At 60.0% G+C, this 111379-nt stretch carries 91 protein-coding genes and 2 pseudogenes; 51 read left to right on the plus strand and 42 right to left on the minus strand.

All coding sequences use genetic code 11. The annotated features are described in order from the left end of the window. The coding region (locus tag FZX13_RS10685) for a hypothetical protein (RefSeq protein ID WP_226409627.1) at nt 1-13927 on the minus strand (13927 nt) is incomplete at its 3' end. Between the two features lie 255 nt (nt 13928-14182). Between FZX13_RS10685 and FZX13_RS10690 the strand changes: the two genes are divergently transcribed. Beyond that, entirely contained in the window at nt 14183-14500 is a 318-nt protein-coding gene (locus FZX13_RS10690; RefSeq protein WP_226409555.1) for a hypothetical protein, read from the plus strand. A gap of 1112 nt (nt 14501-15612) precedes the next feature. Here the strand turns inward: FZX13_RS10690 and FZX13_RS10695 are convergent. The 5 genes and pseudogenes from FZX13_RS10695 to FZX13_RS10720 form a co-directional block, all read right to left on the minus strand. Then, nucleotides 15613-15819: a hypothetical protein gene (locus tag FZX13_RS10695; protein WP_226409556.1), complete on the minus strand. Its 207-nt coding sequence runs from the start codon at nt 15817-15819 to the stop codon at nt 15613-15615. An 89-nt stretch (nt 15820-15908) separates the two neighbouring features. After that, nucleotides 15909-16614: pseudogene (locus FZX13_RS12940) on the minus strand (pirin family protein). Between the two features lie 39 nt (nt 16615-16653). Further along, nucleotides 16654-17169, minus strand: coding sequence for an NADPH-dependent FMN reductase (locus FZX13_RS10710; RefSeq protein WP_226409559.1), 516 nt, complete (start codon nt 17167-17169; stop codon nt 16654-16656). A 36-nt stretch (nt 17170-17205) separates the two neighbouring features. Further along, nucleotides 17206-17919 carry a rubrerythrin family protein gene (locus FZX13_RS10715; protein ID WP_226409560.1) on the minus strand — a complete coding sequence of 238 codons (714 nt, stop codon included), beginning with the start codon at nt 17917-17919 and terminating at the stop codon, nt 17206-17208. Nucleotides 17920-17997: 78 nt separating this feature from the next. After that, nucleotides 17998-19800, minus strand: coding sequence for a diflavin flavoprotein (locus FZX13_RS10720; protein WP_226409561.1), 1803 nt, complete (start codon nt 19798-19800; stop codon nt 17998-18000). Nucleotides 19801-19850: 50 nt separating this feature from the next. On the opposite strand from FZX13_RS10720, the gene FZX13_RS10725 reads away from it, so the two are divergent. Next, nucleotides 19851-20981 (plus strand): hypothetical protein, encoded by a 1131-nt coding sequence (locus FZX13_RS10725; RefSeq protein ID WP_226409562.1) that lies wholly within the window; start codon nt 19851-19853, stop codon nt 20979-20981. Between the two features lie 145 nt (nt 20982-21126). Continuing rightward, complete coding sequence (locus FZX13_RS10730; protein WP_226409563.1) at nt 21127-22032, plus strand: hypothetical protein; 906 nt, start codon at nt 21127-21129, stop codon at nt 22030-22032. Between the two features lie 82 nt (nt 22033-22114). Here FZX13_RS10730 and FZX13_RS10735 read toward each other — a convergent pair whose 3' ends face one another. Continuing rightward, nucleotides 22115-23863, minus strand: a complete 1749-nt coding sequence (locus tag FZX13_RS10735; protein WP_226409564.1) for a diflavin flavoprotein — start codon at nt 23861-23863, stop codon at nt 22115-22117. A gap of 82 nt (nt 23864-23945) precedes the next feature. On the opposite strand from FZX13_RS10735, the gene FZX13_RS10740 reads away from it, so the two are divergent. Further along, nucleotides 23946-25241, plus strand: coding sequence for an NRAMP family divalent metal transporter (locus FZX13_RS10740; RefSeq protein ID WP_226409620.1), 1296 nt, complete (start codon nt 23946-23948; stop codon nt 25239-25241). 142 nt (nt 25242-25383) lie between these two features. Here the strand turns inward: FZX13_RS10740 and FZX13_RS10745 are convergent, their stop codons facing one another. From FZX13_RS10745 to FZX13_RS10765, 5 genes are all read right to left on the minus strand, one after another. After that, entirely contained in the window at nt 25384-25776 is a 393-nt protein-coding gene (locus FZX13_RS10745) for an Hsp20/alpha crystallin family protein (protein ID WP_226397457.1), read from the minus strand. 166 nt (nt 25777-25942) lie between these two features. Further along, complete coding sequence (locus tag FZX13_RS10750; protein WP_226409565.1) at nt 25943-26422, minus strand: MEKHLA domain-containing protein; 480 nt, start codon at nt 26420-26422, stop codon at nt 25943-25945. Nucleotides 26423-26436: 14 nt separating this feature from the next. Next, on the minus strand, nt 26437-27324 hold the full coding sequence (locus FZX13_RS10755; protein ID WP_226397456.1) for an SWIM zinc finger family protein: 888 nt from the start codon (nt 27322-27324) through the stop codon (nt 26437-26439). A gap of 2 nt (nt 27325-27326) precedes the next feature. After that, nucleotides 27327-30524 (minus strand): DEAD/DEAH box helicase, encoded by a 3198-nt coding sequence (locus FZX13_RS10760; protein WP_115094832.1) that lies wholly within the window; start codon nt 30522-30524, stop codon nt 27327-27329. Next, complete coding sequence (locus tag FZX13_RS10765) at nt 30521-30937, minus strand: hypothetical protein (protein ID WP_226409566.1); 417 nt, start codon at nt 30935-30937, stop codon at nt 30521-30523. The genes FZX13_RS10760 and FZX13_RS10765 overlap by 4 nt, the downstream gene beginning before the upstream one ends. Nucleotides 30938-30962: 25 nt before the next feature. Between FZX13_RS10765 and alaS the strand changes: the two genes are divergently transcribed. Continuing rightward, nucleotides 30963-33632, plus strand: a complete 2670-nt coding sequence (gene alaS, locus FZX13_RS10770; RefSeq protein WP_226409621.1) for an alanine--tRNA ligase — start codon at nt 30963-30965, stop codon at nt 33630-33632. Between the two features lie 15 nt (nt 33633-33647). On the opposite strand, the gene FZX13_RS10775 is transcribed toward alaS, so the two are convergent. Continuing rightward, a complete protein-coding gene (locus FZX13_RS10775; protein ID WP_226409567.1) occupies nt 33648-35126 on the minus strand; it encodes a mechanosensitive ion channel family protein in 1479 nt (492 codons plus the stop codon). A 131-nt stretch (nt 35127-35257) separates the two neighbouring features. Next, complete coding sequence (locus FZX13_RS10780) at nt 35258-36577, minus strand: ATP-dependent 6-phosphofructokinase (protein WP_226409568.1); 1320 nt, start codon at nt 36575-36577, stop codon at nt 35258-35260. A 141-nt stretch (nt 36578-36718) separates the two neighbouring features. On the opposite strand from FZX13_RS10780, the gene FZX13_RS10785 reads away from it, so the two are divergent. Next, nucleotides 36719-37528: a FecR family protein gene (locus tag FZX13_RS10785; protein ID WP_226409569.1), complete on the plus strand. Its 810-nt coding sequence runs from the start codon at nt 36719-36721 to the stop codon at nt 37526-37528. Nucleotides 37529-37581: 53 nt separating this feature from the next. Beyond that, the gene (locus tag FZX13_RS10790; RefSeq protein ID WP_370630816.1) at nt 37582-39297 is read left to right on the plus strand and encodes a CHASE2 domain-containing protein; all 1716 of its coding nucleotides are present in this window, start codon (nt 37582-37584) and stop codon (nt 39295-39297) included. Between the two features lie 19 nt (nt 39298-39316). Here FZX13_RS10790 and FZX13_RS10795 read toward each other — a convergent pair whose 3' ends face one another. Together FZX13_RS10795 and speA are read right to left on the minus strand one after the other, a co-directional pair. Further along, nucleotides 39317-40210, minus strand: coding sequence for a methylglyoxal synthase (locus tag FZX13_RS10795; RefSeq protein WP_186570844.1), 894 nt, complete (start codon nt 40208-40210; stop codon nt 39317-39319). Nucleotides 40211-40331: 121 nt separating this feature from the next. After that, complete coding sequence (speA, locus tag FZX13_RS10800) at nt 40332-42266, minus strand: biosynthetic arginine decarboxylase (protein WP_226409571.1); 1935 nt, start codon at nt 42264-42266, stop codon at nt 40332-40334. A gap of 114 nt (nt 42267-42380) precedes the next feature. Between speA and ndk the strand changes: the two genes are divergently transcribed. Beyond that, entirely contained in the window at nt 42381-42836 is a 456-nt protein-coding gene (gene ndk, locus FZX13_RS10805) for a nucleoside-diphosphate kinase (protein ID WP_115024564.1), read from the plus strand. A 4-nt stretch (nt 42837-42840) separates the two neighbouring features. Here ndk and FZX13_RS10810 read toward each other — a convergent pair whose 3' ends face one another. Both FZX13_RS10810 and FZX13_RS10815 read right to left on the minus strand, forming a co-directional pair. Beyond that, nucleotides 42841-43953 carry an FAD-dependent oxidoreductase gene (locus tag FZX13_RS10810; RefSeq protein WP_226409572.1) on the minus strand — a complete coding sequence of 371 codons (1113 nt, stop codon included), beginning with the start codon at nt 43951-43953 and terminating at the stop codon, nt 42841-42843. 7 nt (nt 43954-43960) lie between these two features. Continuing rightward, complete coding sequence (locus tag FZX13_RS10815) at nt 43961-44551, minus strand: cyclic nucleotide-binding domain-containing protein (protein WP_226409573.1); 591 nt, start codon at nt 44549-44551, stop codon at nt 43961-43963. An 82-nt stretch (nt 44552-44633) separates the two neighbouring features. Between FZX13_RS10815 and gatB the strand changes: the two genes are divergently transcribed. Beyond that, nucleotides 44634-46115 (plus strand): Asp-tRNA(Asn)/Glu-tRNA(Gln) amidotransferase subunit GatB, encoded by a 1482-nt coding sequence (gene gatB / locus FZX13_RS10820; protein WP_226409574.1) that lies wholly within the window; start codon nt 44634-44636, stop codon nt 46113-46115. Further along, a complete protein-coding gene (locus FZX13_RS10825) occupies nt 46115-46936 on the plus strand; it encodes a 2OG-Fe(II) oxygenase (protein ID WP_226409575.1) in 822 nt (273 codons plus the stop codon). Before gatB ends, FZX13_RS10825 begins: the two co-directional genes overlap by 1 nt. An 11-nt stretch (nt 46937-46947) precedes the next feature. On the opposite strand, the gene coaE is transcribed toward FZX13_RS10825, so the two are convergent. Further along, the gene (coaE, locus tag FZX13_RS10830) at nt 46948-47586 is read right to left on the minus strand and encodes a dephospho-CoA kinase (protein ID WP_226409576.1); all 639 of its coding nucleotides are present in this window, start codon (nt 47584-47586) and stop codon (nt 46948-46950) included. Between the two features lie 14 nt (nt 47587-47600). On the opposite strand from coaE, the gene argJ reads away from it, so the two are divergent. The 4 genes from argJ to FZX13_RS10850 are packed head-to-tail and all read left to right on the plus strand — an operon-like array spanning nt 47601 to nt 51522. Further along, complete coding sequence (gene argJ / locus FZX13_RS10835) at nt 47601-48839, plus strand: bifunctional glutamate N-acetyltransferase/amino-acid acetyltransferase ArgJ (protein WP_226409577.1); 1239 nt, start codon at nt 47601-47603, stop codon at nt 48837-48839. Between the two features lie 50 nt (nt 48840-48889). Further along, nucleotides 48890-49513: a hypothetical protein gene (locus FZX13_RS10840; protein ID WP_226409578.1), complete on the plus strand. Its 624-nt coding sequence runs from the start codon at nt 48890-48892 to the stop codon at nt 49511-49513. Between the two features lie 45 nt (nt 49514-49558). Beyond that, entirely contained in the window at nt 49559-49870 is a 312-nt protein-coding gene (locus FZX13_RS10845; protein WP_226409579.1) for a DUF6825 family protein, read from the plus strand. Beyond that, the gene (locus tag FZX13_RS10850; protein ID WP_115024555.1) at nt 49870-51522 is read left to right on the plus strand and encodes an AarF/ABC1/UbiB kinase family protein; all 1653 of its coding nucleotides are present in this window, start codon (nt 49870-49872) and stop codon (nt 51520-51522) included. Before FZX13_RS10845 ends, FZX13_RS10850 begins: the two co-directional genes overlap by 1 nt. A gap of 18 nt (nt 51523-51540) precedes the next feature. Here the strand turns inward: FZX13_RS10850 and eno are convergent, their stop codons facing one another. After that, complete coding sequence (eno, locus tag FZX13_RS10855; protein ID WP_226409580.1) at nt 51541-52833, minus strand: phosphopyruvate hydratase; 1293 nt, start codon at nt 52831-52833, stop codon at nt 51541-51543. A gap of 112 nt (nt 52834-52945) precedes the next feature. Here eno and gloA point away from each other — a divergent pair, with 112 nt between their 5' ends. The 8 genes from gloA to rplL all read left to right on the plus strand — a co-directional run bounded on the left by gloA (nt 52946) and on the right by rplL (nt 59622). Then, nucleotides 52946-53344, plus strand: a complete 399-nt coding sequence (gene gloA, locus FZX13_RS10860; protein WP_115024554.1) for a lactoylglutathione lyase — start codon at nt 52946-52948, stop codon at nt 53342-53344. A 5-nt stretch (nt 53345-53349) separates the two neighbouring features. Then, a complete protein-coding gene (locus FZX13_RS10865) occupies nt 53350-56091 on the plus strand; it encodes an ATP-dependent Clp protease ATP-binding subunit (protein ID WP_226409581.1) in 2742 nt (913 codons plus the stop codon). Between the two features lie 70 nt (nt 56092-56161). Further along, nucleotides 56162-56404: a preprotein translocase subunit SecE gene (secE, locus tag FZX13_RS10870; protein ID WP_186570826.1), complete on the plus strand. Its 243-nt coding sequence runs from the start codon at nt 56162-56164 to the stop codon at nt 56402-56404. A 21-nt stretch (nt 56405-56425) separates the two neighbouring features. Continuing rightward, entirely contained in the window at nt 56426-57094 is a 669-nt protein-coding gene (nusG, locus tag FZX13_RS10875) for a transcription termination/antitermination protein NusG (protein ID WP_115024550.1), read from the plus strand. A gap of 110 nt (nt 57095-57204) precedes the next feature. After that, nucleotides 57205-57630: a 50S ribosomal protein L11 gene (gene rplK, locus FZX13_RS10880; protein WP_006851160.1), complete on the plus strand. Its 426-nt coding sequence runs from the start codon at nt 57205-57207 to the stop codon at nt 57628-57630. 71 nt (nt 57631-57701) lie between these two features. Further along, nucleotides 57702-58409 carry a 50S ribosomal protein L1 gene (gene rplA / locus FZX13_RS10885; protein ID WP_115024548.1) on the plus strand — a complete coding sequence of 236 codons (708 nt, stop codon included), beginning with the start codon at nt 57702-57704 and terminating at the stop codon, nt 58407-58409. Nucleotides 58410-58647: 238 nt separating this feature from the next. Beyond that, complete coding sequence (gene rplJ, locus FZX13_RS10890) at nt 58648-59175, plus strand: 50S ribosomal protein L10 (RefSeq protein ID WP_006851480.1); 528 nt, start codon at nt 58648-58650, stop codon at nt 59173-59175. A 54-nt stretch (nt 59176-59229) separates the two neighbouring features. Continuing rightward, complete coding sequence (gene rplL / locus FZX13_RS10895; RefSeq protein WP_115024546.1) at nt 59230-59622, plus strand: 50S ribosomal protein L7/L12; 393 nt, start codon at nt 59230-59232, stop codon at nt 59620-59622. Between the two features lie 273 nt (nt 59623-59895). On the opposite strand, the gene FZX13_RS10900 is transcribed toward rplL, so the two are convergent. Beyond that, nucleotides 59896-60636 (minus strand): DUF3747 domain-containing protein, encoded by a 741-nt coding sequence (locus tag FZX13_RS10900; RefSeq protein ID WP_226409582.1) that lies wholly within the window; start codon nt 60634-60636, stop codon nt 59896-59898. Between the two features lie 51 nt (nt 60637-60687). On the opposite strand from FZX13_RS10900, the gene rnhA reads away from it, so the two are divergent. The 6 genes from rnhA (at nt 60688) to FZX13_RS10930 (ending at nt 67429) form a co-directional block, all read left to right on the plus strand. Then, complete coding sequence (rnhA, locus tag FZX13_RS10905; RefSeq protein WP_226409583.1) at nt 60688-61434, plus strand: ribonuclease HI; 747 nt, start codon at nt 60688-60690, stop codon at nt 61432-61434. Nucleotides 61435-61442: 8 nt separating this feature from the next. Further along, entirely contained in the window at nt 61443-62624 is a 1182-nt protein-coding gene (locus tag FZX13_RS10910) for a quinone-dependent dihydroorotate dehydrogenase (RefSeq protein WP_226409584.1), read from the plus strand. Nucleotides 62625-62738: 114 nt separating this feature from the next. After that, nucleotides 62739-63665, plus strand: a complete 927-nt coding sequence (locus tag FZX13_RS10915) for a hypothetical protein (RefSeq protein WP_226409585.1) — start codon at nt 62739-62741, stop codon at nt 63663-63665. A gap of 2 nt (nt 63666-63667) precedes the next feature. Beyond that, nucleotides 63668-64348, plus strand: coding sequence for a PilN domain-containing protein (locus FZX13_RS10920; protein ID WP_226409586.1), 681 nt, complete (start codon nt 63668-63670; stop codon nt 64346-64348). Beyond that, the gene (locus FZX13_RS10925) at nt 64345-65067 is read left to right on the plus strand and encodes a hypothetical protein (protein ID WP_226409587.1); all 723 of its coding nucleotides are present in this window, start codon (nt 64345-64347) and stop codon (nt 65065-65067) included. The genes FZX13_RS10920 and FZX13_RS10925 overlap by 4 nt, the downstream gene beginning before the upstream one ends. Before the next feature lie 187 nt (nt 65068-65254). Then, nucleotides 65255-67429, plus strand: a complete 2175-nt coding sequence (locus FZX13_RS10930; RefSeq protein WP_226409588.1) for a type II secretion system protein GspD — start codon at nt 65255-65257, stop codon at nt 67427-67429. Nucleotide 67430: 1 nt separating this feature from the next. Here FZX13_RS10930 and FZX13_RS10935 read toward each other — a convergent pair whose 3' ends face one another. Then, on the minus strand, nt 67431-68216 hold the full coding sequence (locus tag FZX13_RS10935; RefSeq protein ID WP_226409589.1) for a pentapeptide repeat-containing protein: 786 nt from the start codon (nt 68214-68216) through the stop codon (nt 67431-67433). A 49-nt stretch (nt 68217-68265) separates the two neighbouring features. On the opposite strand from FZX13_RS10935, the gene FZX13_RS10940 reads away from it, so the two are divergent. Further along, a complete protein-coding gene (locus FZX13_RS10940; protein WP_226409590.1) occupies nt 68266-69339 on the plus strand; it encodes a threonine-phosphate decarboxylase in 1074 nt (357 codons plus the stop codon). A gap of 1 nt (nt 69340) precedes the next feature. Here FZX13_RS10940 and murG read toward each other — a convergent pair whose 3' ends face one another. Continuing rightward, nucleotides 69341-70417 carry an undecaprenyldiphospho-muramoylpentapeptide beta-N-acetylglucosaminyltransferase gene (gene murG / locus FZX13_RS10945; RefSeq protein WP_226409591.1) on the minus strand — a complete coding sequence of 359 codons (1077 nt, stop codon included), beginning with the start codon at nt 70415-70417 and terminating at the stop codon, nt 69341-69343. 58 nt (nt 70418-70475) lie between these two features. Between murG and FZX13_RS10950 the strand changes: the two genes are divergently transcribed. Further along, entirely contained in the window at nt 70476-71228 is a 753-nt protein-coding gene (locus tag FZX13_RS10950) for a hypothetical protein (protein ID WP_226409592.1), read from the plus strand. Here the strand turns inward: FZX13_RS10950 and FZX13_RS10955 are convergent. Continuing rightward, on the minus strand, nt 71225-72112 hold the full coding sequence (locus FZX13_RS10955; protein WP_226409593.1) for an NAD(P)-dependent oxidoreductase: 888 nt from the start codon (nt 72110-72112) through the stop codon (nt 71225-71227). The two genes, FZX13_RS10950 and FZX13_RS10955, sit on opposite strands and share 4 nt — an antisense overlap. A 72-nt stretch (nt 72113-72184) precedes the next feature. On the opposite strand from FZX13_RS10955, the gene FZX13_RS10960 reads away from it, so the two are divergent. Next, nucleotides 72185-72553, plus strand: a complete 369-nt coding sequence (locus tag FZX13_RS10960; protein ID WP_226409594.1) for a hypothetical protein — start codon at nt 72185-72187, stop codon at nt 72551-72553. Between the two features lie 8 nt (nt 72554-72561). Here FZX13_RS10960 and pgk read toward each other — a convergent pair whose 3' ends face one another. After that, the gene (gene pgk, locus FZX13_RS10965) at nt 72562-73767 is read right to left on the minus strand and encodes a phosphoglycerate kinase (protein ID WP_226409595.1); all 1206 of its coding nucleotides are present in this window, start codon (nt 73765-73767) and stop codon (nt 72562-72564) included. A gap of 118 nt (nt 73768-73885) precedes the next feature. Here pgk and ylqF point away from each other — a divergent pair, with 118 nt between their 5' ends. Together ylqF and FZX13_RS10975 are read left to right on the plus strand one after the other, a co-directional pair. After that, nucleotides 73886-74752, plus strand: coding sequence for a ribosome biogenesis GTPase YlqF (gene ylqF, locus FZX13_RS10970; protein WP_115024527.1), 867 nt, complete (start codon nt 73886-73888; stop codon nt 74750-74752). Continuing rightward, nucleotides 74749-75741 carry an RluA family pseudouridine synthase gene (locus FZX13_RS10975; protein ID WP_226409596.1) on the plus strand — a complete coding sequence of 331 codons (993 nt, stop codon included), beginning with the start codon at nt 74749-74751 and terminating at the stop codon, nt 75739-75741. The genes ylqF and FZX13_RS10975 overlap by 4 nt, the downstream gene beginning before the upstream one ends. A gap of 7 nt (nt 75742-75748) precedes the next feature. Here FZX13_RS10975 and FZX13_RS10980 read toward each other — a convergent pair whose 3' ends face one another. Beyond that, nucleotides 75749-76957: a cellulose binding domain-containing protein gene (locus tag FZX13_RS10980; protein WP_226409597.1), complete on the minus strand. Its 1209-nt coding sequence runs from the start codon at nt 76955-76957 to the stop codon at nt 75749-75751. A 118-nt stretch (nt 76958-77075) separates the two neighbouring features. On the opposite strand from FZX13_RS10980, the pseudogene FZX13_RS10985 reads away from it, so the two are divergent. After that, nucleotides 77076-77417: pseudogene (locus tag FZX13_RS10985) on the plus strand (RluA family pseudouridine synthase); the annotation flags it as partial. A 209-nt stretch (nt 77418-77626) separates the two neighbouring features. On the opposite strand, the gene FZX13_RS10990 reads toward FZX13_RS10985, so the two are convergent. Next, nucleotides 77627-79267, minus strand: a complete 1641-nt coding sequence (locus FZX13_RS10990) for an ABC transporter ATP-binding protein (protein WP_226409598.1) — start codon at nt 79265-79267, stop codon at nt 77627-77629. A 20-nt stretch (nt 79268-79287) separates the two neighbouring features. Between FZX13_RS10990 and FZX13_RS10995 the strand changes: the two genes are divergently transcribed. After that, a complete protein-coding gene (locus FZX13_RS10995; protein ID WP_226397420.1) occupies nt 79288-81621 on the plus strand; it encodes a bifunctional (p)ppGpp synthetase/guanosine-3',5'-bis(diphosphate) 3'-pyrophosphohydrolase in 2334 nt (777 codons plus the stop codon). Here the strand turns inward: FZX13_RS10995 and FZX13_RS11000 are convergent. Beyond that, on the minus strand, nt 81618-82091 hold the full coding sequence (locus FZX13_RS11000) for a DUF2062 domain-containing protein (protein ID WP_226409599.1): 474 nt from the start codon (nt 82089-82091) through the stop codon (nt 81618-81620). The genes FZX13_RS10995 and FZX13_RS11000 overlap by 4 nt on opposite strands. Before the next feature lie 54 nt (nt 82092-82145). Between FZX13_RS11000 and mnmE the strand changes: the two genes are divergently transcribed. Continuing rightward, entirely contained in the window at nt 82146-83498 is a 1353-nt protein-coding gene (gene mnmE / locus FZX13_RS11005; protein ID WP_226409600.1) for a tRNA uridine-5-carboxymethylaminomethyl(34) synthesis GTPase MnmE, read from the plus strand. 23 nt (nt 83499-83521) lie between these two features. Beyond that, on the plus strand, nt 83522-84373 hold the full coding sequence (gene nadC, locus FZX13_RS11010; protein WP_226409601.1) for a carboxylating nicotinate-nucleotide diphosphorylase: 852 nt from the start codon (nt 83522-83524) through the stop codon (nt 84371-84373). Here nadC and FZX13_RS11015 read toward each other — a convergent pair. Beyond that, on the minus strand, nt 84370-84801 hold the full coding sequence (locus FZX13_RS11015; RefSeq protein ID WP_226409602.1) for a cupin domain-containing protein: 432 nt from the start codon (nt 84799-84801) through the stop codon (nt 84370-84372). The genes nadC and FZX13_RS11015 overlap by 4 nt on opposite strands. A gap of 121 nt (nt 84802-84922) precedes the next feature. On the opposite strand from FZX13_RS11015, the gene argS reads away from it, so the two are divergent. Continuing rightward, nucleotides 84923-86695: an arginine--tRNA ligase gene (argS, locus tag FZX13_RS11020; RefSeq protein WP_226409622.1), complete on the plus strand. Its 1773-nt coding sequence runs from the start codon at nt 84923-84925 to the stop codon at nt 86693-86695. A 362-nt stretch (nt 86696-87057) separates the two neighbouring features. On the opposite strand, the gene FZX13_RS11025 is transcribed toward argS, so the two are convergent. Then, nucleotides 87058-88233: a hypothetical protein gene (locus FZX13_RS11025; protein WP_226409603.1), complete on the minus strand. Its 1176-nt coding sequence runs from the start codon at nt 88231-88233 to the stop codon at nt 87058-87060. Nucleotides 88234-89205: 972 nt separating this feature from the next. On the opposite strand from FZX13_RS11025, the gene FZX13_RS11030 reads away from it, so the two are divergent. Continuing rightward, complete coding sequence (locus FZX13_RS11030) at nt 89206-90324, plus strand: histidinol-phosphate transaminase (protein ID WP_226409604.1); 1119 nt, start codon at nt 89206-89208, stop codon at nt 90322-90324. Next, on the plus strand, nt 90321-91304 hold the full coding sequence (locus FZX13_RS11035) for an asparaginase (protein ID WP_226409605.1): 984 nt from the start codon (nt 90321-90323) through the stop codon (nt 91302-91304). The genes FZX13_RS11030 and FZX13_RS11035 overlap by 4 nt, the downstream gene beginning before the upstream one ends. Here FZX13_RS11035 and FZX13_RS11040 read toward each other — a convergent pair. The 6 genes from FZX13_RS11040 to prfB all read right to left on the minus strand — a co-directional run bounded on the left by FZX13_RS11040 (nt 91288) and on the right by prfB (nt 94988). Further along, on the minus strand, nt 91288-92010 hold the full coding sequence (locus tag FZX13_RS11040) for an MBL fold metallo-hydrolase (protein WP_226409606.1): 723 nt from the start codon (nt 92008-92010) through the stop codon (nt 91288-91290). The genes FZX13_RS11035 and FZX13_RS11040 overlap by 17 nt on opposite strands. Nucleotides 92011-92045: 35 nt before the next feature. Further along, nucleotides 92046-92639 carry an aminodeoxychorismate/anthranilate synthase component II gene (locus tag FZX13_RS11045; RefSeq protein ID WP_115024508.1) on the minus strand — a complete coding sequence of 198 codons (594 nt, stop codon included), beginning with the start codon at nt 92637-92639 and terminating at the stop codon, nt 92046-92048. Nucleotides 92640-92657: 18 nt separating this feature from the next. Next, the gene (locus tag FZX13_RS11050) at nt 92658-93065 is read right to left on the minus strand and encodes a diacylglycerol kinase family protein (protein ID WP_226409623.1); all 408 of its coding nucleotides are present in this window, start codon (nt 93063-93065) and stop codon (nt 92658-92660) included. 122 nt (nt 93066-93187) lie between these two features. Continuing rightward, complete coding sequence (ybeY, locus tag FZX13_RS11055) at nt 93188-93688, minus strand: rRNA maturation RNase YbeY (RefSeq protein WP_226409607.1); 501 nt, start codon at nt 93686-93688, stop codon at nt 93188-93190. Nucleotides 93689-93690: 2 nt separating this feature from the next. Beyond that, the gene (locus FZX13_RS11060; protein ID WP_115024505.1) at nt 93691-93855 is read right to left on the minus strand and encodes a DUF3285 domain-containing protein; all 165 of its coding nucleotides are present in this window, start codon (nt 93853-93855) and stop codon (nt 93691-93693) included. Between the two features lie 4 nt (nt 93856-93859). After that, nucleotides 93860-94988 (minus strand): peptide chain release factor 2 gene (gene prfB / locus FZX13_RS11065; RefSeq protein ID WP_115024503.1). Its coding sequence is split into 2 segments (ribosomal slippage): nt 93860-94912 and nt 94914-94988, totalling 1128 coding nucleotides; the frame shifts between segments, so codons are not numbered across the junction. 77 nt (nt 94989-95065) lie between these two features. On the opposite strand from prfB, the gene grxC reads away from it, so the two are divergent. Then, nucleotides 95066-95323, plus strand: a complete 258-nt coding sequence (grxC, locus tag FZX13_RS11070; protein ID WP_226409608.1) for a glutaredoxin 3 — start codon at nt 95066-95068, stop codon at nt 95321-95323. Between the two features lie 3 nt (nt 95324-95326). Then, on the plus strand, nt 95327-96250 hold the full coding sequence (gene gshB / locus FZX13_RS11075) for a glutathione synthase (RefSeq protein ID WP_226409609.1): 924 nt from the start codon (nt 95327-95329) through the stop codon (nt 96248-96250). Here the strand turns inward: gshB and FZX13_RS11080 are convergent. Further along, complete coding sequence (locus tag FZX13_RS11080) at nt 96217-97623, minus strand: isochorismate synthase MenF (RefSeq protein WP_226409610.1); 1407 nt, start codon at nt 97621-97623, stop codon at nt 96217-96219. The two genes, gshB and FZX13_RS11080, sit on opposite strands and share 34 nt — an antisense overlap. A 70-nt stretch (nt 97624-97693) precedes the next feature. Between FZX13_RS11080 and menA the strand changes: the two genes are divergently transcribed. From menA to FZX13_RS11095, 3 genes are read left to right on the plus strand one after another with little or no spacing between them, the layout of a single operon-like run. Then, nucleotides 97694-98638, plus strand: coding sequence for a 2-carboxy-1,4-naphthoquinone phytyltransferase (gene menA, locus FZX13_RS11085; RefSeq protein ID WP_226409611.1), 945 nt, complete (start codon nt 97694-97696; stop codon nt 98636-98638). Beyond that, nucleotides 98635-99615: an o-succinylbenzoate synthase gene (menC, locus tag FZX13_RS11090; RefSeq protein ID WP_226409612.1), complete on the plus strand. Its 981-nt coding sequence runs from the start codon at nt 98635-98637 to the stop codon at nt 99613-99615. The genes menA and menC overlap by 4 nt, the downstream gene beginning before the upstream one ends. Continuing rightward, nucleotides 99612-100778 (plus strand): AMP-binding protein, encoded by a 1167-nt coding sequence (locus FZX13_RS11095; protein ID WP_226409613.1) that lies wholly within the window; start codon nt 99612-99614, stop codon nt 100776-100778. The genes menC and FZX13_RS11095 overlap by 4 nt, the downstream gene beginning before the upstream one ends. Here the strand turns inward: FZX13_RS11095 and FZX13_RS11100 are convergent. Next, a complete protein-coding gene (locus FZX13_RS11100; protein ID WP_226409614.1) occupies nt 100749-101198 on the minus strand; it encodes a thioesterase family protein in 450 nt (149 codons plus the stop codon). The genes FZX13_RS11095 and FZX13_RS11100 overlap by 30 nt on opposite strands. 59 nt (nt 101199-101257) lie before the next feature. On the opposite strand from FZX13_RS11100, the gene FZX13_RS11105 reads away from it, so the two are divergent. Continuing rightward, a complete protein-coding gene (locus FZX13_RS11105) occupies nt 101258-101935 on the plus strand; it encodes a hypothetical protein (protein WP_226409615.1) in 678 nt (225 codons plus the stop codon). Between the two features lie 4 nt (nt 101936-101939). Here FZX13_RS11105 and FZX13_RS11110 read toward each other — a convergent pair whose 3' ends face one another. Next, nucleotides 101940-102302: a DUF2752 domain-containing protein gene (locus FZX13_RS11110; RefSeq protein ID WP_226409624.1), complete on the minus strand. Its 363-nt coding sequence runs from the start codon at nt 102300-102302 to the stop codon at nt 101940-101942. A 24-nt stretch (nt 102303-102326) separates the two neighbouring features. Continuing rightward, a complete protein-coding gene (locus FZX13_RS11115; protein ID WP_115024489.1) occupies nt 102327-103511 on the minus strand; it encodes an NAD(P)H-quinone oxidoreductase subunit H in 1185 nt (394 codons plus the stop codon). Nucleotides 103512-103565: 54 nt separating this feature from the next. Here FZX13_RS11115 and rsmH point away from each other — a divergent pair, with 54 nt between their 5' ends. After that, a complete protein-coding gene (rsmH, locus tag FZX13_RS11120; RefSeq protein WP_370630814.1) occupies nt 103566-104450 on the plus strand; it encodes a 16S rRNA (cytosine(1402)-N(4))-methyltransferase RsmH in 885 nt (294 codons plus the stop codon). On the opposite strand, the gene FZX13_RS11125 is transcribed toward rsmH, so the two are convergent. Both FZX13_RS11125 and FZX13_RS11130 read right to left on the minus strand, forming a co-directional pair. Then, entirely contained in the window at nt 104437-105234 is a 798-nt protein-coding gene (locus tag FZX13_RS11125) for a hypothetical protein (protein WP_226409616.1), read from the minus strand. The two genes, rsmH and FZX13_RS11125, sit on opposite strands and share 14 nt — an antisense overlap. A 33-nt stretch (nt 105235-105267) precedes the next feature. Beyond that, on the minus strand, nt 105268-106332 hold the full coding sequence (locus FZX13_RS11130) for a cysteine desulfurase family protein (RefSeq protein ID WP_370630815.1): 1065 nt from the start codon (nt 106330-106332) through the stop codon (nt 105268-105270). Between the two features lie 122 nt (nt 106333-106454). On the opposite strand from FZX13_RS11130, the gene FZX13_RS11135 reads away from it, so the two are divergent. From FZX13_RS11135 to FZX13_RS11150, 4 genes are all read left to right on the plus strand, one after another. Then, nucleotides 106455-106967, plus strand: a complete 513-nt coding sequence (locus FZX13_RS11135) for a hypothetical protein (RefSeq protein WP_226409617.1) — start codon at nt 106455-106457, stop codon at nt 106965-106967. A gap of 39 nt (nt 106968-107006) precedes the next feature. After that, nucleotides 107007-107744 carry a response regulator transcription factor gene (locus FZX13_RS11140; RefSeq protein WP_115094903.1) on the plus strand — a complete coding sequence of 246 codons (738 nt, stop codon included), beginning with the start codon at nt 107007-107009 and terminating at the stop codon, nt 107742-107744. Beyond that, complete coding sequence (locus FZX13_RS11145; RefSeq protein WP_226409618.1) at nt 107741-108691, plus strand: RNA pseudouridine synthase; 951 nt, start codon at nt 107741-107743, stop codon at nt 108689-108691. The genes FZX13_RS11140 and FZX13_RS11145 overlap by 4 nt, the downstream gene beginning before the upstream one ends. A gap of 224 nt (nt 108692-108915) precedes the next feature. After that, nucleotides 108916-111379 (plus strand): autotransporter-associated beta strand repeat-containing protein (locus FZX13_RS11150; protein ID WP_226409619.1); only part of this gene is annotated, 2464 nt, incomplete at its 3' end.

The raw sequence follows: 111379 nt of genomic DNA on the forward strand, positions 1-111379 counted from the left end.
TGGCGGTGATGTCCGCAGCAGCAGCTGTTCCAGCGGCGAGTGTGGAGTTGAAGTTGGTGGGATCGGTGTCGAGATCAGCGATGGCCTGAACAACCGCAGCGGCGGTGCCGGTGATGGCGGTCAGAGCTGAACCATCGATGGTGCCGGTGCCGTTGGCAGCCTCGATGGCGGTGATGTCCGCAGCAGCAGCAGTACCGGTGAGGGTGCTGTTGAAGTTGGTTGGATCGGTGTCCAGGTCTGTAAGCGCCTGAACAACAGCAGCAGCGGTGCCGGTGATGGCGGTCAGAGCTGAACCATCGATGGTGCCGGTGCCGTTGGCAGCCTCGATGGCGGTGATGTCCGCAGCAGCAGCAGAACCAGCAGAGAGCGTGGAGTTGAAGTTGGTTGGATCGGTGTCGAGATCAGCGATGGCCTGAACAACCGCAGCGGCGGTGCCGGTGATGGCGGTCAGAGCGGAACCATCGATGGTGCCGGTGCCGTTGGCAGCCTCGATGGCGGTGATGTCCGCAGCAGCAGCTGTTCCAGCGGCGAGTGTTGAGTTGAAGTTGGTGGGATCGGTGTCGAGATCAGCGATGGCCTGAACAACCGCAGCAGCGGTGCCTGTGATGGCGGTCAGAGCGGAACCATCGATGGTGCCGGTGCCGTTGACGATCTCGATGGCGGTGATGTCCGCTGCAGCAGCAGTACCGGTGAGGGTGCTGTTGAAGTTGGTTGGATCGGTGTCCAGGTCTGTAAGCGCCTGAACAACAGCAGCGGCGGTGCCGGTGATGGCGGTCAGGGCAGAACCGTCGATGGTGCCGGTGCCATTGGCAGCCTCGATGGCGGTGATGTCCGCAGCAGCAGCAGAACCAGCAGAGAGCGTGGAGTTGAAGTTGGTGGGATCGGTGTCGAGATCAGCGATGGCCTGAACAACCGCAGCGGCGGTGCCGGTGATGGCGGTCAGAGCGGAACCATCGATGGTGCCGGTGCCGTTGGCGGCCTCGATGGCGGTGATGTCCGCAGCAGCAGCAGCTCCAGCGGCGAGTGTGGAGTTGAAGTTGGTGGGATCGGTGTCCGAGTCAGCGATGGCCTGAACAACCGCAGCGGCGGTGCCGTTGATGGCGGTCAGAGCTGAACCATCGATGGTGCCGGTGCCATTGGCAGCTTCGATGGCGGTGATGTTCGCAGCAGCAGCAGCTCCAGCGGCGAGTGTGGAGTTGAAGTTGGTGGGATCGGTGTCCGAGTCAGCGATGGCCTGAACGACAGCAGCGGCGGTGCCGTTGATGGCGGTGAGGGCTGAGCCGTTGATGGTGCCGGTGCCGTTGGCGGCCTCGATGGCGGTGATGTCCGCAGCGTCAGCAGCTCCAGCGGCGAGTGTGGAGTTGAAGTTGGTGGGATCTGTATCGAGATCAGCGACGGCCTGAACAACGGCAGCGGCGGTGCCGTTGATGGCGGTCAGAGCAGAACCGTCGATGGTGCCAGTGCCATTGGCAGCTTCTAGAGCGGTGATGTCCGCAGCGTTAGCCGTACCAGCGGAAAGTGTGGAGTTGAAGTTGGTCGGATCCGCATCAAGATCGGTGATTGCCTGAGTGATCTCGGCGTAGGTGCCGGTGATGGCGGTCAGAGCTGAACCATCGATGGTGCCGGTGCCATTGGCGGCCTCGATGGCGGTGATGTCCGCAGCAGCAGCAGTACCGGTGAGGGTGCTGTTGAAGTTGGTGGGATCGGTGTCGAGATCAGCAATGGCCTGAACAACGGCAGCAGCGGTGCCGGTGATGGCGGTCAGGGCTGAGCCGTTGATGGTGCCTGTGCCGTTGGCGGCCTCGATGGCGGTGATGTCCGCAGCGGCAGCCGTACCAGCGGCGAGTGTGGAGTTGAAGTTGGTGGGATCGGTGTCGAGATCAGCGATGGCCTGAACAACAGCAGCGGCGGTGCCGGTGATGGTGGTCAGAGCAGAGCCGTTGATGGTGCCGGTGCCGTTGGCAGCCTCTAGAGCGGTGATGTCCGCAGCAGCGGCAGTTCCAGCAGTGAGTGTGGAGTTGAAGTTGGTCGGATCCGCATCAAGATCGGTTAGAGCCTGAGTGATCTCGGCGTAGGTGCCGTTGATGGCGGTCAGAGCCGAACCGTTGATGGTGCCGGTGCCATTGGCGGCTTCGATTGCAGTGATATCTGTCGCAGTCGCGGTACCGGAGAGAGTGCTGACAATGTTGCCTAAGTTGCTAAAACCATCCCCACTCGCTGCATAAACGTTGCTTACGTTTGCTGCTGTTCCTGTTATTCCCGTTACTTTCGCAAGATTTACATCAATGGTTGTGACTGCGTTGATAGATATCAGATCAGATGCTGCTGCAGATCCAGCTTCAACTGTAATTGTGTATGAGTGACCAGTGCCAGAAAGCCCAGCCAGCTCTGAGGCGGAAACTTCATTGATCGTGGCTGTTACTACACCGCTGCTTGTCTGGCCATTAAGGAGATTGGCTTGAGTAACAGTGAGAGAAATATCGGTCGCTGTTATGTTTGGAGACGTCAATCCTGAGATGGATATATCTACAAGAGCACCGGTATCTGCGGTCATTAACTGTGAATAACTTCCGCTTACTGCAGTGACACCGCTGGCATTAATTGAGCCGGTGCCATTGGCAGCGCTGATGGTAATCAGGTTGGCGGCTGTTGCGGATCCTGTTACCACACTGTTGAAATTAGTTGGATCAGTGTCCAGGTCTGTAAGCGCCTGAACAACAGCAGCAGCGGTGCCATTGATATCCGTCAGAGCCGAACCATTGATGGTGCCGGTGCCATTGGCTGCTTCCAGTGCAGTGATATCCGCAGCGTTTTCAGCTCCAGCAGAGAGGGTGGAATTGAAGTTGGTGGGATCAGTGTCGAGATCGGTTAAGGCCTGAGCAATCTCGGCGTAAGTGCCATTGATGGCGGTCAGGGCTGCACCATTGATGGTGCCGGTGCCATTCGCCGCTTCCAGTGCAGTGATGTTGGTTGCGGTTTCAGCTCCAGCGGAGAGTGTGGAGCTGAAGTTGGTGGGATCAGTGTCGAGATCGGCGATTGCCTGAGTGATCTCGGCGTAGGTGCCGTTGATGGCGGTCAGAGCCGAACCGTTGATGGTGCCTGTGCCGTTGGCGGCCTCAATGGCGGTGACGTCAGTGGCGTCGACGGTGCCAGCAGAGAGTGTGGAGTTGAAGTTGGTGGGATCGGTGTCGAGATCAGCGATGGCCTGAACGACAGCAGCAGCGGTGCCGGTGATGGCAGTCAGAGCTGAACCATCGATTGTGCCTGTGCCGTTGGCGGCCTCGATGGCGGTGATGTCAGCAGCGGCAGCTGTACCAGCGGCGAGTGTGGAGTTGAAGTTGGTGGGATCGGTGTCGAGATCAGCGATGGCCTGAACAACAGCAGCAGCGGTGCCTGTGATGGCGGTCAGAGCTGAACCGTTGATGGTGCCGGTGCCGTTGGCAGCCTCGATGGCGGTGATGTCCGCAGCAGCAGCTGTTCCAGCGGCGAGTGTGGAGTTGAAGTTGGTGGGATCGGTGTCGAGATCAGCGATGGCCTGAACGACAGCAGCGGCGGTGCCGGTGATGGTGGTCAGAGCTGAACCGTTGATGGTTCCGGTGCCGTTGGCAGCCTCGATGGCGGTGATGTCCGCAGCAGCAGCTGTTCCAGCGGCGAGTGTGGAGTTGAAGTTGGTGGGATCGGTGTCGAGATCAGCGATGGCCTGAACAACCGCAGCGGCGGTGCCGGTGATGGTGGTCAGTGCAGAACCGTCGATGGTGCCAGTGCCGTTGGCGGCCTCGATGGCGGTGATGTCGGCAGCAGCGGCAGTTCCAGCGGCGAGTGTGGAGTTGAAGTTGGTGGGATCGGTGTCGAGATCAGCGATGGCCTGAACAACCGCAGCGGCAGTGCCGTTGATGGCGGTCAGTGCAGAACCGTTGATGGTGCCGGTGCCGTTGGCGGCCTCGATGGCGGTGATGTCTGTAGCAGCGGCAGAACCAGCGGCGAGTGTGGAGTTGAAGTTGGTGGGATCGGTATCGAGATCAGCAATGGCCTGAACAACCGCAGCAGCGGTGCCTGTGATGGCGGTCAGAGCAGAACCGTTGATGGTGCCGGTGCCGTTGGCAGCCTCGATGGCGGTGATGTCGGCAGCAGCGGCAGTTCCAGCGGCGAGTGTGGAGTTGAAGTTGGTGGGATCGGTGTCGAGATCAGCGATGGCCTGAACAACCGCAGCAGCTGTGCCGGTGATGGTGGTCAGAGCTGAACCGTCGATGGTGCCGGTGCCGTTGGCAGCTTCTAAGGCGGTGATGTCCGCAGCGGCAGCAGTTCCAGCGGAGAGTGTGGAGTTGAAGTTGGTGGGATCCGCATCGAGATCGGTCAGAGCCTGAACAATCTGGGCATAGGTGCCGTTGATGGCGGTCAGAGCTGAACCGGTGATGGTGCCGGTGCCATTGGCGGCCTCGATGGCGGTGATGTCCGCAGCGTCAGCAGCACCTGTAAGGGTGCTGTTGAAGTTGTCGGGATCGGTGTCGAGATCAGCGATGGCCTGAACAACCGCAGCGGCGGTACCAGTGATGGCGGTCAGTGCTGAACCATCGATGGTGCCGGTGCCGTTGGCGGCCTCGATGGCGGTGATGTCCGCAGCAGCGGCAGAACCAGCGGAGAGTGTGGAGTTGAAGTTGGTGGGATCGGTGTCGAGGTCAGCGATGGCCTGAACGACAGCAGCGGCGGTGCCGTTGATGGCGGTGAGGGCAGAACCGTTGATGGTGCCGGAGCCATTGGCAGCTTCCAGTAAAGCGATATTGGCTGCTGTTTCAGCTCCAGCAGAGAGTGTGGAGTTGAAGTTGGTGGGATCGGTATCGAGATCCGCTAGAGCCTGAGCAATCTGGGTGTATGTGCCGTTGATGGCGGTTAGCGCTGAACCGTTGATGGTGCCGGTGCCATTGGCAGCTTCCAGTGCAGTGATGTCAGTGGCGTCTTCAGCTCCAGCGGAGAGTGTGGAGTTGAAGTTGGTGGGATCCGCATCGAGATCGGTGAGGGCCTGAGCAATCTGGGCGTAGGTGCCATTGATGGCGGTCAGGGCAGAACCATTGATGGTGCCGGTGCCATTGGCAGCTTCGATGGCGGTGATGTCCGCAGCGTCAGCAGTACCGGTGAGGGTGCTGTTGAAGTTGGTGGGATCGGTGTCGAGATCAGCAATGGCCTGAACAACCGCATCGGCTGTACCGGTGATGGCGGTGAGAGCCGAACCGTTGATGGTGCCGGTGCCGTTGGCGGCCTCAATGGCGGTGATGTCTGTAGCAGCGGCAGAACCAGCGGCGAGTGTGGAGTTGAAGTTGGTGGGATCGGTGTCGAGATCAGCAATGGCCTGAACAACCGCAGCGGCGGTGCCGGTGATGGTGGTCAGAGCAGAACCGTTGATGGTGCCGGTGCCATTGGCGGCCTCTATGGCGGTGATGTCCGCAGCGGCAGCAGTACCGGCAGAGAGCGTGGAGTTGAAGTTGGTGGGATCGGTGTCGAGATCAGCGATGGCCTGAACAACCGCAGCGGCGGTGCCGTTGATGGCGGTCAGGGCAGAACCGTTGATGGTGCCGGTGCCATTGGCAGCTTCTAAGGCAGTGATATCCGCAGCGTTTTCAGCTCCAGCAGAGAGTGTGGAGTTGAAGTTGGTGGGATCCGCATCGAGATCGGTTAAGGCCTGAGCAATCTCGGCGTAAGTGCCATTGATGGCGGTCAGGGCAGAACCGTCGATGGTGCCGGTGCCATTGGCAGCCTCTAGAGCTGTGATATCAGTGGCGTCTTCAGCTCCAGCGGTGAGTGTGGAGTTGAAGTTGGTGGGATCGGTATCGAGATCGGTCAGAGCCTGAGCAATTTCTGCGTAGGTGCCGTTGATGGCAGTCAGGGCTGAGCCGTTGATGGTGCCGGTGCCATTGGCGGCCTCGATGGAGGTGATGTCCGCAGCGTCAGCAGCTCCAGCGGAGAGTGTGGAGCTGAAGTTGGTTGGATCAGTATCAAGGAAACCAATCGCACTAACAATTCGCTCGGCAGTGCCGTTGATAGCGGTCAGCGCTGAACCGTCGATGGTGCCGCTGCCGTTTGAGGCTTCTAAAACCGTGATGTCGTCAGCTTCAGCTGTGCCAGCGGAGAGTGTGGAGTTGAAGTTGGTGGGATCGGTATCGAGATCGGTCAGAGCCTGAGCAATTGCCGTAGCTGAACCATTAATCGCGGTTAGGGCCGAACCGTTGATGGTGCCGGTGCCGTTGGCGGCCTCGATGGCGGCGATGTCCGCAGCAGTAGCAGTTCCAGCGGCGAGCGTGGAGTTGAAGTTGGTGGGATCGGTGTCGAGATCAGCAATGGCCTGAACAACAGCAGCGGCGGTGCCGGTGATGGTGGTCAGGGCTGAACCGTTGATGGTGCCGGTGCCGTTGGCAGCCTCGATGGCGGTGATGTCTGCAGCAGCAGCTGTTCCAGCAGAGAGTGTGGAGTTGAAGTTGGTTGGATCGGTGTCGAGATCAGCGATGGCCTGAACGACAGCAGCAGCAGTGCCGTTGATGGCGGTCAGATTTGAACCATCGATGGTGCCTGTGCCGTTGGCGGCCTCGATGGCGGTGATGTCCGCAGCGTCAGCAGCTCCAGCGGCGAGTGTGGAGTTGAAGTTGGTGGGATCGGTGTCGAGATCAGCGATGGCCTGAACAACAGCAGCGGCGGTGCCGGTGATGGTGGTCAGGGCAGAACCGTTGATGGTGCCCGTGCCATTGGCAGCTTCTAAGGCGGTGATGTCCGCAGCGGCAGCTGTACCAGCAGAGAGCGTGGAGTTGAAGTTGGTGGGATCCGCATCAAGATCCGCCAGAGCCTGAGTGATTTCGGCATAGGTGCCATTGATGGCCGTCAGTGCTGTACCGGTGATGGTGCCGGTGCCATTGGCGGCCTCGATGGCAGTGATATCGGTCGCTGTGGCGGCACCTGTAAGGGTGCTGTTGAAGTTGGTGGGATCTGTATCGAGATCAGCGATGGCTTGAACAACAGCAGCGGCGGTGCCGGTGATGGCGGTCAGGGCTGAGCCGTTGATGGTGCCGGTGCCGTTGGCAGCTTCGATGGCGGCGATGTCCGCAGCAGTAGCTGTTCCAGCGGCGAGCGTGGAGTTGAAGTTGGTGGGATCGGTATCGAGATCAGCGATGGCCTGAACAACAGCAGCGGCGGTGCCGGTGATGGTGGTCAGAGCTGAACCGTCAATGGTGCCCGTGCCATTGGCGGCTTCGATGGCGGTGATGTCCGCAGCGGCAGCAGTACCGGTGAGTGTGCTGTTGAAGTTGGTGGGATCAGCATCGAGATCAGCGATGGCCTGAACAACAGCAGCGGCGGTGCCGTTGATGGCGGTCAGTGCTGAACCGGTGATGGTGCCGCTGCCATTGGCAGCTTCGATGGCGGTGATGTCCGCAGCGGCAGCAGTACCGGTGAGTGTGGTGCCGAAGTTAGTGGGATCGGTGTCGAGATCAGCGATGGCCTGAACAACAGCAGCAGCGGTGCCGTTGATGGCGGTCAGTGAAGAACCATTGATGGTGCCGGTGCCATTGGCGGCCTCGATGGCGGTGATGTCCGCAGCGGCAGCCGTACCAGCGGCGAGTGTGGAGTTGAAGTTGGTGGGATCGGTGTCGAGATCGCTCAGGGCTGAAACAACATCAGCCGCAGCACCATTGAGGGCGGTCAGAGCTGAGCCGTTGATGGTGCCTGTTCCATTTAGGAGGTTGATTGCACCTATGGAACTTGCCGTTTCAGTGCCGGCAGCCAGCGTGATGTTGAAGTTGGTGGGATCGGTGTCGAGATCAGCGATGGCCTGAACAATCGCAGCGGCGGTGCCGGTGATGGCGGTCAGTGCAGAACCGTTGATGGTGCCGGTGCCATTGGCAGCCTCGATGGCGGTGATGTCTGTAGCAGCAGCAGTACCGGTGAGGGTGCTGTTGAAGTTGGTGGGATCGGTGTCGAGATCAGCGATGGCTTGAACAACAGCAGCGGCGGTGCCGGTGATGGCGGTCAGAGCTGAACCGTTGATGGTGCCGGTGCCATTGGCAGCCTCGATGGCGGTGATGTCTGTAGCAGCAGCAGAACCAGCGGCGAGTGTGGAGTTGAAGTTGGTGGGATCGGTGTCGAGATCAGCGATGGCCTGAACCACAGCAGCGGCGGTGCCGGTGATGGTGGTTAGAGCAGAGCCGTTGATGGTGCCAGTGCCATTGGCAGCTTCTAAGGCGGTGATGTCTGCAGCAGCAGCTGTACCAGCAGAGAGCGTGGAGCTGAAGTTGGTGGGATCCGCATCAAGATCCGCCAGAGCCTGAACAATCTCGGCGTAGGTGCCGTTGATGGCGGTCAGAGCTGAACCGTCGATGGTGCCGGTGCCATTGGCAGCTTCTAGTGCAGTGATAGCTGTTGCGTTTTCAGCTCCAGCGGAGAGTGTGGAGTTGTAGTTGGTGGGATCCGCATCAAGATCGGTTAGTGCCTGAGTGATTTCTGCACAGGTGCCATTGATGGATGTCAGTGCTGTACCGGTGATGGTGCCGGTGCCGTTGGCGGCCTCGATGGCGGTGACGTCCGTAGCGTCAGCAGCACCTGTAAGGGTGCTGTTGAAGTTGGTGGGATCTGTATCGAGATCAGCAATGGCTTGAACCACAGCAGCGGCGGTGCCGGTGATGGCGGTCAGAGCTGAACCGTTGATGGTGCCGGTGCCGTTGGCGGCCTCGATGGCGGTGATGTCCGCAGCAGCGGCAGAACCAGCGGCGAGTGTGGAGTTGAAGTTGGTGGGATCGGTGTCGAGATCAGCGATGGCCTGAACGACAGCAGCGGCGGTGCCGGTGATGGTGGTCAGGGCTGAACCGTCGATGGTGCCGGTGCCGTTGGCAGCTTCTAAGGCGGTGATGTCAGCAGCGGCAGCTGTACCAGCGGAAAGTGTGGAGTTGAAGTTGGTGGGATCCGCATCGAGATCGGTCAGAGCCTGAACAATCTGGGCATAGGTGCCATTGATTGCGGTCAGCGCTGAACCGGTGATGGTGCCGGTGCCATTGGCGGCCTCGATGGCGGTGATGTCCACAGCATCAGCAGCACCTGTAAGGGTGCTGTTGAAGTTGGTGGGATCGGTGTCGAGATCAGCGATGGCCTGAACAACAGCAGCGGCGGTGCCGGTGATGGCGGTCAGAGCTGAACCGTTGATGGTGCCGGTGCCATTGGCAGCCTCGATGGCTGTGATGTCCGCAGCAGCAGCAGAACCAGCGGCGAGCGTGGAGTTGAAGTTGGTGGGATCGGTGTCGAGATCAGCGATGGCCTGAACAACAGCAGCGGCGGTGCCGTGGATTGCAGTCAGAGCAGAGCCGTTGATGGTGCCGGTGCCATTGGCAGCTTCTAAGGCAGTGATGTCAGTGGCGTTTTCAGCTCCAGCGGAGAGCGTGGAGTTGAAATTGGTGGGATCAGTATCGAGATCGGTTAAAGCCTGAGCAATCTCGGCATAGGTGCCGTTGATGGCGGTCAGAGCAGAGCCGTTGATGGTTCCAGTGCCATTGGCAGCTTCCAGTGCAGTGATGTCAGTGGCGTCTTCAGCTCCTGCAGAGAGTGTGGAGTTGAAGTTGGTGGGATCCGCATCGAGATCGGTCAGAGCCTGAACAATCTCGGCATAGGTGCCATTGATGGCCGTCAGAGCTGAACCGTTGATGGTGCCGGTGCCATTGGCCGCTTCTAGAGCGGTGATGTCCGCAGCGTCTTCAGCTCCAGCGGAGAGTGTGGAGTTGAAGTTGGTGGGATCAGTATCGAGATCGGCCAGAGCCTGAACAATCTGGGCATAGGTGCCATTGATGGCCGTCAGAGCTGAACCGTTGATGGTGCCGGTGCCGTTAGCAGCTTCGATGGCAGTGATGTCAGTTGCGTCAACGTCGCCAGCAGTGAGTGTGGAGTCGAATCGAACTGGATTGGTATCTAGATCTGCAACGGCTTGAACAACAGCTGCAGCTGTTCCATTAATAACCGTGAGCAATTGTCCATCGATGGTGCCGGTGCCGTTAGCGGCCTCGATGGCGGTGATGTCCGCAGCGGCAGCTGTACCAGCAGAGAGCGTGGAGTTGAAATTAGTTGGATCAGTGTCCAGGTCTGTAAGCGCCTGAACAACAGCAGCGGCGGTGCCGTTGATGGCGGTCAGAGCTGAACCGTTGATGTCGCCGGAGCCATTGGCAGCTTCTAGAGCGGTGATGTCCGCAGCGTCTTCAGCTCCAGCGGAGAGTGTGGAGTCGAAGTTGGTGGGATCCGCATCGAGATCGGTGAGGGCCTGTGCAATTTCGGCATAGGTGCCATTGATGGCCGTCAGCGCTGAACCAGTGATGGTGCCGGTTCCGTTAGCAGCCTCGATGGCAGTGATATCGGTCGCTGTGGCGGCGCCTGTAAGGGTGCTGTTGAAGTTGGTGGGATCGGTGTCGAGATCAGCGATGGCCTGAACGACAGCAGCAGCGGTGCCGGTGATGGCCGTCAGCGCTGAACCGTTGATGGTGCCGGTGCCATTGGCGGCCTCGATGGCGGTGATGTCCGCAGCAGCAGCTGTTCCAGCGGCGAGTGTGGAGTTGAAGTTGGTGGGATCGGTGTCGAGATCAGCAATGGCCTGAACAACCGCAGCAGCAGTGCCGGTGATGGTGGTCAGTGCAGAACCGTCGATGGTGCCGGTGCCGTTGGCGGCCTCGATGGCGGTGATGTCAGCAGCGGCAGCTGTACCAGCAGAGAGTGTGGAGTTGAAGTTGGTGGGATCGGTGTCGAGATCAGCGATGGCCTGAACAACAGCAGCGGCGGTGCCGTTGATGGCGGTCAGAGCTGAACCGTTGATGTCGCCGGAGCCATTGGCAGCTTCCAGTAAAGCGATATTGGCTGCTGTTTCAGCTCCAGCGGAGAGCGTGGAGTCGAAGTTGGTGGGATCGGTGTCGAGATCGGTGAGGGCCTGTGCAATTTCGGCATAGGTGCCGTTGATGGCGGTCAGAGCTGAACCGTTGATGGTGCCGGTGCCGTTGGCGGCCTCGATGGCAGTGATATCGGTCGCTGTGGCGACACCTGTAAGGGTGCTGTTGAAGTTGGTGGGATCGGTGTCGAGATCAGCGATGGCCTGAACGACAGCAGCGGCAGTACCTGTGATGGTGTCCACATTTGAACCATCGATGGTGCCGGTGCCATTGGCGGCCTCGATGGCGGTGATGTCTGTAGCAGCAGCAGAACCACCGGCGAGTGTGGAGTTGAAGTTGGTGGGATCGGTGTCGAGATCAGCGATGGCCTGAACAACAGCAGCGGCAGTGCCGTTGATGGCGGTCAGTGCAGAACCGTTGATGGTGCCGGTGCCGTTGGCGGCCTCGATGGCGGTGATGTCTGTAGCAGCAGCAGAACCAGCGGCGAGTGTGGAGTTGAAGTTGGTGGGATCGGTGTCGAGATCAGCGATGGCCTGAACAACAGCAGCGGCGGTGCCGGTGATGGTGGTTAGAGCAGAGCCGTTGATGGTGCCAGTGCCATTGGCAGCTTCTAAGGCGGTGATGTCTGCAGCAGCAGCTGTACCAGCAGAGAGCGTGGAGCTGAAGTTGGTGGGATCCGCATCAAGATCCGCCAGAGCCTGAACAATCTCGGCATAGGTGCCATTGATGGCAGTCAGAGCTGAACCGTCGATGGTGCCGGTGCCATTGGCGGCTTCCAGTGCAGTGATGTCAGTGGCGTCTTCAGCTCCAGCGGAGAGTGTGGAGTTGAAGTTGGTGGGATCGGAATCGAGATCGGTGAGGGCCTGAGCAATCTGGGTGTAGGTGCCGTTGATAGCGGTCAGGGCAGAACCGTTGATGGTGCCGGTGCCGTTATCCGCTTCGATAAGGGTGATATTGGCCGCTGTGGCGACACCTGTAAGGGTCGAGTTGTAATTATCAGGATCAGTGTCGAGATCAATAATGGCCTGAATAACTGCCGCAGCAGTGCCGTTGATAGCGGTCAGGGCAGAACCGTCGATGCTGCCGCTGCCATTGGCAGCTTCTAGAGCGGCGATGTCCGCAGCATCAGCAGTACCGGTGAGGGTGCTGTTGAAATTGGTGGGATCGGTGTCGAGATCAGCGATGGCCTGAAGGACAGCAGCGGCGGTGCCGTTGATGGCGGTCAGTGCTGAACCGGTGATGGTGCCGGTGCCGTTGGCGGCCTCGATGGCGGTGATGTCTGTAGCAGCAGCAGTACCGGTGAGGGTGCTGTTGAAATTGGTGGGATCGGTGTCGAGATCAGCGATGGCCTGAACCACAGCAGCGGCGGTGCCGGTGATGGCGGTCAGGGCTGAACCATCGATTGTGCCTGTGCCGTTGGCAGCCTCGATGGCGGTGATGTCTGTAGCAGCAGCAGTTCCAGAGGCGAGTGTGGAGTTGAAGTTGGTGGGATCTGTATCGAGATCAGCGATGGCTTGAACAACCGCAGCAGCGGTGCCGGTGATGGCGGTCAGGGCTGAACCGTTGATGGTGCCGGTGCCATTGGCGGCCTCGATGGCGGCGATGTCCGCAGCGGTAGCAGTTCCAGCGGCGAGTGTGGAGTTGAAGTTGGTGGGATCGGTGTCGAGATCAGCGATGGCCTGAACCACAGCAGCGGCGGTGCCGGTGATGGTGGTTAGAGCAGAGCCGTCGATGGTGCCAGTGCCATTGGCAGCTTCTAAGGCGGTGATGTCAGCAGCGGCAGCTGTACCGGCAGAGAGCGTGGAGTTGAAGTTTGTGGGATCCGCATCAAGATCCGCCAGAGCCTGAGTGATCTCGGCGTAGGTGCCGTTGATGGCGGTCAGAGCTGAACCGGTGATGGTGCCTGTGCCATTGGCGGCCTCGATGGCAGTGATATCGGTCGCTGTGGCGGCACCTGTAAGGGTGCTGTTGAAGTTGGTGGGATCTGTATCGAGATCAGCGATGGCTTGAACCACAGCAGCAGCGGTGCCGGTGATGGCGGTCAGTGCTGAACCATCGATGGTGCCGGTGCCATTGGCGGCCTCGATGGCGGTGATGTCTGTAGCAGCGGCAGAACCAGCGGCGAGTGTGGAGTTGAAGTTGGTGGGATCGGTGTCGAGATCAGCGATGGCCTGAACAACAGCAGCGGCGGTGCCGTTGATGGCGGTCAGTGCAGCACCGTTGATGGTGCCAGTTCCATTAGTTGCTTCTAGAGCGGTGATGTCAGCAGCGTTAGCCGTACCAGCGGAAAGTGTGGAGCTGAAGTTGGTGGGATCCGCATCGAGATCGGTCAGAGCCTGAACAATCTCGGCGTAGGTGCCGTTGATGGCGGTTAGGGCAGAACCATTGATGGTGCCGGAGCCATTGGCAGCTTCCAGTGCAGTGATGTTGGTTGCTGTTTCAGCTCCAGCAGAGAGGGTGGAGTTGAAGTTGGTGGGATCAGTATCGAGATCGGTTAGGGCCTGAGCAATCTCGGCATAGGTGCCATTGATGGCGGTCAGAGCTGAACCGTTGATGTTGCCAAGGCCATTGGCGGCCTCAATGGCGGTCACATCAGTGGCAGTGACGGCACCAGCAGAGAGTGTGGAGTTGAAGTTGGTGGGATCAGTATCGAGATCAGCGATGGCCTGAACAACAGCAGCCGCAGTGCCATTGATGGCGGTTAGAGCTGAACCATTGATGGTGCCGGTGCCGTTGGCAGCTTCGATGGCAGTGATGTCTGCAGCAGCAGCCGTACCAGCAGAGAGCGTGGAGTTGAAGTTGGTGGGATCGGTGTCGAGATCAGCGATGGCCTGAACGACATCAGCGGCTGAGCCGTTAATTGACGTTATTGCTGAGCCATTTAAATTACCTGAAGTGCCTGTATTTTTGGCTGCTGTGATGTAAGTGCCTGTAAATGCACCAGCTTTGAAAACAATATTATTTGATCCGTCCCAGTCGCCGTGACCGGTTATGTTGTCTCCATCATCAACCTCAATATCATCACCTGCTGCCAAAACGTGTTCCCATTTTGGTGCTGTGCTTGCAAACAGCTTGGATGGTGAAGCGTGCACGTCAAGATTCCAGCTTCCTCCTTGTGATTCAGATCCGACTTTTGTAGTGGAAGCAAAAACGTGAGCAGTCATGATGTTGCTGAGGGTTTGGAGAAAATTGAAATCAGATCCGGCTTCGCATGAATATAGAGAAACGCTCTTTAAGTTCCAGGATTGAAGCTCGCTTTTGCGAGAAACAATTTGATCAATATTAATTTGATGGCTGCCAATATTCATCTTTCCACTACTTCCATGGCACAAAACTGCAAGCTCTTGGAAATTATTTGCAGCAACTTCAGCGCCAATCGCTTTGATGGCGTCGTCATTTGGGCTGATGGGCAGGAGCTGGTAGCTCGAATCCACGCTGTCCAAAAGAAGATTCAGGTCAGGAAGACCAATGTCGTAAGCCAAGAGACTTGTGGCAGTTGCTTGACTGGCACGACCTTCAAGAGCTGGAATGCTCACGAAATCAACAAGAGTTCTAGGCATTTTCGCGGAGCCGTTTGGGTCTGTCAATCCCAGGTAGGCCAGTGCTGACTTTGAATCTCCCCGTTTTTTATGTCTCGCTTCGCTTGTTCCCGGCTTGCTTTGCTCCTTGAACTTCCTCGGAGTGTTGTGCGGACTTCGATGAAGGTCTGGCTCGTTGATTTTGCCTGAATTGTTTACTGTCCCGCCTCTGTTTAGGGCGATGTTGATTTCCTTGCCTACTTTTTTCGGCAACTGTGCCACAAGCTCTGGCTTTGTTGGCTGTTCATGGTGCTGGTTTTGAAGCATTTTCGTCACTCCTGTTTTGTCGAGTGGCAATTGTTTTGCTAATGATATTTATTGTTGTCTTTTTTGGAGAAGTAATTCTCTATTTGCGCCTCGGATTGACACCTCCGTCTAAGGATCCCCACAAAACTACCTTAAAGTTCCCTGAGATTTGGCCTTAATGCTGTCTTTTAGGTTTATTAGTCATTGCCTTAAAAGCATGCTTTTCTTGGCTGTTTAGCCTTTGCCTCGTTCTTGTGAGGTGCTTTGCCATCTGAGGAAATACAAATACCAGCGCGCTTCTCCTGCATTCATCAAGAAAAGACGCCTTTGTCTAGATGCGTCTATGCAGGTATAGTTTATGAGTTAAATCTATGTGCGGCTCTGCTTGCAGGTCGTTTTCGCTTGGTCTGTCGCCTCAATCCTTTTCGCCATCTCAGATTTTGGGATCTCGCCCCTGTTCGATCAGCAACGCTTTGAGCATTTGTACTAGACCTTCCTGATAGCTGCATCCATAGCCAGCATCGGCGAGTGCTGCCCTGATCTTTGGTTTAGCCTCCTGGCGCACAAAAAAGGTGATTGCTGATCTTCCCGACCTGGAGGGTTGCTGTCTGTTGCTACCGGGTGCTTGTTCTGGCATTTGATCGCTGAAGGCTGTATCCCCATCTTTCGATGCTTTTCATGCTTTGAAATCCCCCCATGGGGTGAGTGTTCTTTCGCTGGTTGACCCGATTGCATCCCTCATTTGAGGGATGCAGTATCCCTCGAAGCATTTTCTTTTATGTTTGCTGCATGAGTTCACTCGATGTTGCGCAGTGAATCGCCCAACTGATGGTGGGCCGATTTCGATCAATCCTTGTTCATTCAGTTCCTGATGATTCTGCGGTTTTGCCTCTGTTTCAGGCCACGCCGATCTCAGATTCTTCCTGGGCAAGGCGCCAGTCCAGCAGGGCTTTGACGTCAGCCAATGAGCAGGTTGGTGTGCGGAAAGGCAGCAATCGCATTGGGCTGCGTTCCGGCCTCACCAGCCAGCTCCGGTTGGTTTGAGGCATCAAAAGAAAGCCGCGGTACCGAACCGAGGTCTCTTGGCTGTTCATGAATCCCATCGCTCTAGGGATTGTTTGTAGATATCCCATTTATTTCAAGGGATAAGGCCTGGTTTCTTTCGCTTCCACTAGTTCTTTTCCGGTTTGCTTCATGCCAGGGCAAACAGCAGAACGTCGGCGCGTTCACTGAGGCCGATCAGTTCGCCTTGCGTTGCTACCTCCTGGATCAACCCAACCCATCGCCCCGCTGCAGTAACTGCTCGTGTGCGCCCGCACTGTTGAGCTTCAGCTCCCTATCAATCATCTGAATCCAGAGCAATCGCTCCTTGATGACGGGCCATGGCAAGTGCTGTAGGTATTGCGGTTGGGCACGCCAGAGGCGCACTCGACGTTCAATGGCCATCGCCTCGCCGGATGCGCCGGGCTCAATCAAGGGCGTCCAGCCCTCGCCGATCGCGAAGGGTTTCTGCTGGTAGGCGGGTGGATGCCCAGCTGTGCTGGCTCAATCCAGATCTGCAGCAGCCTGTAGGGCGCGCCGTTCTGGTTGATCTCGCTGTGCACGATGCCGCTGCCGGCACTCATCCGCTGCAACTCGCCGGCGTGCAGCACCGCGCTGTTGCCCATCGAGTCGGAATGGTTCAGGGCCCCATCCACCATCACCGTGATGATTTCCATGCCCTGGTGGGGGTGCATGCCAAACCCCTTGCCTGCAGCAATGGTGTGGTCGTTGATCACCCGCAGGGAGCCGAAGCCCATCCAGTTCGGATCCTGATGGTTGGCGAAGCTGAAGCTGTATCAGGAATCGAGCCAGTCCAGCTGGCTGTGAAAGTGCAGGTCTGCGGGTCGCAGGATCAGGGTTGATGTGTTGGCGGGGGCGTCCGGAGCATGGGCCGCTCAGAGTTGGAGGGGTTGCATCTGCAGCAGCCGTTGCACCAGGTCACTGATGCTGTCGTCCTGCGCTGGTTTGGCGTGGTTGCTCAGCAGCTGACGTCCCACCACCTGAGCTCCGAGGTGGCTGAGCTGGATGCGCAGCGACACCAGCAGTTCCATGCCGCCACCGCCGGAGAAGGTGGCCATGGCGATCGGCCGTCCGTTGAACAGGGATCGGAAATCGTCGTCGGTCACCGAGAGCCAGGCAATGGCATTGGTGAGTGACGGCGGAATCGAGCCGTTGTACTCCGGGGCGCAGATCACCCAGCGAGGTGTTTGGCGCAGTTGGTCGTGCAGGGCCATCAGGTCAGGACCTGCCCCTGCTGCCTGGACTCGCGGCGTGAACAGGGGCAGGTCGAGTTGCGTGAGATCGATCACCTCGGCGTTGGCGTTCTGAGCTGCTGCGGCTTGCACGAAGCGTTCCGCGAGCTTGAGGTTCTCGCCATTGCTCGCTGTCAGAACGATGAGGTCAAAGGACATGGAGACGAGGGCTCTTGATGGAATCGTGCAAGGGCGTCAGGCCGCTTTCAACTCGGCTTCACGGTAAGGAACGAAGCTGGCTTTGCGGGCGCCGCAGATCGGGCAGTGCCAATCGTCGGGAATCGCCTCAAACGGGGTGCCTGGGGCGATGCCGGAATCCGGATCTCCCTCGGCGGGGTCGTAAATCATCGAGCACACCTTGCAGATCCACTTGCCTGGAAGGGCTTGATCGGCTTGGCCTGCCGTTCCTTTGCCTTGCAGTGCTTCCAGGGCGACGCCATAGGTTTCGGCGTGATGTTGTTCGATGGGGGTTAGCAGGCCGAAGTTCTTAGCGGCTGTCCGGAAGGTGCCGGCATGCTCCTTGGATTCGCTGCTTTGCTCGGCAAATTCCGCCTCGGCTCCGCTGTCCCGGTCCTGACGGGCCTGGGCGGCGAACTCCGGATACATCGTTGTGTACTCGTAGGTTTCGCCTTCAATCGCCAGTTCCAGGCAGCGGGTCAGGATGGCCTGCTTCTCTTCGTCGCTGAGCTGGTCGGGGTTGCCCACCACTAATTCGGGATGCAGTAGGCGGAAGTGCGCAAAGGCATGCTCTGTTTCTTGGGCCGCGGTTTCACGAAACAATTTGGCCAGGTCTTTGTGACCCAGTTGTTTGGCCACATCCGCAAAGAACAGGTACTTGCGGTTGGCCATGCTCTCGCCGCCAAATGCGGCTTCGAGATTGGTGTGGGTGGATGGCTTGGAGAGGTCCATCGAGGAGAAGCGATCGTTCCAAAAGACTACTCCTAACTCATACTCGCTATGAGTTAGGAGATGTTACGGGTTGCCGGCTCAGTAGTTGGCGCCGCTCCGGCGTTGGTGCACCGCAGTGCTGCCCTTCGCATCCAGTACCCCACCGTGATCCACTTCGGCGTAGATCAACCAGTGGTCGCCGCATTCCATCCGCTGGCTTACTTTCCCGTCTAGCCAGGCCAGGGCATCCGGTAGCAACGGCTGATCGGCGGGGCTTGTGTCGAGCTCAAGACCTGCAAAGCGATCAGCACCGGGCTCGAACGGCTGCAGGAATTGCTTCATCGCTGCTGTTTCGCGACCTTCTGCCAAAACGTTCAAGGCGAAGCGATCGCCCTTGTGCAGCAAGGCTTCTACGGCGCGGTCTTTGGCGACTGCCACCGTGATGCCGGGAGGACTGAAGCTCGCCTGACTCACCCAGCTGGCCACCATGGCTCCGCTTAGATCAGCTTTACGTGTGGTGAGCACGCAGAGGGAGCCGATCACGCGGCCCAGGGCTAGTACCGCTGGATCGCTGCGGCTTTCACTCAACCCTCCTGCACTGCGCCGCTGCGCTCGCTTCTGGCTCTGCAGCAGTTGACGGGCGAAACGGGTGCCGGTCTCTTCCAGCTCTTTCACCCGTGCGGCATCTGGACTGAACTTCACCCGGATCGGCTCGAAGCCAAAGCTGAAGCCGCCGTCCCGCAGCTTGGTTTCCAGCAGATCCACCGCCTCGCCGCTCCAGCCGAAGCTGCCGAATACCCCCACGGGCTTGTTGCGATCTCCTTCCGCCAACAGGGTGCCCAAGGCCGAAACAATCGGCGTGGGGGCATGACCCCCCAGGGTCGGTGAGCCGATCAACACGGCATCGGCTAGCTGGATGGTGCTCACCAGTTCATCGGCCGGGGTGAATTCGCAGTTCAAGCTGCTCACCCGGATGCCGGTGCGGCTGACCCCGCGGGCCAGGGCGTCGGCAATGGCCGCGGTGTTGCCGTAGGCGCTGGCGAACAGCAGGGCCACCGTCAGGCTGGCGTTCTGCTGGCCTTCTCCCCAGCGGCGGTAGTCACTGAGCAGGCTGCGCCAACTGGCTTCGATCGCGGGGCCATGGCCCGGAGCGATGGTGCGGATATCCAGCTCTTCGAGCCGTTCCACCAGGGCATCCACCTGACTGGCCATGGGAGCCATCAGGCAGTCATAGAAGTGACGGCGCTCTTCTTCTGTGCTGCTGCGGTTGCTTTCGGCCCAGCTGTCTGTGCAAAGGTGAGCACTGAAGAATTTGTCGCTCATCAGCAAGCCGAGGCTTTCCTCAAACGCCAGCAACCCGCCAGGCCAACGGGGGGTTGGGGCCGGCAGCAGCATCAGGCTGCGCTGATGGCTGAGGGCAAGCGTTTGCTCCTGGCGGATGATCCGCAGGGGCGGCAGGTCGGGCAAGGGTGGCTGTTCGCTTGTTTCTCCGGGCGGGGCCGGTTTGCGTTGGCTCCACAGTTCATTGATCAACTTGGCGCCCGGGTTGGAGACGATCAGTTCCAGCCCGGCATAGGCCTCCGCTAAATCCCGCAGCAAGGCAACGCGATTGGGATTGACGTGACCCACGACCACCAGTAGTGGCGCATCGTTGCTGGGTAGGGCGTCGGCAAGCACCGGAAGAAAGGCGCCGCTGTAGGCCACACCTGGAGGGTGAACCAACACGGCCGGGGCACCATCACCGGCCTCAAACAACACGCTGTTGGCGGTGCTTCCCCGCTCTAGGGCGTACTCCAGTTCAAAGCGGTTTCGTTGAGGGCTCAGACCGCGGAGACCAACGACCCCATCGTCGATCGGCAGTTGGATCGTGCGACGCGTGGTTGCGGTGCTGTTCACGCTCATCTTCGAAGCCAGTTGAATGTAGGCGTGTTGTTAGTGAGAGCAGCAGACCTGTGGCGCAGAGCGTTGTTGTTCTCTCTTCCCAGCTGATCACCACCCTCTCGGCTCTGGCCTATCTGCGCTGGCGAGGAATACGAGGAACCCGGCTGCACGTTGTCTCGCCTTATCGCGACGAGTTCAGCCATTCGACCAAAGCCTTCCAGCCGCTGTTGCGGGATCTCGCTTCCCAGAATGGACATCAGTGCCAGTTCATCCAGATCCCCCCTGATCAGACTCGAGTGCTCCAGCTCAGCGCTGGGGAAAGCCTGCTGATTCGGTCTGAGCCCCTGAAGTGCAGCCTGCTGCTGCTGCCACGGTTGGATGATCGTGAAGGGCAGCAGATGCTGCTTTCATACCAGGCTTCAGAAGTGGTGGAGCTGGGGGAATCGATTGGGGTCGAGACGCGCTTGTATTCAGATCAAGCGCAGCGCAAACGCAGCAAGGTGCTGGAGGTCGTGAATTGTTCTGAAGTCATTCCTTCGGTTCGTCAGGATCCGCTGCTGCCTTTTGACCGTCCTGTTGAGCCGTTGCGGCTCCAGGCCATGCTCGACATTTGCGCCAGTTTTCAGAAGGCTTTCGTCGATAGCCAAGCGATCCGTGGACCGCAGCCAACGGGTGTGCTGCTCTGCCTGCCCTATCTGAGAGTGCCGAAATGGCACATGCGCTGGCGGCTTTTGGGTCGATCCTTTGGCTGGCGCCGGGCGCCAGGGATCGAGAACCAGACCTATTTCAGGCGTGCCATTCGTGCCGCGTTACGACCTCTATCGGTTGATGTGCCGTTGCGGGTGCAAGCCCACCCCAAGAACGAAACACACCACGCCTTGATCGAACGGTTGTTGGCTTCGCTGCGGCCACGCAGATCCTGGGAGCTGCTCCCCGCCGATGAACCTCTGGAGGTGCGTTTGTTGCGTGGTTGGTCTGATGAAGTGAGTGAACCTTCGCCTGTGCTGGGTTTTGGCACCAATCTTTTGGCTGCAGCGGTGTTTCTCGCGCCCCATCACCGAAGGGTTGGCATCTGCCAGCCGGCGGAGCAAGGTTGGTGGCGGCGCTGCTTAGATCCGTGGCTCAACTGCCGTGAATGGCGGAGGAGTAAGCACGTGCGCGCCATGCTGAGAAACCTTCTGGATGCTTTGGATCAGCTCTAGGTTTAGTAGCTCGCAATTTTTCATGAGTGCACCAAAATAGTTGACAAGTTTTTAACTATTTTGGTGTAATTTATTTTTAGGCAATCGCTGAAGATCTAAACCGAATTGACTGGTGTACAATTAAGCGGTGATTTTTGAGGCGCGCGTGAATTTCTTGCTAGTTTTAGGAACTCAAAAATGCGGGACAACTTGGCTGGGTAGTGCGATTGGGCGCCATCCTCAGTATTTCAGGGTCATGAAGGAGTGGCGATCGCTTGCAGAAATTGAAAAAAAGTTTTTAGAAAATAAAGAAGAGTTCAAAGCGAAAGAGATTCCTGTTTATTTGAAAAATTTAAGTCAAGAGGAATTTATGGCTTTTCCGCTTAAGGAAAGAAGAAAGTATGCTTCTGATGGCTTGAGTAATTACTTTAGCGTAGCGGTATCGGCTTTCCAGTGGACAAAGAAAGGTGTTGAAAAAGATATAAAAGCTGTTGGTGATATTACTGGAGTAAATGGTACATTAGATGAGGAGTTTTTATATCTTTACAAAAATGTTGCAAAGAGTTTAGGGATAAACTTAAAGCCAACGTATTTGATGCGAGATCCAGTTTCTAGGCATTTTTCTGCCGTCAGAATGATATTCTGGAATAAAGTTTTGGGCAACAGAAAATCCATGTGTGAAGGCTTCTCGGTAGAAGAGCATGCTCAAATGCTTCATCAATTTTGTCTTGAATGCTTGGATTCTGATAAATTCAAAAAGAGAGCGAGTTACGAGAAAATTGTGCCAAAAATAGAGAGAGTGTTTGGGCGAGAGGAAATTCTTTTTTGTTTTAGCGAAGATTTGAGAAAACCCGATAGTATTAATCAATTCATTGATTATCTAGAGCTTGACCCTTTAAAATATAATAGTAAAGAAGTATCTCAGCTGCGAGCCAACGTTGGATCGCTGGAGTATCGGTTTCCCGATGAAATCATAGAAAAAGTTTATGACCGCTATCGCTCAACTTATTCCTTTGTTAGAAATAGATTTGGCGCTTCGGTGCCCATTGATTGGTTGAATTTATCGAAATGATGTTGTCGAATTGAATATAACCTGAGGTTATTTTTTATCTTTGATCAGCGTATATTATTTCCAAATTTATTGTTGTGTTGTTTTAGTAGTGATTCCCCACCTTGCGGTGATGCACCGCGGTGCTGGCATCGGCATCGGCCACGTTGCCTTGCTCCACGACGGCATAGATGATCCAGTGATCGGGGCCTTCCATTCGCTGATCCACCCGGCAGCCAAGAAAAGCCAGTGCATCGGCCAGCACCGGGCCTCCATCGGCTGTTCCTTCCAGCACATTCACCCCGGCGAAACGATCGGCACCGGGGGGGAAGCGTTTGAGGAAATGCCGCATCAGCTCCTGGTGGTTGTCCTGCCGGAGAACATTCAGCACGAACCTGTCGCCGACCTGCATGAGTGCTTCGATCGCACGATCTTTGGCGACAGCAATCGTGAGCCCCGGTGGTGTGAAGCTGGCTTGGCTCACCCAGCTGGCCACCATGGCGCTGCGGCGCTGCGATTCGCCGTCCCCCTGGCTTGCGGTAACCACATAGAGGCCACCACTGATGCGACCAAGAGCCTTGTCGAGGTCGCCATCGAGGCTTTTCATCGCCGCGATTGTCTTCTCCTTGGTGAGCAGCTGACCAAGGTCGGTGCCGGACTCTTCACAACGTTGATAGTCGCTGCCCTGGGGTAGTTGTTTGATCCTTAATGGGCTGAATGCTGCTTTCTGTCCCTGGCTGCGCAGTTGATCGGCGACGGCGTCGATCGGTTCATCGTTGCCGCCGAAGGCGTCGTAGACCCCCACCAGTTGCTTGGGATGAAGGGCCGCCAGCAGGGTGCCGATCGAGGCCTGGAGATCAGCTTCCGGTTCCGATGGCCAGGTCGGCACCACAACAGCCTTGGCATCGCCAATGAGTGCGGTGAGTTCCTGGGGATCGGTGGCCCGCAAGTCAACCAGTTGCACCTGAGCATCCGCCTTGCCGATGCCGTGGGCAATGGCCTGGCTGATCCGATCGGAGAAGCCGTACTGGCTCAGATAACAGACGGCTGCATAACTTTCTCCCTTGCTGCGTTGACCACTCCAGTCGCGGTAGTCACTGACCCAGTGGCTGAGGTGATGGCGTAGCAGGGGGCCATGGCCCACGGCGATCGTGTTGATCTCCGGCAGGCCATCCATGCGCTTGAGGGCCTGCAGAACGCTGCGGGCATTGGGACCCATCAAGCAGTCGTAGTAGAAGCGGAAATCGGGAGCGATGGCGCCAGGGTCGGCGTCAAAGACATCGTCGGAGCAGTAATGCAGGCCGAAGGCGTCGCAGGTGTAGAGGATGCCTGTGCCGTGATCGAAGGAAAAGATGGTGTCTGGCCAGTGCAGGTTCGGAGCGCTCAGGAATTCGAAGCGGTGCTGAATGCCGCTGGCTGGGTTCGTGCCGAGATCAAGTTCTTCCCCGGATTTCACGGCACGGGATTTGAAGGGTCGGTGCACCTGGTCCTGCAGGAACTGCAGCGCCACCTTCGATCCGACGATTTCAATGTTTGGGTTGAGGTCGATCAAATCCCCAATCAGTCCGGAATGGTCCGGCTCCGTGTGGCTCACGATCAACACATCAATCTCGATTGGATCGATCTGCTCCTTGAGCAGGGGAATCCAGGTATCGCGGAACTTGGCGTGGCTGGTGTCGATCAGGGCTGTGCGTTCGCCCCGCACCAGGAAGGCGTTGTAGGTGGTGCCGTTGCGCAGGCCGAATTCGATGTCGAAGCGGCTGCGATCCCAGTCCAGGGAACGAATCGTGCTGGTGTCGGCTGCAATGGCCTCGCACTGCAGCGACAGCTTCGGAGCAGCGGGAGCAACGACCATGAAACCGACCGTGACGGATGTCGACTTTACGGAGATTCAGCGGGGGAAGGCGGCGGAGACTGGTAGCAACCGCAACCTTGTGATGGCGTCATCGACGCTTCGACGCAGCATTGGTCCCGGGATTCTGTTGGCCGGTGCCTGCATTGGTGGATCCCACTTGATGTCTTCCACCACGGCGGGGGCCCGTTTCGGCTTTGCGCTGGTGGGACTGATCTTGCTCACCAATCTGATCAAATACCCGTTCCTGCGGGTGGGCACCCGCTTTACGGCGGCCACCGGACTGTCGTTGCTGGAAGGCTTCCAACAACGCAATCCGCTCTACCTCCCGCTGTATTTGGTGGTGAGCCTGGTGACAGGCACCTTCACCATCGCTGCAGTGAGTTTTGTTGCGGGGCTGCTGCTCACCAACATCCCCCTGCTGGCGGGATTGGACCCCTATGGACTGTCGATCGCCGTGTTGGCGGTGAGTGGCCTGGTGCTGCTGTTGGGGCACTACCGCGCTTTGGACCGTCTCTCCAAGCTGCTCGTGGTGCTGCTCACCTTGCTCACAGGGATCGCGGCCGCATCCCTGTTGATTCGCGGCCCCGTCGGTGATGTGGCAGCGAGTTGGGTCAGCACGGATCCCAGTCCCTGGACCCTTGCCAACCTGGCCTTTTTGATTCCCCTGATGGGCTGGATGCCCGGTCCGGTGGAGATGTGCGTGTGGCCATCTTTGTGGATGTTCTCCCGTGCCCGGGATACCGACCACACCGCAACGCCGAAGGAAGCGGAATTTGATTTCAACCTCGGCTATGGCGTCACGGTGGTGACGGCGATGTTCTTCGTGATCCTTGGCGCCTTCACGATGTACGGCAGCGGTGATGGAATGCTCGCTGGCAGTGGTGTGTCCTTCGCTCAGAAGCTGATCAAGCTCTATACGGCCGCCATGGGCGGTTGGGCGGCTTGGGTGATCATTCCGGCGGCCTTTTTCGCCATGTTCAGCACCACCCTCACCTGTCTTGATGCCTACCCCCGCAGCATTGCGGCGATTCAGGGCTTGCTGCGCCATCACGACAGTGGTGACTCGGCACCGGGGCCCATGCAACGTCGCTTCGATATCTGGGTCATCGTGCATTTTCTGGCGGCTGTGCTGGCGTTGGTGGTGGCCAAGACCGGCGGTATTGGGGTGAAGGATTTCGTGTTCGGGGCGATGACCGGCAGTTTCCTCACGGCGCCCCTGTTCGCCTGGATGGCGATGGACACGATCAACAGTCCGTTGGTTCCGCTCGAGCACCGTTATGGGCGGCTCACCCAGGCGTTTTGCTGGTTTGGTTTGGTGTTTTTCAGCGGATTCAGCCTGTTGTTCATCGGCCGCTTCTTTTTCGGCCTTGGGGGCTAACCCGAATGCGGACCCATCAAAAAACCCCTGCCATGGGCAGGGGTTGGGCTTCCGTTCTTCGGTGTGGGGATGAGCTGCTTCAGCTCGATGTTGTTTAGATCGATGGTTGTTTAGCTGGATGGTTGTTGGGGTCGATGGCTGTTCAGTTCTCGATCTTCACCGAAACGCTGGTGTGTTCAACAGCTTTGCCGGCGTTGATTTCAAGAATGCCGTCGCGGTAGCTCGCTTTGAGCTGGTCGCGATCAAGGCTGTGGGGGAAGCGGAAGCTGCGGCTCCAGGTGCCGCTGCGGAATTCGCTCAGCAGAGGTTCATTGTTGTCATCGCCGGTTGCGGCTGTGCGTTCTGCGTTGATCACCAGATTGCGATCGGTGGCCTTGATGTCGATGGAGTCGCGGTCCACGCCAGGCAGTTCCAGCCGCACGATGTAGCTGGATTCAGTCTCATGGATTTCGGCGTTGGGGACGCGCTCTGCGGTCGCAAGTTGCTGCTCGAGACGCTCGAACAGATCGAAGGGGGATTGGCGGAGGGTCAGCATGATGGTTGCTATGAAGAATGAACATCTGCGGACTTGGTTGATTGCCCGCCAACACAATCTGCGCCGCTTGGATGAGAACTAGAAGCGTGAGAACCGCCCGTTTTGATTCGGTCTCTACCACCAGGTTCGGCTGGCACGACAGGGATGGTGTTGAAACCGAATCTCCCTAAAGCCACCACCAGTCGCTGAAGCAGGCCGCCTGGCCGCACACCCGCTCTTCTGCATCCCAGAGCGTCCAGATACGGGCGTTGTTGATCATGAATTGCTGCCCTTTTCGGCTGATCCGAATGCCTTGATAGTTCTGAACTGCCTCCAGACGTTTGGCCTGGCCCAGGGCGTTGCTGCGTTCTGCCCGTTCGGTTTCCGGTGCGGTGAGCCGTGAGGGCATACCGATCAGTTCATGCCAGCTGGTCTCCCACAGTTGCAGCGCTGCGGCATTGGCGTAACTGAGCCTTGGATCGTTTCCGGTGCCGTGGGCCAGCACTGGAAAACCGCAGGCAAACAGTTCCTGGCACATCAGTCGCTTTGAGCGGTTGGGTTGTGCTGAGGCGATCAGTGGCCGGCCGAAGGCCCGTTGATGCGATTGCAGCAGCACCCCGGCGAGCCCTTGTTTTTCGGAGGTGAGCCAGGCGGCTTCGCAGGCCATGGCTCGCCTCCGCTTCAGCTGCCGGCCGCCATGGCCTGCAGCATCGCCTTCTGGGCACTGGCCTGGCCGTGGGCCTTGAGGTTGCTGAGGAAGGTGCTTCGGGCATCGGCGAAACGCGGGTCTTCCGCCAGTGGCAGCTCTCCGGCGGCATCCAGGCCGGTGTCTCCATCCATCGCCGGGGTGATCACCACCAGGTCGCCATCGAGGCTGCGGTTGTAGCGCCACCACAGGGCGGGGTCCTGCACAGCTGGATGGGGCGGCAGGGGGGTGGCATCGTCCGGGATGTTGGTTATGCCCGCTTCCTTGGCCGCCTCCGCCCGCTCAGCCAGGGCCTTGCGCCGGTGTTCCGCCAGGTCCTCCAGCAGCCGAGCCCGGGTGCGGCCCCGCAGTTGAAACAACACGAAGGGGTCTTCACTGAAGCGGTCCCCCATCAGGAAATACACCGCGCTGATGTGTTTGCAGGGGTTGGCTTTATCCGGGCAGCTGCACTCGCTGCGCACCTCCTGCAGCTTGAACGGGAACAGGCGTTTGCCGCTGGCGGCGAAGGCCCTTTCGATGTCTGAGGGCATGATCCCCGCCAGGAGTTGGGCCGACCAGCGGGCTTTTTGGGTCAGGGCTTCCATGACATAGCCCCAATCTTCATCGTTCAGCACATCTAGCCAGAGCTTCACTTTGTAAGGCGCTTCATCGGTGCCTTGGACCCGGGCATGGACCCGGCGGCCTTCGAAGCGGATCGACGTCACATGGCCTTCGCGGGCGTAGCCCCAGGCCCTCTCCAACCGCTTCTTGAACCGGTAACCGTTGATCAGCTCCATCCATTGCTCCACCCACCAGGGCTGTTGGCCCAGGCCGTCGTCGCCGATGGCGGTGCTGCCGTTGGTGCTGTTGTTGCTGAGGGTCATGGTCAGGTGTCCTCCAAGGAAACGAGATCACGCAATTGATCGCCACCGAGGCTGCCGAGCCAATCCTCCCCGGAGCCGATCACATCCTCCGCCAGGCGTGATTTCTCCCGGATCATGCGATCGATTTTTTCTTCCACCGAGCCGCTGGTGATGAATTTATGCACCATCACCCGATTGGTCTGGCCGATTCGGTAGGCCCGGTCGGTGGCTTGGTTTTCCACGGCCGGGTTCCACCAGCGATCGATGTGGAACACGTGGCTGGCCCGGGTGAGGTTGAGGCCCACACCCCCGGCCTTGAGCGAGAGCAAGAACAGCTGCGGACCGCGGGGATCCTCCTGGAAGCGATCCACCATCGCCTGACGTTCGCTCTTGCGGGTGCCGCCGTGCAGGAAGGGCACCTCCGCCTTCCAGCGCTGTTGCATCCACGCCTGCAACAGATGCCCCCATTCGGCGAACTGGGTGAATAGCAAAGCCCGGTCGCCCGCTTCGATCACCTCGTCAAGGATCTCCTCTAGCCGCTGCAACTTGGCGGAGCGGCCGAGGAAGCCATCGTCTACAGCCCCTTCGCTCAGGGCAAGTGCGGGATGGTTGCAGATCTGTTTCAGCCGGGTGAGTAGGGCCAGCACTTGGCCGTGGCGCTGCCCGCGCGGAGCACGTGCAATGGCATCAAGCGTGTCTTCCACGGTTTTGCTGTAAAGGGATTTTTGCTCTTTGCTCAGCCCCACCCATTCGCTCAGCTCCACCTTTTCGGGAAGGTCCGAGATGATCGTTTTGTCGGTCTTGAGCCGGCGCAGGATGAATGGTCCGACTCGTCCCTTGAGGTCGCGCAGAGACGACATGTCGCCATAACGCTCGATCGGCATCCTGTAGCGCTGGCGGAAGAAGTCCTCCTCCCCCAGCACCTTGGGGTTGAGGAAGTCCATCAACGCCCACAGTTCGCTGACGCGGTTTTCCACTGGGGTGCCGGTCAGGGCGATGCGGAAGCGGTTGCTTTTGCTTCGGCCGGGGCGGGCCAGATCCCGGGCTGCTTGGCTCTGCTTGGCGCCGGGGTTCTTGATCGCCTGGGCTTCATCAATCACGACCCCCTGCCAGTCCTGGGTTTCCAGCAGTTCGCTGTCGCGTTGCAGCAGTCCGTAGCTGGTGAGTAACAAGTCCACCTCCTTCAAGGCTTTCTTCAGTTCGGCCGGTGTGGAGGGACGACGCGGGCCGTAGTGCTCGGTGACCGCCAACTCGGGGGTGAAGGCTTCCGCTTCTCTTCGCCAGTTGGTGAGCACTGAGGTGGGCGCCACCAACAGCACAGGGCGCTTCAATTCCTGCTCCGCTTTGAGGTGCTGCAGAAACGCCAGCAACTGGATTGTTTTGCCCAAGCCCATGTCATCGGCCAAGCAGGCCCCTTGGTCAAACCGATGCAGGAAGGCGAGCCAGCCCAGGCCCCGCTCCTGATAAGGCCGCAATTGGCCGCAGAATCCCTCTGGGGCCGGCAGTGGGTCGGGGGCTTTTTGCTGGTGATATTGCTCCAGCACCGACTGCAGCCGTGGGCCGGCATCGAAGCGGTGCACCGGCATCCGCATCAGCAGCTCCCCTTCCGTTCCCGTCAACCGCAGCGCGTCGTCGAGGCTCAGTTCTGCTTTGGCGCCACAGAAGCGTTCGGCGTTCTTGAGGTCGTTCGGACGCAGTTCGATCCAGGCCCCCTTGTGGCGCACCAGGGGGCTGCGCTTGCCGCTGAGTCGCTCCAGTTCTCGCAGGGTGAGCGTCACCCCACCGATCATCAGATCCCACTCCCAATCCAGACACTCACCGAGGGTGAAGCCCCGCGACCGCTCTGGTAGTTCAGCCTTAATCGCCAGTCCCAGTCGGCTGGCTAGTCCACCGGAGAGGCTCGGGGGTAGTTCCACACCCACACCGGCGTCCCGCAGTTGCCGAGCTGCGGTGCGCACCAGCACGAAGGCTTCGGCCGGTGTGAGTTGCATCGTGTCTGGCGTGGCGCTTTCCAGGCCCCGTTCGATCGGTGGGAACACCGTCAGGGCCCGCCCGAGGCCCTCCAGTAGCACTTCGCCGGGCTGGTCCACCTGGATCTCACCCAGTTGGAGCATTTCGGCGCCGGAGGCCCAGGCTGCGGCGGCCGGGAGCTTCAGGCTTGGGTCGGCTTCCGCCTGCAGTCCGAAGCGCAGTTCCCAGAGATCCTCCCCATCCGGTGGGGTGTGCAGTTCCAGGCAGGTCCGGGCCGCGGCGAATCCGCCGGCGATGCCTTCCCGCCAGTGATGGCTTGCGCTGGCCAGTCGTTCGGCCTCCTCATCACCGATCTCGATCACCCCGGTCTCTGATCCCAGGGCCTCCTGCCAGAGCGTCAGCAGGGGATCAAGGCCATCACTGGAGGGCTCGAAGTCCTTGCGCAGCTGGGCGTCCACAAGGTCTTCCAGCAGGGTCGCCACCCGCAGGCGACCGCTGCGGGGCCTGCAGCTGGCGACGGGATTGGCGGCCCGCATCGCCTCTGGCCGCAACCGGGTCGTGCGGTTGCTGCGGCGCCCCAGTGGTTCGCGCCAGGGCAAGGCACATGTGGCCACTAGGGGAAGGCTGGCTGCCAGATCCTCCAGCCGACGTCGATCTTCTTCTCGGTTAAGCAGCGGCACCCAACGGGCCCGATGGGGGTAGCCCTCCCCTTTGCTCAGTTCCATCTGGGGCATCCAGCGGCCCCGGGCCACCAGACTCAGGGCCCAGCGCTGCAAATGGCTCCACCAGCGCAATTCATCGGCCAGGTCCGGGTTGGTCCCCGACAGCGGCAAGCGGGACAGCCACTCTGTGGCTGCTGAGGGTTCCACGGCAAGCCCCTGCACCTGCCAAGGCCACCATTCGGTTTGTTTGGGGATCGGTTCGCCGGCTTGCATCGGCAGTCCGGTCCAGCCCGGTGGCTCTGGCGCTGGATCCGCTGCTTTGCTTCGGCTTTTGCGGGGCTTCACCGTGCGGCTTGGCAGGGTGAGACAAGCCGTGGCATCGATGCTGCCGCCGGGCAGAAGGTCGCGTTCGCTGAGCCAGGCCTTGAGGTCGTCGTGGCTGAGGGTGAAGGGATGCAGCGCCGGGGTGAGGCCTGGCCCTTCCGGTGTGGCCACCCGCCAGGTGTCAGCCCAAACGAGCAGTGCCGGTTGGCCGGAACTGCTTGAGGTACGGATGGCGGGAAGCCAGGTGGCGTGCAGCAGGCTCATGGCCGCGACGCGGGCAGGAAGCGGAGGATGCCTTGGAGCAGGAGAGCACTGCCGATCAACGGCAGCCAGGCCAGAAAAAGCTCCAGTAGTAATGATGCCAGGCCATCGACCTGCCAGTTGTCAAGGGGTAGCGGCATGCCGAGGCTGCGCAGCCCGCAGACCGCCCCCACCAGACCCGCTTGAAGATGCCCGTCATCGGGGTCCACCCGCTGCAGGTGGAAGGCCAGTAGTCCGTAGAACAGACCGCAACCGCCAGAACGCACGGCGGCTTCCAAGCCCCAGGGCAGGCTGATCAACCCTGCGCTGATGCCGGCAATGAGAGCCCAGCCGATCGACTGCAGTCTCAATCGCTGGCGAATCTCAGGATCACTGGGAGGAACGGCCACGGGCGCCGGCGGTTCAAAGGCGATCATGACGGCAGGATCCCCCCTTCCTGTCATGGTCGCCGCCGCATCGTCGTCTTCTGCAGCGTCTGCACCGCGCAGCGGTGAGGAGATCCGTGAGGCTTTCCTGAATTTCTACGCCGGGCGCGGCCACAAGCGGATGGCCAGCGCTTCGTTGATTCCCGACGATCCAACGGTGTTGCTCACCATTGCGGGAATGCTGCCCTTTAAGCCGGTCTTTCTCGGCCAGCAGGAGAGGCCGGCTCCCCGGGCTACCAGTTCTCAGAAGTGCATTCGCACCAATGACATCGAGAACGTGGGGCGCACCGCCCGGCATCACACCTTTTTCGAGATGCTCGGCAACTTCTCCTTTGGGGATTACTTCAAGCAGCAGGCGATTGAGTGGGCCTGGGAGCTCAGCACTGTTGTCTATGGCATCGACCCCAAAAATCTGGTGGTGAGTGTCTTCCGTGAAGACGATGAAGCCGAGCAGATCTGGCGCGATGTGGTGGGGGTGAACCCCAAGCGGATCATCCGCATGGACGAGGCCGACAACTTCTGGGCTTCGGGGCCGACTGGGCCCTGTGGTCCCTGCTCGGAGATCTATTACGACTTCACGCCTGAGCTGGGTGATGAGGGCATCGATCTGGAGGACGACGACCGCTTCATCGAGTTCTACAACTTGGTGTTCATGCAGTACAACCGCGATGCTGAGGGCACGCTCACGCCGCTGGCCAATCGCAACATCGACACCGGCATGGGACTGGAGCGGATGGCTCAGATCCTGCAGAAGGTCCCCAACAACTACGAAACCGACCTGATCTTTCCGTTGATCCAGGCGGCCGCGGAGCTGGCAGGGGTCGACTACCACCAGCTCGACGACAAGGGCAAGACGTCGTTAAAAGTGATCGGCGATCACAGCCGTGCTGTGACGCAGCTGATCTGTGATGGCGTCACCGCCAGCAACCTTGGCCGCGGCTACATCCTGCGGCGGCTGTTGCGCCGGGTGGTGCGTCATGGCCGCCTCCTGGGCATCGACAAGCCCTTCTTGGTCACCATGGGGGAAGCGGCGATTGCCTTGCTGAAGGGGGCCCACCCCAGCGTGATTGAGCGGCAGGAGGTGATTCTGGCCGAACTCCAACGGGAGGAGGCTCGTTTCCTCGAGACCTTGGAGCGCGGTGAGAAGCTGCTGGCGGAGGTTCTGGCGTCCAAGCCAACGCAGATCAGCGGTGCCCAGGCCTTTGAGCTTTACGACACCTATGGCTTCCCCCTGGAGCTCACCCAGGAAATTGCTGAGGAGCAGGGCTTAGCCGTTGATCTCGATGGCTTCGAGGCGGCGATGGAGGAGCAGCGTCAGCGGGCCAAGGCCGCTGCGGTGAGCATCGATCTCACGCTTCAGGATGCGATCGATCAGGTGGTGGCTGATCAGGCGGCGACCTGCTTCCAGGGGTATGTGGCTCTCGACCACCCCTCCTGCGTCCAGGCGCTTGTGGTGAACGGCGAACCGGCTACCACCGCGAAGGCTGGTGATGCCGTTCAGGTGGTGCTCGACACCACACCCTTTTATGGAGAAGGCGGTGGCCAGGTGGGCGATCGCGGGCTGTTGGCCGGCACGGACCTGATCGTGCGGATTGATTCCGTGAGCCGTAGCCGTGATGTGTTCGTGCATGCCGGTCGTGTGGAACGCGGTGAGCTCTCCTTGGGTGAGACCGTTAAGGCTCAGGTGGATCGTGCCTGCCGGCGCCGGGCCCAGGCGAATCACACCGCCACCCACCTTCTCCAGGCTGCGCTCAAACAGGTGGTGGATCCGGGGATCGGCCAGGCCGGTTCCTTGGTGGATTTCGATCGACTGCGCTTCGACTTTCACTCCCCTAACGCGGTGACGGCGGAGCAGCTGGTGCAGATCGAAGCATTGATCAACGCTTGGATTGCCGAAGCCCACGGGCTTGACGTGCAGGAGATGGCGATTGATCAGGCCAAAGCGGCCGGCGCTGTGGCGATGTTCGGGGAGAAGTACGCCGATGTGGTGCGCGTCGTTGATGTTCCCGGTGTGTCGATGGAGCTCTGCGGCGGCACCCACGTGGCCAACACCGCAGAGATCGGTCTGTTCAAGATCGTGGCGGAAAGCGGCGTCGCTGCCGGCATTCGCCGGATTGAAGCTGTCGCTGGCCCCGCTGTGCTCGCGTATCTAAATGAGCGCGATGCGGTGGTGAAGCAGCTGGGGGATCGCTTCAAGGCGCAGCCTGCCGAGATCGTTGATCGTGTTGCGGCTCTTCAGGATGAGCTCAAGGCCACCGGTAAGGCGCTGGCGGCGGCACAGGCGGAACTGGCGGTGGCCAAGGCCGGTGCTTTGGCCGCCAAGGCCGAGACCGTGGGCGACTTTCGGCTGCTGGTGGAACGCCTCGACGGGGTCGATGGCGCCGGTTTGCAGGGAGCGGCCCAGAGCCTGGTGGATCAGCTGGGGGATGGCGCGGCGGTGGTGATCGGTGGTCTGCCGGATCCCGGCGATCTGGGCAAGGTGATCCTGGTGGCGGCCTTCGGCCAGCAGGTGATCGGCGCCAAGCTCCAGGCCGGCAAGTTCATCGGTGGCATCGCCAAGCGCTGCGGCGGCGGCGGTGGTGGCCGCCCGAATCTGGCGCAGGCCGGTGGTCGCGATGGTGCTGCCTTGCCTGGTGCTCTTGAGGCAGCTCAAGCTGAACTGGCTGCGGCACTTGGCGCCGTATGACAACAGAGGTCGCTGCTACGAGAGCAGGCTTTGGAAGAGTTCTTTCATGCGCCCCACCACGTCTCGACTGTTGGCTGGGACCGATTGAATGGCGAGTTGGGCCAGTTGAGCTTGCCGATCGCTGATCAATTGGCCAAAGCGCTCAATCAGGCCTGGCTCTTCATCGATGAGTTCGGCGATGGCTTGTCGATTCACCTCTAGCAGGTCGACTTTGCTGATGCTTTGAATTGTTGCACTGCGAGTGGTTCCGGTAAAAACAGTCATTTCCCCAAAGATGTCTCCGCATTGCAGTTGAGCTATTTCGACATTGTTCTGAGGAATTGATGGTTTCTGGATAGAAATATTGCCATTGATTAGCATAAAGAGTGAGTCTCCGTCTTCATTTTCTTTCACGATAATTTCTCCGGGTCCGTATGAGCAGAATGAGCTCATTTCAATCATCTTTTGAATCTGATTGTCGGAAAGGATGGAAAAGAGTTGGTTGTCTCTCAGGAGTTTGTGAATGCTTTGGAGTAAGTTGTCTTTGCTGGAAGATAGTGGCTTTGGTTGCTGCTCATTTTGTGTAATTCGTACATCACGAACGCTGAATGGGAAGCTGAAGCCTTCACGTTGTAGCGCATACCAAAGCTGTTCCTGAAGGTCACCACGGAGCGCACGGCTTTGGCCGAAGTCTTTGTGCCAATTGATCCATTCGTAGTTGATGCAGCTCTCTTCGAATGAGCGGATTCGAATGATGCTGGCTGGTGATCGAAGAACTAGCGGGTGATTATCAGAGATCTTCTGCATTATTTTCTTGGCTATATCTGGCGGCATGCTGTAATCCAGCCCAATAATCAGCTTGTTGCCATGGGCTCCATTGCTCGTGAAATTTTCGATTGTGCTGGAGTTGGAATTCGTATGTGGAAAGATCAGTCTTGAACCATAAAGGCTGTTAATTTCTGTATCCCTCCAGCTGATTGATTGCACTTGGCCAATGTGTCCATCAATTTCAACCCAATCGCCTTCCCGGATTACCTGTTCGAGTTGAAGGCTCAATCCACCGATGAGGTCTTTCAGTGGGTCCTGGGCGGCTAAACCAACAACAGCCGTAAGAACCGCTGATGTTGTCACCAGGCCCACCAGGTCGATGTTGGCTTGCTCCGTCAGGTTGACGGCGATCAGAAACAGGCTGCCAACAATGAAAATCAGATCCCGCAGAATTTTCGGGCTGGAGGGCAAAATCCGCAGGGTTGGCAGGATTTCCAGAACCATCCAAACCAGGAAACGGCTGATCGCAATCGAAGTGAGGATGCCTGTGATGAGGCTGAGATCAAGCCCCGCTGAAATCGGAATGCGGAGGCTTTCGATTGTCAGTTCCGTGGAGTGTGCCAGGAGAGCAATCCAAGGCGTGCGCCAAGGGAACGGTGGCATGCCGAAGCGTTGACAGATGCGTTTGGCGACCAATCCGGCGAACAGGCCGACAACTGTGAGTAGCCATTGCAATGCCAGGACCATGGCCCACTGACTCGTTGATGCTCATTGTGGTGAGATTCCTGGATCAGGGCCGCAACTGTTTTGATCTTGTTCCAGTTGGGTGACCAATCAACTCACTCCCTAATTGTGCTTCCAGTTGGAATTGGTGCGGATTATGGATGTTTATCCTGCTGGGTTGCGCTGACGACGCCACGCCAGAGGGCACTGTCGAGATCAACCATCCGCCGTTCCTTTGTGGCCAGATGAATGGGGACATGGGTGAAGAAATTGTTCCAGTAGCCGATCACGAGGTTGGTTTTGCCACTCATGCCAGCATGCACGGCATATTCCGCAAGGAGATAGCAAAAGACTGCGTCTGCTGCGTTTGCTGAAACGCTTCGGATGTGATAGCTGGGATCCAAATATTTGATGCTGATCGCGAGATCGCTTTGTTTGAAGTATGTCGTTATCTCCGCTTTTAGAAGCTCTCCAATATCGTCCTTGAGGATATTTCCAGAAGCATCGACTCTGCTTTCACTATTCTTGAAAAGGTCTTGCCCAGCCCCCTCTGCAACAACAATCACAGCATGGCTGTTCTGTTGGAGTCTGCGTTGAATGGCTGCACAGATGCCCTCGGTGCCACCGATTTGAAACGGGGTCTCGGGAATCAGGCAAAAATCAACAATGGAATTGGCCAGTGATGCTGTGGCGGTAATAAAACCAGAATCTCGACCCATCAGCTTCACGATTCCAATACCGTTTTCGGCACCTTCTGCTTCGTGGTGGGCGGATGTGATGATTTCCGACGCTACCTGGACAGAGGTTTCGAAGCCGAAGGTTTTTTCAACAAAACCGAGATCGTTGTCGATGGTTTTCGGCACGCCGACAACGCTGATGTTGGCTTGACGTTTGTTGGCTGCTTCCGCGATTGCTTGAGCCCCCTTCAATGTGCCATCGCCGCCGATGCAGAACAGGAGATTGATGTTTCGACGTTGGAGCTCATTCAACATGGTTTCTGGATCCTGGTTGCCTCTCGAGGATCCAAGAATGGTGCCGCCCTGTTTGTGAATCTGTTCAACGACAGATGAATTCAGCTGAATTGGCTCATGATTCGATTGTTGTGTTAATCCTTTATAGCCATAGCGAATGCCGACAATCTCTTTCACCCCATAGTCCTGTTCCAAGACATTGACCAATCCCTTGATCACATTGTTCAGTCCTGGACATAGCCCGCCGCAGGTGATGATAGCTGCACGGGTTGACTCGGGATTGTGAAAGATTCTTTTACGGGCCCCTGCTTTCTCAAAGGCGGGCAGTTGTTTGCATGTTTTGAGTTGATGATCCAGGTTTTTGATCTGGCTTGAAAAAATAATTTTCTCTGCGTCTTCAACAAATATCTCTTGGCTGCAGGGGTTGCTATGGCTTGCTTCGCCAAGCTGTTCAATCTCGAAATTGAAGTCATCGGGTTTTTTTAGAACGTTCTCGTATGCCATGCGTGTGATGACGCTGAATGCTCGTAATCTGACGACGGATTTTTTGCTTTGCAACCAACGTCAAGTCGTTGTTGTGTTTGTTCTCTGGTGGCGGAATCCCTGCTTGGCTGCCAGTCTTGAAAAACTGCTGCATTACAGACGTTGAAACAGGCAGTTTTCATTCAGGCAGGTGCGCTGCTGCTTCTCGGAAGTGCACTCTGGTCACTGCCGAGCCGTGCTGCTCAGCCTCGTGTTGTTGAGGTTCCGGCGGGTCCAGCCTTCGTCAAGCTGCCGGGCGCCACTGAGATCACAGCCCGCTCGGGTCAGTCTCTGAAGACGAATACTTTGTTGCGCACGACCAAGCCAGGTCGCATGCAGGTGATGTTGGGTAATGGGCGTCAGTTCCGCATGGGTGGTGATGCGCAGTTGCGCTTGGGTGCGTCCGACGTCGAATTGTTGAAGGGTTCCATCATCGGCTGGATCAAGCCAGGGACTCCGCATCGCAGTCCCTTCTCGATCAAAACGCGGTTGGCCACGGCTTCGATTCAGGGCACCACCGTTTTTTTGGAGTTCACCGATAAGCAGTTCAAGGTGTTCAGCTGGGAAGGCAGGGTGCAAGTTGAGACGAGCAATGGCCAACGCTTCACCTTGAACAGTGGTCAGCAGCTGCTTTTGGATCTCAAGCGCCAGATGGATGAAGTCAGTGGTCGCTTGGATGGTTTGGAATCCGCTTTGGGTGAGCTTGGCGGCGGCATCGTGACGCCACCGACTCCTGGGCGAGATGGCTCCCGCAGTCCTCGGTCGCGTCAACAGGACGAGCAGGAGTACGACTGGGAGCCCCCCCAGCCGGTGACTGCTCAGGATGCTGAACGTCGCCTTCAGAAGAGCCTTCTGATTAACGGTTTCTCAACCCCCTTGGAGACCTTGCCGGATATTGAGCGGGAACTGGGGGTTTCGGCGCCAGCTCTTTGAGACGTTTGATCCGCCGGCATCTTGTTCCGTGTCTGTGGCGGGCATCGCTGCTGTTGCCCCTGGCCATGCTCCCGTTGCTGTCGCGTTTGGATGCCACGGGCCGGCAGCTCCTTTTTCAATGGCGTGGCCCGATTGAGCCCCCCGATGACGTGGTGCTGTTGGGCATCGATGAGGCGTCACTGGATCCACAGCTGTCTGATTTCGGCTCCTGGCCATGGCCGCGTGCGCTGCAGGCAGACCTGGCCCGTGCGGTTCTCCGTCAGGGTGCCCGTCGTGTCGTCTTCAACATCGTTCATGTCGGGCCCAGCGGTTTTGGTCCAAGCGACGACCGTGCTTTCCAAGACGCGCTGCAACCATGGCAAGACCGGGTGGTGTTGAGCGCCTCTCTGGTGCGTCAGCAGCTGGAGAGTCACGAACAGGTTCAACTGAGACGTCCCTGGTACACGGGCTATCCCGTGGGACTGTCGGCGTTTTCGATGAACGCCTTCGGCGTTGTGCAGGCTGTTCCGGGACGGCAGCGTCTGCAGGGGATGCTCAATGAATTTTCTGAGCCCCACCCTCGCCCTTTAGCGCCCCTCGCTGCGGGGGTTGCTTCATCACAAGGCGATAACGGCATTGATTTCCTCGGACCCAGCGGACACATTCCGGTGATTCCAGCCTGGGCCGTGGGCACGCTTCCGCAAGACACCTGGCGGAACAAGGTTGTCATCATCGGTTCCACCGCCCCTTCGCTGGGTGATCAGCTGGAGACCCCCTTTGGTCAGCAGAGCGGCTCTGAGGTTCTGCTGTCGGCCATTGCAGGCTTTCAAAGCGGACGAGGCTTTCGCCTGCCTGATGTCTCCCATTTGGTGGTATTGATGGCCCTCTGGTTGCTGTTGTGTCAATGGCGTATCGCAGCTCCATCGACCGCCCTTGGGACAGCGATCACAACCGCTGCTCTGGAGGCTCTGGTAACCGGGGGCGTTGTTTTGGCTTGGTTCAACGGCCTTTGGTTGCCTGGCGCAGCTTTGATGCTGATGCCGTTGATCGCGGGAAGTCTCCGGGCTGGAGATCTGTTTCAGCGGGAAAGCTCCCAACGGAGATTTCTGCACTCGGTGCTGTCCCGCCGGGTGTCACCGAATCTCATGCGCGACATGCTGCGGTCGGGGAAGGAGAGTTGGACCCGTCTTGGTGGCCGTCGCGAGCGTTGTGTTGTGTTGTTTACCGATTTGGTGGGATTTACGGCGCGTAGCAATGTGATGGATGCGGAGGCCCTGTTTGGCTTGTTGAATCGCTATTTCGAGGCGATTGCGGCTCCGGTTTTGCAGGAGCAGGGGTTGTTGGACAAATTCATTGGCGATGCCCTGATGGCGGAATTTGGTGTGCCCGTGCATCGGGGCGATCGTGCCGAGGCTCTCGCGGCTGTGCGGGCCGCTCTGGCCATGCAGGCCAACCTTGAGGTTCTGAATCGAGAACTCGATCAGGAGGGTTTGGCACCGCTACGCCAGGGAATTGGTATTCACTGTGGTGAAGTGATCGCCGGCAATCTGGGGTCGAGCCACCGGCTGGAGTACACCGTGATTGGGGCACCGGTGAATCTGGCCAGCCGGCTTGAATCCCTCACACGGCGATTCCCTGACTATCCAATCCTGATGAGTGGAGACGTCAGGAATCTCATCGCGGAGGATGTCGTGGTGGAGGATCTGGGGTCTCATTCTGTGAAAGGTTGGCCTGAGCCCATCCCTGTCTTTGGCTTGCTTGCGCTTCGGTCTGATTCAGATTCTGGTTAAGAGAAGAGTGGTTTTGGTTTTAACCCGCTTCAACAACCTTTCTCTGCCCCTGAACATAGGCTTCAAGAACATGATTGGGGATCAATTCATATTCGGATTTTCCTGAGAGGAGGTAGTCGAGAATGGCTTCTCCACTTTGGGGATTGGTGGCAAAGGGGATCTGATACACATCGCAGAGGCGTCCCAGGGCTTCGATGTCGGCATGGTGGGGGTGAGCAGACAGTGGATCCCTGAAAAAGATCACCCCGCAAATATTCTTTGTTGAGATCAGCGTGCCAACCGCCTGATCTCCACCCAGAGGGCCAGACGCCACCTTTTTGCTTAGAGAGAGGCCTGTTTTGGCGTAGAGCATGCTGCCGGTGGTGCCGGTTGCAATCAAGGGAAATTTCTCAAGCTTTTTGGTGTGAATGCTGCAGAATTCCATCAAACTTGCCTTCATGTTGTTGTGCGCTATCAGGGCAAGGTATTTGCGTTTATCGTTGTAGCTTTCTGCCAAAAGCTGTTCATCACGTGCGCGTCCTATCGCCCTGAAGTATTCACGGTATTTCAGGGCGAGAGGTTGGTTTTTATCGAGAAAAGCGTTGAAGTTGAAGAATGAAAATCGCCCAACTGTTGTTGGTTCTATCGTTTCAACATCTGCTCCGCGTGTCGCCTCGTCTGAGAAAAGGCTTTCGCCAATAAATGCTCCTTTTTTCTCGATTGCAATTTGTCGTTTGCCGTCAAGAATCTGTACCAGTCCATCAAGTATGAACACCATGCTGTCTGAGGGCTCGCCCTTTTTCATCAAGATGGTTTCTTTGGGGATCTCCTCGATCGTCAAATGTTCCGCCAGGCTCGCAATCTCTTTGGTGCTGAAGGAATGCTTCAGGTTGCCCTCGTCTTGCAGGGCCTCGATCAGGGCGTTGCGATCCATGAGCGACGAATAGCTGATCGGACCTTAAGAGCGTTTTTGCCAATCAGCTTTGTCAGGGATTTGGCGGCTCTGTGATCTGCTATGGAGAGAGCTGGCTCGAAGCACTTCCATGAAGTTCTCCTTAGTCCTGAAGGTATGTGGTTTGGCGCAGGCTGCTTTCGAGGTGGTCGAGAAGACGACGTGATTCGTCGATGCGCAGTTGACCATTGTTGATGGCCCCCTCCGCCGCTAACCGCAAGCGCTCAAGTAAGGCGCGGGGGTCGTGTTCCATCGCTTCCAGTACATCGGCATTGGTATCACCACGCACGACGTGGTCAATGCGATAGCTACCGCCTGGGCTGAGGCGGATGTGCACAGCGTTGGTGGTGCCAAACAGATTGTGCAGATTGCCCATCACTTCTTGATAGGCGCCGCTGAGAAACAGCCCGATCAGATACGGGCTGTTGTCATCGAGTTCGTGGAGCTCCAGCAGATGTTTGGGTTGTCCATCCCCGATAAAGCGATCCAGGCGCCCATCCGAATCGCAGGTGAGGTCGGCGAGGTTGGCTAGTCGTGTCGGCCGTTGATCCAGCTGCTGGATGGGGACCACCGGAAACAGCTGATCGATGGCCCAGGTGTCGGGAGCTGAGCGGAAGATCGACAAGTTGGCGTAATACGTTCCTGCCAAGGCTTTGCTGAGGGCTGAGAGCTCTTCAGGGATGGCTTGATCTTTTGGGAGCCGTTGTGCAATGGCATCGGCGCAGGCCCACGTCAGCTGTTCGGCTGTGGCTCGGTCGGGCAGACCCATATATCCAAGCCGGAATGCGGCGAGGGCATCCTGCTTGAACTTCAAGGCGTCGTTCCAGGCCTCCTGAAGCCGCACCAGCTGTGCATCCGCACTCACCGATAGCTCTTGAATAGTGGCGAGAGTGTCGCGGAGGTTGCGAACGGTGAGTGGTTCGTCTCCTGTGGCGTTGGGAATAGATGCCGGGAGTGCGCTACTGCCCAGGATGTCGAACACCAGCAGGGAGAAATGACTGGCAATGGCGCGGCCGCTTTCGCTCACCAATGTGGGCACGGCAACACCGTTGGGTTCGCAGCATTCCCGCACCGTGGCCACGACATCGTTGGCGTAGTTCTGGAGCGAGTAGTTCGTGGAGGCTGCCGATGCTGTGCGGCTGCCGTCGTAGTCGATGCCGAGTCCACCGCCGACATCCAGGAACCCCATCGGGGCTCCAAGTCGGGTGAGCTCCACATAGATCTGCCCCGCTTCTTGGAGAGCGTCCTTGAGAATGGCAATGTCGTTGATCTGGCTGCCGATGTGGAAGTGCAGCAGGCGGAGATCCTGGAGGAGGTTGTGCTCACGAAGTCGTTCCACCGTTGCCAGCAACTCGGGAATGGAGAGGCCAAATTTGGCCTTGTCGCCAACGGAACTGCCCCAACGCCCTGTGCTGCGGCTGGAGAGCTTGGCTCGCACGCCGATGTAGGGCGCAGCACCAAGGTTTTTGCTGGCTTCAATGATCCGATCGACTTCGTCGGGCTGTTCAATCACCACCACCGGTTGCCGTCCCAGGCGTCGCGCCAGGATTGCGGTTTCGATGTACAGCCGATCCTTGTAGCCGTTACAGATCAACAAGGCTTCGGGATCGTCCAGCAGGGATAGAGCGATCAGCAGCTCCGCTTTGCTGCCAGCTTCCAGCCCGAAGTTCCAGCGGTGGCCGCAGCTCACCAACTCCTCCACCACGTGGCGTTGTTGGTTGCATTTCACCGGGAAGACGCCTTGGTATCGCCCTTGGTAGCTGTATTGCGCGATGGCGCGTTCAAAGGCTGCGTGGAGCCGTTCCAAGCGGTCTTCGAGGATGTCGTCGAAGCGAATCAGCAGTGGCAGGGCAAGATTTCGGCTTTTGAGCTCCGACACCAGATCCACCAGATCCAGGCTTCCGCCGCGATCTCCTCGGGGTTGGACGCTGATGTGCCCGCGCCCGTTGATGGAGAAATAAGGATCTCCCCAGCGGTCGAGCCCGTACAGCGCAGCACTGTCTTCAATCGACCAGCCTTCGCTGTCAGCCACTGGCATTCGTCGTGGGGAATGGTCGGAATCTAGGGACATTCCCTGCGCTGCCCAAGGCCTGTGCTTGCCAAGCGGGGTGGCCAGCACTGACGATGGCGGCGCTTTTTATTGACACACACCATGGCCGAACGCACGTTCATCGCCATCAAGCCCGACGGCGTCCAGCGCGGCCTGGTTGGCGAGATCCTCGGCCGCTTCGAGCGCAAGGGGTTCAAGCTTGTGGGCCTGAAGCAGATCACCCCTAGCCGCGCCCTGGCTGAGCAGCACTACGGCGTCCACAAGGAGCGTCCCTTCTTTGCCGGTCTCGTCGACTTCATCACATCCGGTCCTGTGGTGGCCATGGTTTGGGAAGGCGATGGTGTGATCGCCAGCGCCCGCAAACTGATCGGCGCCACCAAGCCCCTCGAGGCCGAGCCCGGCACCATTCGCGGCGACCTGGCCGTCAACATCGGTCGCAACGTGATTCACGGTTCCGATGCCCCCGAAACAGCTGCATTTGAGATCGGCCTCTGGTTCGAAGCCTCTGAGCTGAACGACTGGTCCCCATCTGATCAGGAGTGGCGGGTCGAGGGCTGATCGCTCAGTTTTTGAATCGGTTCCAGCGGAAAGCTTCCAACAACGCCTTTGCGGCCGCGTTGGGGGCTTTTTGCATCAGGGCGCCGGCCGTGATCTCGGCGGTGATGGCAGCGAGGAGAACACCATTGCGGTGATGACCGCAGGCCAGCCAGAGTCCTGGAAATGGGCCTGAGCCAAGTAAGGGACCTTCGTCTGGCGTGCAGGGCCGGAACCCCCACCAACGCTCCATGGGCGGCCAGTTGGCGGCCATGGGGAGCAGGCTGGTGATGCCCGTTTGGAGTTGTCTTTGGCCATCGGGTGTGAGGCCTTCCGCGAATCCAGCGTCCCGTTCGCTGGTGGCCCCCACAACGATCAGTCCGTCCTCACGTGGAACGAGATAGGTCCCGGGGCCGAAGATCACGCGCTTGAGCGCTTCCCGCGGCCCTTGCAGGGAGAGCATTTGACCCTTAACAGGGAACACCGGGAGCTCGGGCACCAGGTGTTGACTCCAGGCGCCGCTGCAAAGCACCGCTTGTCGGCAGTGCAGGTGTTGCTCGCTTCCTTCGGCACTGCGCAGATGGATCCCGCAGAGGTGTCCCGCGGAATCACGCTCTAGATCAATCACTTCGGCGCCTTCCATGAATTGAACGCCCAAGGAGACGCAGGCGCGCTCTAGAGCGCGCATCAGTCGACGGCGGTTGTCGATTTGGCCGTCTTGTTCGAACAGCAACCCTGTCGTCCAATCCGGGCCCAAACCTGGAATCTCTCGATCCAGGCTGATGCGGTCGAGCGTTTGTCCGAGCTGGGCCGTTGGGTAGGCCTTCCGTTCGCTGGCTGTGCGGAATGGCACCACGATGCCGCTGGTGCGAAGTCCGCAGCTCAAGCCGCTGTCACTTTCGATTTGGGCGACCCAGCGGGGAATCCCCTCCAAGCTGGCCTGCCCCAGGCGTAGTAAATCTCCGCTCAGGCCTTCGGCATGGGGCGCCAGCATGCCCGCAGCAACAAACCCTGCCGCTTCGCTGCGGCGTCGGCTGATCACCAGCACGGTTTGGTGGTGACGGGCGAGTTGATGGGCAATGGCTAAGCCCATCAACCCACCCCCCAGCACTAGCGTTGCTGGCGTCTGTGCAGGGGTCATGGCTGGCTTAACTCTCCGGGCGGGGTGATGCAGCGACCGTCAGCAGATGCTCCAGCTGGCCAGCCGCTTGTTCCATGCTGTCAGGCCCTTGGCGCAGTGTGCTGCAGATGCTCGCCAGTGAAGTGGCATCACCGCGCGATGAGGCATCAATTCCATCCAGCAACAGGTTGATCATCCGGTTGCTGTTGCGGCAGCGTTCACTGCTGAGCAGCAGCATTTCAGCAGCCAGTTCGGCGTCGAAGAGAACCGCACTGTGAAGTGCTTCTCGCGAAAATCGCAGGATTTCTGTGTTGGCCTCCAGCACCCGAACCCGCGCGCCGTGCCGGGTCTCTCCTATCCCAAACAGGGCCATTTCCCCAAGAACTGCGCCCGCTCCCACTTCAGCAATGGTTCGGGACGCGTTCCCGTTCTGATGGATTTCGATGGAGAGACGGCCCTGTTGCACCAGCAAGAGCGAGTCAGCGACATCGCCTTGCTCAATCAGAACGGCATTGTGTTCAGGGAGAAGCAGCTCGGGTTCAAGTTGCTTCAAATGGGTCTGAAGCAGATGCCACAGCCTGAGGTTGTTGGGTTCTTGCTCCTGTGCTTCGGGGTCCATTCCGGCCAGGCAACGACACCCATCCTGATTGGCTAGGGCCTGATTCCATAGGATCCCGGAAACTGCAACACACCAGGGGCGCATGGCCGACGCAGCAACCCAACCGGCCTGGGAGGCCGTGATCGGTCTCGAGACCCACGTGCAGCTGGGAACGGACAGCAAAATTTTCACGGCGGCGTCGACCACCTTTGGCGATGACCCCAACACCCACATTGATCCGGTGGTGTGCGGTTTACCTGGAACGCTGCCTGTTCTCAATCAGAAGGTTCTCGAGTATGCGGTGAAGGCCGCGATGGCGCTGAATCTCAACATCGCCGAACACAGCAAGTTCGACCGTAAGCAGTACTTCTATCCAGACCTGCCGAAGAACTATCAGATCTCTCAGTACGACCAGCCGATCGCTGAGGAGGGTTGGATTGAGGTGGAGGTTGCTGAAAAGGGAAAAAACACCTACCTGAAGACGATCGGCATCGAGCGTCTGCACATGGAGGAGGACGCCGGCAAGTTGGTTCATGCCGGAAGTGACCGCCTAGCCGGATCCACCCATTCCTTGGTGGATTACAACCGCGCCGGTGTGGCCCTGGCCGAGATCGTCAGCAAGCCGGATCTGCGCACCGGTCGCGAGGCGGCGGAATACGCCTCGGAGATCCGCAGGATCATGCGTTATCTGGGTGTGAGCGACGGCAACATGCAGGAGGGATCCTTGCGTTGCGACGTCAACATCTCCGTGCGCCGTGGGCCGGATGCGCCCTTCGGGACGAAGGTGGAAATCAAGAATATGAACTCGTTCTCGGCCATTCAAAAGGCCTGCGAGTACGAGATCAAGCGTCAGATCAAGGCCTACGAAACCGGTGAGCCGATCGTTCAGGAGACCCGCCTCTGGGACGAGGGCAAGCAGCTCACCAAGAGCATGCGTAGCAAGGAGGGGGCCAGCGATTACCGCTACTTCCCTGATCCTGACCTAGGCCCCATTGAAGTAAGCGCCGATCAGCGGGAGTCCTGGCGCGCTGAATTGCCTGAGTTGCCGGCAGCTAAGCGCCATCGCTACGCCCAGGACCTGGGTCTGTCCCAGTACGACGCCAGGGTGCTCACCGACGAGCGGCCGATGGCGGATTACTTCGAGGTTGTTGTGAGCGCCGGTGCCGATGCCAAGCTTGCAGCGAACTGGATCACCGGCGACATCGCCGCCCATGTGAACAGCAACCGGCTGAGTTATGCCGAACTGCCCTTTCGCCCGGAGCAGTTGGCTGAGATGGTTCAACTGATCGATGGTGGCAAGATCAGTGGAAAAATCGCCAAAGAGATCCTTCCTGAGCTGCTTGAGAAAGGCGGCTCTCCCAAGGCGATCGTCGATGAGCGTGGCCTCGGGATGATTAGCGATCCGGCTGCGATTGAGGCGATCGTCGACGAGCTGCTCGGTGCTCATCCCGATGAGGTGGAGGCCTTCCGTGGTGGCAAGACCAAGTTACAGGGCTTTTTCGTTGGACAGTTGATGAAGAAGACTGGTGGTAAGGCCGATCCCAAGCTGGCCAACCAGATTCTCAGCAAGAAACTAAAGGGTTGATGAGCGGAGCGGCAGCCATTCCCGACACCTGGAAGGAGTGGTTGCTGCAGAACCGAGATCGTGGCTGTGATCCTGAGGAGCTAATGCAGCGGGCTCTCGGTCAGGGTTTTGCGCGAGATGCGATTGCGGACGTTCTCCAATCGACATCGCAGGCGCCGACGGCTAAGGGCTCACCCACGGCTGCTTGGCTCGCCTGGTTCGAGGCACCCCTGACTCGTCCTGAACATCGGCCGCGCGCCTGGCGCCTGGATACGTCTCTCGCCCAGGTCTATGAGTTGCCTGCACTTCTCAGCCACGAGGAATGCGAGGCGGTGATCGAAGCCATCAATGCGTCATTGCAGCCATCGACGGTGACCCGTGGCACCAGCGATTACCGCACCAGCCGAACCTGCCATCTGCGTCAGAACCATCCGCAGCTTGCTGCGCGTCTTGATCAGCGGTTTGCGGCGCTGTTTGGCGTGGATCCGCGTCTGTCGGAACCCATCCAGGGTCAACGCTATGACCCAGGCGAATACTTCAAGGAACACACGGACTGGTTTGCGCCTGGGACGAAGGAATACGCCACGCACACAGACAGCGGTGGGCAACGCACTTGGACGGTGATGGTCTATCTCAATGCTGTTGAACGTGGTGGAGAAACCCTGTTCCGCCGCCTTGGCCGTTCCTTCACGCCTTTGCCTGGTATGGCGTTGGCCTGGAACAACCTTCAGGCCGATGGAACCCCCAATCCCTTCACGCTGCATGAAGCCCTGCCCGTGGAGGAGGGGAACAAATGGGTGATCACCAAGTGGTTTCGCGCAGACTTCGGCCGTAACGGATAACCCGGATCGTCCTAGCCCGTGGACCTCTGGGGCTTGGGTGTCTCCGGGTTGCTCAGCAGACCCATGGCTTGGGCTTGCCAAGCACAGGGTTGGCCCTGATTGGAAATGACGTGATCTGCCAGCACGCGTTTGCGACTCAGGGGCCATTGGGCGGCGATGCGTGCTTGAGCGGCTGCAGGGCTTAGCCCGTCGCGCGCGATCAATCGCTCGAGTTGCTGGGATTCATCGCAGTCCACAAGCCAGATTTCGCTGCAGAGTGATTCCAAACCCGCTTCGAACAACAGCGGAATCATCAACACGATCGCTGGCATCTCGGCATGGCGTGTGAGTTCTTGATCGAAGCGGTCCCGCACGATCGGGTGAATCAGTTGCTCGAGCCAGTGCCGCTCAGCGGAGTCTTGGAACACGATCCGACCCACTGCCGCTCGGTCGATGGTCGCTGCCTCCTTTGCTTGAACTGCTGAGCCATACCGCTGCAGCACGGTATTGGTGGCGTTTCGACCGGGCTCGAGGGCCTCTCGGGCGAATTGATCCGCATCCAACACCGGGAGGCCTTGTTGCGCCAACCAATGGCCCACGCTGCTTTTGCCGCTGGCAATCCCGCCCGTGAGTCCGATGCGTCGTTGCGAGAACCGCTCGCCAGGCGCCATGGTGTCGGAGCAGGATGCATTCAGTGTCTCGCGGCGGATTAGCGGTGGCGATGGCTTCTTCTTGGCAACCAATCCAGGGTGGTGTCACGGCATCGGAGGGGTTCCAAGCGGCAGGCATCGTTGCGGGTCTCAAGCCCTCGGGTAAGCCAGATCTGGCCCTGTTGTTGGCACCGGAGGCGGCCGTTTGTGCTGGCACCTTCACCACCTCAGTGGTGCGGGCGGCCTGTGTTGATCTTTGCCGTGATCGCCTCTCCAGCAATGGCGGCCAGGTCCGTGCGGTGTTGATCAATTCTGGTCAGGCCAATGCCTGCACCGGTGATCGCGGTCTGGTCGACAGCCAGCGCGCCACCCAAGTGCTCGCGGATCAGCTCGGCTTGGATGCGGAGTCGGTGTTGATCTGCTCCACCGGCGTGATCGGTGTGCCGATCCCGATGACGACGTTGTTGGCCGGATTGGCTCCTTTGGTGGAAAGCCTTGATGACGCTGGCGGTGATGCCGCTGCGAACGCCATCCTCACTACGGATTTGGTGGACAAGCAGGTGGCGCTTGAACTGGAACTGGAGGGGCGCCGGGTTCGCATCGGAGGGATGGCCAAAGGCTCGGGAATGATCCATCCCGATATGGCCACGATGCTCGGCTTCTTCAGTTGCGATGCCGGCGTCGACTCCGGCGTCTGGCAGGGGATGGTGCAGCGGGCGGTGCAGCGTTCCTTCAATGCCATCACCGTGGACGGTGACACCAGCACCAACGACACCGTGTTGGCCTTCGCGGCAGGCCCGCCGCTGCCGAAAGAGCACCATGCAGTTCTGGAACAGGGCCTCACCCAGGCGATGCAGCACCTCGCCAAGGCCATTGCTCGGGATGGAGAAGGGGCGACCTGTTTGATCGCAGTACAGGTCGAGGGAGCTGTGGATGAGGCCTCGGCGTTGCAGGTGGCGCGCACGGTCTGTGGCTCTTCCTTGGTGAAGACCGCTGTCCATGGCCGGGATCCGAATTGGGGGCGGATCGTGGCTGCTGCAGGTCGCTCCGGCGTGTCCTTTGATCCAGATTCGGTCGCCCTATGGATTGGTGCGCATCAGTTGATGGCGGCAGGTCAACCCTTGGCCTTTGATCGTGATGCAGCCAGTGATGTCTTGCGGCAGGAGCACGTCCTGATTCGCCTCTGTCTGGGTCATGGCTCCGGCTGTGGTCAGGCCTGGGGATGTGACCTCTCGGATCAGTACGTGCGCATCAACGCCGACTACACGACTTGAGGTCTCTGTTCTGAATCCCTGTCACAATCCGAGTCTTCGTCAGACCACCTGTGGACAAGACCAGCACTCCTGACGCTCCCGATGTGACCCAGCCCCGTTTCTGGGTGGGCCCCCTTGTGGCTGGTTGTTGTTTTGCCCTCGGCTACGGCATCACCGATCGGGTGCTGACGCTGCAGACCAATTCTGAAGATCCCGCCCCTCAGGCCTTCGCTCCGCTTGCGTTTCCAGGTGATTCCTTGCAGGAGATCCGAGCCCGGTTCAGCGATGGCGATGCAGATCTGCAAGTGGATGTCACAGCCCTAGAGGCCGCCGATGCTGCGAGCCGACCGGCCAAGCCAGCGGTCAAGACAACGATCAAACCCGATCTCGCTCTGCAGACTCCGCAACCCCCGGTGTGGACGGCCCCCGACTGGTCAGACCCCCAAACCATTCCCCCCGAGCTTGAGGCAGAAGACGGACCCGTCCCTTCATCAGCCCAGGAGACTGAACTCGAGCTTGATGACAGCAACGCCGATTCCCTGGTGACCCCTGAGACCTCCGAGATTGTCCCTGCTGCTGTTGTCCCAGCCGATGATTCACCGGTGCTGCTGGCCGAGCCGGATTCAGCTGTAGTTCCCCCTGGCGCCGAAGCTTTTTTTGAAACCATTGAGCCCGTGATTCCTCCTCAGCCCTGATCTCCTGTTGGATCTGCCACAGTTGAGCTTGTCTGCTTTCGGTTCATGGGTTCCTCGGAGGCCTTGATTCGCGCCACCGTGAATCGCATCAGCGCGCGGCTTGGCCACGGTTTTGCGGACGCAGCGGCTGAGCTGGCGGTGTTGGCGCAAGATGCTCCGCAACGGCTGCGTCAGGAATGGGATCTATTTCAGGACGAGGTGCTTGCAGAGGCAGAACGGATTGAACGGGGTGATCAGGCCATGGTGAGCACAGATGGCGAGCCCTCCGCGGAACAATCGGAGACACCTCAAGCGGTCATTGATCGCCTCCGGGCCACGGTGGCTGATCTCAGTCAAGCGGTCGAGGCACGCCCCTGATGCTCGGACTGCTGCGAGCGCTTCGGATCTGGCGCTCTGTCCTGACCCTGCTGCTGTTGCTTTGGTGGGATGGTCAGTCCTGGACTTATCGCGGTGGCGTGACCGCGGAGCGTCGTGCTCGTCGTCAGCAAGGCCGAGCTCGCTGGTTGACGTCTGAGCTGCTGTCTCTGGGTTCAGCTTTCATCAAGCTGGGGCAGCTGCTGTCCGCAAGGCCAGACATTCTCCCGGCGGGCTGGGTGGCTGAACTGGAGGCGCTGCAGGACAGCGTTCCGGCATTCAGTTTTGATCAGGTGCAGACCGTTCTCGAACGAGAGCTTGGTCAGCGCTGTGCAGAGGTCATCGACCTTGACCCGGAGCCCCTTGGTGCTGCCTCTTTGGCCCAGGTGCACCGCGCCAGCCTGCGGAGTGGCCGGCAGGTGGTGCTCAAGGTGCAGCGGCCTGGCCTGGATCGTCTGTTTCGCCTTGATCTTGAGGTGATGCAGCAGGTGGCGGCTGTGCTGCAGCGCCACCCCAGTTGGGGCCGTGGTCGAGATTGGCCGGCGATGGCACGCGAATGTCGACGTGTCCTGCTGCGTGAGCTGGATTTCCGGGTTGAGGCCCAGTATGCGGCGCGTTTTCGCCAACAATTTCTGGATGACGAACGGATCAGGATCCCAGGTGTGATCTGGGAGTTGAGCAACCGCCGTGTGCTTTGTCTCGACTATCTGCCAGGCATCAAGGTCAATGACCGTGAGGCGTTGATCGAGGCCGGTATTGATCCAGTCAAAGTGGCTGAAGTGGGTGCGGCCAGCTATCTGAAGCAGTTGGTGCGGTTTGGTTTCTTTCATGCCGACCCTCATCCCGGCAACCTTGCCGTCGCTAGCGATGGCGCTCTCATCTACTACGACTTCGGAATGATGGGCCTGTTGTCGGACGGCTTGCGTCGACGTCTCGGGGCCATGGTTCGCGCTGCTGCCGCCAGGGATTCAGCGGCGTTGGTGGAGGAAATGCAGGCTGCCGGGGTGATCTCCAGAGGCATTGATGTTGGTCCGGTCCGTCGTCTTGTGCGGCTGATGCTGCAAGAGGCCCTGACCCCACCGTTCACGGCCAATGCGATCGACAAACTCTCCGGAGATCTCTACGACCTGGTCTACGGGCAGCCTTTCCGTCTGCCGGTTGAACTCATCTTCGTGATGCGAGCGCTATCCACGTTCGAGGGTGTTGGCCGCAGTCTCGATCCCGCTTTTAGCTTGGTTGCAATTGCCAAGCCCTACCTCCTTCCACTTATGACCTCAAGCGGCTCTGGCAGCAATGATCTGTTCAATGAACTCGGCCGTCAGGTCGGGGCTCTCAGCAGCCGTGCTGCTGCCTTCCCACGACGTCTTGATGAAAGTCTTGAACGCCTAGAGCAGGGCGATCTTCAGCTCCAGGTGCGTCTGGGGGAATCGGATCGCCAGTTCCGCCGGATGGCCCTTGCACAACAGTCCATCGGCCAGTCGGTGCTGCTCGGATGCTTGGCGTTGGCCACAGCCATTGTTGGTGCGAGTGCCCGCCCGCTCTGGTCGATTCTTCCGGCTGCTGCTGCTTTGCCTGTTGGATTGGGCTGGTTCCAAATGCAGGTCAAGATCCGTCGCGATCAACGGTTGGAGCAGTTGCCCGGTTCCAACCGTTAAATCGTCTGGGGCCTGAGATCAGGCCTTGCCGCGGGGGCCCTGGGCGACAGCGCCGGCGTAAACGGCCTGGCTCCCCAGTTCGTCTTCGATGCGCAGCAGCTGGTTGTACTTCGCGACCCGCTCACTGCGGCTGAGGGAACCGGTCTTGATCTGCCCGGCGCGTGTGGCGACGGAGAGATCGGCAATCGTGGTGTCTTCGGTTTCGCCACTGCGGTGGCTGATCACGCTGGTGTAACCGGAGCGCCCTGCCAGATCGATGGCCTGAAGGGTTTCCGTGAGTGAGCCGATCTGGTTCACCTTGATCAGGATCGAGTTGGCCGTGGCGCTGTCGATGCCTTGCTGAAGGCGCTTGGTGTTGGTCACGAACAGGTCATCACCCACGAGCTGCACCTTGCCGCCGAGGCGTTCGGTTAGCAGCTTCCAGCCATCCCAGTCGTCTTCGGCCAGGCCGTCTTCAATCGAAACGATCGGGAATTTGTCCACCAGTTGTTCCAGTTGGCCGACCATCTCTGCGCTGGTGTAGCTGCCACCATCAAAGGCATAGCGACCGTTCTCGAAGAATTCGGTGCTGGCGACGTCCAGCGCAAGGGAGATCTGCTCGCCGGGCTTGTATCCAGCCTTGGTGATCGCTTCCACCAGGATTTCACCGGCTTCAACGTTGCCCAGATTGGGGGCGAAACCGCCTTCATCGCCTACGGCGGTGCTCATGCCTTTGGCACTGAGCAGCCCTTTGAGCGTGTGGAACACCTCGGTTCCCATGCGCAGCGCTTCGCGGAAGCTCGGAGCCCCATGGGGGACCAGCATGAATTCTTGGAAATCCAGGCTGTTGGCGGCATGGGCGCCACCGTTGATCACGTTCATCAACGGCACCGGCAGCAGGTTTGCCATCGGACCTCCGAGGTAGCGGTAGAGGGGAATTCCCAGGCCGTTGGCGGCAGCGCGAGCGGTGGCCATGCTCACCGCCAGGATCGCGTTGGCACCCAGGTTGGATTTGTTGTCGCTTCCGTCCAGCTCCAGCATCGCGGCGTCCACAGCGGCCTGATCCAGGGCCGAAAGGCCGCAGAGGGCTGGTGCGATCCGCTCTTCGATGTGATTCACGGCTTGGCCCACACCTTTGCCCATGTAGCGGTCGCCGCCATCACGCAGTTCGTGGGCTTCGTGGGCGCCGGTGCTGGCACCACTGGGAACGATGGCCCGTCCCATGGCACCGCCTTCGAGCAGCACTTCGGCTTCAACCGTTGGGTTGCCGCGGGAATCGAGCACCTCTCGGGCCACGATGGTGTCGATGACGAGGTCGAGGGAATCGATCACGTTGGGACGCACGCTTAACCCGGGGATCCTATGAGTCGCCCCTCTCTCCCCTGTTGTGACGGGCCACACCTGGCCAGAATGATGGGAAGTAAATCCTGAACGACGCTCACCCATGCGGATGCTTCACACCATGCTTCGGGTTGCTGATCTGGAGCGGTCTTTGAGCTTCTACACCGAAGTTCTGGGCATGCAGCTTCTGCGTCGAAAGGATTACCCCAGCGGCCGCTTCACCCTGGCTTTTGTTGGTTATGGATCGGAGCAGAATCACACGGTTCTGGAACTCACCCACAACTGGGACACCGAGAGCTACACCTTGGGTGACGCCTATGGCCACATCGCTCTGGGGGTTGAGGACATCCGCAGCACCTGTGCCGGGATTGCTGATAAGGGAGGCCGCGTGGTGCGGGAACCTGGCCCGATGAAGCACGGCACCACCGTCATCGCCTTTGTTGAGGATCCGGATGGCTACAAGGTGGAATTGATCGAGTTGTCCTCCAAAGTCCCCGCCTGAAACGGATGACCCCATCCCCAGCGTTGAACGGCAGCCTCACCCATGAGCCGGATCGCTTCAGCGATGCGGCATGGGATCTTTTGCTGAGTGGTCAGGACGTCGCCCGTCGCTGGCGCCATGAGCAGTTGGATGTGGAGCATCTGATTCAGGTGCTGTTCACCGACCCCTCCTGCCGCCGCATGGTGGAGGGATTGCCCCTGCCAACCGATGCGCTCTTGGATCGATTGGAGGATGTGCTGGCCGATCAGCCCTCTGGACGCGGCGATGAGTTGTTCATTGGTGATGATCTGGAGCAGCTGCTCGATGCGGCCGATGCCATTCGTCGGCGCTGGAATGGCGACGTCATCGATTTGCCGGAATTGCTGATGGCCATCGGTGCTGATCCACGGATTGGTGCCGAATTATTTGCCGGCTTTGGTGTTTCAGCGGATGAGCTTGAGCAGCTGATCCAAGGGGGTTCCGCCGAAGCCTCTCCCCCCCAGGAGGCTCCACGCCGCCAACGGGTGGCCCGCGCTCCATCATCGTCCCGTCAGCCCCGTGCGTCGGCTCCTCCCAACGCAACTCCTCTCTCCCCTGACCCCGAGGTCGCTGCGCCCGTCCTCGCTCCAGAGCCTGCGCCGTCGCAGCCCACGGCGTTGGAGTCCTATGGGCGTGATCTCACCGAAGAAGCAGAGGCGGGCAGCCTCGATCCGGTGATCGGTCGCGATTCCGAAATTCGCAACTTGATCAAGGTGCTCTCACGTCGGAGCAAAAACAATCCGGTGCTGATCGGTGAACCCGGCGTTGGCAAAACAGCGATTGCGGAGCTGTTGGCCCAGCGGATCGTGGCGGGTGAAGTGCCGGAATCTCTGCAGGGTCTGCGCCTTGTGGCTCTGGACCTTGGGGCTTTGATCGCCGGCGCCAAGTTCCGTGGCCAGTTCGAGGAACGCCTGCGGTCGGTGCTTGAGGAGGTGAGCGGCTCCGATTCCGGCGTGGTGTTGTTCATCGATGAGCTCCATACCGTTGTTGGCAGCGATCGCAGCAGCACCGATGCCGGCAGCCTGTTGAAGCCAGCCCTCGCCCGTGGTGATTTGCGCTGCATCGGCGCCACCACGCCGGAGGATTACAGGCTCACGGTGGAGAAGGATCCTGCCCTCAACCGCCGCTTTCAGCAGGTGGTGATCCGGGAGCCAGATCTGGAGTTGAGCCTCGAAATTCTGCGGGGCTTGAAGGAGCGCTACGAGCTTCATCACGGCGTCACGATCACCGATGAAGCCATTCAGGCGGCCAACCGTCTCGCCGATCGCTACATCAGCGACCGCTGTCTGCCGGACAAAGCCATTGATTTGATCGATGAAGCGGCGGCTCAACTGAAGATGGAGGTCACCTCCAAGCCGCAGGTGGTGGAGGAAGCCGAGGCGGATCTGCGCCGCGTTGAACTGGCATTGCTCGCTGCTGAGCAGGCGCCTGAATCGGAGCGGATTCAGTTGCAGCGCAACCGGCTTGAAGTGTCGACGCGATTGGACGATCTGCGGCGACGCTGGCAGCAGGAGCGCGGTCAGCTGGAGGAACTCGGTCAGCTGCTTCAGCAGGATGAAGACCTGCGCCATGCCATCGCTGAAGCCGAGCGGGATGGCGACCTCGAGGAGGCGGCCCGGTTGCAGTACGACCAGTTGCATCGGGTGCAGCAGCGTCGGGATGAACTGGAGGCGTCCCAGGCGGAGGCGCAGACCTCCGGAACTGCTCTGCTGCGCGAGCAGGTGGAGGCCGGTGATATCGCTGATCTTGTGGCCCGCTGGACCGGGATCCCTGTCCAGCGGCTGCTGGCGGGTGAGCGCCGCAAGCTGCTGCAACTGGACGCCCATCTCGCTGAACGGGTGATTGGCCAGGGCGAGGCGGTGATCGCCGTTGCCGCTGCCATCCGCCGTGCCCGTGCCGGCATGAAGGATCCGCGTCGCCCGGTGGGATCGTTCCTTTTCCTCGGGCCAACCGGCGTGGGCAAGACCGAGCTGGCCAAGGCGCTTGCAGCGTCGTTGTTCGATGAAGAGGAGGCGCTGGTTCGCCTCGACATGAGTGAGTTCATGGAGCGCAATGCCGTGGCTCGGCTGATCGGTGCTCCTCCTGGGTATGTCGGCTACGAGGAAGGCGGGCAGCTCACCGAGGCTGTGCGGCGTCGTCCCTATGCGGTGCTGCTCCTCGATGAAGTGGAGAAGGCGCATCCCGATGTGTTCAACCTGCTGCTCCAGGTGCTGGATGACGGCCGACTCACCGATTCCCAGGGCCGCACCGTCGATTTCCGCCACACCGTGGTCGTCATGACGAGCAACCTGGCCAGCCCGGCGATCCTGGAACATGCCCGCTCGGGATCCACGGACGAGTCAGCCCTTCAACAGCAGGTGGATGCAGCGCTGTCGAGTCAGTTCCGGCCTGAATTCCTGAACCGTATCGATGAGGTGATTCGTTTCCGCCCCTTGGAGGTGGCTGATCTGGTGCACATTGTTCAGCTGCAACTGCAAGATCTCGCCGCCCTGTTGGCCGAGCAGGGTCTTGCTCTTCTTGTGGATGATGCAGTCGCCGAGGCCATGGCCCGTCAGGGCTATGAACCCGAGTACGGGGCGAGGCCACTGCGACGGGTGTTGCGGCGCCAGCTGGAAAATCCGCTCTCCACGCTGCTGCTCGAGGAACGCTTTACCGGTGCCAGTGGTGTGACGGTGCGGTTGGGCGAGGCCGGTGCAGATTCCTTGGTGTTTGATCCCATGGGAGTTTGAGGGCATCCGGTAGGGTGGTTGTTTGGCGAAGTGCCAGCCGGCACCGTTGTCAACTTCCGGTCCCATCACCGTGACCAGCCCCATCTCTGAGGACACCACCACATCTGACGGCTCAAAGGCCGCTGCCGATCCCACCCAATCCGGTGGATTTTTGGCGGACACGGTTGATGAGCTGAAACTCGTGGTTTGGCCCAGCCGCCAGCAATTGTTCAGCGAATCCATCGCTGTGATCCTGATGGTCAGCCTTTCGGCGGCCACCATTGCGGCTGTCAGTCGCTTCTTTGGGTGGGCTTCGTCCCAGGTGTTCCGCTGACTCGATATCACCTTTCTCGCCGTGCCCGACGACCTGACCACACCGGACGCCCCTGAGGTGCTTGATCTGCCAGCCCCGAATGAGGGGGAAGATGGCACCTTGCCTTTGGAAGCTGTCGCCAACACGGCCATTGCCCGCTGGTATGCCGTTCAGGTGGCCTCCAGCTGCGAGAAAAAGGTCAAGGCGACCCTCGAGCAGCGCGCCGTCACCCTGGGGGTGAGCAATCGGATTCTTGAAATTGAGATTCCCCAGACGCCTGCCGTCAAGTTGAAGAAGGACGGCACCCGTCAGTCCACTGAGGAAAAGGTGTTTCCCGGCTATGTGCTCGTCCGGATGGTGCTGGATGAGGACACGATGATGGCGGTGAGAAGCACCCCGAACGTGATCAATTTCGTGGGTGCTGAGGACCGCCGTGCCACTGGTAAGGCCCGTGGTCACATCAAGCCACGGCCCCTCAGTCGGTCTGAGGTTGATCGCATCTTCAAGCGGGCGGCTGAGAAGAAGACCGTCGTCAAGGTGGATCTGACCGAAGGCGATCAGATTTTGGTGACGGCGGGTCCGTTCAAGGATTTCCAGGGAGAGGTGATCGAGGTGTCCGGCGAGCGCAACAAGCTCAAGGCCCTGCTCTCCATCTTTGGTCGAGAGACGCCGGTTGAACTGGAGTTTTCTCAGATCAGCAAACAGAACTGATCCATGCGGCGGCCGTCTCCCTGCGGAGGGCGGCCTCAGGAGTGGGCAACCATTCCGCCGCACCCGACCCGAGGGTCTGGTGATCCGCAGCTGTCCAAACCACCCAGCCGATGGCCAAGAAAGTCGTAGCTGTGATCAAGCTGGCCCTAGATGCCGGCAAAGCAAACCCCGCGCCGCCGGTGGGCCCTGCCCTCGGTCAGCACGGTGTGAACATCATGATGTTCTGCAAGGAGTACAACGCTCGGACGCAGGACAAGGCCGGTTATGTGATTCCGGTGGAGATCTCGGTCTTTGAAGACCGCAGCTTCACCTTCATCACCAAGACGCCTCCGGCGTCGGTGTTGATCACGAAGGCCGCGAAGATCCAAAAGGGATCCGGTGAGTCTGCCAAGGGCAGTGTTGGATCGATCAGTCGGGCTCAGCTCGAGGAAATCGCTAAGACCAAGCTCCCTGACCTCAACTGCACCAGCGTTGAGTCCGCTATGCGGATCATCGAAGGCACCGCCCGCAACATGGGCGTTTCCATCAGCGACTGACGTCGCTGCATCTCTTCTCCAACCCATTCGGGGGAGACATCGCTGATGTCGCCTGAACCCCACCTCTGAAAATGCCCAAAATCTCTAAGCGCCTGGCCAGCCTGGCCGGCAAGATCGAGGACCGTGCCTACGCCCCCCTCGAGGCGATTGCCCTGGTGAAGGACAACGCCAACGCGAAATTCGACGAGACGATGGAGGCCCATGTGCGCCTCGGCATCGATCCCAAGTACACCGACCAGCAGCTGCGCACCACCGTGGCCCTGCCCAATGGCACCGGCCAGAGCGTGCGCATCGCTGTGGTGACCCGTGGTGAGAAGGTGGCTGAAGCCAAGGCCGCGGGCGCTGAACTCGCCGGTGAAGAAGAACTGGTGGAAACCATCAGCAAGGGCGAAATGGATTTCGACCTGCTGATCGCCACCCCAGACATGATGCCCAAGGTGGCCAAGTTGGGCCGAGTCCTCGGCCCCCGCGGCTTGATGCCCAACCCCAAGGCAGGCACCGTCACCACGGATCTTGCGGCTGCGATCAAGGAATTCAAGGCCGGCAAACTTGAATTCCGTGCCGACCGCACCGGCATCGTCCATGTCCGTTTCGGCAAGGCCAGCTTCAGTCCTGAGGCCCTGCTTGAGAACCTCAAGACGTTGCAAGAGACCATTGACCGCAACAAGCCCAGTGGTGCCAAAGGCCGTTACTGGAAGTCCCTGTATGTGACCTCCACCATGGGGCCCTCCGTTGAGGTCGATTTCTCTGCCCTGCAGGACATTGAACAGGGGAGCTGATCAGGCTCTCCTCTACACTCAACCTTTGGCGAAAGCCAAATCGGGCACGCGCCCGGCCAGAGACAGCAGGATGTCCCTGGGCATGACTTCAGTCATTCCCATTGATGTAATCCCTGCCGAGGCAGACGCGACACGGTTTTGTCCCATTCGGGGTTGGATCGGCACGCGGCCTCGTCTTCGTTCAGAAGACTCGATCGGCCGTGTGCCCAGCTTGTTCCTTTGATCCGATCCAATCCCTATGGGCCGCACGCTGGAGAACAAGCAGCAGATCGTCGGAGAGCTCAAGGAGCTCCTCGCCGACGCCGAACTGGCACTTGTCCTTGATTTCAAGGGCCTGTCCATCAAGGAGATGTCTGACCTGCGGGATCGTCTGCGGGCCAGCGACAGCGTTTGCAAGGTGACCAAAAACACCTTGATGCGCCGTGCCATTGATGGCGACAGCAACTGGGCCAGCCTCGACTCCCTGCTGACCGGTACCAACGCCTTCGTCCTGGTGAAGGGCGATGTTGGTGCTGGTGTGAAGGCCGTTCAGACCTTCCAGAAGGAACTCAAAAAGTCCGAGACCAAGGGCGGCCTTTTCGAAGGCAAGCTTCTGTCGCAGGACGAGATCAAAGCCATTGCTGATCTCCCCTCCAAGGAGCAGCTCATGGCTCAGATCGCCGGTGCCATCAACGCCGTGGCCACGAAGGTCGCTGTGGGCATCAACGAGGTTCCCTCTGGTATGGCCAGGGCGCTCAAGCAGCACGCCGAAGGCGGCGAAGGCTGATTCGGCTCTGCCGAGACCACTGTTCATTGATCTGTTGCTTCCCCTTTCAAAACCATGTCTGCAAAAACCGACGAAATTCTCGAATCGCTGAAATCCCTCTCCCTGCTTGAAGCTTCCGAGCTCGTTAAGCAGATCGAAGAGGCTTTCGGTGTGTCTGCCGCAGCATCTGCTGGTGTTGTGATGGCTGCTCCCGGCGCTGCTGGTGGCGGCGGTGGCGAAGCCGCTGAGGAGAAGTCTGAATTCGACGTCATCCTCGAAAGCTTCGACGCTGCAGCCAAGATCAAGGTCCTCAAGGCCGTCCGCAACGCCACCGGCCTCGGCCTCGGCGATGCCAAGGCTCTGGTGGAAGCTGCCCCCAAGCCCGTCAAGGAAGGCATCTCCAAGGCCGACGCCGAAGCTCTTAAGAAAGAGATCGAAGAAGCAGGCGGCAAGGTCACCCTCAAGTGATCGGCTCGGGAGAGGGCATGCCCCTCTCCCCTGCTTGTTGTTGCTTAGCCACCGGTCCCTCGTGGGCCGGTTTTTTTATGTTTTTCGGCTGCCAACAAAAAAGCCCCGCCAAAGGCGGAGCTTTCGTCGAGAGGAACACGTTCAGGAGTCTGTCCTTGTTTCGACCCTGAAGAGGTGTTCTGCACTCCTCACACAAATGCAAACTAAGAGCGAGGATTTGATTGTCAGCCCCTTTCCGGTCGCTCTCTCGACTGGCACTGTGCCGGTTTGCCGTCAACGGCCGTAGGGAATCACCTGCAATCGAATCGGGCCACTGCTAACGATGCGGCTGGCTGTTGTTCGACCTGCTCTTCTGCGCGTTGGTCCTGCGGCAGGGAGGGGAGGTGGTGCGACCGGTGGCATCGGCGTTCCCAATCGCCTGAATCCGGAACGTTGGCCATGGCTGCTGGCCCGTGCGAGCAGCAGGTTCACCGGTGCCTTGTGGGCAAAGTACAGATGGTTCAGCTTGCGCCCTTGGTAAACGCGCCGTTCCAGTGCCCAGCCAGGTGCCAGTTGCAGGGGGACGAATCCGTTGGGATCACGACGGTGGACAGGGGCCTGCCCGATCAGGAGTGGTGCCCGTTGCTGGGGGTCGAGGGCTTCGAGTTTCAGTGATGCGCCGGATTGTTTGAGACGGAAGCGGAAGCGGGTTCCGAGATCTTGGTCACCGCTGCGCAACGAGTAGCCATTGCTGTCCAGGTAGCGCTTGCAGATTCTGGTGAAGTCGAAGCGATTCAGGCTGGGCTCCACCAGTCCGTCCTGGCGTGGCGTCCAGCAGCGCGGTTGGGGCTTGATTTGTTCCAGAACCAGCAATTTCCACTGGGCCCTACCAACGGGTTGTGCGAGTACAGCGAAGCGCTCCTGAGGAACTGCTGTGCTCTCAAACAGGGGCCGCGCCGCACCCTCCTGCGGTAGGCCAGCGCCCATCAGCCCCACGGCAGTCAGGCCGGCAGCCCGCAGGTAGGTTCGGCTCATGCACGGTGACGCCAGAAACCGTGTTGTACCGAACAGTGTTGGGACAGATCAATGGCCGAAGGACGGGGACGTGTCGTGGCTGCAGCGACGGACGGCGCCTGCAGCGGCAACCCAGGTCCGGGAGGTTGGGGCGCGTTGTTGCGTTTCGAAGACGGCAGTGTTGAGGAATTCGGGGGCCATGCGCCCGACACCACCAACAACCGCATGGAATTGCAGGCGGCTTTGGAGGTGTTGCAACGCCTTGAGCAGCTTCCCCGTCATCCGGACCTCACTCTGCGCACCGATAGCAAATACCTGATTGATGGGCTGGGCTCCTGGATCAAAGGCTGGAAGCGCAAAGGCTGGAAGACGGCTGCCGGCAAGCCAGTGCTCAATCAGGATCTCTGGAAGGCCCTGGATGCCGCCCGCTTGGATGACGTCCCGCTGCGGTACGTCAAAGGCCATAGCGGCGATCCAGACAATGAACGGGTGGATCGCATCGCTGTGGCGTTCTCCCATGCCGTCCAGCCGGATTTAGCCCTGCAGCAGGGATCATCCGAGCCGCCAGCTTCGAACGCTGCTCCAGAGGCCGCTCCCAAGCCTCTGCTGCAATTGTTGTCACGATTGGAGTTGGCGGATCGCTTGGCGCAGGGCGGATACAGCCTGTCGTTGCTGGAGCTGGCGCAGCTGGTGGAACAGCCGTTCAAACAGCTGGAAACCAAGCGGGAGAGCTGGATCTGGAGGGACTGGACTGTCCATCCCCAGGAGGATGGCCGCTGGACCCTGCAACGCCGCGAGGCAGGATCAGGACAGTCCTGAGGCAGAGCATGTCGCCGTCCTCTTCGGCCGGACCGCTCAGCAGCGGTGCCTTCTATCAACGTTGGCTTGGCCCTGTCTTGGCGCGAGACGACGGTCTGGATGCTGAACAGCTATCGCGTACAGCGCTCACGGCGCTGGCTCAGGCCAGCCTGCGGCGTCGTTGGCCAGGGGTGTCCACGGTGCTCGATGGCGTGGCGGCTGATCTGCAACGGCGTGATCTGCGCTTGGAGCAGATGTTGTTTGGCTGCCGTTTCCCCAACCCGGTGGGCTTGGCAGCGGGATTCGACAAAAACGGCGTGGCGGCTGGCATCTGGGATCGCTTCGGCTTTGGTTTCGCCGAAGTGGGCACGGTGACCTGGCATGGCCAGCCGGGCAACCCCAAACCACGCCTGTTTCGTTTGGCGGAAGAACAGGCAGCGTTGAACCGGATGGGATTCAACAACGATGGTGCCAAGGCGCTGTTGAAAACCCTGGAGCGACAACGGTTGGACCCGCCCGGTCGTCGTCCATCTGTTCTGGGGATCAATGTCGGTAAATCCAAGATCACAGACCTGGAGCAGGCTCCGGATGACTACGCGGCCTCCCTGGAGTTGTTGTCTCCTTTGGCGGACTACGCAGTGATCAACGTCAGCTCCCCCAACACCCCCGGGCTGAGGGATCTGCAAGACACCACCCAGCTGCGACGGCTTGTGGAGCGGCTGCGACGACTGGCGGCCTGCCCTCCGCTGCTGGTGAAAATCGCGCCGGATTTGGACGATGAGTCGATTGATGCCATTGCTCGACTGGCCTTTGAGGAAGGCCTGGCTGGCGTGATCGCTGTCAACACCAGTCTCAATCGGCTTGGCCTGGAGCAACGGCGTCTGCCTCAGACGGGACGCACCCTGGCGGAGGAGGCCGGTGGCCTCAGCGGTGCCCCCCTGCGTCACCGGGCTCAGGAGGTGGTTCGCCGGTTACGGGCCAGTGCCGGCCCTGCGTTGCCGTTGATCGGCGTGGGTGGGATTGACTCCGCGCAAGCTGCCTGGGAGCGCATCACCGCAGGTGCCTCCCTGGTGCAGCTCTACACCGGTTGGATCTTTCAGGGGCCGGATCTGGTGCCGCGGATTCTGGAGGGTCTGCTGTTGCAGTTGGATCGCCATGGCCTCCGCAACATTGCGGAGGCATCCGGCAGCGGTTTGCCCTGGCAGGACTGAAATCGATGCATCAAAGCCATCTCACCTGCTTGATGTCGTGCCTTTGAATGTCTCTTCGGGAGAGTGATTCAAGCGGGTGATCGTCGATAGCATGAAGACAGTGGAAAGCGTTGTGTGCCACTGCCTGCTCTCGCTGAGCTGCCTCAACTCACAGCATTGAGCTTGGCTTGGCGGCGGCTTGTCGAGATCAAGCCGGTGTTGATCACGGTGACCAACAAGCGCTTGGTGTGTTGTTGGGACAAAGGGGGGCGTTGGTGGCAACGCGTTGTCGACTGGCCCGATGGTGTGTGTCGTGATGGTGTGCCGCTGCAACGGGAAGCGGTTGGTGAGTTCATCGCTGATTTGATCTTTGATTGCGATCTTCCCGGGGCAGAACTTGTTCTTTGTCTCCCCCTGCGCGCTGCTGCCTGGTGCGTGGTCGACGGCTACGGATTGGATGGGGCCCCTGGCGTGTTGCCCCCGACCTTGCCGTCTGTCGACCTGCCGTTTGATCTTGCTGAGAGTTACGTCACGTCCTCGCCGATGCAGGACGCTTTGGCAGTGGTGGGTGTGCCCCGTTCGTTGATTCAAGGCTGGAGTGAGGTTGCTGAACTCGCTGATTTGCCCCTGCGCCGCGTTGATTGGTCGCTGACGGCAGCCCAGCGGGCCTTACAGCAACTCACGCAGGCTTGGCAGGGCGATCTGGCTTGGCTTGTGGTGGAGGAGCAGAGCATTCGTTTGGTGTTGCTCCGCCAGAGGGTTCCTGAGGTTGACCATCTCCTTGAAGCGGATGAGCCTGTTGCCTGTCAACGCGAGATTCGGGCCTGTGTGGCTGCTTGGCAGGCCCATGTGGCCACGCCACCACCACTTGGATGGTGGTTTTCGGTGAAGACGGAGCAGGCCGATCAGTGGTTGCCTCTAGTTGATCGTGCGGCAGGAGAGTGCTGCTTGAACCAGCCCTTGCCCGCTTTGGCCGAATCATGGGATGAAGCCGCTGCTGTTGATGTGCTTTCACCCTTTCAGCACTTGGCGCTGTTGGCTCTGCAACAGGAGGAGCGATAGCGATGACGTCGCATCGGGATTGGCCCAAACCGGATTTGTTGCAGCAACGTCGGGTTGAGCTCGGCTTGCCGTTTGAGCCGGCACCGGTTCCGTCAAGGCTGTCCCTTCTCTTGAAGGGGGGCATCAGTGCGGTGGTGTTGGTGATGCTGTCGTTGCTCACCGTGTTGGTAATGCAGCATCGTCAACAGGTGGTGCAGGGCGAGGTCGCTGCACTCAATCCTGTGGAGAAGCGTGTTGGTGACGCCAAGGCACGGCTCAAGACAATGAACAAGGACACCTCGACCTTGAAGCAACAAACCAAGCGGATTGCTGCTCAACTGGTGGCTTTGCGCTCCGGATCAGGGTTGTTGGAGCAGATGCGACAAGTCACTCCTGAGGGCGTCCGCCTGCTTTCGGTTGCAGCACTTCCCTCCCAACTCTTGATCAAAGGGGAAGCGGAAGGGAATGACGCTTTTGAGCGGATCAATGCTTTGGCGCTCAACCTCGAAGTCCTTGTTGATGTCTTCCCTTATGGAACAACTGTTCAGAAGGCCACGTCGAACGACAACGGACTGATTGCATTCAGCCTTGAAGTAGCTCTGGATCCTTCGTCTCAGTCCACTCCAGAACGACTTCGTGAGCTGGGTGCGAATGGTTTGGCGCGTCGTTATGAGCTTCTGCAAGAGAAGGGGATTGCCCTGTGACCAATCTCCCCCCCTCCAAGCGTCGCCAATGGATCACCCGTGGTCGGGTGTTGGTGGGTCTGCCCATTGCCTTTGGTCTCCTGTTGAGCATGCCCTTACTTCTTGTATTCCTGCCTTCTGCCTGGCAGCACACGCAGGAGCTGGAGCGACGCCGCGATTCCTTGCTGCAGTCGCAGCGCAACCTGCCAGCTTTGGTGAAGAATCTTGAGAAGGCGAGCGTTGCTCTCGAAGAGGCTGAACAGCAGCAGGCGTTGTTGATTGACTTGCTCGCCGGAAGAGACAAAGTGCAGACCTTTCTGGCACTTCTGAATCAACAAGCTCTCCTCTCCGGCGTGGAGATACAGCGTTACGAGCCGATCAAGGCATCAACGTCTTTCTCGGAATCCCAACAACCAAGGTCGACGTCGCGATCCGGGGACGACAAGAGTGATTCGGCGGACCCTCTCTTGGCCCTGGGCTATCAGAAGTCATCGGTTGCTTTAGCCGTTCGTGGGTCCTACGCCGGTCTGCAGGAGTTTCTCCAAAAGATGGAGTCGCTGGAACTCTTAGTGGAAAGCAGTGACCTTGAGATCAAGGCAGCAGCGACGATCAACGACGATCAGGCTGCAACAGCTCCTGTTGCGTCCAGAACTGAGTTGACCATCCAACTGAGCTTTTATGACCCACAGCAGGAGATCAATGTCAATTCAGGCAATTCCCAGGAAATGCCGCCCAGTTAAGTCTGGTGATCGCCGGTTCTGATCGATACCATCGGCCTGATGTCTTCTGAGAGCGACAACGGAAGTGGGGAGCTCATTGTTTCGACGTTCGCTTTCCCTTGCTCTGCTGATCGGTTTCAGTTGTTCGACTGCAGAGATGGCTTCCGTGCTGGCTCCTGCACCCGTCGTAGCCCGAACGACGGTCGCCTTGAAGCTGCGTCGTTTCGGGGATCGAGTCGATCTTGTCGTTTCGGGTCTTGGCAGTAATCCACGCTTGATCAGCCAGCGCCGTTATTCATCGCGCTGGTATGGCCGTTTGCGTGGCACCTCGTCGTCTGCATTAGTCGTTCCTCAGGATGTTGCGATGCCATCCGTTGGCTTGGCTGCGGTCAGACTTAACGCTGGAGCTGATTCGGACTTCGAACTGTCGGTCAGAGCCATTGAGGGAATGGCTTTGCCTGAGCCCGTGATCAATGCGGATGGTTCCAACTTGATCGTGTCATTTCGTCAGTTGCCGATTAGTACAACAGCTCTGCAGAGCGGGAGACTGGATCTGAGCCGGCCGGGACGGGTTCAGCAACCTGTGGTGGTTCCGCCAATGCGAGCCCGTGCCTCGGCACCTCCTCTGGGAGACATCGCCGTCGGCTCCATGTTGCTCAACAACCGCAGCTTCGTGCAGGCCACGGGGCCCTCGGTCTCCCTGACCTTGAACAACGCGAAGGCGAAGGATGCCTTGATGTCATTAGCCCGTTTGGGTGGGTATGGCTTCGTTTATGTAGGCGAGTCCGACCCGGAGCCCGACAAGGAGAATCCTGCTGGCGTGACGATGGCGTTCCGGGAAGAGCGATTTGACCGGGCCTTGAACAGTGTGCTGTTGGCTTCTGGTCTCCAAGCCAAGTTGGATGGTCGCACCCTGATGGTTGGCACCTCCGTTTCATCAAAGACATTTGGCCCGCAGATGTCCAAGGTGTTTCGACTGAATCAAGTCAAAGTTGACAAGGCGGCAGATTATTTGGCCAGCCTTGGGGCATCGATGAATGTCATCAATACGATCACCACGACAACCGGTGAACCCTCATCCGCTGGGACAAGTCAGCTGAGTAATCAGGCCAGTCGGTCCACGCAGAAAACGACCAAAGTTGAAACCTATGGCGCTTCTGTTGGTCCCTTGATTGGTTTGACGGGGACCACAGATACGCGTCTTGGGACAGTCACGCTGGTTGGTGACCCCCAATTAATTACTTCTGCTGAGAATTATCTCAAGCAGCTTGATTTGCGCCGTCGCCAAGTGGCAGTTAAGGTACAGATTTTGAACGTAAACCTCAATAATGATGAGCTTCTTGATTCCAGTTTCTCGGCCCGAATGGGTGACAAATTTATTGTCAGCGATAGTGGTACCGGGCATCTCAACTTCGGTCAATTCAAGCCGGGTGGAAGTTCTGGTACGGGAAGATACGGTCAGGGCGTTTCAGGCGTTCCTGGTATGTATGAAAATAATGGGCAGGTTCCTCGGCAGAGTGTTGTGAATCCTGTTGTGGAGCAACAGCTGGTTGCTCCATATGGTGGTGTGTCGGGAGAGGACATTTATGTTCCGGTTACTGATGCGGAAGGTGAACCGATTGAGGCTTTTGATTCAGAGGGCAGGCCTCGTTATGCTCCTGATACGAACCCCACATCTCCACAGGTTTTGAAGCCTGTTTATGACAAAAAGGGGCGTAGAATATACGTGCCCGATTCGAATCAATATCGGCAGCCAGACAATTCTTTCTATGCCTATCTTGAGGCTCAAGTTGTAGCGCGAAATACAAAAATACTCGCTCAGCCGACATTGTTAGTTCAGGAAGGGCAGAAGGCGACTGTCGAAACAGGTCAAGATTACGTTGTGAATGTCGATCGCGATGAAAATGGTGACACGGGTACAACTTCATACACCTATGAAAAGGAAAATGCTGGGCTCACGTTTGAGGTGAATGTTGACAAGATTGATGACAATGGATTTATCACCATGAACTTGAATCCTTCGATTTCTATTCCTATTCCTGCGGTTCAATCTTCTTTGACAGATACGGGTGGTGTGCAGATCTACAACTTTAATCGACGTGAATTGGAGTCTGGATCCATTCGTCTGAGGGATGGCCAGACATTAATACTCACCGGTGTGGTGTCCGAATCACAACTCGAGGTAGTTCGCAAGTGGCCTTTTTTGGGTGATCTCCCTTTGCTTGGCAGCTTGTTCCGCAAGAGGCAATCAACACGATTTAAGGACGAACTCGTGATTCTGGTGACCCCACGTGTTCTTGATGATGACCAGGGGGGTGTTTTCGGTTACGGCTACCGACCGACCACTCAACAAGCCACTGAGTTAATGCAGAACGCTTTTTAATTCAGGGCAGCATTGGGGACAAAGCCCGGAGGACGATGGGTGTCAAGGCCTGAGCGGTGGAGAGTGCTCCACCTAGTAGCTGCGAGCCAATGCCATTGCCACCTTTCGGCGACGTGTCGGCGATCGCTGCGGTCGCTTTTTGGCTGGCTTCCAGAAGTTGTTGAGCCTTCTCTTGGTCGCCTTGGTCGCCGAATAGTTCTCCGGCATAGGCCAGATCCCTGGAGGCACCCTTGGTATCCCCCAGTTCGCCGCGGGATAACCCTCGCGCCACCCAGCTCAGTGGCTCTTCAGGTTCAACCGTGATTGCGGCACTGAACAAGGTTTCGGCCCGTTTCCATTGGCCGTTCTCTGCTGCCGTTACCCCAGCGTTGTGAAGTGCGGCATGGCTTCGGACGCCAGCGCTAATGCCTTGGGCCCCATTCCAGTAAGCCTGTTCGAGTGCCCCCTCATCAAGCTGGGCTCCACTGAGGTCGGCTTGGCGTAGATCTGAGCCGTAAAGCGTGCTGCCGCGCAGATCTGCTCCCCGTAGGGACGCCCCCCGCAGGTTGGTGAATTGCAGGTTGCTCTGCCGTAGATCTGCCCCATCGAGGCGTGCTTGTCCGAGATTGGCGCGTTGCAGTTGGGCTCGCTGCAGATCTGCATCCCGCAGGTCGGCGTGCACCAGATCCACATCCGCCAGGCGACAGTCCGGGCAATTCCGTTGCTGCAGCAACACGATTAGATCGTCTGCCCGTGCCACCAGTGGCGCGGCGAACAGCAGTGTGAACAGCAGCACTCGTGCTGGCATCGGCAGTGGGTCACTCTGGTGATATCTCTGCGTTTTATCGGGAGTCGGGATGGGCGTCGACCTGCGCCATGGCGGCAACCGTGAAGCAGCAGCTGCGAGGTTGAACTGCAAGCCATCGCAGCTGCTGGATGCCAGTGCTTCTCTGGCCCCCTGGAGTCCGTGTTGCTCCCGCATCCCCCTGACCGCCATCCGCAACTACCCCGATCGGGGGCAGACGTCCCTGAGCCAGGCGATGGCGGGCTTGCATGGCGTGGATCCTGATGCTGTGCTTCCTGGCAACGGGGCAGCTGAGTTGTTCACCTGGGCGGCGCGCGACGCTGCTGCTGCTGGCGTCAGTGCGCTTCTCGCTCCCGGGTTCGCCGACTACCGGCGGGCTTTGAAGTGTTGGAACGCTTCTCGGATCGACGGGTCCTTGGCATTGACCTGGGATCACGCCGGCCCGCTGGTGCATCCCGCCCTGAAGGGGGCTGTGTTGTGGATCTGCAATCCCCACAACCCCACCGGTCAGCTCTGGAGCCGTGCCTCGTTGCAGCCGCTGTTGGAGCGGTATGCGCTGGTGATCTGCGATGAAGCGTTTCTGTCCTTGGTGCCCAATGGCGAACAGCAGTCGTTGATTCCTTTAGTGGCTGAGCATTCCAACCTGGTGGTGATCCGCAGCCTCACCAAGCTGTATGGCATCGCCGGGCTTCGGCTGGGCTACGCCATCGCTCAGCCCCAGCGATTGCAGCGTTGGTCTGAGTGGCGGGATCCCTGGCCCGTGAATGGCATCGCCCTGGCTGTTGGCGAACGGTTGTTGGCATCGCCGCAGCGTTACCGCCGTTGGTGTGAGCGGGTTCAGCATTGGGTGGCCATAGAAGGCGCCTGGATGCAGCAGCAGTTGGCCGCGCTGCCTGGCATCACCCCCATGCCGTCGGCGGTGAATTACCTGTTGATTCGCGCGAACAGCTCCCTGGTGCCGTTGCGGGAAGCGATGGAGCAGCGGCATCGCATCCTTCTGCGTGATTGCCGCTCCTTCGAGGGCTTGGGTGAAACCTGGCTACGGATCGGCTTGCAATCTCGCCGCAACAACCGCCGCATCGTCAGGGCGTTGCGTGAGGAGTTGCAGCGCAACCCTCTGACTTGACTCAGTCCACCAGCGTCTGAAGCAAGGCAGCCAGTTGCCGCTCGGCATCCCGTTCCGCCAAGGCCTGCATGCCTTCACGCATCTGGGCGAGAGGATCGGCTGCAGCCGTGGCTTGCCCCAGCCGGGCTGCCAGGAGTCGTTTAACGGTGTTCAACAACACCGGCTGATCCGGCTGGTGTTGATGCACGATCACGGCAGCACCCAGAGACGCGGCGCAGGCGGCATTGGCCTCCTGATGTTGATCTGCCGCCTGCGGGAACGGCACCAGCACGCTGGGAGTCCCGCAGACCGCTAGTTCACTGAGGCTGCCGGCCCCTGCGCGGCTGATGGCCAGGTCGGCATGTTGCAGCAGCCCAGGAATCTCGTCGCTGAAGCGGCGTTCCACCAGCTGTGGATGCTGCAGCTGCTCGATGTCGGGATCGTTGTCGCCGGTGAGGTGCACCACCCGGCAGCCCTGCTTCAACAGGGCCGGCACCGCAGCACGCACCATGCGGTTCAAGCCCACCGCGCCTTGACTGCCGCCCATCACCACCAACAGTGGGCCTTCGCCCGAGGGGACCCAGGCCGGCAGGGGTTGCGCCGCCAGGAAGCTGGAACGCACCGGTGTGCCGGTCAGTACCGGCTGGCTGCCGGGGATGCGCTTGGCGGCAGCGGGGAGGCCAATGGCCACGGCGCTGCAGAAGCGACCCAGTAAGCGGGTGACGCGACCCGGGATGGCATTGGATTCATGCAGCACCACGGGAATGCCGCACCAGCGCGCCGCCAGGATCGCGGGGGCAGCGATGTAGCCGCCGGTGGTGAACACCACATCGATTGCGTTCTGGCGGATCAACCGTCGCACGCTGACGCTGGCCAGCAACAGACGCAGCAGCTGCAGCAACTTGGTCAGCCCACGCCCCTGCAGGCCGCCGGCGTTCACGCACACCAAGCCAAAGCGTTCGGGCACCAGACGCGTTTCGAGTCGATCGGGCACCCCCAGCCAGCGCACGGGCCACTGGTCTTCAACGGCTTCTGCAACAGCCAGAGCCGGGAAGAGATGGCCACCGGTGCCGCTGGCAGCGATCAGAAGCCGGGTCATTGCGTCGGCCGTCTCCGCTCACCACGCCTAACTTAATTGGGTTGTTGCGTTCCGGCCCGTGCGTCGTTTCCTGGGAGCCACGCTGGTGTCGGCCATGGCGCTGGTGCTATCTCCGGTCCATGCCCTCGAGCAGCCGGGGCGTGAGGGCAGTGCGTTGGAGAGCTTCAGCTCGCGCCTGGAAACAGTTTTGAACAGCGGTGGTTCTACGAGTGGTGGCTCTACGTCGTTCGACACGGTGGCCAGCGTTGAGCTTCAGCCCGTATTGGCCCAGCGCTATCAGCGATTCCGTCAGGATTTCCCTGAGGTCACCTGGCAGGTGGAGCCTGCAGCGCCAACGCCGGATGGTCGTCAGACCCTCACCCTGAGGGTGCGTGGTGCAGCCGAATCTGAGGGGCTGAACTACGCCTTGGAAGCCTCGGAACAGATTGCGATTCGTCTGGAGGGGGGGCAGCTGGTGGAGCAGGAATTGTTGGCCCAGCAGTCTTTGCTGCGCAGCGGTGAACGCTCGTTGGCCGTCAATGTCTCGATCCCCGATGTGGTGCTGACTGGCAGTCGCTACGACATCGATCTGGTGGTTGAAGAGCCGCTGGGTCAGGCACTGGTGGCGGGCGGTTTGATCGACCTCACCGATGAGCAGTTGTCGGCTCAGATTCGCCCCAATCTGCCGCTGGCACCTCTGGGTGGTGGTGGATTGTTCAAGAGCGTTCAGGCACCGCAGCAACCCGGTTCGCAAACCTGGGCCGTGATGCTGGTGCATCCCGATGGGGTGGTGACGGCCACCAAGCGGGTGCGGGTGGTCAGCAGCAATTAGCTCTCTCCCATCGCAGGGTTCCAGCGATGTAGAGCGGACACGTCCTCATCGCCATGGCCGCCGTTGATCAGATCGAGTTCCAGCTGTTCCACCAGCGTCGTCACGGGGAGATCCAGTTCGACTGCTCTGGCTGTGACGAGGGCGATACCGAGATCCTTGCGATGCAGGCTGAGTCGGAAGCCGAGGGGGTAGGTGCCTTCAAGCATGGCGGTGCTGCGATGCTCCAGAGCCCAGGACCCGGCTGCTCCGTTTTTGAGGGCGTCGACCACCAATGGCATGGGTAAATCCAGGCGCTGGCCCAGGGCCACTGCCTCAGCCACGGCGGCATAGCTGCCGGCCACCAGCACCTGGTTCACCGCCTTCACCTGCTGCCCTCGTCCCACGCTGCCGAAGTGGTGGATGGAGGAGCCGATCACCTCGAGAATCGGCCGAACACGCTCGAGCGGCTCGTTGGCTCCTCCAACCAGCACTGTGAGGCTGCCACGTTTGGCACCTTCCGTGCCGCCGGTGACTGGGGCATCCAGGTAATGGATGTTCTGGCGCATCAGGCGCTCCGCACAGCGTTCAGCTGTGGCGGGAGCAATGGTGGAGCAATCCAGCACCACGCTGCCGGTGGTGAGTTGTGACGCAGCTCCGTGGGGTCCGAACAAGACCTCCTCAACGGCTGCGTCGTCGCTGACGCACAGAACAAGAGCGTCAACGCCGGCGCTGGCCTCGGCTGGGCTTGAACATCGAGTTGCACCCTCGAGCTCCGGCCTGGTTTCGGCTTTGCGGCTGCGGGTGTGCACCCGCAGCCGCAAGCCGGCGCGGTGCAGGTTGATTGCCATCGGCAAGCCGAGAGCCCCCAGCCCCACGAAGCCCAGGCTTAAGTCACATCTGGTCATGACTCATGGCAGACCATTCAGATCCTGATTGATGTGTGTCACCAGAATGGATGCATTGCGAAGGCTTCATCCATGCGCATCTCCAACGCCTCCCTGGCTCTGGCTGCACTGATGGCAGCACCGTTCATGACGATGGCCCCATCGGCAGTGGCTGGGCGGGACCAGTCCCCCGAGCAGAGCCAGGTTCTGTTCCAGGCCCGTAAGACCTGGTTCAAAGACAACTACCAGCGTCGACTGGATTTGCTGCAGAGCCACCAGCTCTGTATTGATGCGGCAGCATCCGCGGTAGAGCTGAAGACGTGTCGCCAGCAGAAGAAAAATGCCCAGAAGTTCCTCAAGCAGAACTACCGGGCGTACGTGAACAAAGTGCGGAATCAGCTGGGGCTTCCGGCGCGCACCGGCAAGAAGCGCGATGCCAAAGGCCGGAAGCTCCAGGCCTGAACGTCTGATCAGGCGGCGTCGAGGGCAGCCACACCGGGCAGCACCTTCCCTTCCAGCAGTTCAAGGCTGGCGCCGCCACCGGTGGAGATGTGAGACATCTTTTCGGCCAGGCCAGCTTTCTCAACGGCGGCAACGGAGTCACCGCCGCCGATGATCGTGCAGCAGCCCTTGCCGCTCAGGTCCGCCAGGGTGGTGGCGATGGCGTTGGTGCCAGCAGCGAACTTGTCGAACTCGAACACGCCCATGGGGCCGTTCCAGATCACGGTCTGGCAATCCGCCAGAGCATCCTGGAACACCTTGATCGAGTCGGGGCCAATGTCGAGGCCCATCCAGCCATCAGGGATGGCGTTGATGTCAGCGATCTGACTGTTGGCGTCGGGGGCGAAGTTGTCGGCCAGCATCACATCGGTAGGAAGCAGCAGCTGAACGCCCTTGGCCTTGGCCTTGGCTTCCAGCTCCTTGGCCAGTTCCAGCTTGTCCTCTTCCACCAGGCTCTTGCCCACTGAGAGGCCGCGGGCCTTGTAGAAGGTGAAGATCATGCCGCCGCCGATCAGCACCTTGTCGCATTTGTCGATCAGGGCCTCGAGCACGCCGATCTTGGAGCTCACCTTGGAGCCACCGACGATGGCGGCCAAGGGACGCTTGGGCTCATCCACAGCACCCTGCAGGTACTGAAGCTCCTTCTCCATCAGGAAGCCGGCGACGGAGGGCTTGAGGAACTTGGTCACGCCTTCGGTGGAGGCATGGGCACGGTGGGCGGCGCCGAAGGCGTCGTTCACGTACACCTCAGCCAGACCAGCCAGTTTCTCGGCGAAGCCTGCTTCGTTCTTCTCTTCCTCAGCGAAGAAGCGAACGTTCTCCAGCAGCACCACATCGCCGTTGGCCATGGCGCCCACCTTGGCTTCGGCATCAGGGCCGATGCAGCTGTCGGTCTTGGTTACGGATTTGCCCAGCAGTTCGCTCAGGCGAGCCGCCACGGGGGTCAGGCGCATCGCGTCATTGACCTGGCCCTTGGGACGGCCGAAGTGAGCAGAAAGGATCACCTTGGCGCCCTTGCTGATCAGGTCGTTGATCGTGGGCAGGGCGGCACGGATGCGGGTGTCGTCGGTGATCGCACCGGCATCGTTCAGGGGCACATTGAAGTCAACCCGCACGAGAACGCGTTTGCCGCTCAGGTCGCCGGCTTGGAGGCTGGCCAGGGAACGCTTCGCCATAGGGTTGTCTCGTTCGGTAAGAAAACGGGGTGACATTAACCCGTGTGAACGGCGATAGCGCCGGCGAGTTCAATGTGAATGTGTTTCAGCGGGCCACCTGTTCTGTGCGTTTGCGGTTGTGAGCACCCCAACGATTCAGTGGTACCCCGGCCACATCGCGAAGGCGGAGCAGCAGCTCAAACGCCATCTCGACAAGGTGGATCTGGTGATTGAGGTCCGCGATGCTCGCATTCCTCTTGCCACAGGTCACCCCCATCTCAACCGCTGGCTGAAGGGCAAGCAGCATCTCTTGGTGATCAATCGGCGTGACATGGTCACAGCGGCCGCCAAGGAGGCCTGGGAAGCCTGGTTCAAGGCCCAAGGTCAGCGCACCGTTTGGTGTGATGCCAAGGCCGGTACTGGGGTGAAGCAGGTGCAGCAGGCTGCGATCCGTGCCGGAGATCAGCTCAACGAACGCCGTCGCAACCGGGGCATGCGGCCCCGGCCGGTGCGGGCTCTCACGCTGGGATTTCCCAACGTGGGCAAGTCCGCCCTGATCAATCGTTTGGTCAGGCAGAAGGTGGTGGCCAGTGCTCGGCGGGCTGGGGTGACACGAACCCTGCGCTGGGTGCGGCTGGGGCAAGACCTGGATCTCCTCGATGCACCCGGAGTCCTGCCCCCTCGACTCGATGACCAGCAGGCGGCCCTGCGGCTCGCCTTGTGTGACGACATCGGCCAGGCTGCCTACGACGGCGAATTGGTGGCTCAGGCGTTTTTGCAGCTGTTGATTGATGCCGAATCCCAAGCTGCAGCCGGAGTGACGCTCCCGCTCTTGCAGGAGCGTTATGGCATTCCCCTGAGCGGTGAAACGGCGGACCCCGCCCTTTGGCTAGAGGCCGCAGCGTCCCGCCACACCTCTGGGGAAACAGCGCGCATGGCCCAGCGGCTGCTGGATGATTTCCGTAAATCGGCCCTCGGCAGCATCGCCCTGGAGCTGCCGGCATGAGTCCGCAGTGGAAGCGTCCTCCGCTGCCGGAAGAGACCTTCACCGACCGTTTCGGAGAGGGGGAGGGAGAGCTGCTCACGCTGACGTACCCCAAACCGCTGCCGATGCGGCTGGACCGTTGGCTGGTCAGTCAGCGCACGGAGCAGAGCAGAGCCCGGATTCAGAAGTTCATCGACGCGGGCTATGTGCGCGTCAACGGCAAGACCGGCAAGGCCAAAACACCGTTGCGTCAGGGCGACGAAGTGCAGCTGTGGATGCCGCCCCCGGAACCGTTGCCCTACCTCAAGCCGGAGCCGATGGATCTGGATGTGCTGTTTGAAGACGAACATCTGATCGTGCTCAACAAGCCGGCAGGTCTGACGGTGCACCCGGCACCGGGCAACAAGGACGGCACCTTGGTCAACGGTCTGCTGCATCACTGCCCCGATCTGCCAGGGATCAGCGGCAAGCTGCGCCCGGGGATTGTCCACCGTCTCGACAAAGACACCACCGGCTGCATCGTGATCGCCAAGAGCCAGGAGGCCCTGGTGCGGTTGCAGGTTCAGATCCAGAAACGGATCGCTTCCCGTGAGTACTTCGCCGTTGTCCACGGTGTGCCCGACGGCGACTCCGGCTCGATTGTCGGCGCTATCGGTCGTCATCCGGTGGATCGCAAGAAGTACGCCGTGGTGAGCACTGAAAACGGCCGTTACGCCTGCACCCACTGGACCCTGGTGGAGCGTCTCGGGGACTACTCCCTCCTGCGCTTCAAGCTCGACACCGGACGGACTCACCAGATCCGCGTCCACTGCGCCCACATGAATCACCCCGTGGTGGGGGATCCCACCTACAGCCGCTGTCGCAAATTGCCGATCGAGCTGCCCGGCCAGGCCCTGCATGCCGTGCAGTTGGGGCTGGATCATCCGATCACCCGAGAACGGATGGTGTTCGAAGCCCCCCTGCCTCCAGTGATGGAGAAGTTGTTGGGGGTGTTGAGGCGTCGTTTGTAGGCAAAGATCAAACCACCGTGATGCTGCCTCCTGCCAGCAAAAGTTGCTCTGTGAGCGGGATGTTGACGTTGTCTGTGATCCCCGTCATCGCGTTGAACCCCACCTCGATGGTTTGCCCAGGGGCGATCGATTGGCCCCAGTCAACCCCGGAAATTTCATAGCGATAGCCGCCGCCTTTGCGGACCTGACTGTTCACGTTCACACCCCAGGCTTCTCCGTTGAAGCGATGGTCACTGATGAACTCCACCCCCCAGTGCTCCAGGGCTTGATCGCCGGTGTTGGTCACGGCCAGTGATGCCGTGAGTCCACCCCACCAAAGTTGACCTCGAACGTCCACCTCTACCCCTGTGATCGCATCTGAGCTGTGGGTGCTGGATGTCGAGATGGTTGGTTCAGTTGCCCTTCTGTTTCCCGCCTCTTTTGGTGAGGGGAGGTCCGGTTGAGTTGGAGTTGCAGCAACACTTGTTCCCAGGCGGTTGAGATTGCTCTCGAGGGGGGCTCCCAGGACAACCATGCTTTGGAAGTAATTGATCACCGTGTTGTCGCTCACATTCAGTGCCGGCCATTGCGGCCAATCGAAGGTGTCGTTCATGAAGGGCTGACGTTGATCCCAGCCCAGAACAGTCAGGTGGTTGATGTCATGGGCGATGGCACCGCTTTCGATCGGCAGGAAGCCGTGGGTGCGGCCATGCATCCACCCCCCGTAATGGGGCTCCATCTTGAGGGTGTTGATAAAGGCCTCCTGCAGGCCTTCGCTGATTAGAAAATCGGCGAAACCGTCATGGCTCACCTCGCGAACCATGGCCATCACTGCATCGCTGCTGCCCTGGCGTGCTGTGCGTTGTAGGTCGGCGAGAAGCTCTGGATTGAAGGAGCTGTCAGCGATCCAACCAACCTTCGCGCCTTGCATGGCGTACCAGAGCCCAACGCCCTGCAGGTCGTTGCCCCAGGCTTCTGCATTGTTCGTGAGCCCTTCTGCAAAGGCCCAGCGGCCGACATCTTCGATGGAGACTGCGTTGAGGCCTGCAAACGCGCGCAGGCCGTTGTAAGCCACAAGGGCTTCGGTGGTGATTGGTGTGCGTCCCCCTACGAGTTCGTTGTGCTCGGAGTTGTGATTCGAGGCGTGAAAGCTTCCCCAGTGGGTGATGTCGATGAAGTCGGAGCTTGTGCCGCCGACGTGCGCATGCCTGGTGGACGCGTGATGGGTGTTCTCCATGTCACAGGGATTGATTGATCCACCATCAGTTCAACCAAGACCTGTGACTCACACATGACTCCCGGAAGTGGCTGATGTGACTGGAGCTAACTGTCAGGCGTCGGGCTGATGGTCTAACAAATACGCCGTGGTGAGCACTGAAAACGGCCGTTACGCCTGCACCCACTGGACCCTGGTGGAGCGTCTCGGGTACTACTCCCTCCTGCGCTTCAAGCTCGACACCGGACGGACCCACCAGATTCGCGTCCACTGCGCCCACATCAATCACCCCGTGGTGGGGGATCCCACCTACAGCCGCTGCCGCAAATTGCCGATCGAACTGCCCGGCCAAGTGCTGCATGCCGTGCAGTTGGGGCTGGACCACCCCATCAGTCGCGAACGGATGGTGTTTGAGGCACCCCTTCCGCCTGTGATGGAGAAGTTATTGGGGGTGTTGCGGCGGCGCGCCGCGTCGGGTTGATGGGGAGAGTTGCCGGTTCAGGGGCGCACTGGACAAGTGCTGAATCCGCTTTTTGATGGTGAATAATCCACAGGCCGATCGATGGTCATACGGGTTCGTTGCAACAGAACTTGGGTCTCCGCATTGATCCGTTCCGTGCGCCGTGAGGTGCTTCCTGCTTCCTTGCGCCGGCACCTGATCGTGGTTGACCTTTCAAAGACTGCTTGAGTTCAGCGGGGCAGCCGCGGACAGGCCTCCACGAGGACCTGGCTGATCGGTGCCTGAGGCGCGCTGAAGATCCGGTCCCCTGGGCCCTCCTCAACCACCTTCCCCTTGTCCAGCACCATCACCCGGTGACAGAAGCCACTGGCCACCGAGAGGTCGTGGGTGATGAACACGATCGCGAGGCCCAGCTCCTGCTGCAGCTCCCTCAATAGGCCCAGAACATCCGCCTGCACTTCCGCATCAAGCATGCTGACGCTCTCATCGCAGATCAGCACCTTGGGCTTCAAGGCCAGGGCCCGCGCGATCGCCACCCGCTGTTGCTGGCCACCGGAGAGCTGCTTTGGCAGGCGCTCCTGAAACTGTTCTGCCGGGCTGAGTCCGACCCGTTCCAGCAGGCGTCGGGCTTCCTCCCGGGCTGCAGCTTTGGAGCAGATGCCATGGATCAGCAATGGATCGGCGATGGCATCAGCCACCTGCAGGGCGGGGTTCAGGCAGGCCAGAGGGTCCTGAAACACCATCTGAAGGGCCCGACGGGCTGACCGCAGCGCTTCTCCGCGGAGGCTCAGCAGAGCCTGGCCGAGCAGGTCGACCCGTCCGCCGCGGATGGGATTGAGCCCCATCAATGCCCGGCAGAGGGTGCTTTTGCCACAGCCTGATGCTCCGACAACTCCAAGACTTTCCCCGGCCCTGAGCTCGAAACTCACTCCATCCACTGCCTTAAGCCAGATAGGAGACCAAGGCGCGCCACCCACGGCATGCCAGCAGCGCAGTTCCTCCACCTTCAGCACGCTGCTGTTGTCGGGACGTGCCGGCGACCTCCCACCTTCCCGGGCCTGTGCTGCGGCGACCAGGCGTTGCCCCACGGACGACTTCGGCCTGGTGAGCAGCTGATGGCTGGGGCCATCCTCCACCTTGCGTCCGTTGTCGAGCATCGCCATGCGGTCGCACCAGCGGGCGGCCATGGCCAGGTCATGGCTGATCAGCAGCAAGGCACTGCCCAGTTCTTTGCAGAGACCGCTGAGCTCGGCCATCACCTGCCCTGCTACAGCCACATCCAGGCTGGTGGTGGGTTCATCGGCGATCAGCAGCGGCGGTTCCAGGGCAATCGCCAGGGCAATGGCCAGGCGTTGTCGCATGCCACCGCTGAGCTCATGGGGGTAGGCGCGGAAGCGGTTGGCACCGATGCCCACCCGCTCCAGTAGCTCTCGGGCCCGTTCTTGGTGGGCCGTGTTGCTGGTGTCAGGCCGGTGGGCCTTGAGGGTGTCGATCAGATGTCCTCCAACGGTCATCAGCGGATTCATCCGCGTCATCGGGTCCTGGAACACCAGGCCCACGGCCTCACCGCGCAGCTGTCGCAACTGCGGTCGCCTGAGCTGGCGTGGATCTTGGCCGGTTAAGTCCAGTCGTCCTTCACAGACGGTTCCCCGCGGCAGCAGCTGCATCACGGCGCGGGCCACGGTGCTTTTGCCGCATCCGGAAGATCCCACCAAGGCCAGGGTCTCCCCGGGCTCGAGGCTCAAATTCAGCCCATCCAGCGTCCAGCACTCACTGCCGGGGTAGCGCAGTCGCAGCTGTTCGAGTTCCAGAACAGGCCGGCCCATGAACAGTGCGGCAGGAAAGACGGGAGGTCCTGCACTGAATACCATGGATTGATCCGCTGGGTCGGATGCTCAACGCCGCCTCAACACCCAAAGAGCCCCGAACCAGCACTGGTTCGGCTGCGGTGGCGTGTGTGTTGCCAGAAGTCCGGCGCCATCCCATCCGCCATCCGGATGACTACGACATCTCTCTGCCGGACTGGTTGAGGGAGTGCATCGCCAATGTGCCGCCTGGCATCGGTCAGAGCTGCCCTACGGATTCCGAGGCGCTGCTGGTGTCGGCCTTCGATTTCGGTTTTCAGCTCCACGAGGGACAGTTCCGGGCCAGTGGTGACCCCTACATCGTTCATCCGGTGGCGGTGGCGGATCTGTTGCGGGATATCGGCGCCAGTGCCCCCGTGATTGCTGCTGGGTTCCTCCATGACGTGGTCGAGGACACCGACGTCACCCCCGATCAGATCGAGCAGTACTTCGGTTCAGAGGTGCGTGAACTGGTGGAGGGTGTGACCAAGCTCGGCGGAATTCACTTCAACGACCGCACGGAAGCGCAGGCGGAGAACCTGCGGCGGATGTTCCTGGCGATGGCCAGCGACATCCGCGTGGTGTTGGTGAAGCTGGCGGACCGGTTGCACAACATGCGCACCCTTGGTGCTCTGAAGGAGGAGAAGCGCCAGCGGATCGCCCGTGAAACGCGTGAGATCTATGCACCCCTCGCCAACCGGCTCGGCATCGGCCGCTTCAAGTGGGAGCTGGAGGATCTGGCGTTCAAATTGCTGGAACCGGAGGCCTTCCGTGAGATTCAAGAGGAGGTGGCCACCAAGCGCAGCGAGCGGGAGGAACGGCTCGGTGTCACGGTGGGGCTGCTGAATGAGCGGCTGGAACGAGCTGGCTTAGAGCACTGCGAGGTGACGGGTCGTCCCAAGCATCTCTATGGCATCTGGAGCAAGATGCAGCGTCAGCAGAAGGAGTTCAACGAGATCTACGACGTGGCGGCGTTGCGGATTCTCACCACCAATGTCGAAAGCTGTTACCGCGCGCTGGCGGTGGTTCACGACACCTTTCGTCCCATTCCTGGTCGGTTTAAGGACTACATCGGGTTGCCGAAACCCAATGGGTATCAATCCCTCCATACGGCGGTCATCGGTCGGCATCGCCCGATCGAAGTGCAGATCCGCACCCTTGAGATGCACCATGTGGCCGAATTCGGGATTGCGGCCCATTGGAAATACAAGGAAGGAGGCTCTCCGGCCAGCAGCAGCAGTGATGCGGAGCGGTTCAACTGGCTGCGCCAGCTGGTGGATTGGCAACAAGAAGGAGGGAATGACGATCACAACGACTACCTCTCGTCGATTAAGGAAGACCTATTTGACGAAGAGGTGTTCGTGTTCACGCCGAAGGGTGATCTGCTCGGTTTGCGCAAAGGGGCAACCGCTGTCGACTTCGCCTATCGCATCCACTCCGAAGTGGGCGACCACTGCCATGGCGTCCGCATCAATGATCGGCTCTGCCCCCTGGCCACACCGCTGCAAAACGGTGATTTCGTTCAGGTGCTCACCAGCAAGACGGCTCACCCCAGCCTGGATTGGTTGAACTTTGTGGCCACGCCCACGGCCCGCAACCGCATACGCCAGTGGTACAAGCGCAGCCACCGTGACGAAACGATTGAGCGGGGCAAGGATCTGCTGGAGCGGGAGCTGGGGCGTGATGGCTTCGATGCCCTGCTGAACAGTGAGGCGATGCAGCGGGTGGCGCAACGCTGCAATGTGCCTACCACCGAGGATCTGTTGGCGTCACTGGGGTTCGGTGATGTCACGCTGCAGCAAGCGCTCAATCGTCTGCGGGAGGAGATGCGCCTGCTGGCGGAACAGCAGCAGGCCCCGCCCAGCAACGAAGAGGTGGCGATGGCTCTGGTGCCATCGCGAGATGTGGCGCCGGATCGTTCTGGAGGTGAAGGGGCGATCCTGGGGCTGGAGGGATTGGATTACCGCCTCGGTGGCTGCTGCAGCCCGCTGCCGGGCGAGTTGATCGTGGGCACTGTTGCCCTCGGCAACCACGGCATCACCATTCACCGGCAGGACTGCTCCAATGTGGAGACGATTCCGCGGGAACGGCGTTTACCCGTGCGTTGGAACACCACCCACGCTGAACGGGAGAAGCAACGCTTCCCCGTGCAGCTGCGGATCGAAGTGATCGATCGCGTCGGCATCCTCAAAGACATCCTGATGCGCCTCTCTGATGGCGCCATCAACGTCAGTGATGCCAGGGTGACCACGGCAGCGGGCCGGCCAGCCCGCATTGATCTACGGGTTGAGTTGGATGGTGCGGATCAGCTTAGTCGCACCATGGACCAGATCCGCTCGATGGCGGATGTGATCGGAATTGCCCGGGTGGGCACGGGCTAGAGACTTCTGCGCACAACAGGATGGGCCCCGCGCCGCAGAAACAGGCGGTAGGCCATCCATCCGCTGGCGATGGCCAGCACCATCCCCACAACGGTCGAGCCCAGCAGGATGCGTTGGGTGAAGTCCCATCCCTGGGACCACAGGCTGCTGCGATTGAGCTCCGCCAGGTTGATCGCGCCTCGGCCAGGGCCCAGCAGCTGACAGCCCACCAGATAGTTGAACCAGTAGAGGGGCAGATAGGTGAGGGGATTGCTCACCAGGGTCCCTGCTGCGGCGAGAAGGTGGTTACCACGCACCACGCTGGCGACGCCCACGCTGAGGAAGATCTGCAGCCCGAAGAAGGGGTAGCAGCCGCAGAACACGCCGGCGGCTAGGCCGCGGGCCCGTTGGCCTGGTGTTCCTTCCTGTTTCCACAGCCAGAGGACCCCGCGGCGCATTCGGAGGCGACTGAGGCGCAGCAACCGGCGCATGAACCCAGCGGAAGACGGCTGGATCCTAGGTATGGATCATCAGCGGCGACTGCTGTGCCCAGCACCGACACGATTGCGGCGGTGGCCACCGCGGTGGCTCCAGGTCAGGGCGGGATTGCTGTGATTCGTCTCTCCGGGCCTGCTGCGGAAGCGGTGGGGCGCCGCGTTGTGCACTACCCGGGCCGGCAGGAGTGGGCATCGCATCGGGTGGTGTATGGCCACGTGATCGACGGCGAGGGCCGGCATCTCGATGAAGTGCTGCTGCTGCTGATGCGGGGCCCGCGGAGCTTCACCGGCGAAGACGTTGTGGAGATCCATTGCCACGGCGGGGTGATCGCCGTGCAGCGGGTGCTGGAACGGGTGCTGGGGCAGCCGGGTGTGCGTCGGGCCTTGCCTGGCGAGTTCAGCCAACGGGCGGTGCTCAACGGTCGGCTCGACCTCACCCGCGCCGAGGCGGTGAGTGAGCTGGTGGCGGCCCGCAGCCGCCGGGCGGCCGAGTTGGCGATGGCGGGCCTTGATGGCGGGATCCAGGCCCAGATCACAGATCTACGGGAACGGCTGCTCGACCAGCTCACCGAGCTGGAGGCTCGGGTGGATTTCGAGGAGGATTTACCCCCTTTGGATGGCGATGCCTTGCTGCAGCAGCTGCAAGCCGTGCGGCTGGAGCTTCAGCAGCTTGTGCGGGATGGAGAGCGGGGAGATGCCCTGCGCCAGGGCCTGCGGGTGGCGCTGGTGGGTCGCCCCAACGTGGGCAAGAGTTCACTGCTCAATCGTCTGAGCCGCCGCGAGCGGGCGATCGTGACCGATCTGCCGGGTACCACCCGGGATCTGCTGGAGAGCGAGATCGTGCTGGAGGGGGTGCCGATCACCCTTCTCGACACCGCCGGCATCCGCAGCACCGACGATGCGGTGGAGCAGCTGGGGATTGCCCGCAGCGAGGAAGCTTTGGCCACGGCTGATGTGGTGCTGTTGGTGCTGGACGGCCATGCGGGCTGGACCGCCGAAGATGCAGCCTTGCTGGCGCGCATCCCTGAGCAGATTCCCAGGATCCTTGTCGCCAACAAGGCGGATCTCCCTGCGGGTTCGTTCCCCCAGCCGGTGGATGTTCAGCTGTCCGCGTTGGAGGGCACGGGTGAAGCGGCCCTGGTGCAGGCCCTGCTTGAGCGTTGTGGTGCGGCAGGAACCGACGGCATGTTGGTGGCGCTGAACCAACGTCAGCGTGATCTCGCCGCCCGGGCTGCCGAGGCCCTGGCCCGCAGCCAAGAGGTGGCAGCGCAACAGCTGCCCTGGGACTTCTGGACCATCGACCTGCGGGAGGCAATCCGATCTCTGGGGGAGATCACCGGGGAAGAGCTCACCGAAGCGGTTCTGGATCGGGTGTTTTCGCGCTTCTGCATCGGAAAATAGATGCATCGGACTTCAGGAACCGTTTGGACTGGCAATCCCCGGCACTCACCGCTGCGTTGGAGACCTGGCTGGAGGAAGACATTGGGCGCGGTGATCTGACGGCTGCTGCGTTGCAGGGCCAGCAGGGTCAAGCCCATTGGGTCGCCAAACAGGTGGGGCGGTTTTGCGGTGGCCCGTTGGTGCAGCGCTTGTTTCAGCGCCTTGATCCTGGGGTGAGCGTGAATTTGCTGCGGGAGGAAGGCGCCGCCGTCGCTGAGGGCGAATGCCTGCTGGAGCTGCATGGACCTGCAACGGCTTTGGTGGCAGGAGAACGCACTGCCTTGAATCTGGCCATGCGGCTGTCGGGCATTGCCACGGCCACTGCTGAGCTCGTGGCTCAGCTCCAGGGCACGGGTGTGCGTCTTGCCGACACCCGCAAGACCACGCCTGGGCTTCGCCTGCTGGAGAAATACGCGGTGCGTTGCGGCGGCGGCATCAACCACCGCATGGGGCTCGATGACGCCGCCATGCTCAAGGAGAACCACATCGCCTGGGCGGGGGGCATCACGGCGGCAATTGCGGCCGTGCGCGAGCAGGCGCCCTGGCCCACGTCCGTGATTGTGGAAGCAGAGACCGACGCCCAGGCGATGGAAGCAGTTCAGGCGGGCGCCAATGGAGTGCTCCTTGATGAGTTCACCCCCCAGCAGCTCAGTGCCCTGGTGCCTCGCCTGCGTGACTGCAGCTCCCGCGGGGTGGTGCTTGAGGCCTCGGGCATTCAGCCCGAACAGCTGCAGGCCTACGCCGCCACCGGGATCGATCTGATCTCCACCAGTGCGCCGGTTACCCGCAGCCGCTGGCTGGACCTGAGCATGCGCTTTTCCTCTCCAGAGCGTTAACCCCCGTTGGAGAGAGGCGCCCAGGAAGGGCTGGTTTCCACCTGAAGCAGCAGCAGCATGGCGTCCTCCGAGCCGACCGTCCACGACCGGTGACCTCGACCAGCGCGCGTGCCCTGGTCGCCTCCAAAAGACAGATCACCGGGCCCCATCGTCACGGTCTGTCCGTCCATGGTTTCAACGGCCCAGGAGCCCTGGAGCGGCACGATCCATTGGGGTTTCGGATTTTCATGCCAGTCGTAGATGCCTCCTGCAGGCAGCACCAGGGTGATGAGGGTGGTTGTTTCCGTGCCATGGCGGGCTGACCAAAGAGGAGCAGCACCAGCCGCGAAGTTGGCGAATTCATGGCCCTCCAAGGCATGCCTTGACTGCCTGCTGATGCCGTCGTTATCCACCCAGACGCGCCAGTAGGGAATGGTTGGTGATGCCATGACGGACCTGTGATCGCTCCCTCGCTTTAGCGGTGGGGAGAGGGGGCGTGCCCCCGTTGACATTCCTCGGTTGACAGTGCCGCGGGATGATCGGGGGCTGACCTTGTCACCGCTGCCCTCCATGCTGCGCATCGCCCAGGCCCTCGAAACCCAGTTGCGCGGTGCCATGCAACGGGCCTTCCCTGAGGCGGAAGCGGTGCTGGATCCCCAGCTGGCACCGGCGAGCAAGCCGGAATTTGGCGACTTTCAAGCCAACGCTGCTCTGCCCCTAGCCAAGCCGCTGAAGCAGGCCCCACGGCAGATCGCCACGGAGATTGTGGAGCAGCTGCAGGCTGATACGGGCTTCACGGAACTGTGCCTGGAACCCCAGATCGCCGGGCCTGGTTTCATCAACCTCACGATTCGCCCGGAGCGGTTGGCGGCGGAGGTGTCGGTGCGGCTGGGGGACGAGCGGCTCGGCGTGCCGGCGGTGACGAACAAGGCACCGGTGGTGGTCGACTTCTCGAGCCCCAACATCGCCAAGGAGATGCATGTGGGGCATCTGCGCTCCACGATCATTGGCGATTCGCTGGCGCGGGTGCTGGAGTTCCGTGGCCATCCCGTGCTGCGCCTCAATCACGTGGGCGACTGGGGCACCCAGTTCGGCATGTTGATTACCCATCTCAAGCAGGTGGCGCCGGAAGCACTGGAGACCGCCGATGCGGTGGATCTCGGAGACCTGGTGGCCTTCTACCGCGAGGCCAAGAAGCGCTTCGATGACGATGAAGCCTTCCAGTCCACCTCCCGCGATGAGGTGGTGAAGCTGCAGGGGGGCGATCCGGTGTCGCTCAAGGCCTGGGGCCTGCTCTGCGATCAGTCGCGGCGTGAGTTCCAGAAGATCTACGACCGGCTCGACATTCGCCTGAGTGAGCGCGGAGAATCGTTCTACAACCCCTTCCTGCCCGCGGTGATCGATGGGCTGAAGGCTGCCGAGTTGCTGGTCACCGATGACGGTGCCCAGTGCGTGTTCCTTGAAGGTGTGCAGGGCAAGGACGGCAAGCCCCTGCCGGTGATCGTGCAGAAGAGCGATGGCGGCTTCAACTACGCCACCACTGATTTGGCTGCAATCCGCTACCGCTTTGGTGCGGCTCCGGAGGGGGATGGTGCCCGCCGTGTTGTGTACGTCACCGATGCCGGCCAGGCGAACCATTTCGCCGGGGTGTTTCAGGTGGCCGAACGGGCCTGCTGGATCCCTGAAGGCGCTCGCCTCGAGCACGTGCCCTTTGGCCTGGTGCAGGGGGAAGACGGCAAGAAGCTCAAGACCCGCGCGGGTGACACGGTGCGTCTGCGGGATCTGCTCGATGAAGCCGTCGAGCGCGCCGAGACCGATCTGCGCTCACGCCTGAAGGAGGAGGAGCGCAGCGAGTCGGAGGAGTTCATCCAGCATGTGGCGGGAACCGTGGGTTTGGCGGCGGTGAAATACGCCGACCTGAGCCAGAACCGGATCACCAACTACCAGTTCTCCTTCGATCGGATGCTGGCGTTGCAGGGCAACACGGCGCCCTATCTCCTCTATGCCGTCGTGCGCATCGCCGGCATCGCCCGCAAGGGGGGCAACCTTGCCGCCACCACCGCACAACTGCAGTTCAGTGAGCCCCAGGAGTGGGCCCTGGTGCGGGAGCTGCTCAAGTTCGACGCCGTGATTGCTGAGGTGGAGGAGGAGCTTTTGCCCAACCGGTTGTGCAGCTATCTGTTCGAGCTCAGCCAGGTGTTCAACCGCTTCTACGACCAGGTGCCGGTGCTCAAGGCCGATCCTGAAGCGTTGGCATCTCGCCTTGCCCTCTGTCGTTTAACGGCCGACACCCTCAGACTGGGGCTCGGACTGCTGGGCATCGCCACCCTGGAGCGTATGTGAGGAATTGCCCTCTACTTTTTCTTACAGAGGATTGTTTGGCGGCTCGAAATTCTAGGCTTATTTCGCTAACGTTTGTGAAACTTCCTCGATCTCTTGTTCTCGCTGGAAGGTTTTAATGTTTCCGCATTGTAATGCTCGCTTTCACGGTTGCTGATCCCTGCAATTATCGAGCCTATGTCAGTTTGCATGACCTAGGCACGAATCATGCATTTGCCTTTTTTTAATTTATTGAGTTTGATGGAGTCATGAGGTTTAGCGTGATTTGCTTCTTGTTAATAAGTGGTTGCTAAATTCCTGTATTTTTGTGAGTACGTGGTTGACCTTGATTGTCTTTGGCTGAATAATTAATTAAATTAATTCCCTCAAAATATGAATTGCCCCATACTTGTAAAGTCATTGCTTTGCTTTAGCTGCTCGCTTGAAAAGTAGTCATTAGATTTTAGGTAAGCGAAATAAGCTGTGGCCGCTTTCTCCTTCATTTTTTTGCCATTAAAGGCTAGTAAATATTCTTCAAACCCGGGCTTCAGACTATCGTTGTATTCTATTATTATTCTTTTAAATAGCTGATAAGCTTCTTGATTGAAAGAAGGTAAAATGTCTTTCACGTTTGTGAAACACTTCCCGTCCCAAGAGGCAGGTTGATGCTGATTTTCTAGAAAATCAGCAGAGTTTAATTTTAATTGCCCGGATAGGATTTTGTTGGCGGATGAAATATACTCTATATTGTTGAAAAGTATTGCCTCTCTGATCTCGGCTTTTAGCTCCAGCTTGGTGCCAAGCTTCTTGAGAGCATTAATCTGGCGAAATAGCTTTAACAAAATTTTACTAGATGGCATGAATTGGTTATCAAAATCACTCAAAAAATCACGGCGATACTCTTGAAGCAAAACCGTTTGTTCTGCCGTGATGCTTTCATTTTTTGAAGGCCATTTTTTTACCTCGATGTTTTCTTGAGTAATTGATTTAATCTTTTCAATAAAGTCTGCTACTACGTCGCCTTTAAAAAGCGTTTCTCTGTCAAAAGCCGTGCCAAGAAAGTTTGATGATCCCGTGAATTGCTGCCATGTCGTCAATGGAGATATTATATTTCTCTTGAAGGTGAGTGGGTTTAAGATTTTGTGACTCGCTTTAATTTTTTGCTGAGTATTTGAAAGGTAAAATTCATCAGGGTTTCTTACGTAAACGATACAATATATTTCTGTAAAAGTAATCCCCAAGCAGTCGATCGTTTTTTTGATATCATCTGGGTGTAGGTTAAAAAAGTATTCTGAAGATAAAATGATGTAACTTGGTTCAAGCTGTTTTGCTAGATATTTTATTTTTGCTATTGTGCTTTCCATTCGCTCCACCAAAAGCTTGTCTTTGTCTTTGGAGACCCGATGGCGTTTTCCTGATAGGTAGCTGAGTGTATTGTGGTTTGGGCCTTCGCAGTAATAAAGTATGTTTTTTTCAAGTAGTTTTTTGCTCGATTCTTTTAGCATCTTTTGGATTGAGCTAGATCCTGTTTTTTCTTCGCCGCAGTGCAGGATGAGTTTCATGCTTGGTTAGCGTTCGCTTAGTGGATGAATAAGTCTATGTTAACTGGGGTTTGCATGTCTTCGGTATGTATGTGGAGATTCAATGGTTAGCTCTAAGTGTAATTGGGTTTTGCTAAATAGCCATATTATGTCTGTTATTTCTTGAAAATGGTTGTAGTGACGGCCGATTCTATTCTGACATGCGATGTTCTTCCGATTGCGGCATTAGCTTGTGGTGTTTTCTGTCGCTCATCGTGCTATTGCGCAGGTCTTGTTGTCTGTATCCATAATCGGCTTTCTTGGATCGCCCTTGAGGCCGCCCGAGTATCTGAGTGGTTCCCGGCAGTGCTAAAGGTGAGCATGATCTCCTTCTGTGTTTGGTTGGGTTAGTGCGGCAATATGATTATGATCTCTGCTGGGTCTAGTTGTGTTTTGGGATCTCGATAAAGGCGTTAAGTGTGATGAATTCGATCTTTGCTGTAGATGAGGAATGAGCTCCGCACCATGAGGAAGACATTAGTCTCTATTGTCGCTGGAGTTTCTTGAGTGGAGGTGGTGAAGTGCGCCGACCTAGAATGAGGCCTGTTTTTCTTGGCCAGATCTCGCAAGATTGGATGCTTGGCCTGCAGAGGGACTCGGTGAATTATCTGCTCTTAGCGGCCCTTATGTTTTATGTATGTGTGTGCAAGATTGGTGGCATTGGTGCTAGCGCCACTGAGCAATACGAGTTCTGTTAATTTCAAGAATAGCCTTTCGTGAGGTATTTTTAATTTTTGATAATGTGGTCTCCTTAAAGGGAAGGAGTTGCTTTGCGGTTTATACGCATCGACTGCTTCATGCTCACGCATGACCTCTTTCGCCCCTCCCCTACTAAGGTCAAGCTCTTAAACCAGATTCTGAGCGTCTAGCTTTGACTTCGCTCCGCTGTCGTTTAACGGCCGACACCCTCAGACTGGGGCTCGGACTGCTGGGCATCGCCACCCTGGACCGCATGTGAACGACAACATCCAACCGTTCACGCCCAGTGGCGCTCCGGCGGCCCGCGCCGCCGTTGAGCAGCTGAAGGCCTACAGCGCGCCGTTGGAGGGCCGCCGGGCGATGTTGCGGCTGGATTTCAACGAGAACACGATTGGCCCCAGCCCCCTGGTGGCCCAGGCGCTGCGCAACTTCAGTACTGAGGAGATTGCCGTTTATCCGGAGTACGACGGCCTGCGGGAAGCGTTGCTCCAGAACCTGCTGGAAACCGGCTGCCGGCCGGGCTTGAAGCCTGATCAGTTGGGCCTGTTCAATGGTGTGGATGCCGCTATCCATGCGGTGTTTCAGGCCTATGGCGATGCCGGTGAGACGTTGCTGACGACAGTGCCCACCTTCGGGTACTACAGCCCCTGCGCCGGGATGCAGGGCATGACGATCGAGGCGATCCCCTACCAAAGCGAGACGTTCGACTTTCCCCTGGCGGCTATTCAGGAGGCATTGGCGGCTCGCACGCCGCGGTTGTTGTTGATCTGCAACCCGAACAATCCCACCGGCACGCGCTTGGTGGCAGAAGAGGTGATCGCCCTGGCGGCCTCTGCGCCGGGCACGCTGGTGGTAGTGGATGAGCTTTACGAGGCTTTCACCGGAGACAGCGTGCTGCCGAGTGCAGATTTCACGGCCACACCAAATCTTTTGGTGTTCCGCTCTTTGGCCAAAACGGCTGGTTTGGCGGGCCTGCGGATTGGCTTTGCCATTGGCCACGCCGATGTTGTCGATCGGGTCAGCCGTGTCACGGGCCCCTACGACGTCAACAGCGTGGCCGTGGCCGCGGCGTTCGCCGCTTTAGCGGATCAGTCGTATGTGGATGCCTATGTGGCTGAAGTGCTGCGGGCCCGCGATTGGACCCTGCAGGCCCTGCGGGACGCGGGGGTACGGCACCACTGCGACGGCGGCAACTATCTACTGATTTGGCCCCAGCGCCCTGTGGCTGAGGTGGATGCGGCGCTGAGGCTGGCTGGAATCTTGGTGCGCTCGATGGCGGGCAAGCCCCTCATTGATGGTTGTTTTCGGGTGAGCATCGGCACCACCAGCCAGATGCAGCGCTTCATGGAGGCGTTCCTCCCTATGGAGCGATGAACCGTTTGCTGCTGCTGGCCACCGGCGGCACCATCGCCGGTTGTGCATCCGACAGTGCAACGCTGAACGAATACACCGCTGGGGTGCTGGGGGGTGATGCCCTGCTGGCGGCGGTGCCGCAGCTGCAGGGTTTGGCCACGATCAGCGTCGAGCAGGTCGCCAATGTCGACAGCGCTGATCTGCTCTTTGAGCATTGGCGCGCGCTGGTGGATCGCATTCGTGATGCCTTTGCTGCGGACCCAGAGCTGGCCGGGGTGGTGATCACCCATGGCACCAACACGTTGGAGGAGACCGCCTGGTTGCTGCAGCTGTTGATCGACGATCCCCGGCCCGTGGTGCTGGTGGGGGCGATGCGGCCAGCCACGGCCCTCAGTGCCGATGGGCCGCTCAACCTGTTTCAAGGCGTGCAGGTGGCCTTGAGCAGCGAAGCCCGCGGCCACGGCATTCTGGTGGTGATGGATGGCCAGATCCATGGCGGTCGCGCTGTCACCAAGGTGGCTACCCAGGGGGTCGGGGCCTTTGCCAGTCCCGTCAGCGGGCCGCTGGGTTGGGTGGATGACGTTGGCGTTCATCTGCCGACGGCGAGCGGATCCCGGCAGGTGCCCTTCGCAGGGCTCGCGTTACCCGAGCAATGGCCCCAGGTGCCCATCGTTTACGGGTGTGTGGAGCCCGAGCCGCTCCTGCTCACCGCATGCCTCAACGCCGGTGTTTCGGGCTTGGTGCTTACCGGCACGGGTGCCGGCCAGTTGTCGGCGGGCGAATGCCGAGTGTTGGAGGCGTGGGCTGGCCCACGACCGTTGATGCTGCGGGCCAACCGCTGTGGGTCTGGACCCGTGCATCGCCATGCCCAGGACGAACGGCTCGGGCTGCTGCCGGCAGGGAGCCTGAATCCCCAGAAAGCTCGGGTGTTGGTGTTGTTGGCTTTGCTGGCCGGCTGGAACCGTGTTGAGCTGGCTGCGCTGATTACTGCATCACCGTGATCACGGTGGTGTCGTCGAGGTTGCCCGGCAGGGTTTGCGACCGGCCAACACGGCGTACTGCGGTTCCGCCCATGGCATCGAGGAAGGGCTGCACACCTTCTTGATCACACCCTTCAGGGGCGTCTCCATTGACGTACTGCACTGGAATCACGCGTTTGGGGTTCAACTGACTCACCACCGCCGCGGCTTCCTCGGCGTTGTAGATCTTGCTGCCACCGCCAACGCCGATGATCAGCACATCGGGGTTGCCCAGCAGCACCCGGTCGGCGGCGGTGAGCTCTCCAGCGGTGGCACCGAGGTGGGCAAAGCTGAGGCCCCCTTGCTGCCAGCGCCAGATGGTGGCATTGCCAAAGCGGCGTCCGCCCATCCGGTCGTGGGGGCTGGCAAAGCCCTCCAGGCTTAGGCCACCGATGCGATACGACCCCGGTTGTGCCAGAAAGCGGCCACCGGCGATGTCGCTGGCCCCTTCATCGGCGAGTTCGGAGTTGGCCAGAACGACGCCGGCCGTCAGCTGCGGTTCCGGCAGGCCTGCGGCACAACCGACTGCCTTGTAAGGGTTAAGCAGCACCGACTGGCCGCCGCCTTGGATCAGCAGGGCCCGTTGCCCGTAGCTGCTGATCGACACCCCACTGCCCGCCAAGGCTGGAGAGGTCAGGCTCAGTGCCAGGCCTGCAGCGGCGGTCACAGCGGAACGCAGGACGGACATGGGCGGAGATGAACTTGCTCTGGACGCTAACAGCGTTATCCCTCGGCTTCCCGCAGGAAGTTGGCCAGCAGTTGGTGGCCTTGATCGGTCAGCACGCTTTCGGGATGGAACTGCACCCCCTGCAGGTGGTGATGCTCCCGGTGCCGCAGGCCCATGATCGTCCCGTCCTCAAGCCAGGCGGTTACCTCAAGGCAGTCCGGCAGGGTTTCGCGCTCGGCGATGAGGGAGTGGTAGCGGGTGGCCGTCAGCGGTTGGGGCAGGCCTGCGAACACGCCGTCGCCTTTGTGCAGCACAGGCGAGGTCTTGCCATGCATCTGCTGCTGGGCTCGCACCACCCGGCCGCCGTGCACTTGGGCGATGGCCTGATGGCCCAAACACACCCCCAGCGTGGGCACCGTTGCTGAGAGTTCTTGGAGGATATCCAGACAGACGCCCGATTGATCTGGGTCCCCCGGGCCGGGCGACAACAAGATCGCGTCGGGGTTCAGGGCCCTGATCTGCTCAAGGCTGATGGCGTCATTGCGATGCACCTGCAGATCCGCCGCCAGCGGATGCTGGGCGGCCAGCTCACCGAAGTACTGCACCAAGTTGAAGGTGAAGCTGTCGTAGTTGTCGATGACCAGCAGCATCTGCGTGCGAATCGGGAGTCAGAGCCCCAGGCGGAGCAAGAGCGGCGGAAGCAGGAGAAACACAGCGATCAATAAAGAGCTGATGGCGGCTGTCAGCACAGCTGCAGCAGCACAGTCTTTGGCGATGCGGGCCAATGGGTGATAACGCCGGCCAATGGCCAGATCCACCACCGCTTCCATCGCTGTGTTCAGCAGCTCCAACACCAGAACGGCCGCCACCGTAAGCACCAGAACGGCCAGGCGGATCAGATCCAGTTGAAGCCAGGCGGCGAGACCAAACACCACCAGCCCCGTCACCACATGGATACGGAAGTTGCGCTGGGTGACGAAGGCGTAGCCGAGGCCTTGAGCGGCGTAGCGAAAGCTTGCTGGCAGATCGCCAGCGATGCGCCAGCTGCCCCGTCGTCGCATTCCGTTGGGCACCATGGCCACTTCCTCCGCTGCTGCGTCTGCGGATGGTGTCCGGGGCGATTCGCTGGTCATCGGAACGGAATTCGGCATCCGCAGGGCGAACGCCCGCTCATCGAAGCCTACCCGGGTTGTCCAGATCACCCATCCTCAAGAAGCCTCTCCTGCAGGGCGAGCATCGCGGCGAGGCTGTCGTCATCGGGATGGTCCCAGCCCAGCAGGTGCAGCAGGCCATGGCTCACGAGCCAGTGCAATTCCCGCTTCAGGCTGTGCCCCTGCTCTTGGGCCTGACGCCGGGCCGTCTCCAGAGAGACCACGATGTCCCCGAGTTCGACGCTGGGTCCGTCCATCCAGTCGCCGGCGTCGTCGAGAGCCGCAAAAGACAACACATCCGTGGGGCCCGTTTTCTGGCGCCAGGTGCTGTTCAACGCCGCGATGCTGGCGTCATCGGTGAAGCGCAGCCCCAGGCTCAGTTCATCCGCTGTGCGCACCAGGGTCGGACAGTCCAGGCGCGAATCCCCGCAAACTGTGCTCAGCCAATGCTCCAGCTGCTGGATCCAGGCTGTCTCGTCGAGCAGGTCGGAGGCGTCGCAGGGATCTAGCGGCGCCTCGTTTCGATCCAATGCGAGGTCGAGCTCCATGCCTAGCCCGGCAGGGTCGGTCGACCTAACCAAGCCACAAGGGTGATGAAGCCGAGGAATCCCATGGCGGTGAGGCCGAGGTGAAACAGGCTCTTGCTGCCCTTGCGCACCATGTTGCGCATCGCCTGTTTGATGAAGCTCGGCGGTGGAGTGCTGTCGGAGGCCATGGGATCAGGAATCGGTGTCGGCGCCGGGGCTGTCGACACCTTGGCGCAGAGACGCGTCGATGAAGGGGTCGAGGGCCCCATCCATCACCGCTTGCACATCGTTGGTTTCTTCATTGGTGCGCAGGTCTTTCACCATTTGGTATGGCTGAAACACGTAGTTGCGGATCTGGTTGCCCCAGGCCGCCTCAACGATGTCGCCGCGGATGTCGGCGATTTCGGCCGCCCGTTGCTCCTGGGCGATCACGAGCAATTTGGCCATCAGCAACGCCATCGCCTTCTCCTTGTTCTGGAGCTGGGAGCGCTCCTGGGTGCAGCGCACAAATAGCCCGGTGGGGATGTGAAGGATGCGCACAGCCGTTTCCACCTTGTTCACGTTCTGGCCACCGGCGCCGCCCGAGCGGCTGGTGGTGATCTCCAGGTCCTTTTCAGGAATGTCGAGCTTGACGTCCTCCTCGATCTTGGGCATCACCTCCACACCGGCAAAGCTGGTCTGGCGCTTGTCGTTGGCGTTGAACGGTGAGATGCGCACCAGGCGATGGGTACCTTTCTCGTTGCGCAGGTAGCCGTAGGCATAGCGCCCTTCGATCTCGATCGTGCAGCTCTTGATCCCGGCTTCTTCCCCTTCGGAGAGTTCGTCGACGGTCACCTTCATGCCGTGGTCTTCGGCCCAACGGGTGTACATGCGCAGCAGCATCTGCGCCCAGTCCTGGGCATCCGTTCCACCGGCTCCTGCATTGATGCTGAGGACGGCCCCCTCCTTGTCGTATTCGCCGCATAGCAAGCGCTCGAGTTCCCAGCGATCCAGCCCCTGGCGCAGTTGGTTCAGGCCGTTCTGGGCTTCCTGTAGCAGGTCTTCGTCGGGCTCCAGCTCGTAGAGCTCAAGGGTGGCCTTGGCATCGTCCACAGCCCCACTCCATCCGGCCAGCTGACTCAGCTGTGCCTTCACCTCGTCCAGGCGCCGCATCTGCTTCTGGGCGTTCTGCTGGTCATCCCAGAAATCAGGCTGGGCGGCGAGTTGCTCGAGATCTTGTTGTCGTGCGTTCAGTGCAGGAACGTCAAAGACAGTCCTGGGCATTGCCCAGGCGGTCAGTGAGCTCGGAGAGATCGCGTTTGAAGTCGGTGAGATCCAGCAAGAACTCGGCCCTGATCAGCTTCTGACGCTATCAGCGCAGTCGCTGCATAGGATCCGACCACTGGTATGACCAACGCAATGGCCAAGATTGAGATCTACACCTGGCGCACCTGCCCGTTCTGTGTCCGCGCCAAGGGACTCTTGGATCGCAAGGGGGTGAGCTACACCGAACACAGCGTGGATGGCGATGAGCCCGGCCGTGATGCCATGGCGGCGCGGGGTGATGGCCGCCGCAGTGTTCCTCAGGTGTACATCGATGATCGCCATATCGGCGGTTGCGATGACCTCCATGCCCTGGATCGTGCCGGCGAGCTCGATGCCCTGTTGAAGGCCTGATCGATGCGCCAGCTGTTTGTTCTGGATCCGCTGGGGCAGATCAATCCAGCCAAGGATTCTTCCGTTGCGCTGATGCAGGCCGCTCAGCGGGCCGGCGATGAGTTGTGGGCCTGCACGCCTTCCGATTTGATTGCCCGTGGGGATGAACCCCTCGCGCTCGCCCTGCCGGTGACGCCGGAGCCCTGGATCACGGTTGGGGTGGCTGAACGTCAGGCCCTGGCTGGCTTTGATGTGATCTGGATGCGCAAGGATCCGCCCGTGGATGAGGCGTATCTCTACGCCACCCATCTGTTGGAGGTGGCCGAGCGGGCTGGTGTTCGTGTGCTCAATCGCCCCAGTGCGCTGCGCAGCTGGAACGAAAAGCTGGGGGCGTTGCGCTTCAGCCGCTGGATGGCTCCCACGCTGGTGGCGGGGCGGGTGTCTGAATTGCTCTCATTTGCCCAGGAGCAGCAAGAAATTGTGCTCAAACCACTGGGGGGGCGTGCGGGCCTCGGGGTGATTCGGGTCAATGGGCAGTCGCCGGGCTTGAAGGCCCTACTGGAGCTGGTGACGGAGCAGGAGCGGTTGCCGGTGATGGCCCAGGCGTTCCTGCCGTCCGTGAGCGAAGGAGACAAGCGCATCCTGTTGGTGGATGGCGATCCCCTAGGAGCGATCAATCGGCGCCCTTCAGCGGGGGAATTCCGCAGCAATCTGGCCGTCGGTGGCCAGGCGGAGGCCACAGAACTCACCGACCGGGAACGTCAGATCTGCGCCGCCCTGGCCCCAGCGCTGCGGGCGGAGGGGCTCTTCTTTGTCGGCATCGATGTGATCGGCGGCATGCTCAGCGAAATCAACGTCACCAGTCCCACGGGGGTGCGTGAAGTGGAGCGGCTGATGAACCAGCCCCTGGCCGATCAGACGATCGAGCGGTTGCGTGTGCTGGTCTGAAGTTCCAGCTGGTCGGCCAGTACGGCCAGTTTCAGCCCCACTTCCTGCAGCTCTCGCTCGGCAACGGATCCCCGCACCAGACCGGCTCCAGCCGTGAGGTCCAGGTCGCAGCCCCGGGCATGACCACAGCGGATGGCCACCCGCAGTTCAGCATCACCGGCGCTGTCGATCCAACCGATCGGTGCCGCATAACTTCCCCGTTCAAAGGGTTCCAGGGTTCGCAACCAGGCCATGGCATCTCGGCGGGGCAACCCGGCAACGGCGGGTGTGGGGTGCAGTTGTTCGGCAAGCGACAACACGGGCTGACCGTGGGTTTCCGCCGTGATTGGGGTGTGCAGATGTGTCAGGTTGCCGTGCCGGGCCAGTTGGGGTTGCCAACGGCGTCGCGGGGAAAGTCCGTTGCGGCGCAGTTGGTCGGTGATGGTTTCCACCACCAGTTCGTGTTCGCGGCGGTCCTTGTCGGAGCGCAGCAGCTGAGCGCCGGAATCCCCCTGCCCAGCCGTACCGGCCAGGGCATCACTGCGCAGCCAACCGGCGCGAAGGCTGAGCAACCGTTCCGGGGATGCACCGAAGAAGGCATCCCCCGCATGGCGCTGCCAGAGGAACCGGCAGCTGCCGGCCTGTTGTCGCCGGAGCCGTTTCAACAGCGGTAAGGGGTCGAACGTTTCGGCCAAAACGATGCGGTGCTGCACGGCCAGCACCAGTTTGTGCAGGTCGCCGTTGTTGACCAGATCAATCCCGTGGGTGAGTGCTGCGGCGTAACGCTGCCGCCAGGTTTCCGGTTCCGTTGCCGCCACAAGCGCCTGGGGTTTGAGCGCTGTTGGCGTGGTTGGCGTCTGGAGCAGCTGTTCCTGCTTGAGCCAGAGCTGTTCTGCTAGCTCCCGGCAGTCCGCTGCACTGCTCACGATCCCGTTCAGCCGCAGCCAGCCGCGGCGTCCCTGACGGCTGAGTTGCCAGCGGGGCAGCACCGCATGCACTGAAGGAACCACCGCTTCACTTCGGCGGCGTTCACTCACCTGATCGAAGAAGCGGAAGCGCAGCAGCACCCGGGGGCGTGCATGGGCCGGGCTCTCCGGTGCGGTGTCATGCAGGCGGCTGAGGCAGAGGTCAGCGAAGCGTTGGGCCTGTTCAAAGCGACGACTGCCAGCCAGCTCCAGTTCCTGGCAGGGCCCTGCTGCAGCCAGGCAGAGGCCCGGGGCGCTGTCCCACAGCACCTGCAAGTTTTCCTGCTCCGCCAGCTGCGGCAAGGCCAGAAGCGGGTCGACCCCTGCGATCGGCAGGGCCAGGCTCAGCAGCGCTTCATCGCCGTCACAGGCCATCCATCCCCGCTGGGCTGCGGAGAGGAGGGAGCTGAAACAACAATCAGCCGACATCCGCGGCGTTTTTGGCCAGGGTTACTGCTCAAATGTATGGGTCTTCGCCCTGCGGGAACCGAACCTGTCCATGTCTGAGCCGCAGGCTGTCGCATCCCGTTACGCCGATCGGCGCCGTTTGTGGAAGGCAGCCATCAAGTGGCCGATGTATTCCGTCGCCGTGATGCCAGTGCTGGTCGCGGCTGGATGGCATTTCGGTGTTGAAGGCTCCCTGCGATGGCTGCAGCTGGGGGGCTTTTTGCTGGCGGCCATTTTGTTGTTGCTCTGGGAAAACCTCAGCAACGATGTTTTTGATGCGGCGACGGGCGTTGATGCCTCCGGTAAGCCCCATTCGGTGGTGAATCTCACCGGCCGCAGGGATCGCGTTGCCCAGGGGGCGACCGCCGCGTTGGTGGTGGGGTTGCTGTTGATGGCGTTGCTGGCCTGGAACAGCACCTGGGCGGTGTTGGCCCTGGTGTTGGTGTGTTGCGGCCTGGGTTACGTGTACCAGGGCCCTCCGTTTCGATTGGGCTACCGCGGCTTGGGTGAGCCTCTGTGCTGGTTGGCGTTTGGGCCCTTTGCAACCGCTGCGGCCCTGTTGGTGTTGCAGCCCAGGGGCGCTGCGTCGATCCCATGGGGCACCGCCTGGATGTTGGGGGCAGGCCCAGCTCTGGCGACCACCCTGGTGTTGTTCTGCTCCCACTTCCATCAGGTGGAGGAGGACGCGGCCCACGGCAAACGCTCACCAGTGGTGCGTCTTGGCACGCGAAGGGCGGCGGCACTGGTGCCCTGGTTTGTGGCCTTGACGCTCGCTCTGGAGTGGGTGCCCGTGCTGCACGGGGACTGGCCTGCATCGGTGGTGTTGAGCGGACTCGGTCTTCCGGCGGGGGTGCAGCTGATGCGTCTGCTCCAGCGCCATCACGACCGGCCGGAGCTGATCAGCGGCAGCAAGTTTCTGGCGTTGCGCTTTCAGGGCTGGAATGGTTTGGGGTTGAGTGTGGGCCTGGTCCTGGCCCGCGTCTGGAGCGGCGGATGACGCTCCGGTTGCAGCGTCGCCCTTTTCGCTTTGCTTTGCTGCAGCCGCTTCGCACGGCAGAAGGCGTTCTGACAGAGTGCTGTGGCTGGTTGCTGCGTCTCGAAGACGATCAAGGGGCGGTGGGCTGGGGAGAAGTGGCACCGCTTCAGCAGCATCAGTTCACGTCGCCGTGGTCGTCTTGTGAGGGCGCCCTCGCCTCCCTGCCGGATGTGCCCTCCAGGGTGCAGTTGGAGGCCGTGCTCCGCGATGCGCCGGGGCCTGTGGGCTTTGGCCTTGGTGCGGCGCTGGCGGAGTTGGATGGGCTGGTGGGAGGTCAGGCTTCCCAGGGGTGGCTGAAAGCTCCTACGCCGGCGCTGTTGTTGCCGGCAGGAGAGGCCATGCTCACGGCCCTCGAAGCTGTGGCGGAGTCAGCGAGAGGCCTTGAGGGGCGCACCTTCAAGTGGAAGGTGGGGACGGAGGCGGATTCCCTGGAGCGCCACCTGCTCGATCAGCTGCTCCAGCACCTGCCGCCCACGGCTCGATTGCGCTTGGATGCCAATGCCGGTTGGGATCGCAGCACGGCGCAGGCCTGGATGCAACGGTTGCGTGATGACCCACGCCTGGCCTGGTTGGAACAACCTCTGGCGGTGGAGGATCAAGCCGGTCTGGAGCAGTTGGCGGCGCTTGGACCGGTGGCCCTGGATGAATCACTCCACCAGCGGCCGGAGCTGCGGCGCAGCTGGAGCGGCTGGCAGGTGCGGCGGCCCGCGCTGGAGGGTGATCCCAGAGTGCTGTTGCGGGAGCTGCAGGCGGGGGTGCCCCAACGGATGGTGAGCACAGCCTTCGAAACCGGCATCGGTCGGCGTTGGCTGGAGCATCTGGCCGGGCTTCAGGCCCAGGGGCCCACGCCGGCGGCACCCGGCCTTGCCCCCGGCTGGACGCCGTCGGGGGCGTTGTTTTCCACCGATCCAGAGGTCGTCTGGGCCGCGGCGATATGAGCGAGTTCGAGCAGCTGGAGCGGGGGCTGGCGGCAGGGCAGTGGGTGACCCTGTCGCCGGAGGCGGATGCTGCCCCCATCGATCAACTGCCGCCAGGGCCGGGGGTGCTGGTGCGTAGTGGTGGCAGCAGTGGCGGCAGCCGTTGCTGCGCCCAGCCCCTGGACCATCTGGACCGTTCGGCAGCAGCCACCGCGCACTGGTTGATGGGGATGGCGCTCGACCCCGCCGCCACTCTGCTGCTCAATCCGTTGCCAATGGCGCATGTGAGTGGTCTGATGCCTTGGTGGCGAGCCCGTTGCTGGGGTGCCTCGCATCAGCAGCTGGAGCCGGGGTTGATGAAAACCCCCACCGAATTGCTCGCGTGGTGCCGGAGCCTGCCCGCCTGGGGGACCAAGCCGGTACTCCTCTCATTGGTGCCCACGCAGCTGGCGCGTCTGCTGGCCCATCCCGACGGGGTGGCCTTCCTGCTGGAGATGCAGCTGATCTGGATCGGTGGGGCTGCTCTGCCGCCTGCGTTGGTGGCGCAGGCTCGCGCCTTGCGGCTGCCCCTGGCGCCCTGTTACGGGTCGACGGAGACAGCGGCGATGGTGGCGGCCATGCCGCCGGCCCGCTTCCTGGATGGTGAGCAGGGTTGTGGGGACCCGCTGATGGGTGTGGAGCTGCGACTGGCCGCTGATGGGGCCCTTGAGGTGCGAACCGATCGGTTGGCCCTCGGGCGTTGGTGTGCGGATCAGCCGAATCGCTGGGAATCGCTCAGGGATGCCGATGGCTGGTGGCGCTCCGGGGATCGAGCCGCTTTCACCCCAGGCCTTCAGATCGTGGGCCGAATCGATGGCGCCATTCATTCCGGTGGTGAAACTGTGTTTCCTGAGCAGCTCGAGCAGCGTGTGATGGCGGCGGTGCAGGCGGCATCGCTTCCGGTGAGTTCCGTGTTGTTGCTGGGTGTTGATAATCCGGAGTGGGGGCAGACGCTGGTGGCGCTGGTGGGCAGCGCTGACGATGCGGTGCTTCAGCGCCTTGCGACCCTTACGCGTTACTGGGAGCCGGCGGAGACACCACGGCGTTGGGTGTTGTGCCCCGACCTGGCCCCCAATGCGCTGGGGAAATGGCAGCGCCAGCGCTGGCGGGAGTGGTTACAGCGGTTGGATTCGGCCGAGGCTTGATGCTTCCAGCCACCGCTCCACCCCATCGGGCAGGGCACATCGGCGCCGGGTTTGGGCATCGATGGCCACGTGGCGTAGGCAGCCACTGGCGACCAGCTGCTCCTCCAGCAGCACTTGGCTGTTCACTACAAAACTGCTGGGATCGAGCCGTTCTGGTTCCAGGCGGATCAGCAGCTTGTCGCCCACCTGCACCGGAGCGCGAAAATCGGCATGGCAATGCACGATCGGCAGGGCCACGCCGGGTTGCTCTCCGCGTCCGCCGGGGAAGACCGAACCAGCCGGAAGACCAAAGCATTCCAGGCTTTCTTCCCAGGCCTGGTGGCACCAGCCCAACAGCTGCTGAAAGTGCATCACACCGGCGGCGTCGGTGTCGCTGAAGCGCACGGTTCGGCTCAGCTCCAGCCAGGGGGCAGAGGTCATGGCGTTGTGTTGTTGAAGCCGGTGCCGACTGTCACCCTGACAGAAGTTCAGCTTGAACCATGGCCGCGCCGATCGCTCATGAGCGCCCCTCTATTCAGAAGGCCTGGCAGGCCTTTCTGCAGCACATCCCCGTGGTTCTGGTGATCTGGGTGGGCTCCATCGTGCTGTCGCTGCTCGGTGTTCTCGCTTATGCCCTGATCATCGTCGTGGTGTCCGCGACCATTGGCAGCAGCGATGCGGCGCTGGGGCTCGGGGCTGTTCTGGCCCAATTGGTTCAGCTGCCCTTCTCGCTCCTGGCCAGCCTGTTGTCGGTGTTGATGGTGGCTGTTCCGGCCCTCTATTACGAGCGTGGTGAGGTGGTGACGATTTCAGCAGCTGCTCAGCTGCTCACAAGCCGTTGGGGGCGTTATCTCTTGGCGGGGCTGTTCTTTTCGCTGGCCACGACCATCGGTTTTCTGCTCTGCATCCTTCCCGGCATTGCGGTTGCGTTGGTCACGCCGGTGTTTGTGAATCGCATCTTCGTCACCGACATGAGCATCGGTGAAGCGTTCGCCCAGTCGTTCCAGGTGGTCTACCGCTCGGAGAACGGTTTGAGCTTTGTGGGCCTCGAGGTGTTGACCGGCATCGTTGTGGCGTTTCTGGCCTTGGTCACCTGTGGTTTGGGTGGCTTTGTGGTGATCCCCATGGCCAGCTTTTTCCTGCAGAACGTCGCCTATGAGCGCGGCCTGTTGCGCTGATGGCTCAGCCGCTGGGCCAGTTGTTGGTGCTTAGGCGCAGCAGCCAATAGCTGATCAAAGCTCCACCAACGATGGGAACGGACCAGAGGGGCAGGCCTTTTGGGATGAGACGCCGTTGCTGCAGCGCCAGGGCACTCCAGAGGATTAGCCCTAAGGCGGTGATGGGGCCGAAGAGATGCCATTGCAGCGATCCGCTGAAATCACCAGTGAGGGCTGCTCCCGTCGCTCGGGTCAGAAAGCAGGTGGGGCAGGGCACGCCCGTGAGTGTGCGAAGGGGGCAGGCAAGGCCCGGAAGGCCTGGATGCAGGCCCTTGAGCCATAACGTGCCCGTCAGGGTCGCGGGCAGCAGATAACCCGTGTGTTGCAGCCGACGAAGAAAACGGTTCAGGGATCAGCGATCCACGGATCCCATGATCACGTCGATGGAACCGAGGATAGCCATGATGTCGGCGACCTTGTGTCCCTTGAGGATGTGGGGAAGGATCTGCAGGTTGTTGCTGTCGGCAGCGCGGATCTTGAAGCGCCACGGGGTGACGTCGTTGTTGCCCTGGATGAACACGCCGATCTCCCCCTTGCCCGACTCCAGCCTGGTGTAAAGCTCACCGTTGGGGATCTTGAAGGTGGGCGCCACTTTCTTGGCCACGTACTGGAAGTCGAAACCAGTGGCATCGCTGCCTTTTCCTTCGTTGAGGCGCTTGGCTTCGAGGTTTTCGGTCGGGCCGCCAGGGATCATGTCGCAGGCCTGGCGCAGGATCTTCAGCGACTGGCGCATTTCTTCGATGCGCACGCGATAGCGGGCGTAGCAGTCGCCCTCTTTCTCCCAGGCCACCTGCCAGTCGAAGTCGTCGTAGCACTCGTAGTGATCGACCTTGCGCAGATCCCAGGGCACGCCGGAGGCGCGCAGCATCGGGCCGGAGAGGCTCCAGTTGATGGCGTCCTGCTTCTCAATCGTTCCCAGGCCTTCAATCCGGCGCCGGAAGATCGGGTTGTTGGTGATCAGCTTTTCGTATTCATCGATCTTCGGGCCGAACCAATCGCAGAAATCGCGGCATTTCTCAAGCCAGCCCCAGGGCAGGTCAGCGGCGACGCCGCCGATGCGGAAATAGTTGTTGTTGATCAGCCTCTGGCCGGTGGCGGCTTCCCAGAGGTCGTAGATCATCTCCCGCTCGCGGAAGATGTAGAAGAACGGCGTCTGGGCCCCCACGTCAGCGAGGAAGGGTCCAAGCCAGAGCAGGTGGTTGGCGATGCGGTTGAGCTCCAGCATCAGCACACGGATGTAGCTGGCCCGCTTGGGCACAGGGATGTCAGCCAGTTTTTCCGGGGCGTTCACCACGATCGCCTCGTAGAACATCCCCGCCGCATAGTCCATGCGGCTCACGTAGGGCACGAACATCACGTTCGTGCGGTTCTCGGCGATCTTCTCCATGCCGCGGTGGAGGTAACCGATCACCGGTTCGCAGTCGACCACGTCTTCACCATCGAGGGTGACCACGAGCCGCAGCACCCCGTGCATAGAGGGGTGGTGGGGCCCGAAGTTCACCACCATGGGCTCCGTGCGCGTTTCCAGCTGCGTCATGGGAGCGGTGGTCCGATCGATGTGTAGATCTTAAGGAGTCTTCGCCTGTGGCTTGTGCCCCCCTTCAGCCATGTGCCTGTACTGGCCGATGCGGTGCTGGATGCAGCCCGGCAGATCCCGCGTCCGGAAGGCCTGTTGATTGACGCCACCCTTGGTGGTGGCGGCCACAGCGCCCTGTTGCTGGAACACCATCCAGGCCTGCGTTTGATCGGCTTGGACCAGGACGCCACGGCCCGGGCTGCTGCTGCGGAGCGTTTGGCTTCCTTCGGAGAGCGTGTTTCGATCGTCGCCACCAACTTTGCCGACTTTGTGCCGCCCGAGCCCGCCGTGATGGTGCTGGCCGATTTAGGGGTCAGCAGTCCCCAGTTGGATGTGGCGGAGCGGGGTTTCAGTTTTCGCCTCGATGGTCCGTTGGACATGCGCATGAACGCGGGGGGTGAGGGGGAGACCGCGGCCGAGCTCATCGACCGCCTGGAGGAAAACGAGCTGGCGGATCTGATCTATGGCTATGGGGAGGAACGGCTCTCCCGCCGCATCGCCCGACGGATCAAAGCCGACATCAAGCAGAACGGCGCCTATGGCGGCACCGCCGCGTTGGCCTATGCCGTGGCGGGTTGTTACCCCCCCAAGGCGCGGCGCGGGCGGATTCACCCCGCCACTCGCACCTTCCAGGCCCTGCGCATTGCGGTGAACGATGAGCTGGGGGTGCTGGATCGACTGCTGCAGCAGGCCCCCGACTGGCTAGAGCCTGAGGGGCTGCTCGGGATCATCAGTTTCCATTCCTTGGAGGACCGCCGTGTGAAGACGGCTTTCCTGCGGGATGAGCGGTTGCAACGGATCACCCGCAAACCGGTGGTGGCCACCGAGCAGGAGGAAGAGGCCAATCCCCGCAGCCGCAGTGCCAAATGGCGCCTGGCCTGCAGGGTCAGTGAGGGCTGATGACGCCGGTTTTGTCTTCTTGGCCAAACAGCTGTCGGTAGGCAGCGCCGGTGATGCAAATGCAGACCGGAGCGGCGGCCACCAAGCCCACCACACAGGCCAGAAATCCCAACAGCAGGATCAGCACCTGCAGGATCAGCAGGCCCAGCACCTGCCACCACTGGCCCTGCACCACAGTGATGCCCCGTTGGATCGTGGTGATCGGGTTCAGATCCTCCAGCAGCGCAATGAAGCCAAGGAAACTTTGGTTCACCTGGATGTAAGTGGCGAACAGCCAGCCGACGGCCAGGGTCAGCAACGCCAGGGGACTGCTGCTGAGATTGAGCGCCAGTTCGAGGGCGGCCGCACTGCCTGCGTCTGCAAGCTGCGGATCGTTGGGGTCCACTGTTAACGCCAGGTTCATCAGCGGTCGAAACACGGTCCAGGCATCTGCGGCATTGAGGGCCACGACGATCACCAACAGGGCGATGGGCAGCAGCAGCAGAGTCAGCACCAACTGCCGGCTGAACAGGCGCCAGACGGCAGAGCCGTTCCAGCGGGTGAAGTCTTCGAAGCTGGGGGCGGTGCCTCCCAGAGCGATCCAGGAGCCGCGGATCAGGCCGACGCCGCCCCAAAGGTTCACCAGAGTCCCCACCAGCGCGCCCAGGACGGGAATGAGATTGGCCAACTGGGCGAGCAGCGCGCTGAGCAGCACAAAACCAACAAAGACCCAGGGGGCCAGGCGAAAGGCATGCCAGCCTTCCTGGATGGCGGTCCCGACGGAGAGTTCGGCCCTGCTGCTCATGGATCTAGATCAGTCGACTGGAACGTAGGGGGATCAGAGCTGGGCGGCAGCGACGGCGTCGTGGATCGCGGCGATGGCCTGATTCACCTCGGCGGCTGTGGTGTCGCGCCCCAGGCTCAGCCGTAGGGAGGCTTCGGCTTCAGCCCGCGAGCGGCCGATCGCTTGCAGCACGTGGGACGGGGCCCCGTTGCTGCAGGCGGAGCCACTGCTGCAGGCCAGCTGCGGGCGCAGGGCCCGGTGCAGGCGGCTGCCGTTCACCTCGGGCAGGCTGATGTTGAGGTTGTGGGGCAGGCGCGGCTGCAGCGCTCCATTGAGCAGCACGCCAGGGAGGCGCTGCTGCAGGCCCTCCCACAGCTGATCGCGCAGCTGCTGCAGCTGCCTGTTGCGTTGATCCCGCTCCTGTAGTGCAAGGCGGGCGGCGGCGGCAAAGCCCACGATCAAGGCGGTGGGCAGGGTGCCGGCCCGAAGCCCCGCCTCCTGGCCGCCCCCCCACTGCAGCGGTTCGATGGCGATCCCCTCGCGCAGCACTAGGGCTCCGATGCCCTTGGGCCCATACAGCTTGTGGGCACTGAGGCTCAGTAGATCGACGTTCAGGGCATCGGGGGCCAGTGGCACGGTCCCGAAGGCCTGGGCCCCGTCGCTGTGCAGGGTGATGCCATGGCCCTGGCAGAGGGCACCCAGCTGCTCCAGCGGCTGGAGCACACCGATTTCGTTGTTGGCCACCATCACGCTCACCAGCCGAGTGTCGGGGGTGATCGCCTCCTCTAGCTGTTCCGGGGTGATCAGACCATCGGGGCCTGGGGTCAGCAGGGTCACGCTGAAGCCCTCCCGCTGCAACTGCTGCAGGGGATCGAGCACGGCGTGGTGTTCCGTAGCCACGCTGATCAGATGCGCCTTGCCTAGGGCGCGGGCATGGCCCAGCAGCGCCAGGTTGTTGGCTTCCGTCGCACCACTGGTGAACACCAGCCGTTCCGGGGTCACCTCCAGAGCCTCCGCTAGCTGACGCCGCGCCAACTTCACCGCTGCAGAGGCGCTGAGACCCAGCCGATGCTGACGGCTGGAGGGATTGCCCCAGTCCGCACTCCAGAAGGGCGCCATCGCCTCCACCACCTCGGCCGCACAGGGGGTGGTGGCCTGGAAGTCAAAGGCGAGAGCGGAGCCGCTCAGGACGAATCAGGCAGATGTTGCGATCATGGTGCTGCATTGCGAACAGCACTGGCATGGGTCTGCGAACGCCGATGGCTCTGCTGGTCTTGGGGGGGCTGATCTGCGCGCAGCCCGTGAGCGGCTTCGATCGTGAGCAGGTGCTTGAGCAGATGCGGCAATCGCGGCCGGCCGATCTCAAGGTGCTGATTGAACGACCGGCCCCTGTCGGCACCCTCTCGATCGGGATTTATGGGGTCAAGCCAGCCTCGTCGAATCCCAATACCCGCAGCTACAGCCTGTGGGAGGAGTCGGCGTCGGATCTGAACGTCTATGTCGAGAGCGTCAATTGCTCCACAGCGAAACCTGTGCGGGTCAAACGCACTCCGCTGGCGGTGTATGTGCGCACCCTTAACCCCGGCGGCTCTATCACCGATTTCAACCGGGAAGATCATCTGGTGTGGTGGGCAGCCTGCGTGCCGGAGGTCGCGGGAACCGACCCTGCCACGTTGCGTCAAAAAGCCCTGGATCTGGGCTATTCGACCCTGATCCCCGAACAGCAGGAGCAGTTACCCGCACTAGCCCGATGAGCTTGGTCTCCATACATTTTGACCAGAGCGATTACGGCCATGAGCGACGCGCCCACCCCCACCGCTGAATCTGTAGAGGCCGCGGCGCCCACGCCACGGCTGCTGTTGGTGGATGACGAGCCGGGCCTTCGCACGGCGGTGCAGGCCTACCTGGAAGACGAAGGTTTCGATGTGACCACCGCTGTGGATGGGGAAGAAGGGTTCGCCAAGGCCCAGCAGATGCTGCCGGATGTGGTGATCAGCGACGTGATGATGCCGCGGCTCGATGGCTATGGCCTGCTGCAGAAGCTGCGGGCGGATGAACGGCTCGGTGGCACCCCCGTGATCTTCCTCACCGCCAAGGGCATGACGGCAGACCGCACTCAGGGCTATCTCGCCGGGGTGGATGACTACATCCCCAAGCCCTTCGATCCCGATGAGCTGGTGGCGCGGGTGCGCAACGTCGCCCAGCGTCAGCAACGGCTACTGCAGGAAGCGGCACGCTTTGCCGACACCGACATGGGCCAGATGGCCAAGCAGATCACCGAGATCCGCTCGCTGTTGGCACAGGCGGAAGCGCTGCCCTCCACCGAGCCGGTGGTGCACAGTTTCACACCGCGGGAGGCGAGCGTGTTGCAGCTGGTGGCGGAAGGCTTGATGAACAAGGAGATCGCCCGTCAGCTGGAGACCTCGATCCGCAACGTCGAGAAGTATGTGAGCCGACTGTTCAACAAAACCGGCACCTCCAGCCGCACGGAATTGGTGCGCTATGCGTTGGAGCACCGTCTGGTGACTTGAAGTCGGCTGCGTTCAACGACGGCTGGACCTACCGCGACAAGGTTCCGCGGGGAGACGGCGGCATCCTGGTGAGCGAATGGTTGGCGGATCGCTACCGCCACTCCGATGGGGCAGTATGGCAGCAACGGATCGCTGCCGGTGAGCTGGATTGGAACGGAGCGCTTCTCTCAGAGGATCGAGCGCTGCAGGGCGGAGAGACTCTCCGTTGGCGGCGTCCGCCATGGCTGGAGGAGGCGATCCCCGATCAGTGGGAGACGATCCACGATGACGGCGACCTGTTGGTGATCAACAAGCCCACCGGCTTGCCGGTGATGCCTGGTGGTGGCTTCCTGCGCCACACGCTCACGGCCTTGCTCGAACCCACCGGGGCCCGGCCAGTTCACCGCCTTGGGCGGTTCACCTCCGGCCTGCAGGTTTGTGCCCGCACGTCGCACACCCGTGCCCTGTGGTCGAAACAGTTCCGACCCGATGGGGGTTGCCGCAAGGTGTATCAGGCCTGGAGCCGGCAGGTGCCTGGGTTGGAGTTGGGGCAGTCGCTGACGGTGAGCAGTGATGTGGTGGAACGGCCGCATCCGCTCTTGGGCTGGATCTGGGGGCCGGAACCGTTGGAGGAGCAGCCGATCCGCAAACGGCTCTCAGCCCATTCCGAGGTGAAGCTCTTGGAGCGCACGGCTGAGGGTGATTGCCTGCAGGTGACGATCAGCACGGGTCGGCCGCATCAGATTCGGATTCACTTGGCGCAGTTGGGCAGCCCGCTGCTGGGGGATCCGCTGTATTTGCTCAATCGCGAGGTTTCAGCAACAGCAACTCCCGGGGATGGCGGGTATCGGTTGCACGCCTGGCGGTTGGAAGCCAATGCTCTGGATCTGGAGTGTGAGCCATCTCTTTGGTCGTGCATCCCTCACCAGCGATCGCTAAATCCACTGCCTAACGCTCAGAGCACCTAATTCAGTCTCTGTGCTCCTCCTGTAATCCGGCTGGCTGGAGTGAGAAGAGATGGTTTATCTCACAAGTTTTAGATTTGCTAATGCATCAATTGACCGCTCTTTGACGTACTTTGAATAAGTTATTGGACTCATAGCAAGACTCGCAAGACTCGCTTTTTTAGTGCGCACTTGTTGTCGTATAACCAGTTTTTTACTAGAAAAATAAAACTCAGTGCATTCCCTCGATGAATTTGGAGAAAGCTCTCGTCTTCTCAGGTCTCTCTCTGGGTCTTGCGCTGTCTGTTTCTGCTGTTCATGCAGGGCCAGAAGGTGGTCAACAAATCACTAGCGACCAAATGGTGGAGATTTGGACTTTGCCGTCAAGTATGCAAACAGTTGTTGAAGGTGATGATAATAAATACTACGCAATTAATTACTACACCTATGTTGATCCAATTGGTGGCACAAAGGACGCTATCCCTGGAATTTCTAATGGGGAATGGTGGGATAGCGAATCAATAGGTCAATTCTTTCCCTGGGGAGAAGACGAGGACCTCGCTGAGCAGCTTTCGGTTGGATATAAGGCTTTTGCAGAGGCTGGCGACCTGCTTACTATTGATGGGGATTTGATACTAAATGGTTATACAAATGGTGGAGGTTTTATTTTTAATAACTGGGCCGGAAAGTTCGCTCCTGCAGGAACGCAGAGGCCAGGAGATGGCGGGCAAAAACAGGGATTGCTGTATGAATGGAATTCAGTTCAGTATTACACTAGGGGAGGTAACAGTAATCGAATCCAAGCCTTTGGCGGCTGCGCCGTCAATACAATTTCAACAGGGGAGATCTCGACAACTGGTAATCAGCAGCTAATTAAGACTGCTGTTGATCCTTGTAAGTTTGAAGGCGATAAAGTTCGGGAGGATTTGTATGCCCCGGTGCTTCAGGGAGGAACACTTCAAACGATTGAGAATGTTCAAGGTGAAGCTTCTAACACTGATTTAGATGTTCCTTTCTGGGTTGGAACTGAAGGTGGAACGATCAATAATGGTGGGATCACGACCATCTTTAATGGAAAGTTTTCTGATGTTTTGTTGGCAAGCTTTTCGGGTGCAGGGTCTCTTAATTTTGAGGGTGAGGGCGTAACAATTTTAGCCGCCAATAATTCTTACGTTGGTGATACTAATGTTCTTGAAGGAATTCTTCGAGTTACTGGAACTCTAAGCGATGCAACGGCTGTCTCTGTTGATGCTGGTGCCACCTATCAAGTTGCAAACAGCGATGAGGTTGGTTCGATTGAAGGTGCTGGCGATATCGTTATTGACGATGGCCAGACCCTAACTGCTGGTGGCTTGAAAACGAATACGGAATTTTCAGGTGAGATGTCCGGTGATGGTGGATTCACCAAGGTTGGTGACGGAATAACCACGTTCTCAGGCGATAATACCTATGAAGGCACAACGAATATCACGGAAGGGACGTTACAAGTAACGGGAACGCTCAGTAATGATACGGCAGTATCTGTTTCTGAGGGTGCTACCTATGAGGTTGCAAATACTGATGAGGTCGGATCGATTGAAGGAGCTGGTGACATTGTTATTGACGGTGATCAGACCCTAACTGCTGGTGGCTTGAAAACGAATACGGAATTTTCAGGTGAGATTTCCGGTGATGGTGGATTCACCAAGGTTGGTGATGGAACAACCACCTTTTCTGGTGCGAACTCCTATCAAGGCGAGACCACGATTGAAGATGGTGTTCTTTCATTGGCTAACTTCTCGGGTATACCCCAGGGCTCTTCAACATTGGTAACGGGGGTTGGCCGACTTAATTTGCTCTCTGGGCCAACAGGCAAGGGTCAATTTAAGATTGATCGTTTAAGTATTAGGGAAGGAGGTCGGGTTCTTGTCTCGCCCTCTAATCCATTGGTGTCCGAAACCATTACGTTGGATGCTAACCCTGCTAACAATTCAAATCCAGGTGGAATTCTTACCTCACTGGATGGAAAGAATAATCCTCCATTGCGTGTGACTGATGAGTTTGATTATCAGAGTGGCAGCTTAGTAGTCAGTGTGCCAAAGACAGATGATCCTGAGGGGGCTTGGGAGATCATTGACGGTAAAGTTAAAAACATTGATGATCTTTCTGAGAATACATACATTGTTGTTTCGGATGATGAGATCTATTCTTTTGATGGGCTGGGTGAGGGTAATGCCATTGATGGCCCTGCCCTCTACAGAGGTTATTTGGAAAAGGGCTCTTTAAACCTTATTATCGAGCCCAAATCAGAGGAGAATATTGTATGTGACTTGCATCCTGAAGCTGATGGTTGCGATGATGAAGGACCTGATAAGCCTGTTGCGCCGCCGATTTGTGAAGGTGATGATTGCAAAGAGGTTAAGCCTGAACCACTTCCAGGTTGCGAAGAGGGTGATGATTTGTGTGATGTGATTAGTGATATTGATGGCGATGAAGATGAGGCTTGGGAAGTAGAAGAAGAGATTGCGATAGAAATTATTGAGGGTCTGATTGATGGCTTGGAACATGAAAAAATTGATCTGCCTTTGAGCTTTGATTACGGCGAATTGGCCACGTTGGTGGGTAGTGGCTTAGCCCCGCGGAATGTGGATGCGGCGGGCCGTGGTTTGGCGCTGCACAACAACTTGTTGGTGGACACGTTGTTTGATCGCCAGCCGCTGCGTCAGTTCGAGG

The organism is Synechococcus sp. MU1625 (genome assembly GCF_020514205.1).
GTDB lineage: Bacteria > Cyanobacteriota > Cyanobacteriia > PCC-6307 > Cyanobiaceae > Parasynechococcus.

Excerpts from the sequence above, each read along its gene's own strand:
- FZX13_RS10690 (WP_226409555.1), top strand. The coding sequence starts at position 14,183 with ATGGCTGCCAATATTCATCTTTCCACTACTTCCATGGCACAAAACTGC.
- FZX13_RS10695 (WP_226409556.1), bottom strand. The coding sequence starts at position 15,819 with ATGGGATTCATGAACAGCCAAGAGACCTCGGTTCGGTACCGCGGCTTT.
- FZX13_RS10710 (WP_226409559.1), bottom strand. The coding sequence starts at position 17,169 with ATGTCCTTTGACCTCATCGTTCTGACAGCGAGCAATGGCGAGAACCTC.
- FZX13_RS10715 (WP_226409560.1), bottom strand. The coding sequence starts at position 17,919 with ATGGACCTCTCCAAGCCATCCACCCACACCAATCTCGAAGCCGCATTT.
- FZX13_RS10720 (WP_226409561.1), bottom strand. The coding sequence starts at position 19,800 with ATGAGCGTGAACAGCACCGCAACCACGCGTCGCACGATCCAACTGCCG.
- FZX13_RS10735 (WP_226409564.1), bottom strand. The coding sequence starts at position 23,863 with ATGGTCGTTGCTCCCGCTGCTCCGAAGCTGTCGCTGCAGTGCGAGGCC.
- FZX13_RS10740 (WP_226409620.1), top strand. The coding sequence starts at position 23,946 with ATGGCGTCATCGACGCTTCGACGCAGCATTGGTCCCGGGATTCTGTTG.
- FZX13_RS10745 (WP_226397457.1), bottom strand. The coding sequence starts at position 25,776 with ATGCTGACCCTCCGCCAATCCCCCTTCGATCTGTTCGAGCGTCTCGAG.
- FZX13_RS10750 (WP_226409565.1), bottom strand. The coding sequence starts at position 26,422 with ATGGCCTGCGAAGCCGCCTGGCTCACCTCCGAAAAACAAGGGCTCGCC.
- FZX13_RS10755 (WP_226397456.1), bottom strand. The coding sequence starts at position 27,324 with ATGACCCTCAGCAACAACAGCACCAACGGCAGCACCGCCATCGGCGAC.
- FZX13_RS10760 (WP_115094832.1), bottom strand. The coding sequence starts at position 30,524 with ATGAGCCTGCTGCACGCCACCTGGCTTCCCGCCATCCGTACCTCAAGC.
- FZX13_RS10765 (WP_226409566.1), bottom strand. The coding sequence starts at position 30,937 with ATGATCGCCTTTGAACCGCCGGCGCCCGTGGCCGTTCCTCCCAGTGAT.
- alaS (WP_226409621.1), top strand. The coding sequence starts at position 30,963 with ATGGTCGCCGCCGCATCGTCGTCTTCTGCAGCGTCTGCACCGCGCAGC.
- FZX13_RS10775 (WP_226409567.1), bottom strand. The coding sequence starts at position 35,126 with ATGGTCCTGGCATTGCAATGGCTACTCACAGTTGTCGGCCTGTTCGCC.
- FZX13_RS10780 (WP_226409568.1), bottom strand. The coding sequence starts at position 36,577 with ATGGCATACGAGAACGTTCTAAAAAAACCCGATGACTTCAATTTCGAG.
- FZX13_RS10795 (WP_186570844.1), bottom strand. The coding sequence starts at position 40,210 with ATGGATCGCAACGCCCTGATCGAGGCCCTGCAAGACGAGGGCAACCTG.
- speA (WP_226409571.1), bottom strand. The coding sequence starts at position 42,266 with ATGCCAGTGGCTGACAGCGAAGGCTGGTCGATTGAAGACAGTGCTGCG.
- ndk (WP_115024564.1), top strand. The coding sequence starts at position 42,381 with ATGGCCGAACGCACGTTCATCGCCATCAAGCCCGACGGCGTCCAGCGC.
- FZX13_RS10810 (WP_226409572.1), bottom strand. The coding sequence starts at position 43,953 with ATGACCCCTGCACAGACGCCAGCAACGCTAGTGCTGGGGGGTGGGTTG.
- FZX13_RS10815 (WP_226409573.1), bottom strand. The coding sequence starts at position 44,551 with ATGGACCCCGAAGCACAGGAGCAAGAACCCAACAACCTCAGGCTGTGG.
- gatB (WP_226409574.1), top strand. The coding sequence starts at position 44,634 with ATGGCCGACGCAGCAACCCAACCGGCCTGGGAGGCCGTGATCGGTCTC.
- FZX13_RS10825 (WP_226409575.1), top strand. The coding sequence starts at position 46,115 with ATGAGCGGAGCGGCAGCCATTCCCGACACCTGGAAGGAGTGGTTGCTG.
- coaE (WP_226409576.1), bottom strand. The coding sequence starts at position 47,586 with ATGGCGCCTGGCGAGCGGTTCTCGCAACGACGCATCGGACTCACGGGC.
- argJ (WP_226409577.1), top strand. The coding sequence starts at position 47,601 with ATGCATTCAGTGTCTCGCGGCGGATTAGCGGTGGCGATGGCTTCTTCT.
- FZX13_RS10845 (WP_226409579.1), top strand. The coding sequence starts at position 49,559 with ATGGGTTCCTCGGAGGCCTTGATTCGCGCCACCGTGAATCGCATCAGC.
- FZX13_RS10850 (WP_115024555.1), top strand. The coding sequence starts at position 49,870 with ATGCTCGGACTGCTGCGAGCGCTTCGGATCTGGCGCTCTGTCCTGACC.
- gloA (WP_115024554.1), top strand. The coding sequence starts at position 52,946 with ATGCGGATGCTTCACACCATGCTTCGGGTTGCTGATCTGGAGCGGTCT.
- FZX13_RS10865 (WP_226409581.1), top strand. The coding sequence starts at position 53,350 with ATGACCCCATCCCCAGCGTTGAACGGCAGCCTCACCCATGAGCCGGAT.
- rplK (WP_006851160.1), top strand. The coding sequence starts at position 57,205 with ATGGCCAAGAAAGTCGTAGCTGTGATCAAGCTGGCCCTAGATGCCGGC.
- rplA (WP_115024548.1), top strand. The coding sequence starts at position 57,702 with ATGCCCAAAATCTCTAAGCGCCTGGCCAGCCTGGCCGGCAAGATCGAG.
- rplJ (WP_006851480.1), top strand. The coding sequence starts at position 58,648 with ATGGGCCGCACGCTGGAGAACAAGCAGCAGATCGTCGGAGAGCTCAAG.
- rplL (WP_115024546.1), top strand. The coding sequence starts at position 59,230 with ATGTCTGCAAAAACCGACGAAATTCTCGAATCGCTGAAATCCCTCTCC.
- FZX13_RS10900 (WP_226409582.1), bottom strand. The coding sequence starts at position 60,636 with ATGAGCCGAACCTACCTGCGGGCTGCCGGCCTGACTGCCGTGGGGCTG.
- rnhA (WP_226409583.1), top strand. The coding sequence starts at position 60,688 with ATGGCCGAAGGACGGGGACGTGTCGTGGCTGCAGCGACGGACGGCGCC.
- FZX13_RS10910 (WP_226409584.1), top strand. The coding sequence starts at position 61,443 with ATGTCGCCGTCCTCTTCGGCCGGACCGCTCAGCAGCGGTGCCTTCTAT.
- FZX13_RS10920 (WP_226409586.1), top strand. The coding sequence starts at position 63,668 with ATGACGTCGCATCGGGATTGGCCCAAACCGGATTTGTTGCAGCAACGT.
- FZX13_RS10935 (WP_226409589.1), bottom strand. The coding sequence starts at position 68,216 with ATGCCAGCACGAGTGCTGCTGTTCACACTGCTGTTCGCCGCGCCACTG.
- FZX13_RS10940 (WP_226409590.1), top strand. The coding sequence starts at position 68,266 with ATGGGCGTCGACCTGCGCCATGGCGGCAACCGTGAAGCAGCAGCTGCG.
- murG (WP_226409591.1), bottom strand. The coding sequence starts at position 70,417 with ATGACCCGGCTTCTGATCGCTGCCAGCGGCACCGGTGGCCATCTCTTC.
- FZX13_RS10955 (WP_226409593.1), bottom strand. The coding sequence starts at position 72,112 with ATGACCAGATGTGACTTAAGCCTGGGCTTCGTGGGGCTGGGGGCTCTC.
- FZX13_RS10960 (WP_226409594.1), top strand. The coding sequence starts at position 72,185 with ATGCGCATCTCCAACGCCTCCCTGGCTCTGGCTGCACTGATGGCAGCA.
- pgk (WP_226409595.1), bottom strand. The coding sequence starts at position 73,767 with ATGGCGAAGCGTTCCCTGGCCAGCCTCCAAGCCGGCGACCTGAGCGGC.
- FZX13_RS10975 (WP_226409596.1), top strand. The coding sequence starts at position 74,749 with ATGAGTCCGCAGTGGAAGCGTCCTCCGCTGCCGGAAGAGACCTTCACC.
- FZX13_RS10980 (WP_226409597.1), bottom strand. The coding sequence starts at position 76,957 with ATGGAGAACACCCATCACGCGTCCACCAGGCATGCGCACGTCGGCGGC.
- FZX13_RS10990 (WP_226409598.1), bottom strand. The coding sequence starts at position 79,267 with ATGGTATTCAGTGCAGGACCTCCCGTCTTTCCTGCCGCACTGTTCATG.
- FZX13_RS10995 (WP_226397420.1), top strand. The coding sequence starts at position 79,288 with ATGCTCAACGCCGCCTCAACACCCAAAGAGCCCCGAACCAGCACTGGT.
- FZX13_RS11000 (WP_226409599.1), bottom strand. The coding sequence starts at position 82,091 with ATGCGCCGGTTGCTGCGCCTCAGTCGCCTCCGAATGCGCCGCGGGGTC.
- FZX13_RS11015 (WP_226409602.1), bottom strand. The coding sequence starts at position 84,801 with ATGGCATCACCAACCATTCCCTACTGGCGCGTCTGGGTGGATAACGAC.
- argS (WP_226409622.1), top strand. The coding sequence starts at position 84,923 with ATGCTGCGCATCGCCCAGGCCCTCGAAACCCAGTTGCGCGGTGCCATG.
- FZX13_RS11025 (WP_226409603.1), bottom strand. The coding sequence starts at position 88,233 with ATGAAACTCATCCTGCACTGCGGCGAAGAAAAAACAGGATCTAGCTCA.
- FZX13_RS11035 (WP_226409605.1), top strand. The coding sequence starts at position 90,321 with ATGAACCGTTTGCTGCTGCTGGCCACCGGCGGCACCATCGCCGGTTGT.
- FZX13_RS11040 (WP_226409606.1), bottom strand. The coding sequence starts at position 92,010 with ATGTCCGTCCTGCGTTCCGCTGTGACCGCCGCTGCAGGCCTGGCACTG.
- FZX13_RS11045 (WP_115024508.1), bottom strand. The coding sequence starts at position 92,639 with ATGCTGCTGGTCATCGACAACTACGACAGCTTCACCTTCAACTTGGTG.
- FZX13_RS11050 (WP_226409623.1), bottom strand. The coding sequence starts at position 93,065 with ATGGTGCCCAACGGAATGCGACGACGGGGCAGCTGGCGCATCGCTGGC.
- ybeY (WP_226409607.1), bottom strand. The coding sequence starts at position 93,688 with ATGGAGCTCGACCTCGCATTGGATCGAAACGAGGCGCCGCTAGATCCC.
- FZX13_RS11060 (WP_115024505.1), bottom strand. The coding sequence starts at position 93,855 with ATGGCCTCCGACAGCACTCCACCGCCGAGCTTCATCAAACAGGCGATG.
- grxC (WP_226409608.1), top strand. The coding sequence starts at position 95,066 with ATGGCCAAGATTGAGATCTACACCTGGCGCACCTGCCCGTTCTGTGTC.
- gshB (WP_226409609.1), top strand. The coding sequence starts at position 95,327 with ATGCGCCAGCTGTTTGTTCTGGATCCGCTGGGGCAGATCAATCCAGCC.
- FZX13_RS11080 (WP_226409610.1), bottom strand. The coding sequence starts at position 97,623 with ATGTCGGCTGATTGTTGTTTCAGCTCCCTCCTCTCCGCAGCCCAGCGG.
- menA (WP_226409611.1), top strand. The coding sequence starts at position 97,694 with ATGTCTGAGCCGCAGGCTGTCGCATCCCGTTACGCCGATCGGCGCCGT.
- menC (WP_226409612.1), top strand. The coding sequence starts at position 98,635 with ATGACGCTCCGGTTGCAGCGTCGCCCTTTTCGCTTTGCTTTGCTGCAG.
- FZX13_RS11095 (WP_226409613.1), top strand. The coding sequence starts at position 99,612 with ATGAGCGAGTTCGAGCAGCTGGAGCGGGGGCTGGCGGCAGGGCAGTGG.
- FZX13_RS11100 (WP_226409614.1), bottom strand. The coding sequence starts at position 101,198 with ATGACCTCTGCCCCCTGGCTGGAGCTGAGCCGAACCGTGCGCTTCAGC.
- FZX13_RS11105 (WP_226409615.1), top strand. The coding sequence starts at position 101,258 with ATGGCCGCGCCGATCGCTCATGAGCGCCCCTCTATTCAGAAGGCCTGG.
- FZX13_RS11115 (WP_115024489.1), bottom strand. The coding sequence starts at position 103,511 with ATGACGCAGCTGGAAACGCGCACGGAGCCCATGGTGGTGAACTTCGGG.
- FZX13_RS11125 (WP_226409616.1), bottom strand. The coding sequence starts at position 105,234 with ATGAGCAGCAGGGCCGAACTCTCCGTCGGGACCGCCATCCAGGAAGGC.
- FZX13_RS11130 (WP_370630815.1), bottom strand. The coding sequence starts at position 106,332 with ATGGCGCCCTTCTGGAGTGCGGACTGGGGCAATCCCTCCAGCCGTCAG.
- FZX13_RS11135 (WP_226409617.1), top strand. The coding sequence starts at position 106,455 with ATGGGTCTGCGAACGCCGATGGCTCTGCTGGTCTTGGGGGGGCTGATC.
- FZX13_RS11140 (WP_115094903.1), top strand. The coding sequence starts at position 107,007 with ATGAGCGACGCGCCCACCCCCACCGCTGAATCTGTAGAGGCCGCGGCG.